Origin of the sequence: Cohnella silvisoli (assembly GCF_021190915.1) — a bacterium.
Classification (GTDB): domain Bacteria; phylum Bacillota; class Bacilli; order Paenibacillales; family Paenibacillaceae; genus Cohnella; species Cohnella silvisoli.
The window spans coordinates 57,672-173,014 of record NZ_JAIOAP010000001.1 but is presented as its reverse complement, the minus strand read 5'-3'; the positions used below and the strand labels follow the sequence as shown (position 1 = coordinate 173,014).

Annotated in this window: 93 protein-coding genes, 2 pseudogenes and 2 riboswitches (2 of these 97 cut by a window edge); of the genes and pseudogenes, 21 read left to right on the top strand and 74 right to left on the bottom strand. The window is 50.9% G+C overall.

The window, feature by feature from the left end:
• Window positions 1-441, bottom strand: partial view of a sensor histidine kinase gene (locus K7P76_RS00730; RefSeq protein ID WP_232182156.1) — the 5' portion only. Its footprint begins 1,377 nt before the window's first position; 441 of the gene's 1,818 nt are visible here — the first part of the coding sequence; the start codon lies at window positions 439-441; the stop codon falls past the left edge of the window.
• Window positions 442-991: 550 nt separating this feature from the next.
• Here K7P76_RS00730 and hflX point away from each other — a divergent pair.
• Complete coding sequence (gene hflX, locus K7P76_RS00725) at window positions 992-2,266, top strand: GTPase HflX (RefSeq protein ID WP_232182155.1); 1,275 nt, start codon at window positions 992-994, stop codon at window positions 2,264-2,266.
• A 38-nt stretch (window positions 2,267-2,304) separates the two neighbouring features.
• Here hflX and K7P76_RS00720 read toward each other — a convergent pair whose 3' ends face one another.
• Together K7P76_RS00720 and K7P76_RS00715 are read right to left on the bottom strand one after the other, a co-directional pair.
• Window positions 2,305-3,177, bottom strand: a complete 873-nt coding sequence (locus K7P76_RS00720; RefSeq protein WP_232182154.1) for an Rpn family recombination-promoting nuclease/putative transposase — start codon at window positions 3,175-3,177, stop codon at window positions 2,305-2,307.
• A gap of 122 nt (window positions 3,178-3,299) precedes the next feature.
• Complete coding sequence (locus K7P76_RS00715; RefSeq protein WP_232182153.1) at window positions 3,300-3,542, bottom strand: hypothetical protein; 243 nt, start codon at window positions 3,540-3,542, stop codon at window positions 3,300-3,302.
• A gap of 168 nt (window positions 3,543-3,710) precedes the next feature.
• On the opposite strand from K7P76_RS00715, the gene K7P76_RS00710 reads away from it, so the two are divergent.
• A complete protein-coding gene (locus tag K7P76_RS00710) occupies window positions 3,711-5,369 on the top strand; it encodes an SWIM zinc finger family protein (RefSeq protein WP_232182152.1) in 1,659 nt (552 codons plus the stop codon).
• Complete coding sequence (locus K7P76_RS00705; protein WP_232182151.1) at window positions 5,366-8,341, top strand: DEAD/DEAH box helicase; 2,976 nt, start codon at window positions 5,366-5,368, stop codon at window positions 8,339-8,341. The genes K7P76_RS00710 and K7P76_RS00705 overlap by 4 nt, the downstream gene beginning before the upstream one ends.
• A 22-nt stretch (window positions 8,342-8,363) precedes the next feature.
• Here K7P76_RS00705 and K7P76_RS00700 read toward each other — a convergent pair whose 3' ends face one another.
• From K7P76_RS00700 to K7P76_RS00680, 5 genes are all read right to left on the bottom strand, one after another.
• On the bottom strand, window positions 8,364-8,990 hold the full coding sequence (locus K7P76_RS00700) for a DUF8426 domain-containing protein (protein ID WP_232182150.1): 627 nt from the start codon (window positions 8,988-8,990) through the stop codon (window positions 8,364-8,366).
• 88 nt (window positions 8,991-9,078) lie between these two features.
• A complete protein-coding gene (locus K7P76_RS00695) occupies window positions 9,079-10,725 on the bottom strand; it encodes a glycoside hydrolase family 28 protein (RefSeq protein ID WP_232182149.1) in 1,647 nt (548 codons plus the stop codon).
• 92 nt (window positions 10,726-10,817) lie between these two features.
• Window positions 10,818-12,353, bottom strand: coding sequence for an ABC transporter substrate-binding protein (locus K7P76_RS00690; RefSeq protein WP_232182148.1), 1,536 nt, complete (start codon window positions 12,351-12,353; stop codon window positions 10,818-10,820).
• An 86-nt stretch (window positions 12,354-12,439) separates the two neighbouring features.
• Window positions 12,440-13,312: a carbohydrate ABC transporter permease gene (locus tag K7P76_RS00685; protein ID WP_232182147.1), complete on the bottom strand. Its 873-nt coding sequence runs from the start codon at window positions 13,310-13,312 to the stop codon at window positions 12,440-12,442.
• Window positions 13,312-14,244, bottom strand: coding sequence for an ABC transporter permease (locus K7P76_RS00680; protein ID WP_232182146.1), 933 nt, complete (start codon window positions 14,242-14,244; stop codon window positions 13,312-13,314). Before K7P76_RS00680 ends, K7P76_RS00685 begins: the two co-directional genes overlap by 1 nt.
• 230 nt (window positions 14,245-14,474) lie before the next feature.
• On the opposite strand from K7P76_RS00680, the gene K7P76_RS00675 reads away from it, so the two are divergent.
• Window positions 14,475-16,706, top strand: coding sequence for a helix-turn-helix domain-containing protein (locus tag K7P76_RS00675; protein WP_232182145.1), 2,232 nt, complete (start codon window positions 14,475-14,477; stop codon window positions 16,704-16,706).
• Between the two features lie 15 nt (window positions 16,707-16,721).
• On the opposite strand, the gene K7P76_RS00670 is transcribed toward K7P76_RS00675, so the two are convergent.
• Window positions 16,722-17,915 carry an enolase C-terminal domain-like protein gene (locus K7P76_RS00670; protein ID WP_232182144.1) on the bottom strand — a complete coding sequence of 398 codons (1,194 nt, stop codon included), beginning with the start codon at window positions 17,913-17,915 and terminating at the stop codon, window positions 16,722-16,724.
• 106 nt (window positions 17,916-18,021) lie between these two features.
• On the opposite strand from K7P76_RS00670, the gene K7P76_RS00665 reads away from it, so the two are divergent.
• Together K7P76_RS00665 and K7P76_RS00660 are read left to right on the top strand one after the other, a co-directional pair.
• A complete protein-coding gene (locus K7P76_RS00665; RefSeq protein WP_232182143.1) occupies window positions 18,022-18,912 on the top strand; it encodes a helix-turn-helix domain-containing protein in 891 nt (296 codons plus the stop codon).
• 100 nt (window positions 18,913-19,012) lie between these two features.
• On the top strand, window positions 19,013-21,235 hold the full coding sequence (locus K7P76_RS00660; protein ID WP_232182142.1) for an alpha-amylase family protein: 2,223 nt from the start codon (window positions 19,013-19,015) through the stop codon (window positions 21,233-21,235).
• A gap of 160 nt (window positions 21,236-21,395) precedes the next feature.
• Here the strand turns inward: K7P76_RS00660 and K7P76_RS00655 are convergent, their stop codons facing one another.
• The 9 genes from K7P76_RS00655 to K7P76_RS00615 all read right to left on the bottom strand — a co-directional run bounded on the left by K7P76_RS00655 (window position 21,396) and on the right by K7P76_RS00615 (window position 34,918).
• Window positions 21,396-22,718, bottom strand: a complete 1,323-nt coding sequence (locus K7P76_RS00655; protein ID WP_232182141.1) for a sulfatase-like hydrolase/transferase — start codon at window positions 22,716-22,718, stop codon at window positions 21,396-21,398.
• 62 nt (window positions 22,719-22,780) lie between these two features.
• On the bottom strand, window positions 22,781-25,924 hold the full coding sequence (locus K7P76_RS00650; RefSeq protein ID WP_232182140.1) for a beta-galactosidase: 3,144 nt from the start codon (window positions 25,922-25,924) through the stop codon (window positions 22,781-22,783).
• A 28-nt stretch (window positions 25,925-25,952) separates the two neighbouring features.
• A complete protein-coding gene (locus tag K7P76_RS00645; protein ID WP_232182139.1) occupies window positions 25,953-27,683 on the bottom strand; it encodes a hypothetical protein in 1,731 nt (576 codons plus the stop codon).
• Window positions 27,684-27,686: 3 nt separating this feature from the next.
• Window positions 27,687-28,742: a glycoside hydrolase family protein gene (locus K7P76_RS00640; protein WP_232182138.1), complete on the bottom strand. Its 1,056-nt coding sequence runs from the start codon at window positions 28,740-28,742 to the stop codon at window positions 27,687-27,689.
• Window positions 28,743-28,762: 20 nt separating this feature from the next.
• On the bottom strand, window positions 28,763-29,026 hold the full coding sequence (locus tag K7P76_RS00635; RefSeq protein ID WP_232182137.1) for a glycoside hydrolase family protein: 264 nt from the start codon (window positions 29,024-29,026) through the stop codon (window positions 28,763-28,765).
• 14 nt (window positions 29,027-29,040) lie between these two features.
• Window positions 29,041-31,689, bottom strand: coding sequence for a carbohydrate binding domain-containing protein (locus K7P76_RS00630; RefSeq protein WP_232182136.1), 2,649 nt, complete (start codon window positions 31,687-31,689; stop codon window positions 29,041-29,043).
• 37 nt (window positions 31,690-31,726) lie between these two features.
• Window positions 31,727-32,560, bottom strand: coding sequence for a carbohydrate ABC transporter permease (locus K7P76_RS00625; RefSeq protein ID WP_232182135.1), 834 nt, complete (start codon window positions 32,558-32,560; stop codon window positions 31,727-31,729).
• Window positions 32,557-33,486, bottom strand: a complete 930-nt coding sequence (locus K7P76_RS00620; RefSeq protein ID WP_232182134.1) for a carbohydrate ABC transporter permease — start codon at window positions 33,484-33,486, stop codon at window positions 32,557-32,559. The genes K7P76_RS00625 and K7P76_RS00620 overlap by 4 nt, the downstream gene beginning before the upstream one ends.
• A gap of 76 nt (window positions 33,487-33,562) precedes the next feature.
• On the bottom strand, window positions 33,563-34,918 hold the full coding sequence (locus tag K7P76_RS00615) for an ABC transporter substrate-binding protein (protein ID WP_232182133.1): 1,356 nt from the start codon (window positions 34,916-34,918) through the stop codon (window positions 33,563-33,565).
• Between the two features lie 432 nt (window positions 34,919-35,350).
• On the opposite strand from K7P76_RS00615, the gene K7P76_RS00610 reads away from it, so the two are divergent.
• The gene (locus K7P76_RS00610; protein ID WP_232182132.1) at window positions 35,351-36,403 is read left to right on the top strand and encodes a LacI family DNA-binding transcriptional regulator; all 1,053 of its coding nucleotides are present in this window, start codon (window positions 35,351-35,353) and stop codon (window positions 36,401-36,403) included.
• 288 nt (window positions 36,404-36,691) lie between these two features.
• Here the strand turns inward: K7P76_RS00610 and K7P76_RS00605 are convergent, their stop codons facing one another.
• Complete coding sequence (locus K7P76_RS00605; RefSeq protein WP_232182131.1) at window positions 36,692-37,687, bottom strand: aldose epimerase family protein; 996 nt, start codon at window positions 37,685-37,687, stop codon at window positions 36,692-36,694.
• A 39-nt stretch (window positions 37,688-37,726) separates the two neighbouring features.
• On the opposite strand from K7P76_RS00605, the gene K7P76_RS00600 reads away from it, so the two are divergent.
• Window positions 37,727-38,623, top strand: a complete 897-nt coding sequence (locus tag K7P76_RS00600; protein ID WP_232182130.1) for a helix-turn-helix transcriptional regulator — start codon at window positions 37,727-37,729, stop codon at window positions 38,621-38,623.
• 26 nt (window positions 38,624-38,649) lie between these two features.
• Here K7P76_RS00600 and K7P76_RS00595 read toward each other — a convergent pair whose 3' ends face one another.
• The 8 genes from K7P76_RS00595 to K7P76_RS00560 all read right to left on the bottom strand — a co-directional run bounded on the left by K7P76_RS00595 (window position 38,650) and on the right by K7P76_RS00560 (window position 44,655).
• On the bottom strand, window positions 38,650-38,973 hold the full coding sequence (locus K7P76_RS00595; protein ID WP_232182129.1) for a MocE family 2Fe-2S type ferredoxin: 324 nt from the start codon (window positions 38,971-38,973) through the stop codon (window positions 38,650-38,652).
• A complete protein-coding gene (locus K7P76_RS00590; protein ID WP_232182128.1) occupies window positions 38,970-40,112 on the bottom strand; it encodes a fatty acid desaturase family protein in 1,143 nt (380 codons plus the stop codon). The genes K7P76_RS00595 and K7P76_RS00590 overlap by 4 nt, the downstream gene beginning before the upstream one ends.
• A gap of 126 nt (window positions 40,113-40,238) precedes the next feature.
• On the bottom strand, window positions 40,239-40,505 hold the full coding sequence (locus K7P76_RS00585) for a zinc ribbon domain-containing protein (protein WP_232182127.1): 267 nt from the start codon (window positions 40,503-40,505) through the stop codon (window positions 40,239-40,241).
• Between the two features lie 65 nt (window positions 40,506-40,570).
• Window positions 40,571-41,842, bottom strand: a complete 1,272-nt coding sequence (locus tag K7P76_RS00580) for an MFS transporter (protein ID WP_255678120.1) — start codon at window positions 41,840-41,842, stop codon at window positions 40,571-40,573.
• 83 nt (window positions 41,843-41,925) lie between these two features.
• Window positions 41,926-42,351, bottom strand: coding sequence for a MarR family winged helix-turn-helix transcriptional regulator (locus tag K7P76_RS00575; RefSeq protein WP_232182125.1), 426 nt, complete (start codon window positions 42,349-42,351; stop codon window positions 41,926-41,928).
• A 69-nt stretch (window positions 42,352-42,420) separates the two neighbouring features.
• On the bottom strand, window positions 42,421-42,894 hold the full coding sequence (locus K7P76_RS00570; RefSeq protein ID WP_232182124.1) for an SRPBCC family protein: 474 nt from the start codon (window positions 42,892-42,894) through the stop codon (window positions 42,421-42,423).
• 35 nt (window positions 42,895-42,929) lie between these two features.
• On the bottom strand, window positions 42,930-43,208 hold the full coding sequence (locus tag K7P76_RS00565) for a hypothetical protein (protein ID WP_232182123.1): 279 nt from the start codon (window positions 43,206-43,208) through the stop codon (window positions 42,930-42,932).
• A gap of 55 nt (window positions 43,209-43,263) precedes the next feature.
• Complete coding sequence (locus K7P76_RS00560; protein WP_232182122.1) at window positions 43,264-44,655, bottom strand: cytochrome P450; 1,392 nt, start codon at window positions 44,653-44,655, stop codon at window positions 43,264-43,266.
• Between the two features lie 154 nt (window positions 44,656-44,809).
• On the opposite strand from K7P76_RS00560, the gene K7P76_RS00555 reads away from it, so the two are divergent.
• The 7 genes from K7P76_RS00555 to K7P76_RS00525 all read left to right on the top strand — a co-directional run bounded on the left by K7P76_RS00555 (window position 44,810) and on the right by K7P76_RS00525 (window position 48,437).
• Entirely contained in the window at window positions 44,810-45,271 is a 462-nt protein-coding gene (locus K7P76_RS00555; protein ID WP_232182121.1) for a MarR family winged helix-turn-helix transcriptional regulator, read from the top strand.
• On the top strand, window positions 45,255-46,136 hold the full coding sequence (locus tag K7P76_RS00550) for a pirin family protein (protein ID WP_232182120.1): 882 nt from the start codon (window positions 45,255-45,257) through the stop codon (window positions 46,134-46,136). Before K7P76_RS00555 ends, K7P76_RS00550 begins: the two co-directional genes overlap by 17 nt.
• 169 nt (window positions 46,137-46,305) lie before the next feature.
• Complete coding sequence (locus tag K7P76_RS00545) at window positions 46,306-46,497, top strand: DUF2524 domain-containing protein (RefSeq protein WP_232182119.1); 192 nt, start codon at window positions 46,306-46,308, stop codon at window positions 46,495-46,497.
• Window positions 46,498-46,897: 400 nt separating this feature from the next.
• On the top strand, window positions 46,898-47,209 hold the full coding sequence (locus K7P76_RS00540; protein ID WP_232182118.1) for an ArsR/SmtB family transcription factor: 312 nt from the start codon (window positions 46,898-46,900) through the stop codon (window positions 47,207-47,209).
• Window positions 47,206-47,664: an SRPBCC family protein gene (locus K7P76_RS00535; RefSeq protein ID WP_232182117.1), complete on the top strand. Its 459-nt coding sequence runs from the start codon at window positions 47,206-47,208 to the stop codon at window positions 47,662-47,664. The genes K7P76_RS00540 and K7P76_RS00535 overlap by 4 nt, the downstream gene beginning before the upstream one ends.
• Before the next feature lie 33 nt (window positions 47,665-47,697).
• Window positions 47,698-48,087: an SRPBCC family protein gene (locus K7P76_RS00530; RefSeq protein WP_232182116.1), complete on the top strand. Its 390-nt coding sequence runs from the start codon at window positions 47,698-47,700 to the stop codon at window positions 48,085-48,087.
• 35 nt (window positions 48,088-48,122) lie between these two features.
• Window positions 48,123-48,437, top strand: a complete 315-nt coding sequence (locus K7P76_RS00525) for a hypothetical protein (RefSeq protein ID WP_232182115.1) — start codon at window positions 48,123-48,125, stop codon at window positions 48,435-48,437.
• Window positions 48,438-48,878: 441 nt separating this feature from the next.
• Here K7P76_RS00525 and K7P76_RS00520 read toward each other — a convergent pair whose 3' ends face one another.
• The 8 genes and pseudogenes from K7P76_RS00520 to K7P76_RS00485 all read right to left on the bottom strand — a co-directional run bounded on the left by K7P76_RS00520 (window position 48,879) and on the right by K7P76_RS00485 (window position 58,581).
• Window positions 48,879-49,778, bottom strand: a complete 900-nt coding sequence (locus tag K7P76_RS00520) for an NAD(P)H-dependent flavin oxidoreductase (protein WP_309244718.1) — start codon at window positions 49,776-49,778, stop codon at window positions 48,879-48,881.
• Between the two features lie 78 nt (window positions 49,779-49,856).
• The gene (locus tag K7P76_RS00515) at window positions 49,857-51,011 is read right to left on the bottom strand and encodes a trans-sulfuration enzyme family protein (protein WP_232182114.1); all 1,155 of its coding nucleotides are present in this window, start codon (window positions 51,009-51,011) and stop codon (window positions 49,857-49,859) included.
• A gap of 35 nt (window positions 51,012-51,046) precedes the next feature.
• Complete coding sequence (locus K7P76_RS00510) at window positions 51,047-52,837, bottom strand: glycoside hydrolase family 35 protein (protein WP_232182113.1); 1,791 nt, start codon at window positions 52,835-52,837, stop codon at window positions 51,047-51,049.
• Window positions 52,838-52,849: 12 nt separating this feature from the next.
• Entirely contained in the window at window positions 52,850-53,620 is a 771-nt protein-coding gene (locus K7P76_RS00505; RefSeq protein ID WP_232182112.1) for a response regulator, read from the bottom strand.
• Window positions 53,614-55,440 carry a sensor histidine kinase gene (locus K7P76_RS00500; RefSeq protein ID WP_232182111.1) on the bottom strand — a complete coding sequence of 609 codons (1,827 nt, stop codon included), beginning with the start codon at window positions 55,438-55,440 and terminating at the stop codon, window positions 53,614-53,616. Before K7P76_RS00500 ends, K7P76_RS00505 begins: the two co-directional genes overlap by 7 nt.
• 38 nt (window positions 55,441-55,478) lie before the next feature.
• Entirely contained in the window at window positions 55,479-56,321 is an 843-nt protein-coding gene (locus K7P76_RS00495; protein WP_309244712.1) for a carbohydrate ABC transporter permease, read from the bottom strand.
• Window positions 56,309-57,196 carry a carbohydrate ABC transporter permease gene (locus tag K7P76_RS00490; RefSeq protein ID WP_232182109.1) on the bottom strand — a complete coding sequence of 296 codons (888 nt, stop codon included), beginning with the start codon at window positions 57,194-57,196 and terminating at the stop codon, window positions 56,309-56,311. The genes K7P76_RS00495 and K7P76_RS00490 overlap by 13 nt, the downstream gene beginning before the upstream one ends.
• 110 nt (window positions 57,197-57,306) lie before the next feature.
• Window positions 57,307-58,581 (bottom strand): annotated as a pseudogene (locus tag K7P76_RS00485) (ABC transporter substrate-binding protein).
• 705 nt (window positions 58,582-59,286) lie between these two features.
• Here K7P76_RS00485 and K7P76_RS00480 point away from each other — a divergent pair.
• Window positions 59,287-60,417, top strand: coding sequence for a transglutaminase domain-containing protein (locus K7P76_RS00480; RefSeq protein WP_232182108.1), 1,131 nt, complete (start codon window positions 59,287-59,289; stop codon window positions 60,415-60,417).
• Here the strand turns inward: K7P76_RS00480 and K7P76_RS00475 are convergent.
• The 14 genes and pseudogenes from K7P76_RS00475 to K7P76_RS00410 all read right to left on the bottom strand — a co-directional run bounded on the left by K7P76_RS00475 (window position 60,401) and on the right by K7P76_RS00410 (window position 81,512).
• Window positions 60,401-61,003: a glycerol-3-phosphate acyltransferase gene (locus tag K7P76_RS00475; protein WP_232182107.1), complete on the bottom strand. Its 603-nt coding sequence runs from the start codon at window positions 61,001-61,003 to the stop codon at window positions 60,401-60,403. The genes K7P76_RS00480 and K7P76_RS00475 overlap by 17 nt on opposite strands.
• Window positions 61,000-62,094 carry a glycosyltransferase family 2 protein gene (locus K7P76_RS00470; RefSeq protein WP_232182106.1) on the bottom strand — a complete coding sequence of 365 codons (1,095 nt, stop codon included), beginning with the start codon at window positions 62,092-62,094 and terminating at the stop codon, window positions 61,000-61,002. The genes K7P76_RS00475 and K7P76_RS00470 overlap by 4 nt, the downstream gene beginning before the upstream one ends.
• A 265-nt stretch (window positions 62,095-62,359) precedes the next feature.
• Window positions 62,360-62,968, bottom strand: a complete 609-nt coding sequence (locus K7P76_RS00465; protein ID WP_232182105.1) for a class I SAM-dependent methyltransferase — start codon at window positions 62,966-62,968, stop codon at window positions 62,360-62,362.
• Between the two features lie 63 nt (window positions 62,969-63,031).
• On the bottom strand, window positions 63,032-63,358 hold the full coding sequence (locus tag K7P76_RS00460; protein ID WP_232182104.1) for a DMT family transporter: 327 nt from the start codon (window positions 63,356-63,358) through the stop codon (window positions 63,032-63,034).
• Between the two features lie 443 nt (window positions 63,359-63,801).
• Window positions 63,802-63,930: pseudogene (locus tag K7P76_RS33580) on the bottom strand (TetR/AcrR family transcriptional regulator); the annotation flags it as partial.
• 262 nt (window positions 63,931-64,192) lie between these two features.
• Window positions 64,193-66,847 (bottom strand): family 78 glycoside hydrolase catalytic domain, encoded by a 2,655-nt coding sequence (locus K7P76_RS00450; RefSeq protein WP_232182102.1) that lies wholly within the window; start codon window positions 66,845-66,847, stop codon window positions 64,193-64,195.
• 33 nt (window positions 66,848-66,880) lie between these two features.
• On the bottom strand, window positions 66,881-71,542 hold the full coding sequence (locus K7P76_RS00445) for a discoidin domain-containing protein (RefSeq protein ID WP_232182101.1): 4,662 nt from the start codon (window positions 71,540-71,542) through the stop codon (window positions 66,881-66,883).
• Window positions 71,543-71,556: 14 nt separating this feature from the next.
• Window positions 71,557-74,682 (bottom strand): glycosyl hydrolase, encoded by a 3,126-nt coding sequence (locus K7P76_RS00440; RefSeq protein WP_232182100.1) that lies wholly within the window; start codon window positions 74,680-74,682, stop codon window positions 71,557-71,559.
• Between the two features lie 113 nt (window positions 74,683-74,795).
• Entirely contained in the window at window positions 74,796-76,457 is a 1,662-nt protein-coding gene (locus K7P76_RS00435) for a type 2 periplasmic-binding domain-containing protein (RefSeq protein WP_232182099.1), read from the bottom strand.
• A 106-nt stretch (window positions 76,458-76,563) separates the two neighbouring features.
• On the bottom strand, window positions 76,564-77,445 hold the full coding sequence (locus tag K7P76_RS00430) for a carbohydrate ABC transporter permease (RefSeq protein ID WP_232182098.1): 882 nt from the start codon (window positions 77,443-77,445) through the stop codon (window positions 76,564-76,566).
• A gap of 13 nt (window positions 77,446-77,458) precedes the next feature.
• Entirely contained in the window at window positions 77,459-78,382 is a 924-nt protein-coding gene (locus tag K7P76_RS00425; protein ID WP_373692323.1) for an ABC transporter permease, read from the bottom strand.
• Window positions 78,383-78,401: 19 nt separating this feature from the next.
• Window positions 78,402-79,175 (bottom strand): amidohydrolase family protein, encoded by a 774-nt coding sequence (locus K7P76_RS00420; RefSeq protein WP_232182096.1) that lies wholly within the window; start codon window positions 79,173-79,175, stop codon window positions 78,402-78,404.
• Between the two features lie 12 nt (window positions 79,176-79,187).
• Window positions 79,188-80,153 (bottom strand): sugar phosphate isomerase/epimerase family protein, encoded by a 966-nt coding sequence (locus K7P76_RS00415; RefSeq protein ID WP_232182095.1) that lies wholly within the window; start codon window positions 80,151-80,153, stop codon window positions 79,188-79,190.
• 18 nt (window positions 80,154-80,171) lie between these two features.
• A complete protein-coding gene (locus K7P76_RS00410) occupies window positions 80,172-81,512 on the bottom strand; it encodes an aspartate aminotransferase family protein (RefSeq protein ID WP_232182094.1) in 1,341 nt (446 codons plus the stop codon).
• 208 nt (window positions 81,513-81,720) lie between these two features.
• Between K7P76_RS00410 and K7P76_RS00405 the strand changes: the two genes are divergently transcribed.
• The 4 genes from K7P76_RS00405 (at window position 81,721) to K7P76_RS00390 (ending at window position 87,288) form a co-directional block, all read left to right on the top strand.
• Window positions 81,721-83,115 (top strand): rhamnulokinase, encoded by a 1,395-nt coding sequence (locus K7P76_RS00405; RefSeq protein ID WP_232182093.1) that lies wholly within the window; start codon window positions 81,721-81,723, stop codon window positions 83,113-83,115.
• Between the two features lie 120 nt (window positions 83,116-83,235).
• On the top strand, window positions 83,236-85,584 hold the full coding sequence (locus K7P76_RS00400; RefSeq protein WP_232182092.1) for an alpha-L-rhamnosidase-related protein: 2,349 nt from the start codon (window positions 83,236-83,238) through the stop codon (window positions 85,582-85,584).
• Window positions 85,585-85,690: 106 nt separating this feature from the next.
• Entirely contained in the window at window positions 85,691-86,455 is a 765-nt protein-coding gene (locus tag K7P76_RS00395) for a DeoR/GlpR family DNA-binding transcription regulator (protein WP_232182091.1), read from the top strand.
• A gap of 32 nt (window positions 86,456-86,487) precedes the next feature.
• Window positions 86,488-87,288, top strand: a complete 801-nt coding sequence (locus K7P76_RS00390) for an amidohydrolase family protein (RefSeq protein WP_349403227.1) — start codon at window positions 86,488-86,490, stop codon at window positions 87,286-87,288.
• Window positions 87,289-87,354: 66 nt separating this feature from the next.
• Here K7P76_RS00390 and K7P76_RS00385 read toward each other — a convergent pair whose 3' ends face one another.
• From K7P76_RS00385 to ku, 3 genes are all read right to left on the bottom strand, one after another.
• A complete protein-coding gene (locus K7P76_RS00385) occupies window positions 87,355-87,774 on the bottom strand; it encodes a toxin-antitoxin system TumE family protein (protein WP_232182089.1) in 420 nt (139 codons plus the stop codon).
• A complete protein-coding gene (locus K7P76_RS00380) occupies window positions 87,771-88,457 on the bottom strand; it encodes a DNA-binding protein (RefSeq protein WP_232182088.1) in 687 nt (228 codons plus the stop codon). The genes K7P76_RS00385 and K7P76_RS00380 overlap by 4 nt, the downstream gene beginning before the upstream one ends.
• Window positions 88,458-88,969: 512 nt before the next feature.
• On the bottom strand, window positions 88,970-89,806 hold the full coding sequence (gene ku, locus K7P76_RS00375) for a non-homologous end joining protein Ku (RefSeq protein ID WP_232182087.1): 837 nt from the start codon (window positions 89,804-89,806) through the stop codon (window positions 88,970-88,972).
• Between the two features lie 145 nt (window positions 89,807-89,951).
• Here ku and K7P76_RS00370 point away from each other — a divergent pair, with 145 nt between their 5' ends.
• Window positions 89,952-90,530 (top strand): Hcp family type VI secretion system effector, encoded by a 579-nt coding sequence (locus tag K7P76_RS00370; protein WP_232182086.1) that lies wholly within the window; start codon window positions 89,952-89,954, stop codon window positions 90,528-90,530.
• An 81-nt stretch (window positions 90,531-90,611) separates the two neighbouring features.
• Here K7P76_RS00370 and gcvH read toward each other — a convergent pair whose 3' ends face one another.
• The 22 genes from gcvH to K7P76_RS00260 form a co-directional block, all read right to left on the bottom strand.
• Complete coding sequence (gene gcvH / locus K7P76_RS00365) at window positions 90,612-91,001, bottom strand: glycine cleavage system protein GcvH (RefSeq protein ID WP_232182085.1); 390 nt, start codon at window positions 90,999-91,001, stop codon at window positions 90,612-90,614.
• Between the two features lie 59 nt (window positions 91,002-91,060).
• Window positions 91,061-92,518: an aminomethyl-transferring glycine dehydrogenase subunit GcvPB gene (gene gcvPB / locus K7P76_RS00360; protein ID WP_232182084.1), complete on the bottom strand. Its 1,458-nt coding sequence runs from the start codon at window positions 92,516-92,518 to the stop codon at window positions 91,061-91,063.
• Window positions 92,515-93,867, bottom strand: coding sequence for an aminomethyl-transferring glycine dehydrogenase subunit GcvPA (gene gcvPA / locus K7P76_RS00355; protein ID WP_232183416.1), 1,353 nt, complete (start codon window positions 93,865-93,867; stop codon window positions 92,515-92,517). Before gcvPA ends, gcvPB begins: the two co-directional genes overlap by 4 nt.
• Window positions 93,867-94,994, bottom strand: coding sequence for a glycine cleavage system aminomethyltransferase GcvT (gcvT, locus tag K7P76_RS00350; protein ID WP_232182083.1), 1,128 nt, complete (start codon window positions 94,992-94,994; stop codon window positions 93,867-93,869). Before gcvT ends, gcvPA begins: the two co-directional genes overlap by 1 nt.
• 90 nt (window positions 94,995-95,084) lie before the next feature.
• Window positions 95,085-95,204, bottom strand: a riboswitch (glycine riboswitch).
• Window positions 95,205-95,301: riboswitch (glycine riboswitch) on the bottom strand. It lies immediately after the preceding riboswitch.
• Window positions 95,302-95,391: 90 nt separating this feature from the next.
• Entirely contained in the window at window positions 95,392-96,972 is a 1,581-nt protein-coding gene (locus K7P76_RS00345) for a sensor domain-containing diguanylate cyclase (protein WP_232182082.1), read from the bottom strand.
• A 159-nt stretch (window positions 96,973-97,131) separates the two neighbouring features.
• A complete protein-coding gene (locus K7P76_RS00340) occupies window positions 97,132-97,860 on the bottom strand; it encodes a hypothetical protein (protein ID WP_232182081.1) in 729 nt (242 codons plus the stop codon).
• A 313-nt stretch (window positions 97,861-98,173) separates the two neighbouring features.
• On the bottom strand, window positions 98,174-100,624 hold the full coding sequence (locus K7P76_RS00335) for a TOTE conflict system archaeo-eukaryotic primase domain-containing protein (protein ID WP_232182080.1): 2,451 nt from the start codon (window positions 100,622-100,624) through the stop codon (window positions 98,174-98,176).
• A gap of 500 nt (window positions 100,625-101,124) precedes the next feature.
• Complete coding sequence (locus K7P76_RS00330) at window positions 101,125-101,493, bottom strand: hypothetical protein (RefSeq protein WP_232182079.1); 369 nt, start codon at window positions 101,491-101,493, stop codon at window positions 101,125-101,127.
• Entirely contained in the window at window positions 101,490-102,020 is a 531-nt protein-coding gene (locus tag K7P76_RS00325; protein ID WP_232182078.1) for a hypothetical protein, read from the bottom strand. The genes K7P76_RS00330 and K7P76_RS00325 overlap by 4 nt, the downstream gene beginning before the upstream one ends.
• A gap of 251 nt (window positions 102,021-102,271) precedes the next feature.
• Entirely contained in the window at window positions 102,272-102,421 is a 150-nt protein-coding gene (locus K7P76_RS00320) for a hypothetical protein (RefSeq protein ID WP_232182077.1), read from the bottom strand.
• A 74-nt stretch (window positions 102,422-102,495) separates the two neighbouring features.
• On the bottom strand, window positions 102,496-102,726 hold the full coding sequence (locus K7P76_RS00315; RefSeq protein ID WP_232182076.1) for a hypothetical protein: 231 nt from the start codon (window positions 102,724-102,726) through the stop codon (window positions 102,496-102,498).
• Window positions 102,723-103,319: a hypothetical protein gene (locus K7P76_RS00310; RefSeq protein WP_232182075.1), complete on the bottom strand. Its 597-nt coding sequence runs from the start codon at window positions 103,317-103,319 to the stop codon at window positions 102,723-102,725. Before K7P76_RS00310 ends, K7P76_RS00315 begins: the two co-directional genes overlap by 4 nt.
• A 31-nt stretch (window positions 103,320-103,350) precedes the next feature.
• Entirely contained in the window at window positions 103,351-104,208 is an 858-nt protein-coding gene (locus K7P76_RS00305) for a DUF1444 family protein (RefSeq protein ID WP_232182074.1), read from the bottom strand.
• A 733-nt stretch (window positions 104,209-104,941) separates the two neighbouring features.
• Window positions 104,942-105,670, bottom strand: a complete 729-nt coding sequence (locus tag K7P76_RS00300; protein ID WP_232182073.1) for a hypothetical protein — start codon at window positions 105,668-105,670, stop codon at window positions 104,942-104,944.
• Between the two features lie 142 nt (window positions 105,671-105,812).
• On the bottom strand, window positions 105,813-106,316 hold the full coding sequence (locus K7P76_RS00295; protein WP_232182072.1) for a DinB family protein: 504 nt from the start codon (window positions 106,314-106,316) through the stop codon (window positions 105,813-105,815).
• Between the two features lie 16 nt (window positions 106,317-106,332).
• Window positions 106,333-106,773, bottom strand: a complete 441-nt coding sequence (locus tag K7P76_RS00290) for an SRPBCC family protein (protein ID WP_232182071.1) — start codon at window positions 106,771-106,773, stop codon at window positions 106,333-106,335.
• Window positions 106,774-106,911: 138 nt separating this feature from the next.
• Window positions 106,912-108,003: a Fic family protein gene (locus K7P76_RS00285; RefSeq protein ID WP_232182070.1), complete on the bottom strand. Its 1,092-nt coding sequence runs from the start codon at window positions 108,001-108,003 to the stop codon at window positions 106,912-106,914.
• 121 nt (window positions 108,004-108,124) lie between these two features.
• Window positions 108,125-109,156 carry an RDD family protein gene (locus K7P76_RS00280; RefSeq protein WP_255677817.1) on the bottom strand — a complete coding sequence of 344 codons (1,032 nt, stop codon included), beginning with the start codon at window positions 109,154-109,156 and terminating at the stop codon, window positions 108,125-108,127.
• Between the two features lie 178 nt (window positions 109,157-109,334).
• Window positions 109,335-110,153, bottom strand: coding sequence for a spore coat transglutaminase TGL (tgl, locus tag K7P76_RS00275; protein WP_232182068.1), 819 nt, complete (start codon window positions 110,151-110,153; stop codon window positions 109,335-109,337).
• Window positions 110,154-110,253: 100 nt separating this feature from the next.
• Window positions 110,254-111,138: a DUF6999 family protein gene (locus tag K7P76_RS00270; protein ID WP_232182067.1), complete on the bottom strand. Its 885-nt coding sequence runs from the start codon at window positions 111,136-111,138 to the stop codon at window positions 110,254-110,256.
• The gene (locus K7P76_RS00265; protein ID WP_232182066.1) at window positions 111,135-113,009 is read right to left on the bottom strand and encodes a beta-ketoacyl-ACP synthase III; all 1,875 of its coding nucleotides are present in this window, start codon (window positions 113,007-113,009) and stop codon (window positions 111,135-111,137) included. The genes K7P76_RS00270 and K7P76_RS00265 overlap by 4 nt, the downstream gene beginning before the upstream one ends.
• Before the next feature lie 724 nt (window positions 113,010-113,733).
• On the bottom strand, window positions 113,734-115,343 hold the 3' portion of the coding sequence (locus K7P76_RS00260) for an ABC1 kinase family protein (protein WP_232182065.1). Its footprint extends 337 nt past the window's final position; 1,610 of the gene's 1,947 nt are visible here — the last part of the coding sequence; the start codon falls outside the window, past its right edge; its stop codon occupies window positions 113,734-113,736.

Below are 115,343 nucleotides of genomic sequence, written 5' to 3'. Positions count from 1 at the left end.
AGTCGAGACGATTTGCTTCAGCTTCCGTTCTTCCCATACGTTTATGGAGGGATAGGCGTATATATCCGATTGTTGACTGAATATTTGGATATTTACGGGCAATCTGAGGTGGTAATATTCGGAGAACTGCCGAATCTGTTCCTCCGCCTTCTTCTTTGTGGAGGTATTGCTGTTCTGTAAAATGCGGATGAGATCGGGATTGTTAGATAACGTACGGGCAAAATCGTCAATATAGTTCAAGTAATTAGAGATGTTAACCGAAAGCGAGTCCATATTTTCAACAAGAATTTGGTTGTACTGCCCTTCGATCGTCCTGGTCGATTGTTTGCTGATGACATATCCCTGAAAGGAGATAAGGAACAAAATCAACAAGGAGATCAAAGTAAACAAAAGCAACTTCCAACTGGTCAAAAAAGCTCTGATCCCGTCTCGCCAGTTCATGTCTGCATTCTCCCAGTCTATAATCGTTGATGTGGAAGCCGAAGCGCATATAACAAAAAGCTGAAGATGTGAACAATCTTATTATATCTTCTTTTTATTATCAATCTTCTCCGAATTAATCTTCTCAGAATTAATGATGCCGACTTTGCCAGTTCGGCGACCTGTGTTAAAATTATTGTTACTTACAGGAACGGAGGGTTACGTGTGATAGACTACATCCGAGTTAGATCTTTGCGCGGCTAATTGAATAGCGCTAAAGGCTCTGCCTGCGTGCAGAGGACTCAGGATTGGTCTGTCCTATGAACCCTATATCAAAGTGAATGAATAATGATGCTTGGAATGGATTATGGATAACGGGATACGTCTCGTTGTCTGCTTTTCGGGCATTCCTTTCGTTTGCTTCCCTAGGAATAGGTAGGATCGGCAAGCGTCGAAGAGATTCGTCTGCTTGCGCTTTTTTCCTTTTGTCCTCTAGATGATTAATGCACGCACAGGCAGAGAGTCGCCTGTGTTTTTTATTTGCTTATTTATATCGGAGGATGAGGAATAGATGGAACAATTGCGTGACAAAGCGGTAGTTGTCGGAGTTCAACTCCATAATAACCCCGATTTTCCCAGCGCCTTGGAAGAATTGCGGAATCTGGCCGATGCGTGCCTAATAGAAGTTGTCGGCGAGTTGGCTCAGAAAGCCGAACGAGTCAATCCGTCCCTCTACATGGGGAGCGGCAAAATCAAGGAATTGAAGGAGCTTATGGAGGAAAAAGGGGCAGACGTCGCGATCTTCAACGATGAGCTGTCGCCTTCTCAAATTCGCAACCTGGAGGCTGAGCTGGATTGCAGGGTTATCGACCGAACGATCTTGATTCTGGATATATTCGCGAGTCGGGCCCAGACAAGGGAAGCCAAACTGCAAGTCGAAGTCGCCCGGCTGCAATATATGCTGCCTCGCTTAGTCGGACTTCGGGAATCGCTCGGACGTCAGGGCGGCGGTGGAGGAGCGGGGCTTAAGAACCGAGGCTCCGGGGAAACGAAGCTGGAGCTTGACCGGAGAAGGATCGAGGATCGGATCGCGGCTTTGCAAGCGGATCTGGAGAAGCTGATAGCCAGGCGCCATATCCAGCGCAGGCAGCGCAGCAAAAATGAGATCCCCGTCGTCTGTCTGGTAGGCTATACGAATACAGGGAAATCGAGCCTGATGAACGCTATGGTGCAGAAGTACAGTCCCGGATCTGCCAAAGAGGTGCTCGCCAAAGATATGCTGTTCGCCACTTTGGAAACGTCCGTCCGAAGCATCGAGCTGCCGGATCGCAGATCGTTCTTGTTGGCCGATACGGTAGGATTCGTCAGCCAGCTGCCCCATCATCTTATTAAGGCGTTCCGCTCTACTTTGGAAGAAGTGACCGGGGCCGACTTGTTGCTTCACGTCGTCGATTGCTCCGATCCAGCGTACGAGAAGCGGGTCGAAGTGACGAACGAGACACTTCGGGAGCTTGGAGCCGGCGAGGTTCCGGTCCTGAAGGTGTACAATAAAGCCGACTTAACGGACCACGCCTATCCTCGGATCGAAGATGGCAGCGTGTACCTATCCGCTCGGAAGAATAGCGGGATCGAGGAGCTAGTTCAATTGATTAGCGATCGTATCTTTACGGATTACAAGGAATACGAAATCCTTATCCCCTTCGATCAGGGGCGACTAGTGTCTTATTTCAACGAGCACGCTCACGTTTATTCCATGAGCCACGAAGAAGGCGGTACGCGGCTGGCAATGACTTGCAGGGAAGCCGATTACGACAAGTATCGAAGCAGCTTCATCCTGCTTAGCTAATGCGAAGAAAAAAGCGCCCCGCGGGCGCTTTTTTTCATTTACTTAGAATCGGCGGCGGATTCAGCCAAACGATTGATCTGCTGCACAGACATCCCGCTTACCTCGGAAATAAACGCGACGTCCAATCCTTTTGCCAACATTTTTAAGACCATTTCTGTTTTACCTTCCGCTTTGCCTATTGCTATTCCTTCTTCTCTGCTGCCTGACATCGAGGAATTCCAATCTCTCATGGCATTCTCCCTCGCTTCCGCCAGCTCCCGTACGTAGTCTTTGCCGCTTAACATCTCCAATTGCTCTTCCGTTTTCCCGATCATAGGATCCATTGCCATCAGCTCCTTTAATTGATCTTCAGGCAGCTTCTCGTCCATGAACAGCAGCCACCTGTGCAAGGCTATATTTTTGTCCTTCTCGGCACGTTCGAATTTCGGAAATTCTATAAAGTGGACTGCGAGCGCATCCGTAAGCATCGCTCGATCTTCATGATCCTCGTAGAAGTGGTAGGTGCTGTGAAATCTTTCAAAAGGAAACAACTCAAAATTCAGTAAATTTATGGTAATAGTCTTCTTCAGCTTTTCGTAAGGTTCTCCGGCTTTGATGGAAGCAGTGAACAGCTTCGCAAGATAAAATAAAGTGCGTTTCACCATGTTATAGCGATTTAGCATCTGCATTTCGACGTTAATCTGTTCTCCGCTCGCCAGTTCGGCTCGAATATCGAGCCTGCCGGTTTTGTCGCTAAGCATGTCCTTCTTCAGCTGCTTGTTCTCGATCACCTTCAGCCCGATGATCGGATCCGAACCATCCTGCCTCAGAATCGCATTCAATAGCGCCATTAAACTATCCTTAGATGCCTTCTCGCCGAATAAGCATCCGAAAATAAAATCGTTTTTCGGCTTCAATCGGTTAATAGCCAATACATTCACTCTCCCGCATGGTTGGTTGGCAAATTGCCACGCTCCATCGGTGCTTCCGTATCGGCGTATGGTTCCATTATATCATGAGAACTTGGTGGAAGAGAACACGCATGTTAACGCCGCTAAAGAGTCAAATGCCAGCTATCCGAACGACTTAAGGAACGTGCGTTCCTGGCTCTGTTAATCGCGCTAACAAGCAGGAAAATGCGCACGTCTCCGGAAGAGGTATTATGGAATAACACTTTGTTCGGCGTTAGTTCGCCGCCCCCTCCACCGGCAATGAATGTGCCCGGCGATGGCTCGGCCTCTATTTTAATCGCGAAAGCTTCGTTGTTAAACAAAAAGTAGAGGTCCTTCAGAACCAAACGTTGCCCTGCTTTGACGTTAATAATGATCTGCTGGAGCAAAATGGTTTTGCGAGGAGCAACGGAAATCGAGCTTGCGTGTTTGAGCAGTTGATCGTTGGAATAATAATAAAATGATATAATAAATGGATTAAGTTTCGAGATGTAAATCTCTTAGGAGTCCAATAAATGATGATACCAACTTATGACTTGGATGATGATCAGTGGAATATGCTTGTCCAAGATGCGGCCGATAATTTCGACGATGTTACTCTGAATCGGGGTTTCCAGTACTATAAGCAAGGTCGCGTTCTGAAGCTTACGATACCCTCTCCCCGATACGTTAACGCTGTCGTGGAAGGTTCCGAACGCTATCAAGTGGAGATTAATTTGGATTTTTTCTCGTTAAGCCACTGCGCCTGTCCGGTTAGCGGCAACTGCAAGCATATGTTTGCTGCACTGCTTAAGTATGCGGACCTGCATAACCGTTCGGTACACATGCTCGTTAATGCGAAGACGATAGCCCAATCGAAGCCGCCCGTGACCGGCAAACCAACTAAGCCCTCAATAATGTCCTACGGTCAAGCAAAACAAATCGCGGCTAAAAAAGCGGCGGAAAGCGAAGCATTGTTAAAAGAACAAGCCCAGCACATTGCGACCATGAGCATTCCGGAATGGCACGAGTTGTTCGAGGTCTGCATTTCGCCATTGACGCAAAGTTCGAGGAATGCCCAGTTTGTCGAGGACGCTATGAATTCGATCGCCCGAATAAAACCGCCAGAAGCGATAGATCTTCTTTTCACGATGCATGCCCGCTTATTCGTCCTATCGAAACTAACGAAATTGCCGCAAGATCAATCGGGTTACCTTTATTCTTATCTCGCCTACCATGCCCATCATGCGGCTTCAGACTTGCAGGATGCGATTTGGCAATCCATCATTGATGCAACTGCTTTAGCGGCCGAACCGCACAACGATACGCTGGTCGGGCAGACACTAACCTACTTGCGCAAAGAAATGCTGGGGGAAGCCAACGAAAATCACTATTTTTTATTCCATTACCTAGGTATTTGGTGTTATTGGATTTATCCTAATATCGATAACGGCATTCCCTATTCGAAGGAACTGCAGCTATTAGAGGCCGTTGCCGGCGAGCTTGGCTCGTCCCTTTCTCCTTTTGCGTTGGCACTTGCGCAAGCCGGTATGCACTTGTATCTTACGAACGATTCGGAAGCATGGAAACTCCTTGACGCCGCCAAGAAAATGTCCGATCTGCCATCGGATTATTTATTTCATTTACTAGACTACCTCTCGCAAACCGAACAGTGGAGCCGTTTAAGAGCATGGTTAATCGAAATTGCCCCTTTGCTCAGCATGAAGCGGAACAATAAAATTCACCTGTATTCGGACTACTGGGACCTCACCGTTCATCACCTACCTGAAGCCGAGCAGCAAATGTGGGATACTTTCTCATCCTTGCTTCCTTATTCGCGCACCCTCTACGAGGATAAATTATTGGCTAACGGCAGGTGGGAGCGTTGGATGGACTTTCAATTAAGCTCCGACTGCGACCCTCGGGATTTTCGCGTGACAGAGCTGCAGCCCTTGGAGAAAAATGCGCCTGAGCTTCTGCTCCCCTTCTACCATCAAGCAGTCGAACGATGCGTGCTGGTTAAAAATAGAGACGGCTATAAGGCCGCCGTTAAGCTGCTAAAGAGATTGGCCAAGTTGTACAAAAAAATGAAGCAGGAATCGCGTTGGGAGCTCTTCCTTACGTCGTTTGCCAGCCGCAATAGCCGACTTCGCGCGCTGCAAGAGGAGCTTCGGAAAGGGAAGTTGCTGGAATGAGAACGGGTAAGTATACGGAAACGATTAACATACGGGTTCTCCTGGGAGAGAATGGGGATGCTCTCATACATGGATCTTATAACGAACATATTTATGCGACCGGAGTAGCCCTTAAGCAGAACTTGTTCGCTTGGCATGAAGCTTCTTTCTACGGAACCGAGCTGGCTATCCATCTCGTCCAAGGACTTGAGGTTGTCGTTCTTCCTGCGGAAATGGTCGTCCCGTTCTTCGCTGAGCTTAAGCTGCTCCAGCACATAGAGTGGGTATGGGATGACCTTACCGAGCGACTGATCAAGCTTGCCCCGCGGCTCGCCGTTTGTTTGGAACAAAAAAAATATGTTCCAAGCTTTTCGGCCTTTCGGTCAGGCAAGCTGCAATGGACTTGGGATGAAGAAGCATTGGAGCCAGATGATAGAGCCGCGTTAGATGCAGCCGCTGAGGATGCTGACTTCATTAAAGGACTGAGAGCGGCTTTCTCTGCCGCAGTCTATCATAACCACTATGGAACGGAACTGGCTGCTGCGGATTTAAGAAGAGAGTTCCCCCTGCTGTTTTCTAGAAAAAGCCCGGTTGATACAGGGTTAGACGAGAAAGAATGGCTGGTTACGATCGGCTGGAAAACGGACACTGCGCCCTTCCGGCCTGCTTTGCAATTGCTGGAGCCGGACGATGAGGTACCGGCTTGGCGTCTTCAGCTAGTTCTGCAGGATAAACGGGATCCGGCAGGGATTGCGCATGTGCGGATTGCCGGCAACGGCGAGCTGTTCGGTTCTTGGCCGAGCGCATGGACGACGCATGTCAGACAACGCTCCGCCAGTTGGTTGGAGCGGTTGCGCGCAAGCCTGCCCGCGGATCGGTTTAATGAGCATAGCGACGAGGATGTCTTCGCCAGTATGCTGGACGACGAAACCGCTTGGCGTTTCTTAACGGTAGACAGCCAGCGTCTATTAGAGGCAGGATGGCAGGTGCTGCTCCCCGCCTGGTGGGAAGCAGCCAGCCGGAAGAAACCACGGCTTCGCGCCAAAGTTAGCTCCGATGAAGGAAGCAAGGCAGGCGGTTCTCTCTTCGGGCTCGACTCGATCATCGACTTCGATTGGCGCATTGCTATTGGCGAAATCGATCTTTCCGAAGCCGAGTTTGCCGAACTGGTTGCCCGCAACGTAAGACTTGTCCGTTTCCGGGGGGAGTGGATTCAGCTTGACCCCGCTTTGCTGGCGCAAATCCGCAAAGCGATGGCTGCGATGGACAAAGGGCAAGGCCTTTCCTTTCAAGACGTTCTTCAATTGCACCTTCTTGGCGGCAGCGATATTGACGGCGGGGATAAAGAAGGCGATACAGCTGGATCCAAGGCGGAGCACGCGGAGCGGATCAAGCTGGAAGTCGAGCTTAACGAACATCTGATTAAGCTCATCAGCCAGATCAATCAGCAGACCGAGCACCCGAAGCTTGCCGTTCCGAGCGAGCTGCAAGCGGAGCTTCGCGCTTATCAGCAAGACGGGTACGCGTGGCTCGCTTTCCTGCGCCGTTTCGGGTTGGGCGCCTGCCTAGCGGACGATATGGGCCTCGGCAAAACCGTGCAGCTTATCGCTTATTTGCTGCATATCAAAGAACCTAGGGTTAGTTCGCCGAATGCGGAAAACAACCTTCCCTCTCTCATTATTTGCCCAACTTCCGTTCTAGGGAATTGGCAGAAGGAGTTAAGCCGTTTTGCGCCGTCACTGAACGTGATGCTGCACTATGGAAGCGGACGTCTTAGCGGGGAGGCGTTCGTCGAAGAAGCCAAGCAAGCGGATGTCGTGCTCACTTCCTACGCGACCTGTTCTCTCGATCAGGAAACGCTTCAAAGTTTTGCATGGACATCCATCACATTGGACGAAGCGCAAAATATCAAAAATGCCCAAACGAAGCAATCGGCCGTCGTCCGAAGTCTGCCCGCAAAACACCGCATCGCGCTTACCGGAACGCCGATCGAGAACCGGTTGTCGGAGTTGTGGTCCATCTACGATTACATCAATCCAGGTTACTTGGGCAGCTCGCGTGCCTTTAACAACCAGTTCGCCTATGCGATCGAGAAGGAAAAAGACGCTCAGCGCACGGCCGATCTCCAGAAGCTGATCAAGCCCTTCATGCTTCGGCGCAAGAAGAAGGACCCAGCCATACAGCTCGATCTCCCGGAGAAGAACGAGATGAAAACCTATGTGCATTTAACCGCCGAACAGGGCGCTCTCTATGAGCAAACCGTAAATGAATTAATGGAGAAAATGCAGAAGCTGGAGGGCATCGAACGTAAAGGCGCCATTCTAGCCGCGCTTACTCAACTGAAGCAGCTATGCGACCATCCGATGCTAATGACGAAGGAAGCTTTGCCGGAAAATGTTAAGGCGGGCGAGGCTGTCGAAGCGCTAATAAGCCGCTCTTCGAAGCTGGAGCGTCTGCTCGCCATGGTTAAGGAGCTGCGGGAAGAGGGCGACCGGTGCCTCATTTTTACGCAGTATATCGGCATGGGGGAAATGCTGAAGCTTGTGCTCGAGCAGGAGCTTGAGGAGCCGGTTCTCTACTTGAACGGAAGCACGTCCAAGACTGCGCGCGACCGCATGATCGAGCAGTTTCAATCGAGCGGACAGCCTATTCCTGATCCCGGACAGCCAAATGTGTTCATTCTGTCGCTCAAGGCTGGGGGAGTCGGCCTCAACCTTACGGCGGCGAATCACGTTTTCCACTTCGACCGCTGGTGGAATCCCGCCGTCGAGAATCAGGCTACGGACCGCGCCTATCGGATGGGTCAGACACGCGACGTGCAGGTGCACAAATTCATCTCCCTCGGCACGCTGGAGGAGCGCATCGACGAAATGCTGGAGAACAAACAGCAGCTGAGCGATAACGTCATTTCGTCTTCCGAAGGTTGGATTACCGAGCTCTCGACGGACGCTCTGAAGGATCTCTTCACCTTGCGGCGGGATGTAATGGGGTAAGGATTAGCCTGAGCTGAGCGGATCATTTCGCATACTGCAAAATGGCCAATGCGGCGCGTTCGCGCCGCTCAACGTCATCGCTTCTCATCGCTTGCCGCAAGATGTCGAGCGCTTCTTCGATTGTCTTGTGATCGACTTTGTCCTGATTGCCCGTCTTGAGGTTACTAGCTGTCTCCGTAGGAATCGATACCCATCGGTTCAATTGCGCCATAGGAAACGGATGCTTGAACTGCGATATCGTGCCGCTATCCATTAGTAATTCCTGAACAGCGGCATTCAACTCGGAACGAGGTATGCTGTTTAACCAGGTAACGCCCCGCCGATGGCACATGCCGTCCTCGCCAGTGTCGGATTGTTCGACGTAATAATAATCGCCGCCATCTCCCAAATAGACCGATTCGGAATCGGAAATCAGCACGTAATCCCCGTCCTGCATCGTATGCGTGAAAAGACTCACTTCTCCTAGCCTCTCAGTCAATTCTTGCCCCTGATAGTGATAAACTTCTGCCAATCTCTTCTGTATTTCATCCTTGCCGACATTCTCCAAGTCCCCAATGCCCGGCCAGCCGATGCTGACGAAGTTCTCTTTCAGAAACTCCGCCATCCGGTCTATCCCCTGCAGCGTCGATTTGATATGAAATAAGTTCATCCGCTATTCCTCCGTATCCCATCGAACTCATAGGGCCGCGTATAGCAATAATATAGCCGGAGTGAATAGCGCTTTGCAACGGAAACCGTTAGTTCGGGCTTATGTTAGCCGAAAGAAGAAAACCATGATCCGAAGGAGCGATCATCGTCTCTGCCTCCTCCATATCGTTGTGCACGAACAGCCCTTGCCGATCCACCTGCTCCACCTGCAAGAAACAGCTAGTTCCCGGCTTGGCTATACTGTTGCGGACGCTGACTTTGCTTCCATTGCGGAGTAGAATAGCAGCCCCATCCGTCGTATCCCCCAATTGAGGCTGCGGCTGACTACCGGAAAATCCGTCAATGATCAACCCTTCGAAATGTTCGATCTCCAATCCGTTCTTCACGTACTCCGGCAGCCGTCCCTGCCACTGGACATCCACGTTTCGCAGCGTCAAGTTCCGCACATGACTGGCGTAGAGTGCCGGTATATCGTGAGCGAACACATTTAGCCTCGGATCGCGGGACGGACGGAAATCGAAGTTGCCGCCGAACGATTCCTGCAGCGGTCCTTCCTTAAGAGTTATCCGGACGTTGTCGAAGGTCAAATCTTCAATGATGCTGTCCGCGTTTCCGGCCACGACAATCCCTTGCTCGCCAATCGCCGTTATATTGGTGAAAGTCAGATTGCGAATACGGCCCATCGTGCCCGTGAATTCCGGTTTGGTGTGTGCGGGAAGAGGAACGACGGAAATATGAATCGGCTCCGCCTTCCCCCACCATTTGCCCTTATGCAGCCGGGTTTCAATGATGATATTAGAGAAAACAACGTTCTCGATCGACTCTCCCTCGCGCAAGTAAACTCCGATGCCTCGATTGGAATTATGAATGACGATGTTGTGGAATAGGAAGTTACGGAAATTGCACGCATCCCAGCCGAGGCGTATGCCGGCCGACCTGGAGACGATCGTGCAGTTCTCGACTACGATATTCTCGGATTCGCTTTCCCCATACCCTTCGGCGCACGGACTGAAAGCGAGCCCGTCATCCCCGCCTACTATATTGCAATTGCTTATACGCACATTGCGGCTTCGGCTAACGTCAATGCCGTCGGCATTCGGCACCAGCAGACTGTTCCGTATCTCAAGGCCCGTTAGCAGCACGCCCTCCGATCTGGCCACATGCAGGCACCAATTCGGCGAGTTCCGAATTTTGATGTTAGACACCTGTACTTCTTGGCACGACAAAATAAGAATCAGAATACCCGGACGAGTGTTGCATTCCAACGGTCCATCATCCGGCTCGTCGTTAACGAGATGATAATTTTCTCCTTGCCGCGTATATTCAGCCATAAAATCGCGATCAAGATCCGCCTGCCCCTGCCGGATGAAGGCATCGCTATTACCGTCTATAACCCCTTGCCCCGTAATCGACACGTTAACAACGCCGATCACGGTAATCAGTACTTTATTGCGGAATTCGCTCGTATATGGCAGCGTTGTATAGTCGTCGATATCCGGGCTCCCCAACAGCAAGGAACCCGCTTCCAGATGCAGCGTGACGTGACTAAGAATCTCAATCGTTCCCGTCAAGTAGATGCCAGCCGGAACCCGAACCGTACCTCCTCCATGCCGATGGCAGTCCGCTATCGCTCGATTTAACGCTCCCGTATCCTTGACTACACCATCCCCGGCAGCTCCGTAATCCCGTACGTTATAATTGAACAAAGGCGCTCCGGCCATTGCGTTCATGGTCATTTAACTAACCCCCTATAATAAGGGAGCAGGCTGCCGATACATTTCGGCAGTCTGCTCCCCTCGGTCCCCGTACCCGATCCCTGATCGGTCTATCATTTCTGCGTTTTCCACGCTTCGAATTGCTTCTTGTATTCCGCCACGACTTTGTCGAGGCCGGCTGCTTTCATTTTCTTCAGCGCGCCGTCATAGTAGTCCGCGTACTTGACGACACCCATTTTAAGCGGATATACGCTTGTTTTGATCTCCGCGAGCAGGTTGGCATACTCGACGGACACCGGCGTGGTGTCGAAGGTAAATCCGATATTCGGCGCGTTTAACGCATCTTTATTGAGAGTCATCGTCTCCAGCAACTTCGGATGCCCGTTCGTCGGAATTCGCGTGAACGGCGCATACCCGACCATCCATTCGGAAAATTGCGATTCATTGCCTACCGGACGTAATTTCTCCATCTTATTCGGACCAACGTCCTTCCACCAGTCATCCTTAGGCCCGTACACGAGCAGGTCGAAGTTTTCCTGGGCGCTGTACAACCAGTCGTAAAACTTAATCATGCCTTCCGGATTTTTCGATGTTTTCGGAATAACGTTCGCGTTCGTGACCAGAATCGGGCGCATCCACGGCTTATTCGGCGCCAAGCGCACCGCATCCAGCTCCGTTTCGGGTTTCTTCTGCTTGATAACCGGATAATCGAAGAACACGTTTCCAAGCGTAAAGGCGAAATCTCCGTCCGTAATCGGCTTCGTGACTTGGTCTAACGGCAAAGTCAGAATATCAGGGTTAATGAGGCCTTTCGTATACATTTGGTTGAAATATTCGTTGTCTTTTCTAAATTCGTCCGTCTCGATCCACGACTTCACGTTGCCGCTTTGATCGATGTAAATCAGGTCATCCACTACGTTAAAAGGATAAGTATCATACTCGCGATGAAAAGCGCCCGCGATGAAATTCGGCTTCATTACGAAGTACATGTTCGGATTGTTCTCCGCTTTCTTGATCTTATCCGCTTCATCGATCATTTCCTGAATCGTCTTCGGCGGGGTTAGGTTATGCTTGGCAAGCAAATCGGAGCGAAAGGACACCATCTCATAATCGTTTGCCCATTCCCGGTTCAGTACGGGGATGCCGTAAATTTTCCCGTTGATCTTAAGCCCTTCCCACACTTCGTCCGAGAACTTGCTTTTCAAATTCGGATATTTCGCCAAGTAGTCATCAATAGGCAGCAAGGCTCCCCGGCCGACATAAACGGACGATTTGATCCAATCCTCCATGATCGTCAGATTGTCGAACGCTTCGTTCGTCGATAACATCAGATTCGTTTTCTGCTCCCAAGCATCCCAGCCGATGTATTCGTATTTGATCTGGATGCCCACCCCGTCGGCTTTCAGCTTTGCGTTGACGGCGTCGAATCGTTTCGCCGCCTCCGTCGGTTCGCTGCCCGGCGCGACGAGCTTCACGGTCGTAAGCTCCTGCTCCTGCGTCTCTTTAGTCTCTGTCGAAGGCTGCTCGCTGTTCTTGCTAGCTTCTGCCGTATTCGACCCGTTTGAGCCTTTGCTCGAACAGGCCGCGATCAAGCTGAGCACAAGCATGGCTGCAATTAACACGCTAAACGCTTTTCTGTAATTCCTCATTTTTCATGACCTCCTCAATAAGAACCGTTATATGATCCGCTTGCATTATGTTGGATCCGTCCTCGCCATGGCTCGAAGACGAATGGTCAACCTTTGATAGAGCCAACGACTAAGCCTTTAACGAAATACCGCTGCAAGTAAGGATACATAAGCACGATTGGACCGATCGTCAGAATAGCGGTAGACATCTTGACCGATTCCGTCGGCAGAATGCCTCCGTTGCTCGCGCCTTGGATCAAAGTCATCATCTGGATATCGGACTGCAGCTTAAATAAAAAATACTGCACCGGATACAGCTTCTGATCGCTCACGAGCATGATCGCGTTCCACCAATCATTCCAGTAAGCGAGCCCGTAGAACAGAGCGATCGTCGCAAGAACGGGCTTGCACAGCGGGAAAATAACGCGGAACGCGATTATCGCATCGTTCGCGCCGTCGATCTTCGCCGACTCGACTAAGGCATAGGGCAAGGAAAGCATATAATTACGCGTCAGGAAAAGGTTAAAGGCGCTGAACAACAGGCTCGGAATCAGCATGGCGAAAATATTGTCGTTCAAGCCGAGCTCCCGGCAAATCATGTACCAGGGCACGATGCCGCCATTAAACAGCATGGTGAAGAAGAAAAACAGCGCCATGTGATTCCGATAACGGACCGCCCGATTGAACAGCGTGTACGAGGCCATGGCCGTGATCATCACTGCGCAAAGGGTGCCTGCAACGGTAATGAACAGCGAAATACCGTAGCTGCGGAGCACGATACTCGCATCGTGGAACAGTATTCGGTAGGCCGCAAGCGAGAATTCATTAGGAAACAAGCTGTAGCCGTTATGCCGGATCGAATCCTCCGTCGTGATCGAAATCATGAATACGAGCAGCATCGGGAGAAAACAAAAGAGGGCGAACAGTGTTAGAAAAGCGTAGATCAGGACGTTCGACAACTTGAGCCGGGGTGCGGTCATCAGAACAACGCTCCTTCCGGAAATTTGCGCCGAATGAGGCGGTTCACGCCATACACGAGGATAAAGCCCATCGATGCCTGGTAAATGCCGACAGCCATAGCTTGCGCGGGATCTCCCGACATACGGAGCGCACGGTACACGTACGTGTCGATGACATCGGTCGTAGGCAGCAGCAGCCCGTTGTCGCGGATAATCGAATACATCATGGCGAAATCGCCGTAGAAAATTTTACCGATCGCAAGCAGCATCATAATCATGACGGTAGGCATCATAAGCGGCAGCGTGATCGACTTAATTTGCTGCCAGCGGTTCGCCCCGTCGATTCGTGCAGCTTCGAACAACTCGTGGTCGATCCCGATAATGGCCGCGAGGAAAATAACGGCCAACAGCCCGGCATCCTTCCATATCCGCATGACGGTCAGAATACTCGTCCAGGCATCGGCGGCGGCGTACCAATTTTTCGGCTGCATGCCCAGCATCTCCAGCATTTGGTTCATTACGCCGTACTGCGTAGAGAAAATGTTATAGACGACATAACTTACGATCACCCAGGATAGGAAATAAGGAAACAGAAACATCGATTGCGTCGTGCGAAGAAAACGTCTCGATTTGATCTCGTTCATGACGATCGCCAGAATAACCGCCATCGCGTGACCGAATACGATAAACAGGAAATTGAGGCGGATCGTGTTCCAAGTCACTCTTAGCGCGTTGTTGGATAGGAAGAAAAACTCGAAATTCTTAAAGCCGATCCACTCGTTCTGCCAGAAATGCGCGGTATCGTAGCTGAATTTCTGAAACGCCATCATGAGGTATGGCAACGTCGCATAACCGAATATAAAGGTATAGACAATAGCCGGCAGCGCCAGCAAATAGCTAATGGGATTTCGCCAAATATCCCGGATAAAGCCGTTGCCCGCTTTTTTAACCACTCGATCACTCCTTGCCTAGTCTGTGCGGATACCCCCATTCTAGGCTCGCCGGAACCGACGGGTAAACTTAAAAAAGCGGGAAACGGAGATGTCCCGTTATTTTTGAGGATTTCGATTTTCGTAGATTCCTTCGAAAACATCGCCATTTTCCGGATTAACGGCTTTTCCATTGAAACTTCGGTTTCCGCGCGCTACAATGCTTCTAATCGCACATAGGAAGGAATTTATCCATGAGCCTATGGAACAATATCAAGCGCTATTCGATCTATCGGAAGCTGCTCGTTTCCTATCTTTTGCTCGTGCTGCTGTCCATCCTGCTTATTTCCGCGTTTCTCTACCAGCGTTTCTCCTACCAGGCCGAAGCGGAGATTAACCGGGTAACCCTTACCACGTTGGATCAACTCGATCAGGCAACCCGTTCCATACAGGATCGGGTCATTTCCGTTGGCAGCGAACTGCTGCACGAACCCGATCTGATTGCCGCCATGTTAAGCGACTCGACCTCCCCTTTGCTTGAAAATGAGGTCGTAATCAAGCTGCGCAACATCCAAGCCGTCTATCCTTTCATCGAATATATAAGCGTGTATAACAGCAATACGGGTCGATATCTCAATCATCGGGGCATTACTAAGGCAATAGATGGCGAGCTTATCGGGCGGATCGAGAACGGCGGAAACGGCGCTTATATGGAATTCGTTCCAAGGCGCCTCGACCTTACTCCGCTTGGCACGCCTATGGATCCTATTCCTATTCTTTCGTATGTTCTGTACTCGAACTTCTCCAATCTCATCCCCAAAAGCGGCGCGATCATTATCCACGTTAATGAAGAAAAAGCGATCGGGGAGTTAACCCGCAGCCTTGCGGCGTCTACGGGTAACGAATGGATGGTTCTCGACGGACGGGGCATGGTCATATCCCATAGCGATCCCTCGCAATTCCTGAACAACCTCTCCAATGAGAGTTTCGTAAAGACCATATTGGCCTCTCCGCAATCGGAGCAAGGCCATTTCACGGAATCCTCCGGCGGCGACAAGCAACTGATCAACTTCTCCAAATCGGCGAAAACAGGCTGGATCCTGATCGGAAAAAGGCCTTACGAGCAATTGTTCCTTGGCCTGGACGGCAGGCAGACGATCATATGGGCGGCTACCCTCATCCTGACGATCATCGGCGTATTGCTGGCTTTTCGGCTGGCAAGCCGGATGTTCCGGCCGTATTCCGCCTTCCAGAATCAACAAACCCTGCTGGAAGCTTCTTGGAAGAGAGCCTATCCGCTCCTGCAGGAATCTTATCTTCGAAAGCTGCTGACGGGCCAGAAGTCAGGCGGGGCAACGGAAACGAATTTGTTCGAGTGGCCGTCTGGTGAGGAATGCCGATACTGCGTAATCGTCGCGCAAATCGATGATTACCGGCAGTTTCTCGCTCGGAGCAATAAAGATCGGGAGCTGATCCGCTTCGCCATCCGCAATATTGCCGATGAGCTCATGAAGCCTTACGGGACGTTCAGAACGCTGGAGGTGGAGAACGATCATCTCGTTATTCTGGTGCGGTTCGGTGAATCAAAGCCTGCCGAGCATTTCCTGCTGACTTTGATCGAGCTGCAGCAGACGGTTCGGCAATATTTCCGAATGACCGTCACGCTCGGTATCGGCGATGTCGTCCATGCCGAGGAGGCGATTAAAGACTCCTATCATTCCGCGCACGGATATTTGAAATACCGTTTATTCGTAGGCCACGGCAGCATTATAGATCGAGATTCAATCGCTTCCCAGATCGGGAAGGGCGGAGATTATCCGGCAAAAATGGAAGATTCGCTCATCGATGCGATCAAGCTTGGCCACAAAAAAGAGGCGGACATGGAAATCGACCGCTTTCTTGAAGCCATCCGCCCGCTTGATTACAAATACGCTTTCGTGTTCGCTAACCAGCTCGTCATCTCCGTGCACAAGCAGTTCGTGAACATTCTCTCGTTCGAAGATGGCGATTACGAGACGCATGGATCGCTGCTGTATTCGTTCTCGGAATTCGAGACGCTGAACGAAATCGGGGCGGCGTTGAAACCGCTCTGCGCCACCGTTATCGACCGAATCGAAGAGAAGCGCGGCAATCGCAACCTGGAGATGATCGAATCGGTGTTGCAGCTGATCCGGTCTCATTACAACGATCCGAACCTGTCCCTCGAATGGGCGGCCGACCGGATGCATTACTCAAGCGGGCACCTGAGCAAGTTATTCAAGCAGGCAACCCATCAGTCGTTTAACGATTACGTCAATGCCATCCGCCTGAATGAAGCCGTACGCCTGCTCCGGCAGACGAACGACTCCGCTGCGGTTATCAGCGAGAAAGTAGGCCTGGGCAGCACGTATTTCTTTACTTTGTTCAAGAAAACCTACGGCATGACGCCCGCGCAGTTCCGACTGACGCCGCTTCCCGAGGAAACTCCCCCGGAGAAGCAAGCTTAGGAATTGTGATTGCGTTCAGCCTCTGGCTGTCCGCCAAGGCTGCTTCATCACTTCCGCAAAGCCGCTCTCATCCAGCTCGAATCCGATTCCGGGCAAATCCGGAACCTGGACGCAACCGTCACCTCCAAGCTTGAAAGGATCCCGCATATAACCGTACCCGATTCGCGTAACTCCCGCTTCCCGGCTGTCGTTCACTTCGTTATGCTCTTGGATCAGGAAATTCGGTATCGCGGCTCCGAATTGAACGCTCGCGGCAAAGCTCAAAGCGCTTAGCGGGCAGTGCGGCGCTATGGAGGCGTATGAAGCTTCAGCCATTGCGGCGATTTTGCGGAGCTCCGTAAATCCGCCCGCATGCGCCAGATCGGGCTGCACGACTGAGACTCCCGCTTCGAGCGCTTCCCGGAAAGCCCATTTGCCCATCCATCGCTCACCCGCGGCAATCGGCATCGATGCTTCGTCTACGATACGCTTGATGAGATCGATGCGCTCGGGCTGCAGCGGCTCTTCCACGAACAGCAAGCCGAACGGCTCGAACCGCCGAACAAGCTGCAGGGCCCGACTCATGTGCGTATTATGAATGTCCACCGCGATGTCGATCTGCCCGCCCACAGCCTCCCGAACAGCTGCCACGCAGCTTTTGATTTCATCGAGGTCGGCAAGCTGATCGAGCCGGTCTGATGGACCGAAATGCAGCTTCAGGCACCGGAATCCCCATTTAACCAGTTCCTCGGCGGAACGGGACATTCGCTCAGAAGCCCAGCCATCAGCGGGATCTTCCGATCGCGATGCAAGTGGTGTCGACCGATAGGGCAAGCCGGGCTTCACCGTATAAGGCTGCTCATCGTGACAGGATCGGTACACTTTCACCCTATCCCTGAACTTGCCGCCGAGCAGCTTATGAACAGGCAGCCCATACGCTTTGCCGGTGATATCCCAGAGCGCCATGTCGATGCCGCTTATCGCGCTCATTTTGACGGGGCCGCCTTTATAACCGTTGCCTGACTCGTACATTTTCCGCCACAAGTATTCCAAGCGCGTCGGGTCCTCGCCAATCAGGAAAGGCGCAAGCCGATTGACTTCCGCCATCACGACTTCAGGGTGATCCTCGAGATAAGGCTCGCCCAAACCCGTAATTCCGCAATCCGTATGGATACGGACCCACACCCACGAAGGTGGGACCTTAAGAAGCTCAAGCTCGGTAATTTTCATCGGTACTCCTCCTTGCTTCTATTGTATGGCTCGCTATTGCGCTTGTAGTTAGCTAGAATCAAAGATAGAGTATCCATTCTTACGATTCAGGAGGAACCGATCGCCTATGCACAAGCCCGACCTGGCCGCGCTCTATCCGCAGGAAACGCTAGAAGCGCTTAGCGACTTCCGGTTCCCGCCCTACATCTCGCTCGCTCACATCTTTAACGCTCCTCGCGACTGGAGTTTCTCTGGCCGCATCCTGAAGCAATACGCCCTAAACTACGTCATCGGCGGTCGAGGCGAATTTACGGTCGGCGGCGGTACTCACGTTGTCGAGAAGGGGGACGTGTTTTTCTACCGTCCCTTCGAAGCGCACGGGCTTCGTTCCTTGCCCGGCCGCGCATTCATTTCGATAACCGTCGTTTTCCACTTTGCGGATACTCCTTTTCCGATGGAGGATTTATTGGAGGGGGCGCATATGCTCGGATGTTATGCCGGACATGCGGTTGAGCATCATTTTGCGGAGCTCGTCGCTAAGTATCGGTTGCCCGGCTTAGAGAACCGACTGGAATGCCAAGCGCTGCTGCTGACCATCCTCGCCGAAACGTCGCGCCACGCCTCCGGCCGCAAGCAAGAAGAAGCAGGACGACGCAAAAACCTTGCCCGCCTCATCCTCGTCAAAAACCATATCGAGAATCATCTAGACCGCAACCTGGACGTACCGGAAATCGAGCGCTTATCCGGTCTGACGTGGAACTACATCATCGTCGAATTCAAGAAAACGTTCGGCACGACGCCGATGCAATTCCTCATCTGGGCGCGCATTTCCAAAGCCAAGGAGCTCGCCCTGCAATCCCCGCTGTCATTCGGCGAAATCGCCGCCCAGGTCGGCTACAACGACATTCATGCCTTCGGTAAAATGTTCAAAAAGAAAACGGGAATGAGCCTGACCGATTTCTGCTCCTCCCTGTACAACACCGATCATCATATTCAGTGGCCTAACCAGAAATCATGATTTTGGACACCTCTTTCCCTACGCCGACTAAATACTTTCCTGCCGATTCGTCCTTATAATGGTGAAGACCAGATGAAACCGGAATAGGCAGGTGTTACCCATGAAGCTGCAATATTCTACAATAGTGGCTGCGGCTGCAGGAAGACGATTGATCTGGGATACGGAAAAGGATCAGGCGGTATTGGCGGTTTACCCGGACGATGCGGGAGAAGTTGGACATGTCCCTGAGGCGACACATTTAAAAAGTGTCATCTGGTCCGGCAGCCTGTTGCCGGCTTTCGAGCTGGCGACAGACGACGGCGGTACGATGTATGTAAAAGCTTCGGCGATCTCGGTGGAACAAGCTACTGAGCGAGGCTACCGTATCGCTCTCGATTTCGGCACTTTCGGCGTTGGCTCCCTGCTATGCGAAACGACGGATTGGGGACTGTGCTTTACCCGGATCGAGGCGAATTGGACAACCGATACGAGGATTGTCTCCCTGCGATTCGGTTCTCGGCTGATGACGGAAAAAGAGAGGGCACGCGCACCTCGGCTAGACCGAACGTTCTGGTCGGATTGGTCGTCGGAAGGCTACTGCGTCCCGGCCGCCGGTTCTTCTCCGACCCACTCGTTCTGGCGTTCCTGGGATATGGGCGACGCCATGCTACCCCTTGGCAGCTTCGGCGATGCGATGGGAACGCCTTACTCCGCCGCCTTTCCGCGTCCGCTTTATGCCGCGGCGATGGGCGGCCGGCATGGCTGGATCGCCTTCGGTCCCGGCGAAATGCCTGATGCGCCGCTAACGCTGCAGCTGCAATCCACAACGGCAAACCTGCATTTCGCTTACCGCGAGGACCTGTGGATGGCTCCCGATCTTAGGCGCCGGGTATGGACGGAGCCGCTTCGCTTGGCATGGGGCGACACGGGATATGACGCGTTTAATCGTCTCTATGCCGCATTCGGACCGTTCCAGCCCAAATCACCGCATCATGTGCGATCCTTCATCTGTACCTGGGGAGACTTCAAGGAAGGGCGTTATGACTTAAAGCAATATACGGAGCGAGTATCCCGCAGCACGGCGGCGGACATGGTCATTATGGACGACCATTGGGAGACGTTTAACGGAAGCGGCGAGCCGAACCTGGAGAGATTTCCGGATTTCGAAGCGGATTTGGCGGGGCTGCGCGATCGGGGATATGAAATCGCCCTCTGGCAAAGCATTGGCTGGACGGATGATCCTGAGCAATCCTGCCTGACCGCTGAAGATTTGCTTTGCGGAGCTGACGGCTCCCCTAGGCAGTGGCGGTGGTCGGGCAACCCGCTCGGTGAAGGCGGGTATCATTACCTGCTCGATCCCAGCTCGGAGCGGACGAGACAGCTGATCATCGAACGCACTCAGCGCATCATGCGCAGATGGCGGCCTGCCGCGCTGAAGCTCGATTTCGGCTATGGCTTTCCCAGCCCGGACGTATGCGCGCCGCGCGATCCCGCTTATCGGGGCGAACGTCTTGCCCACGCCTTGCTCAAGCTGGCTTATGATGCCGCCAAATCTGTTGATCCCTCGGTTACGATCATCTATTACGGCATTCATCCGCTGCTTCGCGACGTCACCGATATGATCAATCTCGACGACCTCGGCGATGCGGGCGACAGCGCGGCTCATGAGATTTCCGGCCACAACCAGCGCTGCCTGTGGGCATCGCTTGCGGCATCCCATGGTATGCCTATCAACACTTCGACCGGCTACTACTGGGATACGCTCGGCTCCATTCTTCTCGACACCGCGGTCGTAGGCGCTAACGGCCTGACGCTCGGGGAGTTCGATAACGATGGCAATCGAATGACCGATTCCGACATGAACCGCTGGGCTGCGCTTCAAGCTTGGCATCGGCGCACTTGCGGCTGGAAGCCGCTATGGCTCGAAGGCCATACCGGCAGCTTGAAAGGCGAACCGAAGCTTGTTTCATGGGGAAGGATAGAGAGTCCGAGCGGAGGGGATTCGGCACTTACCGCTCTTGCGCTGCGCAATGAAGGGCAGGAAACGAAGCATTACGATCATGTTCCTTACGTTCGATTCACAGGCGAATGGGCGCTTATCTCCATAGATGACCGGGATTTGAAGCATGCCGGCAGCCTCGCCTGCATTCCTTTCGCAGCTGGCACCCTTGTCATCGATGGCGAATTCACAGCCGTGCACGTCTATGGCGCAGTCGATGGGCGCCTGACTCATTTGCATACATTGCCCGGCTCAAGCTCCACCACTGGTCAGCAGGAACTGCGGATTGTGGTGTCAGACGAGGAGTTGTCCAGTATCGCTGGTTACGTGATCGAACGAAAGTAAAAAATATACGATCCCTAGCATCGCGCTAAGGATGCAGAAAAACAAAGACCGCACCAACACGATGTCTAAATTCTGACATGCGTCGATACGATCCAACCATTACGAACCATTCTCTATTTTCCAAAAAGGGAACTAGCTTGGAGCAGCGTATAGCATCATCTTACCGTTCTGCCAACACTACAGAAGCCCAATCGTCTACATCCCGTTCCAGCCGGGCAGCAATTTCCGGAAAGCGATCCTTTAAATTGATCCGTTCACTAGGGTCTTCCTCAATATTCGACAAATGAAGCTGCTCCGCAGCCTTTCGGCTGAAATCCAGGACGCCATTTTTCACCAGCTTCCATTTGCCTTCGCGGACCGCCAACTGGCCGCTGTACTCCCAGAATAACTGCTGATGCGGACTAGGTTGCCCCTCCATCAACAGAGGGACAAGACTTTTGCCATCTACATGGAGATCGCCGATATTAGCCGCCTGATTGTCCGTATCGACGCACGCAAATGACATAAATGTCGGAAAAATATCCATCATGGCACAGATTTCATCGCAAACCCAGCCGCCCTCAATGAGAGCAGGGTAGCTGAGAATCGCCGGCTCGCGGATTCCGCCATCGAACAGGCTGGCCTTGTGCCCTCGGAAAAGTCCTGCACTTCCCCCATAATATAAATCCTCCGTACCATCCAAATAATTGCGCGATTCGGTTGAAGGGCCATTATCACTGGAAAAGAAAATAACCGTATTCTCGTAATGCCCGTTCTTCTTCAGTGCTTGCACGATCTCTCCCACACCATCATCCATCGCCGCAATCATCGCAGCCATAATACGTTTATCTGGCGGCAGGTCTGGGAAGCGGTCCAGATAGGCAGCCGGAGCATGCATCGGATAATGCGGGGCGTTGTAAGGAACGTAGAGGAAAAAAGGGTCTTCCTGACGTTGGCACGAATCAATGAAATCAACCGCCTTCTCCGTAATCAGCTCCGTCATATAACGGCCATTGCACCACACTTCACGCTCATTCTCCCATAAATCATGTACCGGATTAACGCCATTTGCCTGCTCATAGTAGAACAAATGCGAGTAATAGTCGATACATCCGGCCAGAAAGCCGAAGAATGTGTCGAATCCATGCGCATTAGGCCCATTGTCTTTTGCCGTACCAAGATGCCACTTTCCTATTAATCCAGTGCGGTAACCCCGTTCCTGCAACGCCCGGGCCAGCGTCACCTCTGAGGAGGACAGCCCCGATGTCCCCCGCTTGCCGCGAAGTATGTGGCCAATTCCGGCGTTTGCCGGATATTTCCCGGTCAGCAAAGCTGCCCGCGATGGCGAACAGACCGGCGAATTGGAGTACCACTGCGTAAAGCGTACGCCATCCGCTGCCAATTGATCCAGATTGGGCGTCAGCATCTCCGTTGAGCCATAACAGCCCAAATCGCCATATCCCAAATCATCGCAGTAAATGACAATAAAATTGGGTTTGTCCATCCATTCACCACCCTCCGAATAATCAGGAGCTTGACCATCGAGCCAAGAACCGTTTATTCATTTCATGTTACCCGCTCCGCCTCGTACTCCAGTACAAGAACTTCGTCTCCTCCGCACACCGAGACAAGCCGTCCTTCGGCGTCCGCGGCGAACAGCACCGTCCGCTCGCTTTCCAATTCGAACGAATACCCTTTGCCCGTTTTGGAATCTCTGATCTCGATCGAAGCGTCATAGCCGTATTCGGACACGAATATGTACAACGCCCCCTCGCCGAAAGCGACTTTGGATCCGAACACCCCGTGAAGCTCCTCGCCACGAATCCACTCAATCGACGGGTGATAACCCGCAACCGATAAGGCATGCCGGTACACCGCGACGATCGCTTCCGACCTTTCGTTCAATTCGATCGGCAACGGACACCGGATGAACGTTCCTTTTCCCAGCTTCATCATCCGAACCGAAGTCGGTTCCGCTTTGCGCGCCAGCGCCTTCGCGTCGGCACAACTGCCGCTAACAGGCAACTCCTTATTCACCTCGGAAATGCGGTTGACCCCGAAAGAAACCGGCAGCACGCAACCGTCGACCTCGATAGCTTCCTCCCGCATGACGTTGCCGAGCTCGTATTCCCCAAGTTCCTCCGCGTAGCGGGACTCCGGCCGCCAATATTCGTCCAGCCCGATCGGGCCGGTGAATAGGACGGTTCCTCCGCTCTCCTTCACATGCCGAACGATCGTATCAAGCGCTTGCCGGCTGAAATTGTGCGGGCTAGGTACGATGATCAACTTGGGCGGCGCTTGTTCCAGCGATTCCAAATGATATTCCCCGACCGCGCGGAACGGAACTTTCATCTCGTATGCGAGAACCCGCGTCAGCTTCGTCGTCGCGTCGAAGGCCAGCTTCCTGTTCGAGAAATCGTTCGAATACGGGAATACGACAACGACGTCTTCGAGCTCCCGATCCTTGAACAAATGTCTGATTTCTCCCATAAAACGACCGTAGCAATAGGATACGTCCGCTTCCGGCTTTTCCGTGCCGTCCGCGCGCAGCGCGCCGATATTGGATTCGTTGACGTTGTTCATGTAACAATTCGTGTTCCATATCCACTGGACCGCCCCGGCTCCCCCCGCCGCGAAAGCATAAGCGTATTTTCTCTCCAGAATGTTGCGGATTTCGAGCTCTGAACGTTTCGCCCGGCCGTTCGGCGTTTCGACGTACATGATGCCCGTCTCTTGAATCAGATTCGGCTTATTCGCCGTTTTGGAGAACAGGCTGTCCCATAGCAGATGATCCATCAGCCACCAGGAATGCACCGTCGTATAGTCGACAGCGTCCGCATAGAAGAATGGCGACGGCCTCTGGGAGCCGAGCCCTTCATCCTGGCCGACGGTTACCATCTGCGAGCCGTTATGCGACCGGATCGTGGCGATCAATTCCTTAGCCCACCGGTTGTGCATCTCCATCGTGAACAAGCAATAATCCAGCCATATCCCGTTTCTCTTCGCCAAGGCGTTATCCACAATATTGAAGCTAATCTCTTCGGGCTGCGGCAACGATACGGACGAGAACCCAGGAAATTCGTCAGGGGTCATGTCCCAGCGCTCTTGCAGCTCACGAATGTCGCCGTGGCGGTTCTGCAGCCATTCCGCGAAAGCCGTTTGCTCGTAAGCATCCCCTACCGTACGCGGTCCCGAGAACACGCGCTTCGGATCGAACATCGTCGGTTCGTTGATCAGATCCCAATGAATGTTGGTCGAGCCGACATGACGGGACACGACCGCAGCGATCAATCGCTTCTGGGCAGCAACGCTACGCGGATCGAGATAAGGGTTGACGCCCTCCCACATTTCCGGAGTGAACGAGAAGAACGTAAAGACGACTTCCAACCCGTGTTTCTTGGCCGTCAAAATAAACGAGTCGATCGATCTAAGCACTTCCTCGTACGGATGGCCGTCAACGAACATGACCTGGCGCCAGGCCGTCCATATCCCGGTACGAATCATGTTAATACCGGCATGCTTCATGCGAGCCATGTCCGCATCCCACAATCCGGCGTTCGGCATGAACAGGAATTTCCTCGCGACGTCGGAAGTCATGTACGTCATTCCGACGATCGGCATAGGTTTGCCCGCCTTCACGAAGTAATCGCGGTTGACCGTCAGCCTCTCCCCTTCGCTCAGTAGGCTGTCATCCCGTCCCCAGAATCCCTGTCTCAGCACGCGCCTCTCTCCACGATCGGACAACGCTTCGCAAACGACGCGGTAGAAGCCCGGAGCGACCGGAACGGGAACTGGCAGCCTTTCGATCCTGAGCTCCCGGGAAGACGGCAAGCTCACCTTTTTCTCCCAAAGCGCTTCGTGCCCCTCTTCCTCGTATACAGCAAGAGCAATCTGCCATGCTTTGGCGGAAGGCCTAACGGGACCCAGTTCCTGCATATGTAGGCTCAGGACAGGCTGCTCGCCGGGTTCGTAGCAGGAATAGTTCGGTTTGAGCCACATTTCGGTGACGCCTTCCGCGCAGTACGCTCCCCAGTCGCGAAGCGCGTCCAAGCCCCCGTTGTCCCAGAACGCTTGGCCGATTCGCTGATTGACGAATAGCCACCGGCCTCCGGCGAACTCCCCCTTCGTATTCTCAATCAAGGTCACCGGAGCGGACAGCTTCCTCCCCTCGCCCGAAACGCCATACAACAGAGGATAAATGTGGCCGTCCATCGGACCGCTCGACCCCAACTCGCCGGGACGGTCGTCCGTCCGGGTCAGATGGAGCGTGAACGAGCAGGTCGGTTCGATCGCCAATAACGATTCGTAGCCCGCCGCCAACGAAATATCCGGATTGGCCTCCAGTCCGATGATTCGGTCCGCGTTCGTCTCCAGCACCCCGTGAATGCGAAGCTGCCGATGATAAGCCGTCTGCACTCCCTCCGCCTTCCATTCCCCCTGCTCGCGATAGACGGGAATTCGAAACGGAGCGCCCCCTATTTGAACGAGCCCTTTGCCCTGTTTGAGATATCGAACGATGGACTCCCATGCCTGCTTCGGAAAATAAGGTCCATGAAGCTGAATCCATACATCCGCGGAAAGAAGAGCGTCGGCCAAGCCGTCCGCGTCAACTACCTTGTACTTGCTCTGAAGCTCGTTTCTTGCCTCATCGCTCGGACGCTGTCCGTCGTAAGGAAAAGTAGGATCGTAGAATACGATTGTGTTCATCATCGGAGTAGGTTCATCCTTTTCATAGTCGCTATTCATCGATACTTTCGTAGTTCAGCGTAACTCTGCCGATCTGCGCAGCCCCTGGTGAATCCGGAAACCGGATTTTTACATACTTAGTCCCTTTCGGAAAAGAGCCGCCTGTATAGATCGTTTTGTTTTCCGTACTCTCCGCAGCCTTTTTGTCCGGGGTGTACGGCTCATAACTGTCGTCGTCCGCCGAGACGTAAAACCGCAGATCCGCGGACGGATCGCTTTCCGCCAGCCAGGCTTCGACCGTAAAGCCGGACAATACGCCCTTTCCCGACGCAAACGGAGCTTTGTAGATCACGTACTCGTTCTTGCCGGATTCGTTCGTAAGCCTCTTCTCGTCCCCTCCGAACGAATCGGATGGACGGGGATCGTAGATCACGCGTCTGCTCAGTCTGTACGTTCGGGTCAGATCCTTAAGCTCGTCCTCGATTGTTCCGGATTTCTTGGATTGTTCCCATATGGCCTTGATCGTTTCCTCGTCGCCGAACGATGATGGGTACACCTTGCTCGGCGTGATGGCATTGTAGTAATCGTTGGAGCCGACGGGCGCATTGCCAAGCGTATTGTATGCGGCCATTTGGAGATGGCCGTTCGGATCGTTCGTCCGGATCCAGTCATAGGCGTAAGCCAGCCAGGAGCGGCGATAGTCGTCGCCCTGATGAGCGAACCAAGCTATCTCGTCATACCCCCAAGGCAAGAAGAAATCGCTCTTCCCCGGGGTACCATACGTACCCCCAAAGTTATCCAATTCGATCAAATAAGGCGTATGGGACGAAACCCATCCTTGGGGGTTCAGGCCACCTATCGTTTTCCGATAGAAGGAGTCGAGATAATTGAGCTCCAATTTCGTTTCCTGGGGAAAATGGGGCAGCGGTTTGTTACGCGCCGGATAGCCCACGAAATCGAACGCCAGCTTTCTCTCGGACGCATTCGCATTCGAGGAAGAAACCGAACGTTCGCCCGGACTATCGTCGTACACTTCGTTCACATGCGCGTCGAGCAGAACGTTATGACGCCTGCCGTGCTCCGCTGCATAAGCCCGAATCCGTTTCAGCAATCGGTTCCATTCGGCGTAGCCGATATCTTCTTCCCCCATTAGCCTCACTTGTCCCATATGAATCGATTCGTAACCGAGATCGATGAATCTTTTGGCCCGGTAGAAGAAAAATAGTTGCGTCTCCTGCTGCGTAATGTCCGGCACCGATTTTCCCGGTCCCCAGTTATCCAAATATCTTCCATCGTGATACAGCATCGCTTCGTAATTGAAATTCCGCTTCTCCGGCGGCAGCTCGAATTCTTCAAACACCCAAGCCGGTATCGGGATATCGTTCACCGATTCCGCCGTCGTCTCGAAGATGGCCGCCTGCAGAATGATCTCCGGGTCCTGGGCATGAACGGCTTCGGCCATCTGCCCGGCACCGGTGAACATCGACTCGTCTGCTTCAAAATCCGTCCAGATTATTGCGGCCCTTCCGATATGCTTCGCGCCTGTATTCGCGATAAATCGCAGCCATTCCCGCTTCTTCTCCGCATCCTCATAAAAGAAGGCTAAATTCAGGATCTTCACGGAACGGGACAAGTAGCGATTCAGCGTATCTTGCGACATGTGGCCGTCGAACGCGTAACCGGAAGCTTCTTGCTTTCCGTTGTCTTTCAACTTATCCGCGGCCATTGCCCAAATCCCGGCTAGTATACCGGCCGCCACGATGACCATGATCCATTTCCGCACAGATTACCGCCCCCGCTCCGCGAGGGTAACGGAGCCGTCCTCTCCGTAAACGACTCGGTATCCGCCGAGAAGCGACTCGATCGCGTTATTGGCCAGAAAGATATCGTCGCCGTTCGTATCTTCTACCACTTTCGCGATATAGAAATGGCCGGCGTCCGGCAACGAGATTCGCGACCATGGACGGGCTTCGTAAGGCCCGTCGAATTGCTCGGAGACGTAAATCCAGTTTTCGAATGTCCCGTAGCCGGTTACGCCTCCGAAGTACATGTACCATATGCCGTTGCGATTCCAGATTTGGGACGTCTCCATTCTCTCGAACTGTTGCGGATAGGCAACGATCTTATGAGGCTCCCAGTCCGTCAAGTTCCGGGAACGAAGCATGAGCTGGCAACCTCGACTATCTTGCGGCGCATTCACTGCCTGCGCGTTAATGACCATATAGTACCAGCCGTCTATCTTCTCGGGATAGACGAACGGATCGGCTAGCGGAGACGCTTCTATCGTTTCGCCTTGCCACTTCGCGGCGATCGGATCGGGCCTTGGAATGACCGGACCATCGCCGACTTTAGTCCAATTCGTTAAGTCGTCGCTCTTGGCCAGCCCGATCCCCCCTTCGTCCCGATTCGAGTTCCCGGTAAACAACATATACCAGGCCCCATCCTTGAAGACGACGCTGCCCGTCGCGATTCCTTTGTCGTTCCACGTCCCCGGAAGCGCTTGAAGCGCTAGCGGCCGTTCTTCCCAATGCAGCAAATCCTTCGATACCGCATGCCCTACCGATTGGCGGGAATGAATATATTCCGGATCGCCCGCTCTTGGATACTGCAAATAAAACGCATGAACTTCGTCCCCTTGCCGGGCATACCAGAAATCCCAAACGAACATCTCTTCCAACTTGTAACTATCGAAACCCATCCGGGAACTCCTCCTTTTGTCGCCGTCGAACGCATAACCCGAAGTCTCTTCTTGTTCCCCGTTACCTTTGCGTTTATCCGCGCTCAGCGCCCATATCCCGATCAGCAAACACGCCGTTATGAAGAAAATGATCCATTTCCTCATGGCTTACCTCGCCTCGAGCGTCACGGAACCGTTCTCTCCGTAAACGATACGATATCCTCCGAGAAGAGACTCGATCGCGTTAGCGCTTGGAGCGCTGCCGGCCGTTCTTCCCAATGCAGCAAATCCTTCGAGACCGCATGCCCTACCGACTGACGGGAATGAATATATTCCGGATCGCCCGCTCTTGGATACTGCAAATAAAACGCAAGAACTTTGCCCCCTTGCCGGGCATACCAGAAATCCCATATGAACTCATCTTCCAACCTGTAACTATCGAAGCTCATTCGGAAACTCCTCCTTAATATCCGATCGTTTCAATCGAATCGAAATACAACGTGCCCGATCCCGGACTTCCGGCGCCGACTCCCGTGTAGAGCGAGAGATGGGCGACCGCCGACAAGTTCATCGGACCGGTGCCGGTATACCAGGACGGCCGCGCGAAGGCGCTGAACGGAATTTCGATCAGCCTTGCCGTCGGATCCGCTAAGTCCAACACTTTATCCCAATAATCCCCGCCAACCGTTTTGATTTGAATCGTAAAATTGCGATTGGAGCCGTCTGGCTTGAACCAGAAACGAAGCGCATCGTATCCGGACCAATCGGCGCCTCCGAGATTCAACGCCACCCCACCGTAGGTCACGACCCCGACGTTATACTCGTATTTCAATCCGTAATCGCCGTCATTCTTGTGCGCCGGATCCAACGAGATCGTTACCGGATCCGTATTGGGATTCACCTCGTAAGCCGCATTAAGGGCCAAATCCGTTCCCCCGTAACTTTCGAAATCGTCGATTTTGCCATCGGCATAGACGCCGGAATCCGCATAGAACGTCGAGACTTTCCCGATCTGCGGATTCGTCGCGGTCGTAGAAGCGTTGTTAAACTCGATCTTCACGTACCTCGTTCCGCTCGGCAGCCTGCTTCCGATGTAGGTGACCTTTTTCTTGGCCCCATTGATCGTTATTTTCTTAGGCGTATAGAGAGAATAGGAAATATCGTCTGAAGAGATATAGAACTTGAAGTCGGCGACAGGAGCATTGGACGAAAACCATGTGTCGACTACAAATCCGGTCAGTCTCGTGCGATCAGTCACGTAAGGAGCTTTGTATATGACGTATTCGCTCGAATTCGACGTTCTAGTCAACCTAGTACTGTCCCCTCCATAGGAGTCGGGGTTGCTGCCAACCTTGGTCAACTGCGAGCTGAGCCTGTATATTTTGGTCAAATCGCGCAAATCGTCCTCGACCGCTCCGTTCTGAGGCGCGTTGCCCCATATCGCTTTGATCGCCTCTTCGTCGCCGAACGACGACGGATACACACTGCTCGGCGTGATCGCGTTGTAGTAAGTGTTGGAGCCGACGGGAGCATAGCCAAGCGTATTATATCCAGCCATTTGGAGATGGCCGTACAGGTCGTTCGTCCGAATCCAATCGTTGGCGTAAGCCAGCCACGAGCGGCGATAGTCGTTGTCCTGATGGGCGAACCAGGCAATCTCGTCATACCCCCAAGGCCAGAAGGGCGCACTCGTGCCCGGGTTGCCGTTCGTCCCCGAAACGTTATCCAGTTCGATCAAATAAGGCGTACGGGACGAAACCCATCCTTGGGGATTCAGGCCTCCGATCGTTTTCCCATAGAAGGAGTCGAGATAATTGATCTCCAATTTCGTTTCCTGGGGAAAACCGGGCAGAGGTTTGTTGCGCGCCGGATAGCCCACGAAATCGAGCGCCAGTTTCTTAACGGCGGGGGCGGGTTCCTCCAACGTGTCATGAAGCGTTGCTCCGGCAGCGTTAATCTTCACGTCCATCAATTGAACCGTCCAAATATTCGGCATCGTCTTCCAGCTTATTTTCACGTAGTTCGTGCCGACCGGGAGAGGACTTCCGTTCGTCGTTCTGTAATTCGGCCACGTGTAATCCGTGCGTTGTATTTCTTGAATCGTCTTGCCGACCAGTGTCCAGTTCTGACCGTCCGGGGACGCGTACAGATCGAAGCCGTCGGGCTGATCGCCGGCTCCCGCCCAATTCGCGGAGATCACCTCAAAGCCGGTTGCGCCTTCCATCTTGTACACGATGTAATGTCCATCCGGCGATTGGGCGCCATCGCGGTTTAATCGGGATGCGTCGTTATTATAATAAATGCTCGTATTTCCCGGGGCTTCGTATCTGAACGGCCCCTTGGCCATGTACCATAACGGGTTGGCATTATCGTACACTTCGTTTACGTGGGCGTCCAACAAGATGTTATGCCTTCTGGAATGAACTTCCCCGTACGCTCGAACGCGATTCAACAGGCGGTTCCAGTTCAAATAAAACGGATCCGTTTCGCCCATCAGTCTCAACTGACCGAAGTGGATCGACTCGTAGCCGAGATCGATAAACCGCTTTGCTCGGTAAAAGAAAAACATTTGGGTTTCCAGATTCGTAATATCGGGAACGGACTGTCCCGTTCCCCAGAAGTTCACGTATCTCCCATCCCCATACAGCATCGCCTCGTAACTGAAATTCCGGGTCGTCGGCTGCAGCCCGAACTCTTCGAACACCCAGGCCGGAATCGGAATGTTATTCACCGTTTGCGCCGTCGTCTCGAAGATGGCTGCCTGCAGGATGATCTCCGGATCCTGGGCATGAACGGCTTCGGCCATCTGCCCGGCACCGGTGAACATCGACTCGTCGGCTTCAAATTCCGTCCAGATCATTGCGGCCCTTCCGATATGCTTCGCGCCAGTATTCGCGATAAATCGCAGCCATTCCCGCTTCTTCTCCGCATCCTCATAAAAGAAGGCTAAATTCAGGATCTTAACGGAACGGGACAAGTAGCGACTCAGCGTATCTTGCGACATTTTCCCGTCAAAAGCGTAGGGTGACGGGGCGGCTTTCGCCCCTCCGGTCTGCCATACTCCGAACAGAAGACTTAATGCGACTATTAGACATACGGTTTTTTGGCGCATGCGATACCCCTCCGTTAATTATCCATTTCAGATGCCTTCACTTTAAATTAGCGATGTTAACTCCCTTATTCAGATACTTCTGAGATAGTACGAAAAACAATAACGTCGGGATTAACGCGATCACGATCGCTACCAAGATGAGCGTATAGGCATTGTAAGTAGGCGAAGTAAAGTAGAGCAATCCTACCGCAAGCGGATAAGAGCTTCTGTCGCTCAAATAGATAAGCGGACCAAAGACGTCTTTCCAGGACCCGAGGAAAGTGAACAGCGCGGACACGATGAGCACCGGCTTCGCCTGCGGCATGATCACGTGCCACCAAATGCGCAAATACCCGCACCCGTCGATCTTGGCCGCCTCGTCGATCTCCCGAGGCAAAGTGATATAAAACTGCCGGATCAGAAAAATCAAATACGCGGAGCCGAACAACTGCGGGACGAGCAACGGCTTGTAACTGTCGAGCCAACCGATCGATTTGAAGTAAATGAACAACGGAAGCATGGTGACTTGACCCGGAAGCATCATCGTCGCGATAACAATAATGAACATGCCGTTGCGGAAAGGAAACTTGAACCTCGCGAAACCATACGCGATCAACGACGAGCTGAGCACGGATAAAACGACCGAGCTTGCCGCAAGGAACGTGCTGTTCCACATAAAGACATAGAATTTCAATTCTACGAACACATAGGAGTAGTTACTCCACAAGGCGGGAGATGGTATCCATTCGATCGGGATCTTGAAATACTGCGCATTGGTCTTTAAAGACGAAGTAAACAGGTAGGCGAACGGGACGAGAATGACGAACGACAATAAAGCCAGGAACGAAAAAATGAATATTTTGCTCGCGAGAAGACCCGATTTATGCCTCATTTGCTCTCCTCCTCGCCGAACAACTGAAACTTTTTCGATAGCCTGAAGATGACCAGGCTGAGCAGAAGGCTGACGATAAAGATGGTCCAACCGACGACGGCCGCCGAGCCCATGTTGTAGTCGCGGAAAGCCAGCGTATATAAGTAGAAAACTAACGTCGCCAACGAGTTTTCATTGCCCATTCCACCCGTCTTGAATTCGGAAGCCAGCGTCAGCGCCAAATCGAACACTTGCAAGCCACCGATAATCCCCATGATCGATTGGAACAACAAAACCGGAGTAAGGAGCGGTATTGTCACCTTGTAGAACTGTTGTAACCCGTTCGCTCCGTCGATCATGGCCGCTTCGAAATACGACGGATCGATTCCTTTGATCCCAGCCAAATAAATGATGACGCCGCTACCCAAAAACCAGAAGCTCATGGCGACGATGACCCATACGGCTTGGCCGGGTTCGGTCAACCAGGATTGGTAAGGCAATCCGAGCAAATTCAGCACTTGATTCAAGAGGCCGTATTTCCCGTTTCCGAATACCGGTTGCATCATACTGGCGAGTGCCGTCCCGATCACGAGGGAAGGAAGAAAGATGATCGCGCGGAACACGTTGGCCCCAAGATAGTCTTTGGCTAACATCGCGGCGATAACAACGCCGAGCACGAGGTAGATCAAGCTGCTTCCGAACGTAATTATCAACGTGTTCTTCAACGCTGTGTAGAAAATCGGATTTCGAAACACTCCCTCAAAGTTGGATAGCCCTATCCATCGCGGTTCCCTCAGAAAATCCCATTTGACGAACGTCAGATAACCCGAGACCGCCATTGGAAAAATACCGAATAACAAAAAACCTGCCATCCATGGAGAAACCAGCAACAGGCCCGCCAACTTCTCCCGTCGTTCAATTCCCATTTTGCTTCTGCCTGATCCCAAGCTGCTTCCCTCCTAACTGCGAGTAGAAAATCGGGATGCCCTCTGGATGGAAGGACATCCCTTTCCCGTTTACCGCTTACTTGCCGATATTCGCTTGATATTTGTCCAGCATCGGCTGGCCTTCTTTCTCCAGTTGTTCGGCGAATTGCTGCGCCGTCACTTTGTCCGACACGAGTTTGCTTTGCAGCCCCGTCCGCAACGTATCGAAATCCGAAGGGAACGGCGGAGTCGCAACGACGCTCTCCTTAGCCGCGGCGAACCCGGTAAAAGCGTTCGGATCACCGGCTTGCAGCGTCTCAAGCGTCTCGGCCAGCGCTTCTTTATTAACAGGCAGGTCGGAAAACTTACCGAAAGAAAGTTGTCCTTCCTTAGAACTCATCCACTTGACGAGTTCCCAAGCGGCTTCCTTGTTCTTCGAAGCGACCGGGATGACATGCGAGTTGAGATAGCCTACCTGAGTCACTTTCCCGCCTTCCACGATCGGCGCCGGAATGGACATGTAGTTGATATTGGCCTCTTTCATCGCATTCAAGCTCCAGTTTCCCGTCCAGCCGATCGCCACTTTTCCGGTTGTCAATGCGCTATCCGGATTGCCGTAAGCACCTTTCCATACGTCCAAGATCGGTACCTGGGCTCCGCTTGCCATGATGTCTTTGAACGCCTGAATAGCCTTAATGCCTTCCGGCGTATTCACCATCACCTTTTTGCCGTCGAGCGACAGTACGGGCGATCCGGCGCTTAGAGCCAATGAGTATAATAACTCCTCGGGAAACAGATTGGCCGCCATCATATCGCCCTCAAGTCCCGCTTGAACCTTTTTCATCATGTCCACCCATTGCGCCGCTGTCATCGGCTCCGTCTGGGAAGGAAGAGGCACGTTCGCCTTGGCAAACAAATCCTTGTTAATGAAAGGAACTCTTCGGCCCACCCCGGTCGGAGCTCCCAATTGAGCGCCTTCCACGTTAAACGCCGCTACCGAATCTTCGGTTAACTGTCCGAACACTTCCTGCGCCCCCGGCAACGTATTGAGATCCAGGAATACGTTCGAGTAAGTGTAGGCGAACCAGTCGCTCGAAGTGAATCCGATGACGTCCGCCGCATTGCCCGAGATCAAGTCCGTTTTCACTTTGGAATTATAAGTGTCGTAAGGCAAAAACTCCGACTCTACTTTAATGTTCGGATGGGAGTTCTCGAACTCGTCCAACCAGGCCCGGAATTGGACTTCGTCTTGCCCGGAAGCCCAATGCAAGTACCTGATCGTGACTTCCTTCTCCGCGGCGTTCTCTTTGCTCTGTTCGCTCTGTTGCGCCTCGCTTCCGCCACCGCTGCCCGCGCTCGATTCCGAGGAGGAATTCCCGGAAGAACATGCCGCCGTAACCAAAATGATGGCCATAATCAAACTCAGTGATAAAAACGCTTTCATTGTTTTCATTGCCCTTACCCCCAATTAAGTATGAATTGACTTTCATTGCTTTGCAGCTAACGCTTAGCTTCACTTCGTTTACACTCGATCCGCTTTGCGCCCCAAACACTTGCAGAAATCCAAAATGTTAGGTTAAAAACAAGTAATTCTCAAAATGGTTATCTAACATTTCGATAATAATCATAACATGCACAAAACAAATGTCAATACGTTATTTTTATGGCGCAAATAAAACCCAATATAGACCCTATAAAACAAAGGATTAATCTTGAATTTACGCATAAAAACAATATTCCCTTTCCGCTTTTTTTGTTATCTAACAAAACAACAAAGTTGATCAAATATCAATTGCCACATTGTTATTTTGTTATTTATTTTATATGATTAGGAGTAGCAGCCAATCAAATCATTTGTTCGTTGGTTCCAGAGGGAGAGAGAAGGATGTCTCGTAAAGTTACGCTGCAACAGATCGCCGATTACGTCGGCTTCTCGAAGTTCGCCGTTTCGAGGGCGCTCTCTGGAAAATCCGGAGTGACCCCCGATACCCGGGACAAAATCATAGAAGCCGCCACGAAGCTCGGTTATTTTTCCCAACAATCGAAATCGCACAAGACGAAAACCAAAGACCGCGCGATCCAGAGCGCCGTACCCGCCAAGAAGGTGATCGCCGTTGTCATTCCGAATTTAAGAGACCAGACCAAGGACAATCCGTATTGGGGAAAAATTCTCGAGGGAATAACCGAAAGCGTCGAAAAAGCGGGATTAAACATGATCATTATGACGGAGCAGCTGTCCGATCATTTATTTTCGGCCATTAATCAGCGAGGTCTGCTTGGATATATATGCGTTGGGTTAATCCCCACGCAAATCGTGCTTGAAATCAAAAATCTCGGTCTCCCCTTCGTGCTGGTCGATCATGAAGATCCTTTAATCCCGTCGGATTCGATCTTCATGAATAACTTCGATTGCACAAGACAGCTAACGACTTATTTGATCGGTCTCGGCCACAAATCCCTGCAGTTCGTAGGCGAAACTTCCAACATCCGAAGCTACTATGACAGATGGAAAGGTTATTCGGCGGCTTTGGAGGATAACGGAATACAATCGCGCCAACACCCCGACCTGCTCAAGCTATTCGATATGCGACCGGAAAAGGTACGCGAAGAGGCGTTAAATCAAATTAAATTGCTCCAGTCCAAAAATGAGCTCCCCACGGCTTTCGTATGCATTAACGATCACATGGCCAACGAAATTATCCATTCGCTTCAACAATTGGGACTTCAGGTTCCACGCGATTTTTCCGTGACCGGATTCGACGATCTTGACGTCAACTCTCTCGGGATTACGACGATTCACAGCTCCAGTAACGCGCTAGGTAGAAGAGCGGTAGAAATGCTGCAGAGACGCTCCGAAAATCCTGAATCGGACTACGAGAGAATTCTGTTCGCCGGTAGAATGATCATTAAAAAAACGACAAGCGCCCCGATAGCCTGAACTGTAAAATTAAGAAAACCATCTTCACCGTCTTCGCTCTTAGAATGCGCTATAAAAAAGACCGTCAGGGCGCCCTGACGGTACTTCTGAGTTTGGAAGAAATCCGAGACGATATGTTAGGTAGTTGGAGTAAATAAATGGATTAGTAGTTACTACTTAGGTCCTCCAATTGGAGGGAGAAGTATAGGCACTTTTTGGGGCCTTCGTGATTCATGCCTATCTTGTGGCCTTAGTAGTGACTGAAAATCTGCAGCTACATCATACGCTGCAATGGAGCTTACCGCATACTTACCTCATCTTCTGCAGCGAGCCGCATCCCAACCGGAGCTGGAGACTCCAGTGCGCTTTGCCTCTCATAGCGGGAATTTGCAACAGCTTTCCATTCTCATATGCCGTGCTTAACGTGTCATAGAAACCGTTGCAAGGCTCCAGCGCGCACACGAGCTGCCCATTAAATTCACCTTCGTTGATCCAGAAGCCGAAATAGGGCAGCTCTTCGGGCGACCATTCCAACACAACGAATTCACCGCTGTTACGTTCATAAAGTCCGGCCCATCCGCTGTCCACAGGCCCTTCCGCATAGAACTTGCGCGAATCGCCCGTCCCCGCCGGGCGAATGAAATCAAGCCGCGGGTAAGGACTCTCAATCGTCTCCGGCCAATCATAGACGCGGCCCTTGTCGAGATTTCTTCCGCCGTCGGTGCATAACATTTGTTTCAGCCCATCCGGCACGCAGATTTGCGTATGCTCCGTCGCCGCGAATAAAGGATGCGCCGTCCAGAAAACGGATATCGCCTCTTCGCCAGTGTTCACGACCTCATATTCAAACCGAACAACCCGTTCATCCGCGAAGGACATCCTGCGCGTGATTTCGTAGGGGAGCGCCCGGCCCGCTGCCTTGCAAATCAATACCCCATTCTCACTATAGACATCCCAAGGCATTGACCATAATTCCCCATGATCGGGAATGATGCGGCCTTCGTAGGCTCCCTCCGCTGGATACGGGCAAGCGACGATCGTCGGAAAACATTCATCCCACCCGAACATCGCTTGCTCCGAATACGTCTCTCCATATCCCAGGCTTCCGCGCATTTCATCTGATTTAGATTCCGTAAGCCATTCCTTAGCCGTCGGCTTGTACTGAAGGGATACGATGTTTCCGCCCAGCTCCGGCACTACGATCAGGCTTATCGCTGCCGTTTCCATGACCCAACAATCCAAACCCCGATAAGTAGATTTTTCCATGTTATAATAGATTTGTTTTTCCCGATCTTTCCCTGTCATGATACCGCTCCTTTGCTTTCCTAACGGAGGTGACGAACGATGTCCAAGAAACTGCATTACCTTGAGCCTGACGATACCCTGAAGGACTTGCAAGATTTCTTCTTTCCGCCCTATATCACGCTAGCCCATATGTTCCACTCTCCCGAGGGCTGGGCGCTAAAGCCTCGCGTCTTGAAGCAATACCAGCTGCAATATGCCTTGGAAGGCTCGGCCGACTACCGGATCGAGGGGACTCCCTACGCTACGACTAGAGGAGACCTGCTCCTGCATTGTCCGAACGAGCTTCACGAAGTAAAGACGATACCCGGGAAGCCGTACGTCTGCTTATCCATCGTATTTCATTTCGGCGCTACGGATTTCCCGCTTGGCCAGCTGGTCGGTTTCGACCGGAATAACTCCGACTCCGACCGTCCCCATCTTATGGGCAACTTTTCCGAGCATCCTCTTGAAAATCAGCTGTCCGAGCTCATCTATCACTACCGCCAGCCTGGACTCCATCATAAGCAGCGATCACAGCATCTCCTCATGGGCGTGTTATTGACTTTGGCCGACTATCGCAACAAAGACTCCGGGTCGTCCGTCGCCAAGGAATCATCCGGGACCGCCAAGCTGATCCTCATCCGCAATTACATCGACAACAACCTGCGGGACGGATTCCGCCATGAACAGCTGGAGAAGCTGTCCGGTTGGAGCCGGAATTATATTATTTTGCAATTCAAGCGGCATTTCGGCATGTCGCCGACGCAATACCTCGTATGGATTCGGCTCGAGAAAGCCAAGGAATTAGCGCTTCAATCCGGTTTAGCTTTCGGTGAAATCGCAGCCGAAGTCGGGTATTCGGACGTTCATTCCTTCGGCAAAATATTCAAGCGCAAGATGGGCATAAGCTTAAGCCAATTCGTCGGCACGCTGTTCCGGGATACTCCCGATCGTTAGCCGGAAAATGGGATTCGCCGCTCCCTCTAATCCATCTGGATAAATACTTTACCTGCTTTAGTTTTAACGGGGTAAGTTTTAATATCGATGCACACCGGCTTCTTCATCGCTTTGCCCGTCGTATAGTCGAAACGCCCGTTGTGCTTAGGACATTCGATAATATGCCCCATGACCAAGCCTTCTGCCAGGTGAACCCTCTCGTGGGTGCAGAAGCCGTCGGTCGCATAGTACTCGCTGTCTTCCGTACGATAGATCGCGAACGAGCGGTCGCCATAGTTAAACCGAATAACGTCCTCCTCGTCGATATCGTCAACTCCGCACGCTTCAACCCAACCCTCAAGCTCGCTCATTGTACCCTCCTGTTATCGCCTGTTATCGTTGGACCGTAGTTGTAAGGCTGCGCCGTAGCGGGAAGAGGTTTTACGATTGTATAGGAAGGGTCTTTTCCCTGCTTCAGCAGAGCTGAAATCACTTCCTTGTAAGCTTCCCATAGGCTGCGGCGAGCCGGCGGACAGTCACGCTTCATCTCTTCGTGCAGCGCAGGAAGCGCATGATAAGGAACCATCGGGAACATGTGATGCTCGACGTGGTAGTTCATATTCCAATACAGGTAGCGGAAAATAGGGTTCATATACACGGTTCGAGTGTTCAAGCGATGGTCCAGCACGTCCTCCTTCAGCCCGAGATGCTGGGTCATTCCGAATACGAGAAGCAGGAACGCGCCATAGAACGAAGGTAAAATGACGAACATAGCTGGCAGAATGCTCACCGTATAGATGCATGCAAATACGACCCCTGCGAAAATAAGCAAGTAAAACCGCGATTCCCAAAATGTTTTGCGAAACTCCGATGGCGGAATGTAGTCTTTCTCTTCCTTATCAATGATGCCGAAGCTGTGCAGGAACATTCTCTTGATATCCCGCGGACCGGCATACAGCCTCAAGAAATCCATCAGGATAATCCTCCAGATAGGAGGCCTCGGCTGCGCAATCTCGGGGTCGCGTCCGACGATTATCGTATCCGTATGATGACGAGCGTGACTCCAACGCCACGGCGTTGCCGGCCTCAGGCTCATGAAGGAAGCCATTTGGTACACGACCTCGTTCATCCAAGATGTTTTAAAGGCGGTGCCGTGTCCACATTCGTGCCACCGTGAATCGGCGGGCGATGAATACAAGATGCCGTACAGGAGGAATGCCGGAATAGCCCACCAAGTTCCCCAGGCGTAGTAAGCTAGAATGCCGGAGCCGATCATCAAGGCGAACCATAAGAGAGTGTCCCGGATCGCAGGCAGGTTGCGCCGCTGCATTAACTCCTTCATCCGCTTCCTCGGAATCGGGGTCGCGTACCACTCCGCCGACGCAATCCCTCTGTCCTGAGCCCGCTGGTTTTCCGGCCCGGTAAGGCTGTAATTCCTTTTCACATACGCTGTTTCGCTAATGACAATCCCCTCCCTTTCATTGCTTCTCCCCTCTATTATAGGAGCCATGCATCCTCCTTGTATTTGGTTCAAAGTCATAATGATGTAACCAAGATCACACTCCGATCTCGCTCCATACAGAAAAACACCGACCGCGCGTGGTCGATGTCTTTGGACAAATATAAATACACTCGATTAACGATTCCGCCACCGTTCCAGCTTGACTATGTTTCGCGTGAAAAGGCCCGTGACAAACTTGGGAATGCCGAACTCCACCAGTTTGGCCTTCACTCTCTCTTTCATCTGGTCAGCGGTAATATCCGGCAACGTAAACACGCCGTTCTCATAGCAATGGCTGCAATACATCGTACTCTTTGATCCGTCTGCCTCGGTTCCGCCGCCCTTGTCGTCTCTCGACATCGGCATCCCACAGCTTTGACAGTTTTTGTACACTTCTGCCATCGGTAACCCCCCATTCGACTAGTACGTTGGAATCTGTTCATTATGGATAAGATTATACCATACGCTCACGCTCCGATAAGCTGATCCTTACCGCCCGCTTTCGAAATTCTAATCGCCATTAAAGCGGCAAGGATACAAACGAAACCGGCAGCGACGAATGATACCGTGTAAGTGCCCAGCCAATCCCTCATAACTCCCGCTCCATAAGCAGCCACCGAAGCGCCGATCTGATGGGCGACGACGATCCATCCGAAAATCATTCCCGCCTGTTCTCGGCCGAACGCGTTCGAAGAAATTTTGACGGTTGGCGGAACGGTCGCGATCCAATCCAACCCGTAAAATACGGTAAAAATCATCATTTCCATATAACCGAGATGAAGGGCATAAGGGAGGAAAATAAGGGATAACCCGCGAAGCCCATAATACCAGAACAGCAACCAACGACTGTCGAATCTATCCGATAACCAGCCAGACAACGTTGTCCCGACAAGATCGAAAAGCCCCATTATCGCGAGAAATCCCGCCGCTACCACTCCGGAAATCCCAATATCGCCGCAAGCAGGAATGAGGTGAGTTCCGATTAAACCGTTCGTGGAAAATCCGCAGAAGAAAAACGTACCCGCGAGAAGCCAGAAAGTTTTGTTTCGAAGCGCGGAACGAAGCACGAGCAACGGCGTGACTATGATATTCCCCTTAAAAGGAACAGGCTTGCTAATCTCATCCGAACCATACGGAGCAGAGCCTACGTCATACGGATGGTTTCTCATCCATAGGGCGACGATAACGAGCAGGACGAGAATAACCGCGACGGATGTATACATGGCATATCTCCAGCCCGAATCCGCCGTAATCTTAGCCAGCAAGGGCAGGAATAAGAGCTGTCCCGTAGCGGCGCTGGCCGTCAGCATTCCAACGACCAGCCCTTTCCTCTTCACAAACCATTGATTGGCGACCGTTACTCCGAGCACGTTGGCCATCATTCCCGATCCGAGCCCCGCGACGAATCCCCATAAGAGCTCGAATTGCCACAAGGACGTCATTAACGGCGTTACGGCAAGACTTGCGGCCAGAACCGCCAGAGCGACGACCATCACCCGGCGAATACCGAATTTCTGCAATAAAGCGGCAGAAAATGGCCCTACTAATCCATACAAGAAAATCCCGACGGATACGACCGCTGAGATTCCTCCCCGGCTCCACCCGAATTCATTTTCTAAAGGGAGCATTAATATACTCGGCATCGAACGGATTCCTGCGGATACAAGCAAAGTAATAAAGGTGATGAGAACTATGATCCATCCATAATACAATTTCGGCGATACTTTATTCGTGTTCAATCGTTCCACGCTCCGCTCCATCTGTTTGGAACATCTTTTCAACCTATTTTGTTTGTACATACAAAATTAATTCAAACAAATAATCATTTTTTCTCAAGCCTCTCGCTTGTTTTTTTAATATCTTGGGACAATTGATCTGATTCCTCTTCCCCAAGAAGGGCCGCATAGCTGTCGTGCAGATTTCTCGAAGCCTGACGAATCGTATCTTCCAAACCCTGCCCCTTAACAGTGGGATAAACGAGCACCGTTTTCCCCTGTACCTTCCGTTCTACCAATTGCTTGGCTTCCAACTTGTCGATGAAACGAGTTAGGGTAGACGGGGTTACGTACAGCTTCTCGGCTAACTCCTTCTGCGTGATTCCCGGGATTCCGTTAACGAGCAGAATAAGATATCCATACATAGGACTAAGTCCCGTCGACGCAAATTGTTCTTCGGCAATTCTCGTTATGGAACGACTTAAGCGATTAGCGGTGAAGAACAAACAATTATGCAAAAAACTATCGTTCATGGCGGCTTCACCTCTTGCTCTATTTTGTATGTACAACTAATATAAATTCCGCAACAATCCCTGTCAATCTTATTTTTCAAGTTCCTTCATTCGTTGGTCTAATTGCTCGAGTACGAACGGCCAGGCATGCTCGTGCTGATCCCTTGATTCCTTGTCCGGAAACCCTGCGTGCGCAAGCCGCAATTGCGTGCCTTTGCCGTTAGGAGCCATTTCAACCGTGACGATCGTCTCGGCTCCCCAAGTGCCTTTCGCCCCGGTAACCCACGTCAACTCGATGAGATGATCGCGCTCAAGTCTAAGGAATCGACCATAATGAGGATGGCGTTCCGCCTTGCCATGCTCCTCGAACCGGTGAACCGTCTCGAAGAAGAATACGGCGTTGACCTCCCCTTTCATCAACACCGAACCCGGTGCCGCGAACCATTGATCGAGCTGTTCCGTCCACGCCCGGTAAAGCACGTCCGGCGTTGTCTCCATCTCACGAACCACAGTCAGATTAAACGGTCTTGTCGAAATATCAGGTACTGTAATTGGATTGATCATGGTACCCTCCAAGTGTCTCTCGCATCATGTACGTTTTAGAAATTTCCTTCGAACTTGGCTTTCTTTAGCCAATTGCGGACCGCGGCATTACCCGCGATTACAGCCGACGCTCCGATGATTATTCCAAAGGAAGCTGCTGTTAGTGCCGTTATGCCCGTACTATAGGCGACTGTGTTGACAGTTACGCCTAGTGTAGCTCCTATAGCCATAATGACCGTAGCTAATACCTTGCCCACTGGGGAGATGATAACAGTTCCGATTGTTGTTCCGAAAGCTATGACAGCAAGCACTCCGGCTAATCCTATTATAAACATTTTATCGCCTACTCTAGTAGATTTTAATTACTCTACTAGAATTGACAGTTGTTGCTTACTCTAAACTTTGGCTTTTCATTTTCTCCGAACTTTTCTGGTTTTGCCGACGTTCGGGAACCATCCACCGACCGTTCTTCACCCGCAGGGATACGAGCGGCTCAGGTTCCGCCTCGCCTTGTCCCGATGTGGACGTAAAATGAAATTTTTCCGCAAGCGATCCCATTATGATCCCCGCCTCCAATAACGCGAACTGCGAGCCAATGCAGCCTCTAGAGCCTCCCCCGAACGGAAAATAAGCGAATCTCGCCCATTGGGAAACTCCGCCATCGAACCTCTCCGGACGAAACACGCCAGCATCGCCGAACACGCTGTCATTGCGATGAATCGCGTAAGGACTGATCAGAAAGCTGCTGTTCTTGGGGAAATGATCACCCAGCATAACAAGTTCCTGCTCGGATTCACGAAGAATCGCCCATGCCGGGGGATAGAGCCGCAATGTCTCCTGCACGATCTGCTTCGTGAAGGACATCTCCCGGTATCGGTCATAGGCCGATAATCGTTCACCGCCGGAACTCTCTTCGTTGAGCCGGATAACATCCAGCTCTTCATGCAGCCGTTGCCTAGCTCCAGGAGCCCGCTCTAAACAATACCACGCCCATACTAATGCGTTGGCCGTCGTCTCATGTCCAGCTAGCAGCATCGTCATCATCTGGTCGCGAATTTCTTGATCGGACAGTGCGTTCCCCGACTCGTCCTTCGTATCCAACAGTAGCCCCAGCATACTGTCAGCGTAGGCATCCGGATCTCTTTTCCCCTTCGAGATTGCCTCGTATATCATGGCTTCCAACGTCCGAATCGCACGCTTATGCTTCACATTACCCGGTGTCGGAATAGCAAATGGGATGATGATTGGCGAGAATATCGTACCGGCCGTTTGGCGGATCGTGACGTCTACCGCGGCTGCCAGCTCCGCTTTGTCCGCATCAAGCTCGGTTTTGAATAAGCTGCGCGCAATAATGCCAAGCGTCAACTGCATCATTACCTCATGCATGGGAACGGGCACCCCATCTTCCAGGGAATCCGCAAGCCGTTCCGTCTCCTCCTGCACGATCTGGGCATAGGTTTGAATGCGTTCTTTATAAAAAACCGGCGTTAAGTATTTTTTCTGTTGCCGGTGAACCGAATGCTCGGATGTCAGAAGCCCGTCCCCGATCGTCCTGCGCAGAACCCCGGAGCTTCTTCCCTTGCGGAAATGCTGCTCTTGATGAACCAGAATTTCCTGAATGAAGTCAGGCGAGTTCACGACAAACGTAGGACGGAACGAGCTTGTTCTCAGGGACACGACATCCCCCATCGGCAATGCGTCTACCAGGAACCCCAGGGGATCTCGTTGAAATTTAATGAAATTGGCTGCTCTTGAGGTTGGAATCCCGGACACTCGCGTCATAACATACTCCCCTTCCTTCTAGGGAGATTTTATCATTTATGTTCGGGTCAATGCGAATTCGTGCCCTGACTGTTAGTTGACAAGATTCGATTTATCCTATATCTTTAAATTAAGATTATTTAGTTGAAGATAAAAAGGAGGCTTCGGAAAAAACATGCCGCTTCAAGAAGATGTCGATGTACAAACGTCCCTTAAGCTGCTAATCGTCCTATCCAAAGCTTACAAAAGTATTATGGACAAAGCGGTGAAGGATATTAAGAACTATGGGTTATCCGCTTCCGAGTTCGGAATTATGGATGTTTTGCATAAGAAAGGGAAAATTCCGATCCAGCAAATCGGAGGAAAAATCCTTATCACCAGCGGTACGATGACCTTTAATATCGACAAGCTTGAGAATAAAGGGCTAATACGAAGAATCCCTAGCACGGAAGACCGCAGAGTCATTCATGCCGAGATCACCGAAGCCGGGGAGGAGCTGTTCACTCGGATCTTCCCTCAGCATGCGTCGAGCATTCATGGCATGATGAACGTTCTTACGACGGACCAGAAATTAGAAGCCATTGCTTTACTAAAATTATTGGGCAAAGGAGCTCATTCTTATGACAACGAAACGTAAAATCGAAGGTATTTACACAGGCGCACCGTTCCACATGGTAGGCGACGGTTTCAGGGTATCGAATTATTTTCCGTCAGGCAATAATTTTCAACAGCGTTTTAGCCCGTTCTTGTTAATGGACTATAATGCCCCTTTCGTATTCCCGCCCAGCAACACGCTTAAGGGCGTCGGAGCCCACCCGCACCGGGGTTTCGAGACTGTAACGATTGCTTATGAGGGCCATATCGAACATCATGACAACCAAGGCAACCACGGGGTAATCGGCCCGGGCGATGTTCAGTGGATGACGGCGGGATCCGGATTATTGCACAAGGAGTATCACGAACGGGAATTTTCCAAACGCGGCGGGCTATTTCAAATGATTCAACTATGGGTTAACCTGCCCCGCGCCAATAAAATGAATACTCCAAAGTACCAGGAACTATTGAACAGTCAAATGGGAATCGCCGAGTTGCCGGAAGGCGGCGGCAAGGTTCGCGTGATTGCCGGAGAGTATGAAGGGGTTAAGGGACCCGCGCAAACCTTCACGCCCATCCATTTGTTCGATATCGCGTTCAAGGAGAAAGGGAAAGCCCAGTTCGAGCTCCCCGCCTCCTTCAATACCGCGGCTTTGGTGCTCAAGGGCTCAGTCAGGATCAACGAAACACAAACTGCGGATGAGGGACAATTCGTCCTGTTCGAAAATACACCCGGAGACATTTTTATCGAAGGACAGACCGACGAGACGCTTGTTATCGTTTTAAGCGGACAACCGATCGACGAGCTTGTCTATCAACACGGCCCGTTTGTCATGAACAGCAAAGAGGAAATCATGGAGGCTTTTAAGGATTTCCAGTCGGGAGCGATGGGCAGCCCTGATTTTTGACGAATAACCGGAACTTTTTCCACGAACAATAACGTATCGCTTATCCGAAGGAGGAACCAAAATTGTCGAAACAGCAAGGGCACGCGGTCAAGAACACGACTACCCGCACCTCTGACAAGAAAGGCAACAAATCCGGAAACAAATCTTAATCCGAGAGGATGGCGCCAGCTTGCTTAACCAGTTGGAAAGCGACTACGACTGCTCGAACGCGGGCGACGATCTTCATCAATTAAAGCAGGAATTGGAAAAACTCATCGCGTCAAGCGACAACGATCATTCAGCCGAGGTGCAAGAGACCCGAAATCGGTTAGAGAATCAAATCCATTTTATTCAAAATAAGTGCGATATTGTTGAAGCATGAATTTCGCTAAGGATTAATGAGGCTGTCTCTTTAGGTCGATAATGGCCCGAGGGACAGCCCCTAATCTTTCGAATTTCGACCGCACGATACGGCATTTGAAAGAATAAATAACTGTAAAACTCCTGTAATTACATTAAGTTTGGAGTGGACTCATTGATTTTACTGTATAACTCCTGTTATTTTCCCCACTTCCTCTTCTTTCACCTCGTAACTTTTAGAAATAACTGGACAATTGTTGTTAATTTCCCATTTATGGCGTGAAACCATAACTTTAACTGTAAAATACCCGTTATTTCCAATCGAGGCGGTATGCAAGAGTAGTACTAGTGCGTAACTTGTACGATGAATCCTAATCATTAATTAAGTTGACACTAAATTAAGTGTATGCTAAATTAACGTCATGATCGAAAAAACACTTCACGCTCTAACTGAGCCAAGACGCAGAGATATTTTATCTCTCGTTCACGATGGCGAGCTAACTTCCAGCGCCATTGCCTCGCATTTTGAGATTACAGCGCCTGCCATTTCCCAGCATCTCAAGGTTCTCGAGGAATCGGGGCTAGTCGTTGTCCGAAGGGACGGAACCAAGCGGTATTATCGAATGAGGAAGGAAGGTTTTGCCGATTTGAGAGCTTATATCGACCGTTTCTGGGACGATAGCTTACTACGTTTGAAAGAAGCGGCCGAAGCCGAGGAAAGGAGAAAAAAATGAATACCATTCATAGCAGCGAACGAATTACGAAAGAATTGTTTATCGAATGTCGGCCGGAGTCGTTGTTCTCGTTCTTTACCGACCCGGACAAGCTGGTCCGTTGGATGGGCAGCCATGTCCTTCTGGAACCGAGAATCGGCGGCAAATTTCGCATTGACGTCAACGGAAGCGACATCGCCATGGGCGAATACGTAGAGATCGTACCTTACGAGAAGATCGTCATGACGTGGGGTTGGGAAAAATCGAAGATCGTCCCCCCGGGTGCTAGCACGCTCGAGTTCCGTTTGACTCCGAAGGATAACGGCACCGTCTTGGTATTGACGCATTCCGACTTGCCGGTTCAAGAAATTCAGTCGCATCAACAGGGTTGGAATCATTATATGGTCCGACTTCAAACATTGGCCGAAGGACAAGATCCCGGCGTAGACCCTTGGTCCGTAAAGGCTATGCATTAAATAATAATATCCATTGGGAGGAATACGAATACAATGTCTGCCTCTATTCATCAAGAAGTTACTTTCAAAGCGAGCCCCAGCCGCATTTACGAGGTTCTTACCAATGCAGACCCATTCAGCGCAGCCACCGGAGGCGCACCTACTGAAATCAGCCCGGAGGCGGGCGGATCCTTCTCCTGTTTCGGTGGACATATCGTCGGTCGCAACATAGAACTGGTGCCAAACCAACGAATCGTACAAGCCTGGCGCCCGGCCAGATGGGAAGAAGGCGTCTATTCCATCGTCAAGTTCGAACTCAAGGAACAGGGCTCGGAAACCCTATTGATATTTGATCACACGGGCATCCCCGAAGGTCAGAGCGAGCATCTGGCGCCGGGTTGGAAAGATAACTACTGGACGCCGCTGGAGAAATACTTGGCCTAAGCGGAAGACCGCTCTCGTATACAGGAGGAAATTCCATGTCGCAGAATGAGCAGAAATTCAACGAAATCGCGGAACACTTAAACCTAACGGATAACGTCGATAAGGGCAACATGTTCGGCGCAAAGTGCCTGAAATTGAACAAGAAAGCATTCGCGATGTTCCATCAGGACGAAATGATATTCAAACTGCCCGCGGATGCAAGCTTAATGGGCTTGGAGGGCGTTCGCCCTTTTGAACCAATGCCCGGCCGTCCCATGAATGGATGGATACAAGTACCTTATCGTTATTCCGAGCAATGGGAAGACCTTTCCGTCAAAGCCTTGAACCATTTGCGTCAGCTTAGCGAGTAAGCGTAATCCACGAAAAACCGGGGGCTTTGCCAGGCTTTGCCTCCGGTCCTTTTACTTTTGGCGGATATCCATAATGAAGCAATCATACCCCTGAACCCCTTGTAACTCTCGGGGTCGACCGGTCCGATATCCCTGTTCCTGCCTGCGGTTGTTCGCGAAAACGTACTTTTATCCCTTCGCATTAGAAGCAGAATAGGACCACCGCAGCTCCCCTACCTCCTTTCCGCGAAAACGTACCATTATCCCTTCCGAGCAGGGGGAAAACCCTTGTTCATGCTTTTGAAAACAAACCCAGAATGTTGAAATTTTACCCGATACCTCTTGAAAATAAAACGTACGTTCGGTATGGCACTTCTGAGACAGAGGGATAATGGTACGATTTCTCCAAAATGGCACGAAAATTAGGCTAGATGAACTTCCGGACAAGGGCAGTGTTTTTGTTTATGACAATATGGAAATAGCCTGTCGGACCATCTCGGCAACGATATCCTCCGCATGTTGTCCAGAAGTCAGCAGCCTTGTCCCTTGTCCGGCCCACAAAGACATATAGTCTGCATTGTTCTGCTTGGCAGCGGCATTGCGAATGTCCCGTGTCGCGGTATTTTGCGTTGGAAAAGGAAGCGGCTCAAGGCCGGTCGCATCCCATTGCCTCATAAACTTGTTCAGAACCCCTCTTGCCGGACGACCCGAGAACGCCTTGGTCAACGCCGTGCTTTCCTCCGTACTATTCAGCAACGCCTCCCGATAGGAGACATGCGCACCGGATTCGACAGCGGTCAGGAAACGCGTTCCCATCTGTACGCCTTGCGCTCCGAGAGCTAGAGCGGCAACAAGCCCGCGTCCATCCATAATGCCTCCGGCGGCAATGACCGGAATGCTGACGCTGTCGACAATCTGCGGCACCAACGCCAACGTGCCGATGTTAGCGCCCAGTGGATATTCCGAGATGTCAAACGTCCCTCGGTGTCCACCCGCTTCACTCCCTTGAGCAACGACCGCATCGCAACCAGCCTGTTCCGCTAAGAGCGCCTCGCGTACGGTAGTGACCATCGTAACAATTCGGATACCGGCTGATTGGGCTTGTCGCATGGCCTGTTTCGATAGAACGCCAAAAGCCGTACTGATAACCGGCACCTTTTCTTCCAGCAATATCGCAAGCTGTTCCTTGAAACGATCCGGAGTTAGGACGGGCGCATCGGGTACAAGGGGTACACCAAGCTCATCACGCATCCGGTTCAACTCTGTTTGGACTTCCTTGATTCGCGTATTGTCGTCGGTTAATGGAATTGAGAATAGGTTAACCGCGAAGGAAGATTCCGTTAATCGACGGATTCCCCGGATCGCATCACGATATTAAACATCCGGCAGATGTCCGTATCGAGTCGAATTCCCATTATTACGCCCCCTCCGAAATCAATTTTAGTTGAATCCGGCTGCCCGAAAAGCCTCATCCAGATCCGATATGAGATCCTCAGGCTCCTCCAAACCGACATAAAGCCTGACTACGGGTACTGAATGATTGTGAGGATCTGCGCTTCTTTCTTGTATCGAAACGAGACTCTCGTAACCTCCCCAACTGAACCCGATGCGGAAATACGTCAGCCATTCTATGAAACGAACGAGTTTTTCTTTATCCAAGCCCGCTTCGAAGGAAAGCAATCCGCCGAAGCCGGTCATTTGAACCTTCGCCAACTCGTGTTGCGGGTGAGACGGAAGGCCGGGATAACGAACCCGTTCAACGAATGGCAATGACTCCAAGTACTCAGCCACGGCCTTTCCCCCGATCTGATGGCGCTCCATCCGCAGCGGCAGAGTTCTTAGTCCCCTCGAGATCAAAGCCGCCGTCTGCGGCTGCATAACGGATCCGAGCAAAATAAGCTCATTGCGATCGAACTCGCCGATCCGTTCCGCGCTTCCAATAACGACTCCGCCCATGGCATCGCTATGACCGCCTACGTATTTAGTCAGCGAATGGACAACGAGATCGATGCCTAAGTTTAGAGGATTCTGATAATAAGGTGTCGCCCAAGTATTGTCAATAAGGGTTCGGATTCCATGTCTGCGAGCGAGCTCCGCGCAAGCCCGGAGGTCTTGCAGTTCGAACAGCAGGCTCGATGGACTTTCCAGATAGAGCAGCTTCGTCTTCAGTCCAATTGCCGCTTCGATTGCCGTCAGATCGGAACCGTCCACGAAGTCGGCCTCCACCCCGAATCGCCGCATATAGTTTCCCATCAACTTTCTCGCCGGTCCGTAAGCCTGATTCACGCAAACGATATGATCCCCTGTACGCACGATGGAGAGAAGCGCCGCCGAAACAGCTCCCATTCCGGTCGCGAAGCATCTTGCTCGCTCCCCGCCTTCCAACATGGCCAGCTTGCGCTCCAGTTCGTGCACGGTAGGGTTATTGCCGCGCGTATAGACGTAGCCGCCATCCGCTTCCGCCTTTTCCATCTTCGCTACGGAAGGGAAAGTAAATAAACTGCTATCGTATACAGGAACATGAACGGCTCCATAATGCCTATCATCGTGCTGGTCGTGCGTCACAAGCGAATGCTGTCTGCGTCGGTCGTTCACTTGGCATAGCTCCTCCTCTAACATTTCTCTGACCGCTATCCAAGCTCCGGGTAATCCTGGAACGTTACGACGGGCTCCTCCGTCCCTTCCAATTCGAAGATTACGATCTCATTGTCCCCTTCGCGCAACACCGGACCGGGCACGTAAAGCGTTCGCTGCGGCCCCTTCTCCCAATAACGTCCCAGGTTAAATCCGTTAACGTAGACGACGCCTTTTACCCATCCTTCAAGCTTCAAGAACGTATCCGCGACTTCATCCACGCGGAGCGTTCCCTTGTAGAAGGCTGGTGCAGCAGCCTTAGGCAAATTGTCATTAACGCCGCCGTTAGCCGTTGACGAAATCGGCTCAAACTGAACACCCGACAGATCATCCAGCGGCAAGCAACGGATCTCCCAGTTGAATAGAAATTGATTGTATTGGCGCTTACCCGCTTTGACGCCTTCTGTGATCCCTTTTGCATCCCTTATGCGCGAGCCGTAGTTGATCCTGCCCATGTTCTCGACAAGGATACCTAGCTTGGCTCCGGACGGCGGAATATCGACCGTGACCGAATCTTCCGCGCGCCAACGCTCGACCACTCCGCGGTAGACCCCATCGACATAAATCAGAGCGCGGTCATGAACGTCCTGAAGCATGATCTCGCAGTCCGTTTGCGGCCCGGACATTTCGGTCTCGTACCAAATAAAGCCATAGTCCTGCCCGAGCCGCTCCATCGTTTCCGGGAAAACGCTTCGAACGGGCACGCTCAGGCTGTCGAACGAAGAGAACAACGCTGCCCGCTCCGTAAGTCGAACCTTTCCGTAAGCTTTTTTCGCCGAAGGCGGCGGCAAAGGTTCGTCCGGAACATCCGCATACGACGCGATAACTTTCCTAATCGCCATGTACTTGTCGGTAATATCCCCCGCCTCGGACAGTAAAGCATTGTAATCGTAGCTGGTGACCGTCGGCTCGTAAAAGTCGATATGATTAGCCCCGTTAAAGAAGCCGAAATTCGTTCCTCCGTGGAACATATAGAAATTGACCGAAGCGCCCATGCGCAAAATCCGGTCCAGCACATCCTTAACGTCATCATGTCCGCGGACATGATGCTGATCGCCCCAATGATCGAACCATCCGTTCCAGTATTCCATGCAAACAAGCGGTTTATCGGGCTGATATTCGAGCAGCTTGGCAAAGCCCTGCTCCGGATTAGAGCCGAAATTAAGCGTAGCCAGCATGTCCGGAAGCGTGCCTCCTTGGAGCATATAATCCTCCGACCCGTCGGAGGTAAATAGCAGGACGTCCATTCCCCGGTCTTTCATCGCTTGCCTCAAGTAAGCCAAATACTGCTTATCGTTGCCATAGCTGCCATATTCGTTCTCGACCTGCATAGCGATAATCGGACCGCCGAAGGTGCACAAGAGCGGCTTCAGCTTCGGTAGCAAGACATCGTAATAGGCATCAACTTTGTCCAGAAAAGGCCGATGGCTGCAGCGAAGCCTCATGCCCGGGTTGGCGAGCAGCCAGGACGGCAGCCCTCCGAATTCCCATTCCGCGCATATATACGGACTCGGGCGAACAATGACGAACAGCCCTAGCTTCTCAGCCAAGCGAACGAAACGCACGAGATCCGCGATGCCTTCGAAATTAAAACGTCCTTCCTTCGGCTCGTGAAGGTTCCAAGCTACGTAAGTCTCGACCGTGTTAAAGCCGCAAGCTCTCAGCTTCCGGAGACGGTCCTCCCAATATTCGGGAACGATTCGAAAATAGTGCATTGCCCCGCTAATGATGCGCATGGGTTTGCCGTCATACATAAACTGGTTTCCTTCGATTACAAAAGAAGCCATGCCTTCTCTCCCCTAACTATCGGGCGTGCCCGCGCGATATTCGAGCGGAGTCACGCCGACCATTCGTTTGAACAACTTTTGAAAATAAATTTTATCACCGTACCCTACGCTATGAGCGATTTCGTATACCTTTAATCCGGGATGGTCCCTAAGAAACTGCTTTGCCTTCGCTATGCGCACCCTGTTCAGACAATCGGTAATCGTCTCGCCGGTTTCTCTGCTGAATATTTTGCTAATATAGCTCGCATTGAACCCGACCTTGTCGGCGATGTACTTCAGATCGATCTCCCGGTTATATTCTTGCTCGATAAGCTTCCGAATGCGTTCCACGGTCGTTTTCTCGCCAACCGGGACGGCGGTCGACGCAGCCGATCCTTTCGCCTGTTCGGACCCGCCGGCAGTAAGCTTCCGCTCCTCGCACTGGGCGAGCAGCCGGAAAACCTCCACCTTGTCCATAGGCTTCAACAAATAATCGGCTGCCCCTGCCCTCATCGCACGGCGGGCGTATTCGAAGTCGTTGTAACCGCTAAGCATGATGATGCTTAGATCGGGCAATTTGCTCTTGGCTTGCTCAATGAAATCGAGCCCATTCATCATCGGCATCTCGATATCGGTAAGGATAAGGTCGAGATCACCGGCGTCCATTCCCGCGATTTGCAATAGCGCCTCCAAGCCATTCGCATGCTGTCCCGCTATTTCCAACTCTCCCGGGTACTTGGACAATATCTTCACAATGCCCTGACGGATATGCTCCTCGTCGTCGATCACCATCACTTTCAGCATTCCAAGCCCTCCTCCCGCAACCGCTTGTCGGGCAGCCGGATCGTAATCCTCGTGCCTTCATTCTCCGTGCTCTCGACCGTCAAGCCATAGACTTCTCCGTACTGGAGCTTGATGCGCTCGTTGACGTTCCGAAGCCCGATACCCTTGCCTGGAGTGAGAACCCGGTTGCCGGTCATATGCTCTCTCAAAGCCTTGAGCCTCTGTGCGTCCATCCCGCTCCCATCATCCGTGACGGTGAAGACGACATCCTCCCCTTTATGGCGGACGGAGATTCGGATCGTTCCTTCCTCGAGCCTATCCTTGAAGGCGTAATGAATGGCATTTTCGACGATAGGCTGGAACATCAGCTTGATGCAAGGGATCTCGTAATCGCTCTCGGGAATATCGATGACCAAGCGGAATTTATTCGAGAATCTCGAGTTTTGCAGCAGCATGTAGTTGTTCAGATGCTCCAGTTCCTTGCCCACGGTTACGTGCTGCTCCTCATGATTAACCCCGTACCGAAGCAGCTTCCCTAAGGTGAACGTCATATCGGCAACTTCTTCGTCGTCATTCAGCTCAGCCTTCATGCGGATCATCTCGAGCGTGTTATAGATGAAGTGAGGATTAATCTGGCTCTGAAGCGCCGCGTATTCCGCCTCTTTCTTGCGGGTTTGCGTCAGCTTCACTTCTTCGAGCAGCTCTCGCACGCGAGTAACCATAATATTGAAATGCCTTCCGAGCAGCCCGACTTCGTCCCGGTATTTCTGGTTGAAGCTGACATCCAAATTGCCCGTCTGAACTTCTTGCATCAGAGTCTTAATCTTGCTGAGAGGCCGGGTAAGAGCATAAGAGATCGCGATGGCGATCAGCAAGGCGAAGGTGACGAATGCACCCGTCGTGAGCAGGGTAATGTTGCGTGTGACCGCAGCCTGGCGCGTCGCATCTTCCATCGGAATATAGACGAACATTTTCCACTTGGTCAAAGCGGATTTGGCGTACGTGCATATATAGGATTTGCCATCGACGTCAATGTGAAAAGAGCCCCTGTCCGCCGTTGCCATCCGGATGGACTCGTCGTCCGACAGGTTGCGAGTAATCAGCTTGCCGTCGCTGTCGAATACGACCGTGTTATTTTCATCAACGAGAATGGTCTTGCCCTTGGTCACCTGATCGACGTCTTGAATCTGCCGATTGATGGCCGTAATGTTCGTATCGAAGACGATGTAGCCGATCGGGCTCATGTCGTTCAGTTGCTTAAGCTGCCGTACAACCGAGAAGGCATAATAAGTGTCTTTATCCGTCGATACTTCCCGCGTGCTGATCAATTGCGGGCGACCGCTGCCCTTCTCGGCGATCTGCGCCCACTCCGATTTCACTTCTTCTAGATTATTGCGTTTTCCCATGGATTTAATGTTGAAAAAAGCGTGGCCATAATTATCGAAAACATATACAGACATCGTATCCGGTTTGATTTTGTTTAAGTTCTCGATGTACAGGTCCATCGACTTTATTTTCTGCAATTCGATGTTCGGGTCTGCGAGCCATTGGAGAAATTCTTTGTTGTACAATGGCATCGCCGACATGTTATAGAGATCGGTAACGTAATCGTCAAGCTTCACCACCATTTTGGAGGTGATCTCCGTCGCGTAAGCAATCGTATTGGCTTTGATGGAGCGAGTGTAATAATAGGAAGAAGCATAGCTGGCCATCACGACGGGAAGGCAGACAAGAGACAGGAACACGATTAGCAGCTTTTGCTGCATATTCAGGTTGGCAAAAGAAACCCATAGCTTCTCCGCCGCGCTTCGGAATACGCTTCCCCTCGTTCCTTTTCTCATGCCGGTTCCCCCCTAGTTGTCCGCTTCCGCAAGTACAGTTATTTTACTGCACCGCTTACGATCCCGGCAAACACATACTTCTGGAAGAACAAGTAAAGCACAACGATCGGAACCATGATCATGAGAATCGCCGCCGACATCATTTCCCATTCCGTGCTGCGTTCCGACGAGAAGTTCATCAAGCTCGTGGAGACGACGGTCAGGCTCCGGGACGGCATGTACAAATAAGGGATGAACATGTCATTGTAGATATCGATCGTCTTAATGATGGCGATGGTCGCCGTCGCAGGTGCCAGCAGCGGGAAAATAATGGTCCGATAGATTCTGAACAAGGACGCGCCTTCCATCATCGCGGCTTCGTCCAATTCCCGCGGAATGTTGCGGATGAACTGCAGGTAGATGAAAATTTGCAGCACGTTCGTTCCGAAGTGAAGAACGATGGAAGCCCATATCGTGTTGTACAGATGCAGGTTATGGACGACCGTAAACGTTGCAACCTGCGTCGTAATGGTCGGAACGAAAGATAAGGCGATATAGGCGCCCATAACCGCTTTTTTCAGTGCAAAGTCAAAACGGCCGAGAATGTAGGCGACCATCGTCCCAAGCAAGACATTGCCGATGACCGCAATTACGATAATGGTCAACGTATTCAAGTACGCCCTGTCCAGATGGGCTTTTTGCATGACCGAAACGAAGTTGTCGAAATTCAAAAAGCTGGCCGGCAGTTTGAAAACGCTCGTCTGCGTAAATTCCAACTTGCTCTTAAAAGCGTTCATCACGAGAATATAAGGCGGGAAAATGATCGCCGCAACGGCGAGCCAAAGGAAGGCATGCTTGAGCAACTCAAGCGGTCGGAAGCGTGTAACGCTCAATCTCCCCACCTCCGGGTAATCCATCTTTGCAAGCTCAGAACAACGATAACGGCGGCGATCAACGTAAGGCTCATCGCGGAAGCCACGCCGAAGTTATTGAATTTAAACGCCATTTCGACCGTCTTGGTGAGAAACGTATCGCTCGCCCCAAGCGGTCCGCCTTTCGTCAGCAAGAAGGGCAGATCGAATATTTCCAACGTGCCAATAATGGTAAGAAACAAATTCAACTCGATTACTCTGACCATGTTAGGCAGAATGACGCGGCAGATCGTTTGCACCCGCGAGGCACCGTCCATGCGTGCGGCTTCGATAATCTCCGAAGGCACCGACTGAAGGGCTGCCAAGTAGATGACCATATTGAGGCCCATAAACTTCCACAAAGTAATGAAGCCGAGCACGTGATTAACGGCCTTCGGAGATCCGAACCAACTGATGGCTAGCGAATCAAGCCCTATTCCGTGCAGCAGCGTATTGAACGAGCCGTATTCCGAATTGAACACATAGTTAAACATGTAGGCTACGGCGACGCCGTTCATAATGTAAGGCATGAACAACATGACCCTATAGACATTGCGGCCGCGCAACCGGGAGTTGAGTATCAGCGCGAATAACAAGCCGAGCGCATTCTGCAGAAGTCCCCAGCCCAAGTAAACGAAATTATGCGAGAAGGCGGCCCATATCTCCTTGTTGGCGAACACTTCCTTGTAGTTGGCAATGCCTGCCCAAGTTTTGTCCGGGCTAAATCCATCCCAGTTCATAAAACTTAAATAAACGAGATAGACTGCCGGATACATGGAGAACAGGATGAGCAAAGTAAGCGGAACAAGCAAAAACAGGATGATCAGTATTCGCTTCTGCTGGCCGTAGGATAAGTTATTGACCATCGTGTCTCCCCTCTCTTGCCGTAATGTAAAATAAGGACGACAAAATGGATGATCCGGGTGACCAGCCATCCATTTTGTCGGTCTTCGTAAGACGTATTAGATCGGAACGATTATTTGCTTGCGGCCGCCTTGGCGGTTTTCCATTTCTTGTTATAGCCGTCGAAGACGTCCTGCAAATCGCCTACCGTCGCTTCCTGAATGAATTTGAACAGGTCGAACTGCATTTTGTTTTCCGCTGCCGTTACTTCCGTGCTTACGGCTTGAGCTTCCAGCATCGTCGGATTATAGCTCATGAACTGCGTTAGCTGCGGAAGGTCTTGTTTCTTGTCCTTGAGCGGGGAAATAAACATGTGATCCGTTTCATCGCCGGACTCTTCGAGCATGAATTTGATGAACGCCTTGGCTAGCGGTTTATTCTTGCTCGTCGCGCTGACCGCATAAGCCCAGTCATTGCGCATCATGCCTTTGTAGGTTCCGCTGTTGTCGTAAGGGAGCGGAACGAAGCCGATGTCTTCGAGCGCCAACCCGCCGGTTACCAGGCTCGAGAAGAACCAGTTGCCGATGTACATCATAGCCGTTTTGCCCGTTGCGATATCCTTCTGGGTTTGGTCCCAGTTAGCGGAGTAGATATCTTTCTCCAGATCGCCCTTCTCGTAAAGCTGCTTCAGAATGCCGAGGCTTTGTCCGTAAGGGCCGTCGACTGTGAATGGCGTGTCCGTTTTGATCTTGTCGTTGCGCAGGTTTGTGCTGCCTTAGATGAATTCAGCCGGATCGGTCCAATATTGCAGCGTCCAACCATCCTTGAAGGACGTTGCCATCGGCACGATGCCAGCGGCTTTCAGCTTCTCCGCGTCCGCGAACAACTCGTCTAATGTTTTAGGCGGCTCCGCGATGCCCGCTTTCTCGAATGCTTTCTTGTTGTACACGAGACCGTTGATCGCCGCTTGCTGGGTAATTCCGTAGAGCTTGCCTTCATAGGAATTATAGTCCTTAAAATAAATGTTGTCGTTTAGGCCCAGGTCGTCCAGCGGCTCGTAAAATGTAGGCAAATCCGCCTTTGTCGTCTCTACGAGAGACAGCACGTCGGGCAGCTCGTTGCCGGCCATCCGTACCCGAATCGTCTGCTCGTAATCTTTCAGACCTTCGATCTTAACCGTGGTACCCGGATATTTCGCTTCGAACTTCTCTACGTACTTCTTCAAGTCGGTGTCGACAAGCTCGGTACGGTGAGTCGCCCATGTGATCGTTCCCGTTAATTCCGAACTATTTCCGCTGCCCTCTGAAGCGGATGCGCTTGCACTGGCGCTAGGCTCAACCGACGAGGATGCCGACGGCGAAGCATTCGAATCGTTCCCTTTGCCGCCGCATGCGGCCAACAGAATCATGCACATGGATAATACCAGGGCAATCGCTGCATTTTTTTTCATCTCTTTTATTCCTCCCCATTTAAGTAACGGCGTTGCTGCCTAAATCAATAGTATGTCAATTAACATAACGTTCAAATGGTCTCTATTTGTTTTTATTGGCTATTTTTTGTTTGCATCGCATTTTCTTATTCCAATAATCTCTATTGGTTTCGTTTACATTTTTTTGGATAAAATTTAGCGAGTGGTGGATGTTTGTTTTGTGTTATGTTTGTTGACACTCACTATTTGCGTCATTCTTATGTAATCGTACCTCCATCTCCATATAAAAAGGAATGGTCTAATTCTTGGGTTTTGCGGATTGGGGTCCACACGGAGCACCAGAATTGCAAATAGGTTCAGAATCTGAACCTACAGAGTCGCGCGGAGCACCAAAATTGAAATTAGGTTCAGAATCTGAACCTACAGAGTCGCACGGGTCAGTAAAATTGAAAGTAGGTTCAGAATCTGAACTTACAGAGTCGCACGGGGCAGTAAAATTGCAAATAGGTTCAGAATCTGAACATACAAAGTCGCGCGGGGCAGTAAAATTGCAAATAGGTTCCACTATCAACGGCTATAAGTATGCTATATTCAAGCTATAGATCCAATGACCGATTCAGGTTACGAGGTTTTGCCATCATGAATATTTGATTGGCAGCAGACCGGGGAAAGGCGAGGATAGTTATGAAAATAGGGATAAGAATTTTACTAGCCACTGCGGTCCTGTTAGGGACTTTTTATATTACGACAAGGTTCGACCCTTCTATATCTATACGCGCAGCAGCAACTACGATATCGCAAGATCAACTCCATAAGGAAATCGTCCGCGCATTAAATGAGCGTCTCAGCTCTTTTCAAGTTACTTTTTCCGGTAATAAAACATCACTGAAAAAGGACATTAAAGATACATTGAATGCCGCCATCAGCTCCGATGATTATTTGCATTATATCGTTAAGACATATGGCTATAATGCGACTTTCCAAGGAAATACCGCCGCTATCACTTTCCGTTTTACTTATTGGGAAACCCTAACTCAAACGAATGAAGTGAAGAAACGCGTTACCCAGACACTCAGTCAGGTCCTGACTTCAGGAATGAATGACCACCAGAAGGAAAAAACAATTCATGATTGGATCGTCACTCATATTGCCTACGATAAGCGGCTAGTCTCGCATTCCGCCTATGACGGACTTATAAATGGCCGAACAGTGTGCCAAGGCTACGCCCTCCTTACGTATGAGATGATGAAGCAGGCCGGCATTCCGGTAAAAATCGTGGAAGGTACATCGCGAGGTATAGCCCACACTTGGAACCTTGTCCGGATTGGCGGCCAATGGTACCATCTCGACTCTACTTGGGATGACCCCGTGCCGGACGTTGCCGGGCGCGTGGATTACAACTACTATAATCTAACGGATTCCCAGCTTCGCATTGACCATAGGTGGAAACCGTCAACGTCCTATCCGGCAGCCATAACTCCGTATGATCAGACACTGACTTCGTTAGCTGTAACAGATACAATCCGAGCTGCTTTCTACGGAAAATTTTACGAGCAACTGGGTTACGCCTATCTTACCGACTCCTTTACGGCAACGAATTTGCAAACCTTAACAAGCAAAATACAAGCCGCCGTAGACAATCGCCAACAGGAGCTCGTGATCCGCTACACGAAAGGTGCATCGGTAACGTCGGATATGAAAAAAGCATTCGCAGCTCTTAAGGGGCTCTCCATCTTCAATTATTCGTATGAGGACTATACCCGAACCACGATTAACGACAAGCTGCTTCGCATTGTGTTTAAGTACTCCTCATAACGAACGCACTAAGCTCGCGTCTATGGGTATAAGCAAGCAGCAGTAAATTACCGAGCCAGAACCAGAGAATAGCGCTCGGAAAACCCCGTGTGTACAAATATACGGAAACGAACAACATGCCGCACACGACCTGAAAGCCATCCGCCGACGTAGACACGGGTTTTCCGTTATTGAGCGCCCTGCCCAAGAGCAGCAAGAGAGCTAGGATTATCGCATAGATAAGAGAAACTTCAAACCGGGTCAAAGCGCTCCATACGCCGAAAGTAACAGCGATCGCTTTACCTCCCTTGAAGCGAAGGAATGGGGAAAAGGCGTGCCCCACAATCGGAGCAAGCGCGACGGGCACGATTCCATATCCTTCGACTAACCCGTAGTCCATAACGAGGAGAACGGGAACATATCCCTTAAGAAAATCAAGGACGATACCGGCTATGCCAAATTTATAACCGGCGGCCAGCCATAAGTTCAATGCTCCCGGATTGCCGTCTCCGAAAGCTTTCAGGTTGGTGCGAGCTAGACGCCCAAGCCAATAGGAGAACATACAAGAACCCGACAGCCAAGCGACGGCAGTCCACCATACGATCATAGGTCCGTTCTGCCTCCTACTTTGACGTTCCTCCCCTTCCAGGAAACATGTCCCAGAAAGAGGACCTGATATGCCGAATAAACCATAATCGCAAGGAAGAACAAAGTTGAGAAAATGTGCAGCACCGGAATGATCCGGCCGAATACACCGACGTATTTAACGAAGTAAATCATTTGAAGCGTATAGAGAATGTACCCGATCGAAAGCGGCAGCGCCCATGAGGTATGGAGGAGAAACAGTGCCGACTCCGATACGATCAACCCGATTATCCAAACCGCAATCAGTATGACTGTGGTAAGTCTGAGCGCTGACGTACTTAAGACGGCTCCTTTTCCGAAGCCTTGGATTTCGCTTTGAATGCCCTGGGGATACATACGGAAGGAAACCAAACCATGCCCGATGAAGTTCGTGACCGGAATGGCGGCTTCTACATACTTGGCTCCCAGGTTCAGATCGTCCAGCAGCTCGGACCGAACGCCCTCATGGCCGTTGACCTTGTCATAATCCTCTCTCGTGGTCAGGATGCAGGACCCGTAGAGGCCTTTCTTCGGATTGTTCCTTTCAGAGGGAGCCGTGAAGGCGAATACGCCTAAAATATTAGTGATTAGCGCAAGGCGCTCATAGGGTTTCTCCGTATAATGGTAGGGAACAACGGAGATGACGCCCCCGGCTGTTTCCCTCGCGTTGATGAGCGACTCCAGCGCATGAGGCTCCAGACGTACATCCGCGTCGAGAAAAGCGATCAGATCTCCCGATGCATGCCGATATCCGTTCCATACCGCCCAGTTTTTGCCCGTCCAGCACGGAGGCAGCTCGGTATTCTCAATAACGGTAACCCCGAATCCGGCAGCGATTTCCTTCGTCCGGTCGTCCGAGAAATCGTCCACGACGATAATTTCGAACGGTTTGCGCGTTTGGGCCTGGAGAGAGCTAAGCAGATAGGGCAGATTCATCTCTTCATTCCTTGCAGGGATGATGACGGTTAGTTTCCCTTTAACTTGGCTTGGAGTATGGTTTGCCTTGATCGTATTCTTCCTAAAAAGCCACAAGCCCGCAAGGAAACCGAATCCAAACAGCACCAATAAACCCATCCCGAACCGTCCTCCTTCGTCTTCTACGAACTGAGCGCGATGTTAACTGTTAATACTATCAATATTTAGCTATTTAACGATTTAATCCTTCTTTTGCCCGATATCCCATTCGTTCAGGTGTGGCACCGTAGTTTGAGTTGGTCTACTTAACCAGCTTCCCATGCACTCCTATCGCGCATTTCTTTAAGGCGCATAATTTTCTAAACGACAAAAAAGCCTTCATCCCTACTATAAAAGCGGTTTTGAAGGCCCTTCGATCGGTGAACTATTTCCGGAGCAGCAAAGACTGAAAGTGCAGCGTACCGTCCTCCATCGGCTCAATGTGGAAATCTTCCACTTCGAACCAACGCTTCGCAACCTCGACGATTTCCTCATCCGTATACATGGAGAAGAATCGTTGCGGCTCGTACGGATCCTTATCCCAAACTCCTTCGCTGCTCACCCCTCCATAAACTCCAAAGAAGAACAGCCCTCCGGGCTTAAGCACCCGATGAATTTGCTCCAGCACCTGATCGATGTCGGACTTCGGCACATGGAGAAGGCTGTTCATGGCGTAAGCGCTGTCGAACTGCTCAGGCTCGAAATCCAATTGGTAAAAGTCCATCCGTCGGGCATCAAGGCCCTTCTCCATGCATAGCTTGACCATCTCGTCCGAAAGGTCAACGCACACCACATCAAACCGATTTTGCTGAAAATAAAGGCTGTCCCGCCCCGTCCCTGCTCCGAGCTCGAGGATGGAGTTCAGATCTTCTTCCAAGATAGACTGCAGAAACCGCTGCCTCTCCTTGAATTTCCACGGCTCCATCTGAGCAAGATCTCTCTGTTCGGCATAATTATTATAGGCTTGCCTTATCCTATTTTTCTCGTCGTGCATCTGATACGTTACCCCCTTATATCGGTGCATTACATTATATCGGGTATTTCATTTTTTTAACATTTAATGAGCCGTACCTTTAAGGTTAATGACTACAACGCCCGCAATAATGAGTACAATTCCAAGAGCCGTCGTTAGGCTGGCCGTCTCTTTCCAGATGACTATTCCGACAATCGCGGTTACGGCTGTCCCTACTCCCGACCAAATCGCATAGGCAATGCCGAGGGGTATTTGTTGTAACGACAACGAGAGCGCGTAGAAAGCTGCAACAAAAGAAAGCACCGTCCCAAGGGTGGGATACAGCTTCGTGAAGCCATCGGACGATTTAAGCAATGATGTGCCGATGATCTCGCTAACGATAGCCGCCGCCAAAAATAAATAAGGCTTCAAGCCTACTCCTCCTTCTTATTAACGAATCTAATTCCAATAAGCATGAATTCAACCATGTCCGACAGCGCCTTTTCAAGCTTCAAGCCTCTAAGTCCAACCGCCTGAACGTCCATCAAACGATACACGGCACCAATATAAACTTGGATGAACAACTCTACGTCGAATTGGCGCAATTCCCCGTTCGCAATACCCTCATTGATCAGCAACCGGATATTGTCCCATCCCTGCGTGAGGTAATGATCCATCTTCATCCACTGTTCGGGATATAATTTCCTTAGTTCATCTAGTGCACGGATGTCGCTAAACGCGAATCCGCTAGGCAGCACGGTTAACGCCTGATTCAGCTTTTGTCCGGTCGAGAGCGAGGCGTCGCCCATTAGTTCTTTTTCCTTCTCTTGCATCTCGAGAACGGATTGCTCAACGATGAAGCCTATAAGCTGTTCTTTCGATTCAAAATGTTGATACATTGTCTTCGTACTGATCCCTAAACGGTCGGACACATCCCTGATCGAGAACTTCAGCCCTCGTTGCAAAATTTCATGAGTCGCAGCCTTGGCAATTCTGTCTTTCATGACAATCACCCCACGCAATTATTAAACCTTTCTATTCAATAGGGCAGGAATAAAAATAAGAGGATACACCTAAGTATCTGTTCAGTCGTAATCGCTCCCGCAATTAGAGTCGCAACTGTTGCGCGGAAAACAATTAAAACAAATTGTTTTCCTAAGTTTACACACTACTAAAAACATTAAAATATGTCAACCGAGGTTTCACCATTGATAAATGCAAAAATCCGACCGCTTAAGGTCGGATTTACTTAACAATTGTAACTATTTACCTGAAGCGGGAAACGAACGAATAATTACCTGAGCCGAGGCGGAACATTGCCCGGTTATCCTCGAAACCCTGAAACTCAAAGCTTTCAGCTTGCATGACCGGCTTGCCGCTTTCCGTCACCGCTTCAAGACCGGATATCCGGTTATCCAAGACTGGGACATAGAGCGTCGCGCACGCGTTAACGGGAACCGACACGCATAGGGATACGCTGCCGCCCTCAATTCGCCATTCGCTGACAATGGTGCCGTAGACGCTCTCGAATTCGGCCCGACAATGGCCGATCGTCTCGCTCAATCTAGGATAGATGGAGAAATCGCTGTATCCCGGCCTGTCAGGCTTCAAATCGATGCCCGCCATATACCGGTACATCCATTCCGCAACCGAGCCGAGCGAGTAATGGTTGAAAGAATTCATGCCCGGATCCTGGAAGCCGTTCTCTGCCGTCCAGCCGTCCCATCTTTCCCATATCGTCGTCGCTCCGTTACGGACCGAGTAGAGCCAGGACGGGAACGTATCCTGCAGCAATAGGCCATACGCCAAATCGGTATAACCGGCTTCGCTAAGGACGGGAAGCAAATAGCCTACGCCGAGAAAGCCGGTCGACAGGTGCCTGCCTTTACTCTCGATATCGCCGGCAAGACGAGCGGCGGCCAGCGGCCGGAGATCGATCGGCAGCAGATCCATATGCAAGGCCAATACGTAGCCCGCTTGCGTCTCGCCTTTTACCCGCCCGTCACTGGTGACGAATTCACGGATGAACGCCTCGCGGATATCACAGAAAAGACTTTGCAGCCTTTCGGCTTCTTCTTGTTTGCCGATAGCCTCTGCCGCAGCGGCGGTCAATTTCACGCTATAGCCGAAATAGGCAGTGGCAAGAACGTCTTTCGGCGTTTCGGCACCGATTGACAGCCAGTCGCCGTAGCCTTCGTCCGGTCGGATCAGGTCCGTGCACGTGTCCTGCAAATACGCGATCCAGCGGATCATTGCATCGAAATGCCGGCGTAATATTTCCGGATCCCCATATACCTGGTACACTGTCCACGGAACGATGACGCCTGCGTCACCCCAGCCGGCGGTGCCGCCGCCGACGAAAGGCATATAAGGCGCAATATCCGGAAATGCACCCGACGGAAACTGATCCGCCTCGACATCTTCCATCCATTTTTCGTAAAAAGCGGCGACATTGCCCATGAAAGTAGCCGTCCGGGCGAAAATTTGCGCATCGCCCAGCCAGCCCAGTCTTTCGTCGCGCTGCGGACAATCGGTAGGCACGCTGATGAAATTGCCGCGCATGCTCCATGCCGCATTGCTGTGCAGTCGATTGACGCCCGAATGGCCGGTTTCCAGACGGCCAGTAAGCGAGGCGCCGGAATGCAGTACCACTCCTTCCACACTGTCAGCCGACAGCTCGCCCGGATAGCCTTCGATTTCGACAAACCGGAAGCCATGATACGTAAAATGAGGTTCAAACGTCTCCGGAGCGCCGCCGGCCAAAATGAATTCATCCTGCTGCTTGGCGCTGCGTAAGCTGGCGGTGTAGATCACGCCATCACCATCGAGCATCTCGGCAAAGCGGAGCTTGATCGTATCGCCGGCCTGGCCCTCCGCTTTTAGCCGCACCCATCCCGCCATGTTTTGTCCCATGTCTACGATATAACGGCCCGCCCCGAGTTCATTAACAGCAATAGGCGTTATCGTTTGCGCGATTCGCACGCCATCGTCTTTTGGCGCCTGGATGCGCCCGGCATACGGCTCCATTACATTGGCGAACGGCCACGTCGAATCGTCGAAGCCAGCATGCCGCCAACCGGTTGGCTCCAAACGGGCGTCGCAAGTCTCTCCCATGATCAGGTCGGAGTAGACGATGCCTCCGCGGGACACTTTCCATGAGCCATCCGATACGATATCGGTCCGGGAGCCGTCATCGTGTTCCACCGCTAGACGCAGCAGCAAAGACGGGCTCCTCCCGTAAAAGCCTGGCTCGATGTGGGCAACATGGCCGGAATACCAGCCGGCTCCCAGTAGGACTGCGATCGCGTTCGCTCCGGACGCAAGCCGCTCCGTTACATCATAGCTTTGATACAGAACGCGATTGCTATAATTCGTCCAGCCTGGCGTCAAATATTCGCAGCCGACCCTGCTGTCGCCGAGAAAGATTTCATATAATCCGAGCGCCGTCGCATACAGCATAGCTCGCCGGACGGGGCGGAGCAGGACGAACGTCTTCCGCAAGCAGCATGCGGCCTGACCGAATTCCCCTTCAGGGACGTTATATCCGATCCACTCCCCATTCCACTCGCCGGCATCGAGAAGTCCCATCGACCATTGTCCGGTATCGCTCCAGCGGGACGGAACACCTTTCTCGTCCCAAACCCGAACTTTCCAATAGTAAGCTTTTCCGGAGGAAAGCGGCTGCCCTCCGTAAGCGACATGGGTTGATTGGCCGGAAGCAACCTTACCGCTGTCCCACACATCCCCCTCGCCTGCCGACAGCCGTTCCCTGCTGCCGGCTACGAGAATGCGGTATGCTCGCTGCACTTTCGCTCGTCCTTCGGAAACGAGCTTCCAGCCCAAACGCGGACTGCTCGCGTCGATACCTTGGGGATTATCGCGATGCTCCACCGTAAGTCCTACGATTTCCAAGCCGATCATTCCTCAGTTCTTGTTTTCCCGTTCGGAAAACGTTTATATTTTCTCGAATGTAAGCTGAATGGCTGTCCCGACCGTTTGACTGTAGCTCAGCACGCCGTTGCTGTCCGTCGTCACCGTTGATAAGGACATCGTCCCATTCGATAGATTTTTGTTCGTGATCCTGTAGCTGGCGTTCGGTGCCAGTCGGCCGATTCGTCCCGCAAGAGTGCCGGCTCCGCCGGAAAGCGTCTCGATCCGTACAAAATCCGTCATAGCCGTAATCTCATAGGTTCTGCCCCGGTAAACGACATTGCTCGCTCCAGCGCGATCAACGCCGGACGGCAGCTGCGGAGACAACTCCAGACCATGGCTGCTGGCGGACATGCCGAGCAAACCGTACACGAAGCTTACGGGAACAAGCCCGCTTTCCGGAAACTCGTTGATGACCCCCATCTTGAAGTCGTGACCATAGCTGTTTACAGGGTCGCGGCGCAGCTCGTCAAGCGCGAACTCGCTGATAATCGCGTTCATCCGGTGCATCGCGTTGTCGGAGCCCCGATAATTGAAGCGACCCATGAGGTCGTAGTAGGATACATAGAAGATGGCGTTCCCGTTCTGCTGGCATTCCTCGAACGAACAGGTACCCGTGACGGGGAAGGAATTCGTCGGATCGTACCACCAATAGGGAGTGACGCTCTCGATCTTCAGGGTGTTGGCCCGGGGGGCGAATCTTGTGACACTGTAAATGTCCCCGCCGGTCGACGTATCGCCCGAGACCGTCCGCTTACCGTCAAGCCAATCGTAGATGTCATTCGCCTTCGTTGCATTCGCGGCTCCGGACATCAACGCTTCCGTATTGACGAACGTAAACCCGTAGTCTCGGGCCGTGCCGTTTTTATCCACTGTGCCGGCGTACCTTTTTTTCGTTCCATCCCAAAATGCCGTATTGTACTGCCCTTCCGCCGTACTTCCCAATGTCGCGTAATAATTCCCGTTCGTCGTGTCGCCGAGCATATCGTACATATCGCTCATGGCCTTTAATGCGGCAACATAGTAAGCGTTCGTGTACGCATCTTTGTAGCCGAACGGCATGACGTCCCAATAGTTGGTCGGATCTCCGCCGGGCAGACCGGTGTTCAAGTCTCCGGGCGTGATGACCAAACCACTGCTCCCGCCCATTCTATTCAACATAAAGCCCATGGCAGCTTCCATTTTTTGCTTTACCGTCATGCCTGCCGACACATCCACCGTGCCGTCGAATGCCTGCAGGGTGGACGAATCCGTCTCGTTCAGGAAGTTCGGGTCGTCCCACATGGCGATTTGATAGGCCGCGAGAATATACTTCGGCAATCCGTCGTAATGGAATGAGCCCGGACCGACCGGCCATTTACTCTGTGTGCCCCAAGACCATAAGTAGCCGTTATCGCTGATCGGATATTCGCGAATGAGCCGCTTCAATTCGGTTTTGTCCTCCACCGAATCGCTCCACAGCAGCTTCTTCGCGATCCAATCAAAAAAAGTAGATTCGTTGCCGAATTTGTATACTGCATCCGTCCCGTCGTCAACGGCTCCGAATGCGTGCCACATGTTGTCCAGCAGGTTGTCGTACCCGCCGTTGCGCGTCGCGTACATCGGACCATCAGCCGCCGCATCCCATTCGGCCAACTGAAGGTAATAGCTGCCGTCCGTGTCGGCGGACAGCTTGGTCGCATACAGCCGCACGTATCTGGCCTGAACCGACGGGAATTCGAACAACTGCTCCTGCCGTCCGGGAGCGGCGTAACCGGTATATTGCTGTCCCGGAATATCCGTCCAGGCCGAGCCGTCGGTGCTGCTCTGCAGCTTGAAATCGGCGGGAAAACCGATGCCTCCGTTGCGCGGAACGATACGAACGGTGTGCAGCCGTTTGGAAGATCCCAAATCGAGCGAAACCCACTCCGTCGCCGCGGAACCGGCATGCCCTTGACTGGAATAGTAACTGTTTCGGTCGCCGTCGCGTAGCTTGCTCTCCTCCTTGCCAGATACGAAGGAGGAAGCGCTGCCGGATAAGCGGCCCTCATAACCGTTGGTGAAAGCTTCCAGCTCAGCCAGTTGAAGGGCGTAGGCTCCCGCGCCGACGCTTCCCAGCTTGGAAGCATACACGCGAAGATGGCGAGCCGCCACCGGGGCAAAAGAAAACCGCTGTTCCGCGCTGCCGGGATTCGTATAATTGGTGTAGGATTGACCGGCTATATCGGTCCACGTCGAGCCGTCGATGCTGCTTTGCAGCTTCCAATCGACCGGAAAGCCCGTACCGCCGGAACGGGGGCGGATGCCGGCGCCGTTCACCGATTTGACGCTGCCGAAGTCGATCGAAACCCAGGCGATATTCGCAGCCGCAGCCGCCTCGGCGCTTCCCCAATAAGTCGTTGATTTGCCGTCGCGGACTTTGGCCGGCTCGTAACCCGTCCGCTCGGAAGATACAAAATAGGCGATTCCGATGCGGTTAGACGAAGTCACGTCAAACCAGAGCTCGGGTAATTGTAAATAGTAGTTACCGGCATTGTCTGCCCCAAGCTTGGTTGCATATATCCGGATGCCGCTGACTTGCAGGACGCTCCCGAGGGTAAATGTCTGTTCGACGGCACCGGGATTCGGATAATTCGTATACGATTGGCCGGATATATCGGTCCAAGTGGCGCCATCCGTCGTCGATTGCAATTTGAAATCCGCCGGAAAGCCGTAACCGCCGACGCGCGGCGTGATCCGAATGCGGTTAATGCGGAATTTCATGCCGAAGTCGGTTGCCAGCCACTCGGTGAATGCCGACGAGGCGTGCGCTTGACTGGAATATACGGAATCGGCTTTAAGGTCGGCCGCCAATTTCGGTTCCCAGCCTGCAAGGAAGCTGGAGCCGGAAGCGTCCATGGACTTGATCTGCTCCGTATGGTTGCCTTCTGCCGAGGCTTCGCCAAGCGCAAAGCAGTAGCTGCCATCCTGATCGGCGCCCAGCTTCGTGGCGAGCATCCGGATGGCGTTGGCCGTGATAGGCGCGAAGGTGAACGTTTGCTGCGCGCTGCCCGGATTCGCATAATTGGCGTACGATTGGCCGGGAATGTCAGTCCAATTCGTTCCGAAGTCGGTACTGTATTGAAGCTTGAAATCGACGGGGAAGCCATAACCGCCCGTCTTCGGAGTCGCTTTGAACGTATGGACGTCGTAAGACTGCCCGAATTGAATGGCGGCATACTCGGTGAAGGCGCTCCTCGCATGGGAAGCGCTGGACCAGTATGTCGCGGCGTCCCCGTCATACATCGATTTGTAGGAGCGGTCCGCTGCTGCAGTCGAAGCGTCGCCTCCATAACGGACCAGCGAAATTCTGCGGTGGGTCTGCTCTCCGGACATTTCGGCCAACTGCAAGGAAAAGCTGCCGCCCGCATCCGCCCCGAGCTTCGTGGCAAAGAGCCGGAAATACCGGGCATCGACGGGATCGAACGAGAAGGCTTGAGCCGCGGCGCCGGGCGCCGGGTAGTTCGTATGCGACTGCCCCGGAATATCCGTCCAAGCCGATCCGTCCGAGCTGTATTGGAGTTTGAAATCGACGGGAAACCCTTTGCCGTTCGGATTCGGAACCGCTTTCAACTTGTCGATCACGGCGGATTGCCCATAATCGATCAGGATCCATTCGGTTGAAGTTTGAGCCGAATGAGCCGCGCTGCTCCAGACGGTCGTTTCGCTGCCGTCTTCGGCCAATCCGTATCCGGCTCCCGCAGAATCCGAAGAGGCCGTAACGGTCGGAACGACGACCATTTCCAGCAGCTGCAAATAATAAGTACCCGCATTGTCCGGATTTAATTTGGTCGCATACACCCGGACCGATTTGGCCAATACCGTCTGGAACTTGAATTCCTGAGGCGTCGCGCCCGGGTTGGCGTAATTGGCGTAGCTTTGTCCCGGGATGTCGGTCCAGGTCGTGCCGTCCAAGCTTGTCTGCAGCTTGAAGTCGGAAGGAAAGCCGTAGCCGGAATCTCGCGGATATAAGACAACGCGTTCCACTGGCCGGACGATACCCAAATCCTCGGCGAACCACTCCGTATGATTGGCATCCGCATAACCGGCGCTCGACCAGAAGTTGTTGAAAAGATGGTCCGCGCCTTTCGCCGCCTCGTAGCCGGTCAGCTGCGAAGAGGCCGCGGCGCTTACAGGCGCATTCCGTTCGACCCACGCTTCATGCAGCTGAAAGTAATAGTTGGTGCCGCTATTGTCGGCCCTCAACTTCGTTGCATACATCCGCACATATCTGGTTTTGATCGGCGCGAAATCGAAGCGCTGCTGAACAAGTCCCGGGTTCGCATAACCGGTATAGGTTTGCCCGGGAATATCGATCCAGTTGACTGCGTCGCCGCTGACTTGAAGCTTGAAATCGGCCGGGAAGCCGTAACCGAAATCTCTCGGCTGCACCCGCAGCGTGTCGACGGTTTGGGCTGTGCCCAGATCGAAAGAAATCCACTCCGTTGCGGTTTCTGAAGCGTGGGAAAGGCTGGACCACATCGTCGGGATCGAGCCGTCGATCGCATTGGAGGCCGGATAGCCGCCCAATGCGGTGGAAGCCGCTGCGGCTGCGGCAGGCAACACGGCTGCCGAAACACGGGGAGGAGCCGAAAAATATTGAAAAGAACCGAATAATAGAAGTACCGCCCATACCAGCTTGCACGTTCTTACTAATAATGAATACATAGCTGACAGCCTCCTCATTCAGATAAATGATGAGAAACCCAAAGCTTCACTGCTCCTGTCAAACCGCTTGCTGCCTGCTTCTCCATCAGGTTGGCCAGCGTATTGGTTACCTTCAGCTCCAGCAAATTGCTGCCGGCGCGAAGCCGGCCGGTAAGGTCGAGCTCATGCGGACGCCACAAGCTTGTCCCCGCAATCTCGCCGTTCAGCCACACTTCAATGGCATCGGTGCAGGCTTTCGCCGTCAAGACGACGGATGCGGACGCCTCTTTCTCGTCAAGCTTCACCTCGCAAGCATAGATACCGGTTCCAGAGTAATCCGGAAATCCTTGTTCAGCCCAGCTTCCCGGTACCAAGGCGGCTTCGGGCAGCTTCACAAGCGTGCGCTCCCCGCTGACGCCGAAAGCGCCGCGCAGCACGGGGAAAACGGGACCATGAGGCGCGCCCCAAGCCGGCACTGACCCGTGAATGATTATCTGGTTGCGGCCGACTCGTACAGCTTCACGAATATCGTAGACAGCATTGGTGCAATCCCACAGCATATCCGTACGTGAAGGCCGAAGCGCTACTCCGTTTACCTTAATGGTCGGGTCTATCTCGGGATCAAGCACCAGTTCAAGCAACTCGGGCAGCTCCTCGACCGTAAAGACCGCTCTTGCCAGGTAATCGGAGCCGAGCGTAAAGCCTTTGTTCGAGGGAAAGCTCATCTCCGGAGCAGGCAGCCATTCCGGCTCCGGGCCGGGCACTGCCACCTCGACAGGAAGCCGAAGCGTATTAAGCCGCTCCGTACGGAACGTCCACTCGCCGGACAGGTCGATCGTCCGGCCCGTTTCCGCATGTGCCGCTCCGTCTTCCTTCGCCGCACCCGACGCAACAAGCGCCGCTTCGCCCGCATCGACCACCAGTATCGCCGCCTGACCTTCGGCCAGCCGCAGATCAACCTGCTGCCCGCCCGCTGCCAGCGTCCGGACAGCCAGACCACGCCGCGCCCCGCTCGCCGGATCGTAAAGCGATACGCCGCCGGACAAGGCTAGCCGAACGGATCCGGTATATTCGTCCTCGCCGTCATTCACGAGCAGGAACAGATCGACTCCCTCGCCCTTCCGGTGCAGCAGGAAAATAGGCTCGCTGCCGGCTCCCTCCAGCTCAAACGGCTGCTCGAGCCATGCCAGATCAGCGCGAAGCGCCTCGCGAAATCCCCCGTTGGCCGATTTCGGCAATTCGTTGGTGGCCAAATGCGTAATATTGCCGTTTATACGTACCTTTGTCACGCGTTCGGAACCCGCCCTTAGCAATTCTCTTGTCAAGACGAAACTTTCATTCGGATTCCAGCCGAACACCCTCTCCGCTTCTACGGCGATGCTTCGGTCAGGCAGCTCCGATGGAATGAAATTAATCAAAACGACCTTCCCTCCGGAAGCGATAAACGCTTTCAGCTTCTCCCACACTTCTACCGACAGCGTAGTTAAGGAAGGCAAAATCAACTGTTTATACGCATGCCCGCGAAACAGAATCGCCCCGTCCCGGAGCTCCCCTTCCAGCAGCGAAGGCTCATGCAGCAGATCGAAATCCCGCTGCAGCTGCATCAACGCATTGATCACGCCGTGCAGCGTCTGCTCCGTATGCATCAAATCGCCGATCTTATTGTTTTCAATCGAATGGAAGCTTTCCCAGAAATCAAATCGCGGCGCGTATTCGCTCCACACCGTCGTCGTCGGCATCAGAACGGCGATTTCCGCCTGATGTCTGCCCAGCGAGTTGGCATAGCAAAGTCTGGAAATGTAGTCCGAGAATAACCCGTAATGGCGGAAAATCGGCGTCTGGAACGAGTGCGAAGGCGGGTACGACGCAGGGAATTTCTTGCGCACGTTGCGAAGCGAGTAATAAGCACCCATAAATTGAATCGTATTGACGCCGAGCACGGCCAGTCGGTTGACGACCCTCTTCATCTGATCCAGCGTCGTGTGCCATCCGCTGCCGGAGAACGTCTCGCACAACGTGCGCGCCGCCCCGGTATGCTCGGCCACCGCCGTCACCATTTTGCCTGGCAGATTAAAGTCATCCCGTTCCACGTTGATCGTGGAGAAGATGGTGTCGATCGCGGGCATTTGGTAGTGCTGCAGGTTCAAGAAGGTATTGCCCGCCTGCAACAGATCGCAGACAAGCCGCTCCTCGCCGGAATAGTGGCCGGTCAGGATAAGTCCGCGCTCGGCGCACCATTCCGCCGCCTGCATGGCGTAAGCTTGCTCGAAGCGGCCAGTCAGAGTACGCCAGTAGTCGTAGCGGACTTTACGGCTTATGCCGAGATCGGCGACCAACTCGCTCAGATGCGGAATCAAATCGTATCCGTTCGCCTCGGCGAATACTCGTTCGAACCCTTTCGTCCACGGAATCGTATCCGGTCCGCAGTCGAACGGGTTGGTCAGGCTGACTTCATCGGTAAATACGCCCGCAACCGTGCTGCCAAACAAAGAACCGAACCTCGCCGCGTACCGCTCATGCGTCATATCCAGAAAAGCCCGCACCGCCTCCGGGTTCATCACATCTAAGTAGCCTTCCTGGTCCCAACTGTGCGGCGACATTTGCCCAGCGGCCAGCATGCCCCCCTGTACGTCTTCCGAAAACACGTAAACCTGGCACATATTCGCCTCGCGATTGGTCCAGGTAAACGTCCCACGCTCCGGATCGACTCGCCCTTCGGCGCTAATGTCCACGACTTGCGCTGCGTCGTAGACCGCCTGGGCCGACAGAAACCGTCCCTTGTAGGCCAACTCGCCCGTTTGCCCTTGCGTATAGGAGCGGTTTCGATGCCGCAGCACCCTCATCCGATAGTCTGGCATGTCGCGAATAAGCTTGCCTCCGACCATACCGCTCGGCCAATTATACTCATCGTAAATCCAGAACCGCATGCCCTTCTCCCGAGCGCATTCGATCGCGACCTGGATCATATCAAAGAAACGGTCGGACAAATACTCGGTTTCAAGGCCGTTCAGCGGATGAATGAAAAATTGATAAATGCGCTGGCCGGCGAATTCCCCGATCTGCCTTCTTACTTCCGCTTCGTCGATCTCATCGTTCCAAAACCACATGATGACCGGACGATATTCATCTGCGCCGTCAAGAAACCGCTTGCTGTCAAACACCTTAGTTCCCCGCTTTCTTTGAGAAAAGCCGCAAACTCCGCAATATGCCGAACCCTGTCCGGTTAAGCATATTGCCGAGCCCGCTTGATTTCAAATATAGACGACTGCGCCGATTAACTGTTCTTGTAACGGTCGAGAGCTTGGGTGAAAATTTTGATATATTCCTCCAGGCCCATGTCGTTTATCGTTTTCACATACTTATCCCATTCGGAGAAAGGGTTTTTGCCCGTAACGAATTTGGCCGTCATTTCGGTGACATAAGCTTCGATGTCGGTCGCGCGGGCCGTAAACGTATCGTTTTCCTCCGAAGTGAAGCTGAACGGCGGCCATACCTCTTCAGGAAAGAAGGGCTTAACCTTGTCCGTCGCTTCGATGGAGGCCGGGGAGCTTTCGGCGCCTTGGAAAAACTTCTGGCGCACGATGCCCGGGTAGCCGCCGCCCGGCCACGTCAAGTACTTGCTGACCGCCTGATCCAGGTTCAGGCCTTCCGGGTTGTTTTTGATTTCATCCACATATTCCACCTTGCCATCTGCCGTCTCCTTGTAAGTGACGTCTTTGAAGCCCATGAAAAACATCTTGCCGCCTTCTTCGCCATAGAAGTGATCGATCCAACGGACAAGCGCTTCCGGATTTTTAGCTCTGTCGGTCAGCACCAAACCGCCTGTCCATAACTGCGGAGCCGCGATAGCCGTATACATACGGTCCCCGTCCGGGCCTTCCAGCGCCGGCGAACCGATATAGCTGTCCTTCTTGATCGTCGTAGCGGGGTCCACGCCCCACATCGCGCCGTAGACGCCTTTCGTCCCTTCGGCGATGTACTTCGCGTAATCCACCGCGTAAACGTTGTGATCGATCAGGTTCTCCGTGTACAGCTTATTCATAAATTGCAGCATCTCTTTGTATTTCTTGTCCGTTGGGATAAACCTTACTTTGCCCGTTGCCGGATCGAGATCGAAATTGCCGGCATGCGCGCCGCGGTTGCCGAGCCCCCATGAGCCGCGCAGGTAACCTTCGATGCCCGGCATCCAATACGAAGAAAGAGGCACTTCGTCCGCCTTGCCGTTTCGGTTAGGGTCGCCTTCCTTAAATTGTTTCAGCATCTTATAAAAATCGTCGATCGTTTGCGGTTCGCTAAGCCCGAGCGTCTCAAGCCACTGCTTGTTGATCCAGATTTTCCCTCCCGTGAGCGCCGAGGGAAACTCGGGATCGACGATGGTAGGGAAAGAATAAATTTTGCCGTCCGGCATGACGCTGCCTTTTTTAATGGCGGGATACTGCTCGAAAATCCGCTTCAGATTGGGAGCATATTTGTCGATCAAATCGTTCAGCGGCAAGAATACGCCTTCCGCCCCATACTTGATCAAATCCGATATCGGCATTTGCGAGGTGAAGAAGGCTTCGGTGTATTCGCCTCCCGCCAGCACGAGATTGCGTTTCTCCGCCAAGTTGGCAAAAGGAACCTGATCCACCCAATCGATATGGATATTCGTCATCTTTTCGTATTCGGTCCAAAGCATCAGCTTGTTCCAATCCGTCGCCGCCGGCGGTTTTCCCGTCAACATCTGGATCGTAATTTTATCTTTTACGATCGGCATGCCGGTTTCGTTCAAATTTCCCGCTGCGGGTTTCGTTTCGTTCCCCGCGGATGCTCCGGTGTTTCCGCCGCTGTTCGAGGGCGTATTGCTTGCGTTTCCGTTGTTTCCACTGCAGCCGGCCAGAACGGCGATAACGAGCAAACTTGCAACTAGCGTTGACACCCGCCTTTTGAATTTCATCGATGAACCTCCCTGATCATTTTTGTCGAATAATTGACCTCATCTTCCATACAACCGTGCACAATAGATGTCCAGGCGCCACCCCCACTCCGAATGAACGCTGCGTTCAGCCTTTGATCGCACCGATCAGCATTCCTTTTACAAAATACCGCTGCAGCAACGGGTACAGGAGCAGCACCGGCAAATTGGCGATAATAATGACCGCGTATTTGATCGTTTCCGCATTCATGACCTGACTGGCATAAGACTCTTCGGTCAGATTGTTCATTTCGTTCATCTGATTCTGAATGAGAATTTCCCGCAGGATGAGTTGCAGCGGATATTTGGCTCTGTCGGTCAAATAAATGAGTGCGTTAAAGTACGCGTTCCAATGTCCGACGCTGTAGAACAGCACCATGACCGCGAGTATCGGAAGCGACAGCGGCAGCACGATCCGAAGGAGAATCTGGGTATTCGAGCAGCCGTCAATAGCTGCCGCTTCCTGCATTTCGCCAGGAATGCTTTGCTGGAAAAAAGTACGCATAATGATGATGTTCCAGACCGCCACCGCATTCGGAACGATCATGACCCAGAACGTGTCGATCATATGCAGTTGCTTGATCAGCAAATAGGTGGGAACCAGTCCTCCGTTAAAAAACATCGTGAACACCATAAACAGCATGATCGCTTTTTTGCCCTTGAAATCCCTTCTGGACAACGGATATGCGGCGGCGACCGTCATGGCCAGATTCACTGCCGTTCCGGCAACGGTGTACAAAATCGTATTGCCATAACCCGTCAGAATGTCTTTGTTCTGAAACACTTTCTGGTATCCGAGCATGGTTAATTGTTTGGGCAGCAGCCAAACCTCGCCGTTCAGCACCCTCTCGGGATTGCTGAATGAGGCGCTGACCACAAAGACAAGCGGATACATTACAGCAATGAGCACGATCGTCAGCAGCGTGTAGTTGACGATATCGAACGCTTTATCCGCAGCATTTTGCCGCATGGACTTCCCCCCTTCACCACAAACTGTTGTCTCCGGTCCGTCTGGCGATAAAATTGACGCTTAGCAGCAGAACGAAACTGACGACGGAATTGAATAATCCTACGGCTGCCGAAAAGCTGTACTGCGCATCCAGAATGCCGCTGCGGTACACATAGGTTGCAATAACGTCGGAGCTTTCCATATTAAGGTCGTTCTGCATGAGGTAAATCTTCTCGAAGCCGATCCCGAGAATGGAGCCGGTGTTCAAGATGAGGAGAATGACGACTGTCGGCATAATGCCGGGCAAATTGATGTGCCGGATGCGCTGAAGCCGGCTCGCGCCATCCATCGTAGCCGCTTCGTGCAGCTGGGGGTCGATCGCAGCCAGTGCGGCGAGGTAAATGATCGAACTCCAACCCATCTGCTGCCATACTTCTGACAATACATACACCGATTTGAACCATGACGGTTCGGTCATGAAGAGCACAGGGTCGCCGCCGAACAGCCGGATGACATTGTTGACAAGACCGTTCTGCGGGGAGAGAAAGAAGAACAGCATTCCGACGACGACAACCGTGGACAGAAAATGCGGCGCATATGTTAACGTTTGCACGAAACGACTGAAAAACTTCCGCCTTACTTCATTAAGCATAAGCGCCAATAGGATGGGAATCGGAAACCCGGCGGCCAGGAGATACACCCCGATGCCCAGCGTATTTTTGATCAACCGCCAGAAGTAGTAGCTGTCGAAAAAGCGATCGAAATGCTTCATGCCGACCCACGGGCTGTCCCAAATGCCCTTTGTCGCTATAAAGTTTTTAAAGGCAATCTGTACGCCATACATAGGGAGGTAATTAAAAATGACGAAATAAGCGATGACCGGAGAGATCAACAGGTACAACTCATAGTTTTTCAAATACGGCTTCATGATGCGGCCCATCTCCCCCTTCACCCCCATCGAAAATTCGAATATCCGATTACCCGTTAATCCGGAACAGCCGCATTGCATTTTCGAACAAAATCTTCTTTTTGTCTTCAAGCGAAATATCGGCGGCCAAAATCATGCCGATTTGCGTCCGGGCATCCATCCAAAACCCGTCGGAACCAAACAGCACGCGATCCGCGCCCGCCCCTTTCACCAAAAAGGAGATCAACCCGTTGGCATACACATCTCCCGCAGTGTCCATATATACGTTGGGGTACCGACTGGCCATTCGGACGGCTTGTTGGATTCCGTCGTACCTTCCGCCCGAATGCCCGCAAATCAGATTTACTTGAGGATAACGAGCGATATATTTCTCAAACAATGGCGGGTAGGAAAATTTTTGCGCGTCATTCGTGGGAGAAATCGCCCAAGTATGGGACATGATCGGCAAATCGTTTGCTGCCGCATACTCCCAAGCCGCTTCGTACCTGCCGTCATCGGCGTAAACTCCATGAAAAGAAGGATGAAGCTTGATCGCTTTGAATATGCTCCGATCCTTGTAACGCTCCATCAGCTTCAAGCTCTTGTCGGCGTAATTCGGGTTAAATACGTAATAACTTAATATTTTCCCGCTTGAAAGCTTATAAGCTTCCATGTCTTCCTCCAAGCCTCTCTCCATTTCATCCGTAAGGAGTCCGATCGAGTGAATGTTCATGCAGTAAGAGATATTCCGTTTCTCCATATACTGCAAATATCTCTCGATTGAGGTTTCGTAATAGTGAAAGCCGGGCGACATTCCGAGATGAAAATGAGAGTCTATAATCATGTCCGTCGCCCCCTATCGGAGAAAGCGTTTCATCAGCATATCGTAAATTTTGAGCGGTTCATTGGCATTGCGATATTCGCGAAACTTTTCCTCATCCAGCGTACCGGCGACCTCGTGGAAACGGTAAATCCATTCCACCGTGCGGGACATCGCTTCGGTACCGTTTTCACGATAAGGATAAATATCGATACCGTACCACCCGTCGTAACCGATGCGGCGAAGCCAGTAGAAAAACTCCAGCGTGTCCCAAAAATTCACGGTGCCGGGCAGCATGTCATGATCCCAATCACGATAATTGTCGTTGATGTGGAGATGGAACAGGCGGCCGAATCGATGCAGCAGCGCCGCGGACTCCGCCGGGTTCTCCTTGGCCATCAACGCATGCCCGACATCGAGCGTGACCCCGATGTTCGGCTTTCCGACATGATTGACAAGAGCGAGAGCGACTCCCGCATTTGCGATGTAGCAGCGGGCACGCGGTTCTTTGGCTTTGTATTCCACCGTTAAGCTTACGTCAGGCCTATAAGCGGCAAGCTCCGTTAAACTCTCCGCCAACGAATCCCAAGCGGCCGTATAATCGGATTGAAACGGATATTCGTAGCCGTCCTGTCCGAGCCAAAGCTGGACATCCGCCGCCTCTGCGGCTGCAGCCGCATCAATCCCCCGCTTGATCAACGCCATAGCTTCTTTCCTTACTTTCGGATCCGTGGAAGTAATGGAGCCGTATTTCCATTTCGGCTGGCTGAACAGGTCGATTTCGAGCATCCCCATCCTCAGGCCGAAGTTCTCCAGCTTTTCCTTCATCCGCATGGGATCCTCGAATTGGGTAGGAAAATCGAAAGCGATGCCCGTCAGCCCTTTGATCCGGGAAGCTAGTTCGAGTTGCTCGTCCAATGAGGCTGCCTCGCGATAACCGTTTTGCACGAAACGGTCACCGCAGGCGGAGAAAGATGTCAGGGCAGAGTCGATTTTTAGCATATGATGTCTCCTTTTCCATTACTCTCTCAGTACCTGTCGCAGCGTTGCTTCAAAAATATTCAGAAGTTCATCCGCTTCTTCCTGCTTGACAATCAAAGCCGGCTTAATTTTCAGCAGATGCTTGCGATATCCTCCCGTACCCAGAATGATGCCATTCTCCATGCCGACGTTGCGGATTTGCACCGCTTTTTCCAGCGTTAGCGGCAACTTGGAGTCCGCATCCTCGATCATTTCCACCCCAATATGCAAACCGACCTGGCGAATGTCGCCGATTTCCTCATAACGGAGCTGAAGCTCGCGGAGCCGATCGGCAATGTAGGCCCCCATCCGACGCGTATTCTCCAGAAGGTTATCGCGTTCGATAATATCGATCTGCTTCAAAGCGGCTATCTGCGATACCGAATTGTTGGCGAACGTGTGCAGCTCCTCCGCGTGCATCTCGAAGCCTTTCAGCCGGTCATGGATGATAATGGCCGCGATCGGGAATCCGGCACCCAGTCCTTTACCCAGTACGATGATGTCCGGCTCCACCTCATAATGCTCGGCGGCAAAAAATTCGCCGATCCGGCAGTAGGTCTGAATTTCGTCGTAAATGAGCAATGCTCCGAATTCATCGCATATTTTTCTGATCTGCTGCAAGTACGCCTTCGGAAGCGGAATTTGACCGCCGCTGGCCTGGATCGGCTCGACGATAACCCCTGCCACCGGTCCGTTTGCTCCCTTTTCCAGCGTAAGCCGCAGCATATCGGCACATTGCGTCGCGCAATTCTCGGGATGATGACCAAAAGGACAGCGGTAACAATACGGATTGGCAATACGGATAAAGTTGTTGTTCACGTTGTCCAGAAAGTTGCGCATGCCTGTGAATTGTCCGGAAGCTTTGGTCGTAATCCAGGAAGCACCGGCGGTTGTCAGTGTGCTGCCGTGATAAGCGTCCCAAAGCGTTAAGAAGCTTTTTGCTCCGGGATTATTTTTCATGGCGATTTTCATGGCGGCTTCAATAGCGGCTCCCCCGCCGACCGTAAACGAAACCCGGTTCAGATTTTTCGGTGCCAAGCTGGCCAGCTTCGCTGCGAGGTGGTAGCGCGGCATCGTATGGAAGCCCTGATGCACATGGGAGAAGTAAGACATTTGCTCATATACAGCCTGAGTTATTTCCTCATTTGCGTATCCTAAATACATCGCCCAGCTTTGAGAAGTGCAGTCAATGTAGCTTTTTCCGTTCGTGTCGGTTATACGGACGCCTTTTCCCTTCACAAGCCGAGGGCCAGGCGAACCTCCGCCGACCATGACATGCCGCTCGAATTGATTCATTTGCTCGTCCGTCGTGGAATACACGCGTTCCAGTAAGGCATCCATCGTAGTTAACCACCTTCGTTGTTTAATACAAATCTGCTTTCATTTACCTTTCGATTGAATTATATAATGTTATAATTACATTATCAATAGTTAATTTTATAACCAATTTATAAACATACTTTTAACATCATTACACTTCGTGTTAATATGAACCTAAGTAATTTGTAAGAAGGGAGAAATTGTTATCGCATCGATTGACGTTCTAAGCGTGGATCTGGGCGCCAGCAATGGCAGAGGAGTTATCGGGTCGTTCGATGGGAATTCATTGAAATTGATAGAAGCGCACCGTTTTCCGAATGGGCCGGTTTCTATTTTTTCAAACCTGTACTGGGATACAATGCACCTTTATAAGGAATTGATGAATAGCATTCGTGCTGCCGGACGGATCGCGAGCAGCATTCGTTCCATTGGAATCGACGGTTGGTCGCAGGATTTCGGCTTATTGGACAAACGGGGGAATTTGCTCGGAATGCCGCGCCATTATCGGGATCCGAGAACGAACAACATTCGCGACAAAGCGCTTGCGCAGTTGTCCGAAGAAGAGCTGTACTCGATCACCGGGAAGACGCCGTCGCAAGTCAGCACTCTGTTCCAACTGGCGGCCATGCAGGATGGCGATCAAGCATTGCTGGGGGAGGCGCATACGCTTCTATTCATCCCTAACCTGCTGACTTACTATTTGACCAGGGAAATCAACTGCGATCTCACGCTTGCCTCGGCTTCGTCGCTATTCAATTTACATGAACGCAATTGGAGCAAGCGGATCGGGACGGCATTCGGTTTTCCCCGGATATGGCCGGAAATAGCCGAGCCCGGGCGAACGATCGGAAGCACGTTGCCCCATGTGGCCGAGCAAACCGGCCTGTCCGGCATTCCAGTCATTTCCGTTGCCCAGCACGACACCCTTTCAGCCCTTCTGGCGGCGCAGGGAAACAACCGTGAAGACACTGCGTGCATTATTTGCGGAACATGGTCGGTCGTCAGTCTGGTCCGCAGCGATCCGGTCATGAACCGCGAGATGCTGGCGGGTCATTTCCACAATGAACCGGGTTACTACGGAGACCGTACGCATATCGTCAAATACATGACAGGGATGTGGATATTGCAGGAGTGCATCCGGGAATGGTCCGAGGACGGTAAAAATGTGGATTACGCCTATTTGCAGGCAGGGGCGGAGGCAAGCCGCTGCGAGTCGCTGATCGATGTGGAGCATGCGGATTTCGCGGCTCCCGGAGATATGAGCGGCAAGATCGTCAATTACTGCCGCAAGACCGGTCAGAAAGAACCTGAAACCGAGTTCGATCTTTACAAATGTATCGCCCAAGGATTAGCAGCCAAATTCGCCCATACGATCGGCCAACTGCAACAATTGACGGGCCAAACCATAAAGGAAATCCATATCGTCGGCGGCGGGTCGCGCAATTCGCTTCTGTGCCGTCTGACGGCGAGACGCTCGGGAATTCCCGTAATTTCGCAGCTTCCGGAAGCAAGCGTCATCGGCAACGCGCTCGTCCAACTGATTGCCCTTGGAGAAATCGGCGGCATGTCGGAAGCCTCCGCGGTGCTGGAACGTTCTTTTCAATCCACAACCTTTTATCCTTAATTGATAATAGTTTATAAATATCTTATAATTATATTTATATAATTAATTTTTTAAGAGTGAAAATAAATATTTTGTAAGAACAAAGAATTTAATAATCACTTTATTTCGAGAGGGACGGCAATGGCTCAAAAAAAATTTCTATGGCATCCCGACTTGCCGAATGAACCGGATACGTACGTTTGGTTTTTTGCCGAAGCATTTGTGTCGAGCGCAGAAATCTGCAAGCTCCGTGTCTTCGGCAAAGATTTCTATCGTGTTTATGTCAACGGGGAAGAACGGTTGGAGGGCCCAGCACGCTATACGCCGGCTTACCCCGAATATGACGAGATTTCGGTTGCGTGCGAAGGAGGGAGATTGTCGATTGCGGTAATTGTTCATCATATTGGCGTCGATACCCGCATTGCGTTGGCCGACCTCCCGCCATTCTTAATGTGCGAGCTGTCAGGCCCGCAAGGAGCCGTCGATTTGCAATGGACCTGCAAGCGGATTATAGCCTATCGCCGCACAGGCAGGCGGATTAACGGCCAACTTGGCTGGGCCGAATATTGCGATACGAAGCTGCTGCCGCAACCGGAATCAGCAGCCGGCTACAACGACGGCGGAGTGCAAGCCGTGGAAGTGGAAGTTCCGTTAGGCGAGTTGCGGCCGAAAACAATCGCGGATTGCCGCCGACTGAAGGTGGCGGGACAACGGTTGACCGATGGAGTCTACGCCAATCGATTCGGCTATGCCGACGACGACATGCCCATCAGATTCATGCTGAGGGATCTTCAGCCCCGCGAGCATTCTGAAGGAGCGTGGATCCGCTTCGACTTTCAGAACATCGGGTTGTATCGGCCCCGAATTACGATCGAAGTTCCTGCCGGAACCGTCGTTGAGGCCGGCTACTGCGAATCGCTTACCGATAACCGGGTTTGTCCGGTCATTCCTTTATCGGCCAGCATGTCATGCAACATGGATCGTTGGGTGACTTCGGGAGGCGTTCAAACCCTGCAGACGTTCTCTCCACGAGGGTTCCGTTACCTTGAAATCCATATCGCCTGCCCGTTGGAACAGATCCGGATCGTCGAGGCGGAGGCGGATCAGCGCACTTATTTCGATCGACCGACCGGCGCATTTTCCTGCAATGACGAGCGTTTGAACCGGATTTGGCAGCTGGGCGTGGAGTCGCTTCTCGCTTGCAGCGAAGATGCCGTGACAGACAATCCCACCCGGGAAAGAGGACAATGGCTGGGGGATGCCGCTGTCGTGGGGATTGAAACGTTGAGCGTATCATTCGACGATTATGCGCTCATTCGCAGGAGCCTGCAGCAAGCCGCTTATTGCGCAAGGGAAGACGGCTTCGTATCGGGGCTGTATCCCGGACAGCCCAGCTTCCTGACCGGTTCCGCCCTGATGTGGGTCGACGGCTGCATGCGATATTTCCGCCTGACGGGAGATCGCTCCTTATTAACCGAGCTTTACGATTGCGCGCGGAAAACGATCGATTTGTTTTTGCGGCATCTGACGCCCTCAGGAGTAATCGGAATCGATGCCTGGGATTTTATCGATTGGGGCCATGTTGTTGCTGCGGATGAAATCAACGTGGCGCTCAATCTTATGCTGCTGAGGACTTTGCGGGATCTAAAAGACTGGGAGAAGGAAATCGGCGTGAATTGGCAGGATAACCGGATCGGCGAATCGATCCGTATGCTGGATAAGATCATTCGAAGCGAATACTTCAATGCGGACGGGTTACTCGCCAAAGCGGTTCCCGCACATTCGGCCCAGCGTTCGAATGCAGCGGCCGTTTCGTCCGAATCCAGCCTGCACGCCAACGTATTCGCGCTTTCTCTGCACCTGTTGGATGAAGAAGGGCAGAAACGGGTGGCGGCGGGCGTCAAGGAACACTATTCGAACAGTTTCCCCAACCGCTCAGACGCCCCTCGTTTGAGCGAACCGGCGGTGAGCCAGGCCCAACTCATCACGCCATTCTTTTCCCATTACGCGCTGGATGCGCTTTGGGAGGCCGGCGAGGACGAGTTTGTCCTGAATCAATACCGAACCTGCTGGGGGTGGATGCTGGATCAGGGCTTAACGACGCCGTCGGAGGTTTTCGATTTGCGTTGGAGCCACTGCCACTTGTTTTCATCGTGCCCAACGTGGCAGCTATCCCGCCATGTATTAGGTCTCTTGCCGGATCGATCGGGAGACCCGCTCGCTTTCCGCCTGCATCCGAAATTCGGCGATCTTGCCGAAGCGACAGGCAGATTCCCGATACCCGGGAATGAAGGGACCATTCGAGTCGAATGGCAGCGGGTCGACGGGCGTTCCGTTTTGTACCGTTTGCAAACCGATGTACCTATTCGTATTCAGCTTTCTGCCAGGTTGAACTTGAGTTTATGCGAGCTAGACGGGCAGGCAGCGACTGATTTGTTTGAAGTTATGCACATCAATAAAGAATTGACATTTCGATTTGACATCGAGTGAACAACTATTCTCTCCTTTTTTTTACAAATCGATTCGTTTATTATAAGCATAAGAAATTCTAAAGTTATAAATTAGTGAAGTCTAACCACAAGGGAAGGTTTATCTAATGGTCCTATCCGCGGCAGCCCGCAGGGAACAAATCCTGGAGATCATCAGCAAAGAAAAACAGGTCCGCATCTCCGACCTTAAAGACGTGTTCAACACGTCCGGCGTTACCATTCGCAGCGATCTGATCCATTTGGAGAAGAAAGGGCTGATCGAACGCGGCTTCGGAACCGTCAGCGTGAAAGAAAATGAAATGAAGGATGCGTTTGACGAAAGCCATATTAAAAACTTGGCGGAGAAGAAGAAGATCGGCGAATATGCCGTAAATCTCATCTCCGAGAACGAATCCATTATGGTTTACACCGGCAGCACTTCGCTGCAAATTGCCAAAAGCTTGAAAAATCATAAAAACCTGATCGTCGTTACCAACTCTATCATTACGACTTATGAGTTGGGGAAAAACCCATACATTAAAACCATCATGCTTGGCGGGTACTACAATCCCGACACGAACGCCGTATTCGGCCATCATGCTATTCAACAGTTGAACGATTACAAGCTGGATAAGCTATTTTTATCGGTGGATGGGATAAGCATGCAGGGCGGCGTAACGTCCGAGCATCCCTATGAAACGGAGATTTGCCGGGCGGTGATCAAAAATGCGGCGCAGGTCATCGTCACGGCGGACTACAGCAAAATCGGCGTTTCGCGGTTCATCCAGATCGCTGAGTTGAATGAAATCGACATGCTGATTACGGATGACAAAGCGCCTGCCGAAGAGCTGGAGCGAATTAGGGGACAAGGGGTTAAAGTCGTAGTGGTCTGAAAAATGTAAAAGGGAGGTGGCTCAACTTGAGCGTGCAATTGGCGGAAATCGTTCAAAGATTCCATCGCAGCAAAAGCATGTACCGTTTTTTCGATATCAACTGCTGGACCGTCTCGTCCGAACGAGAGCAGTTGCAACCCGTCATCGGAGTTGAAGCGCTTATCCAATCGCTCGATGCCCAACAAATCCATGAGGCTGTCGTAACCTCGGCGGAATGTCTGGAGTACAATGCGTCCGTCGGGAACGAAAATTTGCTCTCCCTCATCGCCCCCTTCGAATCCCTTTCCGGAAGTATCGTCTGGGTACCTGAACTTGCCGGCACACGGAACGATTCACTTTCATACATCGAACGCATGATCGCGAACAAAGTCGTCTCCGTCCGCATGTTCCCTAAAAAACTTCGTTATAGCATGAACAAATGGCAGGTCGGGGACGTGCTCAAGGTGATGGAAGCGAAGCGTCTTCCGCTTATATTGTGGCATATGGAAACGAGCTGGGATACGGTAAACGGCATTTGCGAATCTTATCCGAATCTCCCCGTTATTATCGAAGGAAACGATCAAAAACTGCTTTATCATAATCGTTCTTATATTCCTCTGCTTGCACAGCACCCCAACTTATATATTGAAACTCATAGCCTGATTCAACATGGAGAAATCGAATATATCGTCAATAAATGCGGCATAGATCGGCTTTTGTTCGGTACCTATTTTCCTTACAATGATCCGAACGGCTCGATGATGATGATTACAGATGCAGAGATTCCCGAAGAGACAAAGTACAAGATTGCCGGCGACAACATGCGCAGCTTAATTGGACAAATTACAAGCTAAGACGAACCAGATTCGACCCCTGGCTCTACGCAAGAAAGCAAGTCTTACTCTCGGCTGGCTCGAAGATCACCTCAATACACCTTGCGCTAATAAATATAGAAAAATAAATTCAAAAACAGCATGAAGTTCTTGATGGCTTGTGTTTGGATACCTGGTCATGTTATGTAATTTCGTATCATCCGGAGGATGAATATGATAAGGTTCGGTTGATGTTTGATACCTATCATCCTCCGAATGACTTTCAGAATGAAATTTAAGAATGACAGTTGTCGCATCCTTCATCCAGTCGTACTGATAGTATAGAATCTCATTATTTGATATTCTCTCTGTCACATACAGTTTACTCCCATCAACTAAACTGAATGTATACCTTTGGAAAACCATGCTACTCATTTTTCCTGTTGAATCTCCATCCCTTACATCCACAATTACGGAGCTAAATTCTTTTTCAAGAAGCACAATATTACTTGGAGGTCGTCGATTCATACACGATAATCCTCAACCTCCTGGAGTAAGTGTTTCCACTCGTTCAAATCCCGCTGCTCTGCAGGAGTTAACTTCTCCATTTTCTGAGCTAATGTGTTTTTCAACTCTCCCCCATACTTCTTTTCAAAAAAAATGATTTCGTGCAAGAGCTCTTGTAATTCTTGACTCGGAGTCAAAGGGCGGACTGAAGTACGTTTTTTATTGGTCATATAGATCTCCGCAGCCTCCCTAATGGTCATGACATCACCGGTAGCCGATGTGTAGGTTGCTGTTTCCGGAATACGCGCTTGTTTATAACGGGCCTCTTTTTCAACGCCTGTCAGACGCTTTAGAGAGAGCCAGTTGTTTACCGTAGCAACCGTTACTCCGAAAAACCGCGCCACGTCTCCCGTTGTGTAGATCTTTGTCACAAGCCCATCCTCTACACCAACTTTAACCATATGAACCAACAGGAGCTGCATTTGCGAGGATAGATCTGAAGTACTCTGTAAATCCTCCAGATTAATCTTTTCAAAAATTTCATCCTTACTCAACGGTGACGTTTTTTCTATATAATTTGCAAGCGCCATTAAAAATATTTTCGTGTTTTTACCCTCTTGCTCCATATGTTTCCCAAGCAAAGCTGGTATTGACTGAGCTTCTGAAATGGCAACCTCTACTTGATCTGGATTAAACATAAACATATCACCTCATCCCCTATTCTATCATTGGACTCCACAAACTTCAAATGAACTTAAAATAAAAAAGAGGGGGACAAGTTAAAGCAAAGTTCAAATAAATCAGTAAACATTATAATCGAATTTATCCTGATTTATAACACAGAGCACTCTCAGATCAGATGTCTCGTAGGTTTTCCATTCATCGTCAAATATCACAGCTTAGTACCGCAATAAACCATCTTGTCGTCGGCTATCGTCGAGTGAGCCTCTAAAGACGAGCCTTGATGGCAATGGTCTCTTACAGCTTTCTCCATTCCGGTGACATGGTCCTCAGATGAGAGATCTCATCGACCGCCAGTCCGGATGTGATATTCGCAATGGAATCTGAAGTACGGCTGCTTGATGGTCGGGTGTTACGCACCTTTTTGCGCAGTTCTTGTCTGTTCAAATAAATTATCCCTCCGTTCTCTAACCGAGCAATCGCTTCTTGATGAAGTCCCGCTTTATCTGCCGTTTATGGTGATGTTCTTTATAAATCAATGCGTTTGATTGAAGTCAGATTGAGTAAAAACGTCGCTCTCGTTCTTTACATAGTCCAGGCTTGTATTCAGCGACGATAACAAGTCTTCTAGATTGGCACTCCGTTGCAGCTCGGGTTGTTGTTCCGTAACATTAACTCTTGGCGCTATTTTCGTAATTTTATTCTCAATAAGGTATCTGAGCGCTTCGTCGTATTTATTTACATATTTGGAGCCCGCAAAAGGCGTAGTCATCGCTTGGATCAGTTGATTGAAAACAAACACGTGAGCTTCGGATATATGCGATTGGGATGGATGAGTCGGGGCATTAATTCGGTCCATGGCTCGAATCTCATCTTCATAAAGCATAGTCGAAAGGACTAACCCTTCCTCTAACGGCCACACCGCCGCAAGGCTTTGAACGGATCTGAGCGTAATGTATCCGATGCCGATCTTCTTCGATTGAAGGAGACTAGTTTGAAAAAGCCGAAATGCCTCTTCCCCTACTTCATCGGTTCCCATATAGTAATGTTTCTTCAGCCGAATACGATTGATTTCCTTTTCATCGGCAAACTGTTCGATAATGACCGTTTTGGAGGTTTGGGGCGAAATGCCTTTCAGCTCATCCTCGGTGATTTCCACGAAATTCCCGCCGCCCAAATCATAAACTTTATGAATCTCTTCCATTTCTACTCTCGTATTGCAAGTTTGGCAGAACTTCAAATGGGAGATCGGACCTGCGCATGGCGCATGAGTTTGTTTAAGGGATATTTCCTTGTCTTCCGTGGCGGCATACAGCTTAATCGGAATTTGAAACTTTGCTATTTGAATAGTTCCTTTCCACATCGCATGCATCTATGATTTCCCCTCGCTTAAGTAATCTATTACTTTTATTGCCTAAGCGAGAGGAAAGGATACTTAGAACTCTGATAATCGTTCTATATACCCCTGCTTCAGAATAAGGATTTACAGCTTATAAATCTTATTTAAGGGTGATTTCATGCACGCATTGAGAAAAAAGTTAATCCTTGTTATTTGTTTATTGATGATGGTTACCAGTGCGGCTTCCGCGACAGCAGCTTTACCGGATCTGGACACGAAACCTGCCCTTACCTACAATGTGTATCTCAAATTGGACGGAATTACCGGTGACTCGACCGTGAGAAATTATGAAAATTGGATCGTTCTCTCCGGCGTTCAATTCGATGTAACCAACAGTACGCCGAACGCCGGCGCATCAGGTGGAGGAGCCGTTGGCGGTAAAGCCGTCCTCAACAATTTTACCGTCACGAAAAAAACGGATTCCTCCTCTATCCCTTTATTCCTAGCTACGGTATCCGGCACAAGCATCAAACGCGGACAGTTCGTCTTCGTACCCAACGGCGAATCGGCAGCTCCATTTTTGACCATTGATTTAACTGCGGTAAATGTAACCGGCTATGACTTTAACAACGTATATGAAACCATTCAGTTAAAATTTGATTCCATTAAAATGAGTTACTCGCCCACCAACCTTAATGGAGGCAAGAATCCTCCGATATCGGGCAGCTGGAGCTTTTTTCAAAATAAGAAACTATAAATTTCCAGCCCACGCAGGGATCATTCCGCACATTAAAAGCCCGACCTTATCGGTCGGGCTCTTCTTCGTGCAATGTTGCGACTACTCGATGAGGGTTTGGTACTTTGTCGCCGACAGGAGCTTACCGAGCGCTTCTTCTACGCTACCCTCGACTTCCACTTCCGCGATCCAACCGCCTTCATAAGGCTCGCCGTTCAGAAGCTCGGGCTGATCGATTAAATCCCCGTTTACTTTGAGCACTTTACCGGATACCGGGCTGTACAGCTCGGAGACGGTTTTGACCGATTCGATCGACCCCATGCTGTCTCCTGCAAGTACGCTCGCTCCCAGCTCCGGCAATTCGACGAACACGATGTCGCCCAATTGGCTTTGCGCATAATCCGTAATGCCAACTCTGACGACCTGTCCTTCAACCGTTTCCGCCCACTCGTGCTCTTCGCTATACACCAAATGTTCTCTCACTTCGCTCATCCTAAACGCCTTCTCTCTTCATAAATGTTTGGACTGCCGGACTTATCGCTTGATATTGATCAGCCGCAAGTACAATTGAGCACCGGCTTGCGCGCGGCCGTCGTTTCATCCAACCGTTTGACGACGGTCGAATAAGGCGCGTTCAGGACGAGCTGCGGATCCGTCTCCGCTTCCTTGGCGATCCGGATCATCGTGTCGATGAACGCGTCGAGCGTGTCCTTGCTTTCGGTTTCCGTCGGTTCGATCATGATGCTTTCCTCGACGTTAAGCGGGAAATAGATAGTAGGCGGATGATAACCGAAGTCGAGCAGCCGCTTGGCCACGTCGAGCGTACGTACGCCATAGGCTTTAAGCCGCTTGCCGGAAAGCACAAACTCATGCTTGCAGACGCCGGGATACGCCACTTCGTAATAAGGGGCGAGCCGGTGCATCATATAGTTGGCATTCAGCACGGCGCATTCGGACACCCGGCGGAGACCATCGGGCCCGTACGTACGAATGTACGTATAGGCACGCACAAGAATGCCGAAGTTTCCGTAAAAGGCTTTGACGCGACCGATCGACTGCGGACGGTCCGTGTCCCAATAATACGTTCCGTCTTCCCGTCGGCTTACAATCGGTTTCGGCAGGAACGGGGTCAGCTTGCTCTTCACGCCGACCGGTCCTGCGCCGGGACCGCCGCCGCCATGCGGCGTGCTCATCGTTTTATGCAAGTTGAGGTGGACGACGTCAAAACCCATGTCGCCAGGACGGGCGATGCCCATAATGGCGTTCGAGTTCGCCCCGTCATAATAGAGCAAACCTCCCGCGTCATGCACAATCTTGGCGATCTCCACGATCTGCTCCTCGAACAAGCCAAGCGTGCTCGGATTCGTCAGCATGAGCGCAGCGGTGTCGCTGCCGACCGCGGCGCGCAGCGCATCGAGATCAACCATGCCGCGTTCGTTGGATTTAATGGTTACGGTTTCGAACCCGGCTACCGTAGCGCTGGCCGGGTTCGTGCCATGAGAGGAGTCCGGCACGATTACCTTCATGCGATGTTCGCCGCGGCTTTCGTGATACGCCCGAATGAGCATCAGACCTGTCCACTCGCCGTGCGCTCCAGCCGCAGGCTGCAGCGTCACCTGATCCATGCCCGTTAGCGCGGCCAAATCGTTCTGGAGCGTATACAGCAATTCGAGTGCCCCTTGGATGCTCTCCTCCGGCTGGTAAGGATGTATTTTGGCAAAGCCGGCGAATCTCGCCACGTCTTCATTGATCTTCGGATTGTATTTCATCGTGCAGGAACCGAGCGGATAGAAACCATTGTCGACACCGAAGTTGCGTCGGGATAATTCCGTATAGTGGCGGATGACATCGACCTCGTACACTTCCGGAAGTTCGGCCGGCTTGCCGCGCAACAACTCGGAAGGAATGACGGAGGCAGCGTCGATTTCAGGTACGTCGCATTCCGGCAAAGAGTACGCGACGCGTCCCGGCCTGCTCATTTCGAAGATCAGCGCTTTTTCCGGTTTCATAGACAAGCCTCCATTTCGCGAAAGAATCCTTCGATTTCTTCCTTTGTTCTCCGTTCGGTCACGGCGACGAGCAAATGTCCTGCAAGCTCCGGATATGCGACACCCAGATCATAGCCGCCGATATACCCCGCCTTAAGCAGCTTGGCATTCATCGAACCCGCTTCTGCTCCCGCCGGCAGCTTCACGACGAATTCATTAAAGAACGGAGCGGTGAACGATAGCGAGAAAGCATTGCTTCCTTCCACTCGCCCGGAGGCATAATGGGATTTTCTCAGGTTCAGCAAAGCCGCTTCCCGTATACCCTCCTTGCCTAAGGTGGACATATAAACCGAAGCGCATAGCGCCAGGAGCGCTTGATTCGAGCAAATGTTGGAAGTCGCCTTCTCCCGCCGGATATGCTGCTCGCGCGCCTGCAGTGTTAATACAAACCCACGTTTGCCTTCCGAGTCGACCGTCTGCCCGACGATTCTTCCCGGAATTCGCCGCATTAAAGGTTCCGACACCGCGAAGAAGCCGCAGGTCGGACCGCCGAGCGATGCCGGAATGCCAAGCGGCTGCGCATCTCCTACGACGACGTCCGCGCCCAGCTCGCCAGGCGATTCGAGTAATCCGAGCGATAACGGGTTTACGCTCATGACGAGCAGTCCTTTGCTCGCATGTATGAGCTTTTCAATGGGTCGGATATCTTCCAAACAACCGAAGAAGTTCGGCGTTTGTACAAGCACCGCTGCCGTATCGTCCGTTATTGCCGCTTCCAGCTCAGCCAGGTCGGTTATGCCATTTACATAGCCGACCTCGACGACCTCCAGTCCCAACCCGCGCGCCGAGGTGAGCAGAATTTCTCGGGCTTCCGGGTGGACGGTGCGGGAGACGACGACCCGCTTACGCTTCGTCGCCGCGCTTGCAAGCGCGGCGGCTTCCGCCAAGGCGGTAGCGCCGTCGTACATGCTGGCGTTTGCCACCTTCATACCGGTCAGCTCGCAAACGTACGACTGAAATTCGAAGATGGCCTGAAGCTCGCCTTGGCTGATCTCCGGCTGATACGGCGTGTAGGCCGTATAAAATTCGGAACGGGAAATGACGTGATTAATAACGACGGGAATATGATGATCATAAATGCCCGCGCCCATGAAGCTTGTGTAACGGTCGAAATCGGCGTTTCGATCCGAGAGCTGGCGCATATGTTTAAGAAGCGCGGGTTCATTTAGCGCCCCGGACATCGGCATGATGCCTTCATAGCGAACCGATTGGGGAATATCCACAAAGAGCTCTTCGACGGAATTCACTCCAACCGCCTTCAGCATCTCGGTTTCGTCTTGTTCCGTCATCGGCAAGTAGCGGTGCTTAATCATGGTTTGGCTCCTTCACCCGTTGTCTGCGTTTTTTTGTAAAAAGGGGCTTTGACGACCGCAGCTTTCAGCTGTTTTCCGCGAATTTCCACCCATACTTCCGTGTCCAATTCAGTATAAGCAATATCCAGCAGCGCCAGTCCTAGATTGCGTTTCAATGTCGGCGACTGCGTTCCCGTCGTCACCTCGCCGACCTGGCGGCCGTCCGCGAATACCGGATAATGGGATCTCGGAATGCCGCGGTCCACCATTTCGATCCCGACCAGCTTGCGAGGCAAGCCCGCTTGTTTCTGTCTCTCCAGCGCTTCCCGACCGATGAAATCGCCCTCCTTGGCTAACTTCACAAACATACCGACTCCTGCTTCCAACGGCGAGATATCTTTGGACAACTCCTGACCGTACAAGGGAAGCTTAGCCTCGAAGCGGAGGGTATCTCGCGCGCCCAATCCTGTCGGAATGAGGCCGTCCGTCTCGCCCGCCCGCAGCAATTCCCGCCACACATGCGGAGCGTCCCCGGAGTCGAGATATATTTCGAAGCCGTCCTCTCCCGTATAACCCGTGCGCGAGACAAGCGCCTTTCGTCCACACACTTCCGCTTGATCGAGGAAATGAAACGGAGCAAGCTTGTCAATCGGCTCCGCCGTTACGCGGGCTAGAATCTGCGCGGCCGCCGGCCCTTGGAGCGCCAGCAGAGCAGTCTGTTCTGAATGATTCTCCAAGACGACGTCTCCGATCAGGTGCTCGCTCAGCCATGTGAAATCTTTGTCGATATTCGATGCGTTGACCACGAGCATGTATTGGTCTTGGGACAGCTTATAGACCAACAGATCGTCGACAACGCCTCCATCCGGATAACACAAGAGCGTATACTGCGCTTGCCCCGCCGATAGACGGGACACATCGTTCGTCGTCATCCGCTGCAGGAAGGCTTCCGCGTATTGTCCGGTCACCCGGAACTCGCCCATGTGGGACACATCGAACAACCCAGCCTGCCCGCGAACCGCATCATGCTCCCGCTGAATGCCATAGAACTGGACCGGCAGCTCCCAACCGCCGAAATCGATGCATCGAACGGCGGGATAGCCCGCATAAAGGGGATACAGCGGAGTACGTCGTAATTCAGTCATCCCATCACCTCTTAATCAAGTCTATTCAGAACGTCAAAAAGGACAGGCGAAAGGATCTAAACACACTTCGCCTTAGGCGAAGCATGCCGTTCCTTCCGCTCTGTCCTTTATACCTGAGAGTTACCTCGCAATCGCTTTCATGACATCCATGTAAACGACAGTCAAGTTTCCCCTTGGGTGATCCCGTTGCCGGGATTCTCTCCAGAGTTGCGTCCGATAGCGGTCCTTTTGCCTGAGAGATTCACCCGCAAAGGCTTACTCCTTCGGCGTTACCCTTGAAACCGGTAATCTCTCCCACTACCATCATCCGCTTATTCGGTTATCGTATTAACTTTCCTTCGTCCCCATTATAGGGGTTTAACCCTATGCCATGTCAATTAATATCTTTAGCCGAAAATCATCTCGCTGCGACCGTTCGGTTCCTTCCGCCCCTCTTCGCCTCGTATAGTGCCTGATCCGCCTGTTCAAACACCGAATGATAGTCCTTTCCGTGATCCGGGTACCTAGCAATTCCTATGGATACGGTGATCGGGCTTCCCGTTGGACTTGTCGAGCCTGCCAGCCTCCCTCGGATTCGCTCGGCCAAGAGACGGCCTGTGTTCAAGCTTTGCTCGGGAAGAAGCACAACGAATTCCTCGCCGCCAAACCGACAGCACAAACCGGTTTCCCCGGTTTCCGTCTCTAATATCCGAGCAAGATAGGCAAGCACTTCATCCCCGGTGTTGTGACCGTACGTATCGTTGACCGCTTTGAAATGATCGACATCCACCGCAAGGAGGGTAAACGGTTTGCTTTCGGCCGTCCATTCCGCCAATCGGGCGTCCATGGACGCCCGATTGGCCAAACCGGTAAGCTTGTCGGTTCGCGCCGCTTCGGTCATCCGGTCCGCTTGATGCTGCAGACCGCCTACCGCCAACGTCATCGCTCTGGCCAAATGATGTGCCTCATAGTTCCAATGGCTTGTAAAAGGCGGGGCTTCCATCCTTTCCCCGGCCGCAATTTGACGAGCGGTTCTCGTCAGCACAGTAAACGGGACCGTCAGCCTTCTAGCAATCCAGAGGCTGATAAGCAAGATGATGACGAATAACGGAACAATCGATGCGAGTTGCGATTGAACAAGCTCTCGCATGGCAATGTTCACTTGCGCTGCCGGAGATTGAAGAACGACACCCCATCCGATTTGCGGCATGGCCACATACCCCGCCAGGTATTTACGCCCGTTGATATTAACGACCGAACCGGTGCCCCTTGGGGCTTTCATCAGCTTCTGGACGATTACATCCGATAATGCCACCTCGCCGTCCCTTCCCGGATCCGGTTGGTAGATCAAATTTCCCGACTGATCTACAATATAGGCGTAAGTCCCTCGTTGGCTGCGGGTAGCATGGTCGAAAATGTCGGAAAGTAAATTCTTCTGATCCTGCAGATAGATAATACCTCCGACAAATCCCTGGTATTGATCCGTGCGATCGAACACCGGATAAGAGAACAAGACGAGCATGCGGCCCGATACATCGGCGAAAGGCTCTGAAATGAGGGGTCTTCTTGACTCCAATGCTCTATAGAAAGCTGGGGAAGCCATTTGATTGGCGGTCCTATCAAAGGATATGGGAGCTGACGAACGGATGGCTCCAGTCTCATCCACGGTGATAACCGCATTAAAAAAATCGCGGCCGCTTACCATCGTTCTCAAATATTCCGAGCTCTGCTCAAGTGCGCCGTCCTTCTCTTCAATATACTTCGCCGTCGCCTCCAAGCCGTGCTGCATCGAAAAGAGAAACGTATGCATCGTTACGCTTAAATTCCTGGCGCCCTCGAAGTTGGACTGCAGCATTGATTCAGTTAGCGTATTCTTCTCCGATTTCAACGCCACACTAGTCAGGATAACGGTAATCCCGAGCATGGAGAAAACCAGAAGCCCTATGATAAGAACGTTTAACCGGATTTGTCCAAGCTTTTTTCGCATAAGTCCTGCCAATCCGTCTCCCCCTTGTATTCCCGGAAACATTCAATTATTCGACATTATTCGATAGTTTTCCTGCCAATAAATAAAGCGAAGGAAGACGGAGGATGTCTTCTTTCGCTTTATTTAAAGATCGAATCTCGATAATTTTTATAAGCGCTTGATCCGACGCAGTTATTTATTCGTTACAGATGCAATGCTTCCGTTCGTTTTGAAATCCTTGGTGAACGATACCGTTGCTGTCGCCGTAATTTTACCATTCGGCGTCGTTACGGTTATCGTCGGAGTGGAAGAGTACCCCGCTCCCGGTTTCGTAATCGTTATGCCCGTCACGACGCCATTCACAACCTTTGCGGTTGCCGTGGCCTGCGTTCTTGACCATATTTCGCCTTTGCTTGCATTATAGCGATAGTAATTGGATACCTCATCCAAACGATCATTCGTAATCCCATAAGGAGCAAGTACTTTAAGAAGGGCTGCTTTGTTGCGTTGGGCTTCTTCCGAGGTCGGCCCCGTATCCGGTCCAGCGGGAGTCACGCCGCTAAACGCTTCTCTAAACACCTCTGTGGGAACCCCAAGGGCTGCTGCAATAAGGACAACCGGTCTGCCATGGTCCTGCGGGTCCGTATCGAATCCACCCGATATGACGACTGAATATGGGACATTGCTGTTAGTAGTTCCCGTTGTTGGATTCTTGTTTGCCGATGGGGCAGCAGCAACGGCCTTTTCCCCGGGTTTACCTTTTTTTCCATCTCGGCTCCCGGCTGCGGCCTTTATCCCGGAATCCGACTTTACGCACGAACTTGCCTCTGTCTCCGGCTTAGCCGTAGCGGCCGATAGAATGCTGCTAGCGCTAATGGCTAGCAAGATACCTGCTCCAACGATGAAAGATTTTAATAGCATGAATTTTATCTCCTCTCGAATGTTGTTTCCAGACTTAGTCTAGATCACCATTGTGTCAGGAGTGTGTTGGGATATATATTAGTTTTCTGATAATTCCAATAATAATATAGATCTTCTACTTTCTCTGTGCTACTATAGCTTTATAGGAAAGGAGGTGCGTCAACATTAGTAGTCACATGTTGAACGTATCCCTTACCCGATCCAGTCTGTAACGATTACGCAGCTGGAGGCGCGGGATACGGTTATCGTTTCGAATAGCGCCTCTCGGGTAGAAAAGACCGTCTACGGACGGTCTTTTTCATTGCCTCAAATATCATAACTCAGCACCGCGATACCCCATCCTCCGATAGCCTTTTACCCGTTTCTTATACATATTCATCAGCACCGGCACCTGTAGGTCGATGTAGTCGTAAATCTTGACCTCCTTCTTATTCACATGAGTACGATGCAGCCGACCTGCATACTGCTGTAACGACCCCGTCCACGAAATCGGATGAACTAAGAACAACGTGTCCAACCTAGCATCGTCGAAGCCTTCGCCGATCAATTTCCCCGTTGCGATGAACACACGTTCTTCATTATCCGGGATATTTGCGATCTGCTCTCGAATCGCTTCTCTTTGCTTCTTCCCCATCCCACCGCGAAGAACAATAACATTCTTAGCAAAATTAAGAAGACGCCGTTCGAAATAGTCCGCGTGTGCCGTTCGTTCAACAAGCAATAGCGGGGAACGCCCTTCTTCCAAGCAACTCAGCAAATCGTCGAAAATCATGGTGTTTCGAGCCTCATCCGTGACGAGACTCTGATAAACCTCTTGTATACCTGGATTGACTGAGCTGGCCGGCATCCAAAACGCTGAATACCGGGGAACAACCGTCAAAGAAAACCCTCGGGTACTTCCCAACATCTTGGCATCTATCTTTATGCGAATAGGCCCAAGCTGCATGGTTACGATCGCCTCTTGTCCATCTTGACGTTTGGGCGTCGCCGTAAGACCGAATATATACTTTGCTTTGGCTTTCATAAGAACCTGCTCAAAACTATAAGCAGAAACATGGTGACATTCATCCACGATAATTTGTCCATATTCTGTGATAAATTCTTTGACTATGCCTTTATGATTGAGACTTTGAATAACAGCTATATCTACAATGCCCGTGCGCATTTCTTTGCCGCCGCCAACCAAACCGATTGACTCCTTAGGCAGGTTCAGGAACGTTTGCAGCCGCTCCTTCCATTGCTCCATGAGTTCCCGCCGATGGACTAGAATTAATGTGTTTACTCTGCGATCAGCGATAATACTCGCTGCTACAACAGTTTTACCGAATGCCGTCGCAGCTGATAAAATCCCAATATCATGCGCTAAAATTGCTTTTGCCGCAGCATCCTGAAGTGTTGTTAATGTGGAAAGAAACTCAGCATGGATTGACGTCCCCTCGAACCTTTTATCCTCTAGATCCACATTGACGTTATGCAGTGCGAAGAAATCCATAACTGCCTTCTGACATCCCCTAGGCAGCGCGATGTGATGAAGAAGATCCTCGGCACAGGAAATAACTCTGGGCTTACCGAATGTAGATAGCCTCATAGCTTGTGTTTTATAGAAATCCGGGTTGGAAAAAGAAGCGAGTCTCATTAATCGATTTATTACGCTTGGTGATAGATCTTGTTTGTTTATATAAAGTCGATCCGAAAGTACAATCGAAATCAGTGCAGGCAGAGGTTCTTTCAACCGCTCATTAGTAGATTTATTATTCCGATCCCATGGTTGATCCTCTTCGTCTTCATCAGAATTCACGAGGCCGACTTGGAGTTCTCCATCTCCAGCGTTCAACTGGATAAATCGAGACACTCTTTCCTCCGACATTTTACCCAGCTCAGAGAGAAATCGCCATTGATCCTCATAAGCCACAAAATGACTATCCACGAAGGTGCTATTACTACTTTTACGCGGTCCTCCTTGAAGCGGTAAAGCTATAAGATTTCCGAAGCCCCCTTTAGGGAGCGTATCCTGATTAGGGAACAGACGATCATAGGAGTCCAGACCAAGCTGGTAGCGCTGCTTCATTGTTAACGTCAAAATCAGTGTCCCGAATCGTCTAGCCCAAGTGGCGGCGATTGGCTCTTCGAAGAAAATCCAAATATGACCGCCATTTCCGGAGCGTGAACGCTCGAGAGCTGCGGGAATATCATGATCTTGGCAAACCTTCATTACCGCTGAAACATCTTCTTGCCAGTTCTTCTTATCAAAATCCATGGCTAAAAACCAACAGGTCTCGTCCTGCAGCATCGGATAGACACCAATCGTCCTATCTTGTCGTGCATCTAAGTGCTTTGACACCGCTTCATCTGTGACGGGGAGAAAATTCTGATGCGTGCAAACTGAACACTTCACCTTCGGCTTTTGGCAGACGGGTGTCCATTCATTACCGCAGGCCGGCGAATAGCCGCTCTTCCCTTGCTTATTGCTCCAGCGAACGGGATAGACATCGTCACGCCCCCGGAAGTAGCTCCGATATACTGCTAACTTTTCTTCTACTTTGGAATATTGATGAACGGATGCGGAATTTTCTTGCTCTGTTGTGGGGGTGGGATTAGCAACATTTTGTTGGGCATGTTCGTAGTGAATTGGAGACTTTGTTTCAGCATATAGTGATAGCTGCCTTAACTGATTTCTTAGATCTTGGTTCTCTTGCGCTAATTTTTGTTGCCCTAATTTTAGCTCTTCTATTTCCAATAATGCCGCCTTATATTTTGTCATCATGTCATCCGTTGGAATCACATCCTCTAAGAGTAACCAGCCTCTTGAACGACCTGAAACAACCGCCGATTCAAATAAATCTTCTCTTTTCCTAGCTTCTGGGACTTTTAATCCTTCTTCGAAGGAAGCTTCCTTATGCCTCAGCGTATACTCTCAATTATAGCCTGAATAAGGGTAGTCGTTACTCACATTAATAATACATGTGTAATTTATTTTGTTTTTTACTTGTGTTCAAATTATCTAATGAGTTATTAGACAAAGGACATGGACAATGGCTTGATCCTGCCAAGTGAGGGTGGATTATAGCTCTAAACAGAAACCCGACCGCTTGCGTTCGGATTTCTAGTGGTTGAGGCGAACCGAGAGAGATATGTTGCCACAATACTTCCTACAAGTAAGTCGTGCAGGACTTTCCCTGATGAGGTCCAAATATCCCGGTTCATGAGCATAGCTCTTTTAATAATAGATCAGAATAAGGCAGACGTTTTGAGACTTTATCTTGCCTAGGTCCTAGTCAGAACATTTTCAGTCGTGAAAATATTACGCATCTTAAACTCCGGAGGACTTTCCACTAGACACACCAGTTTAAGCAAATCCGTTTTTACACCAGGAAAATAGGGCTCATCCAATATTAGAGATTTGTCTGTAACCCATTCTGGCAGAGCCAATCCGTACTCTCTGCATAATTTATGAATCCCTGCTGAGCAATACGATAGATGACGACGATCATCCAAACATATAGGAGCGGGGCTAATTAGTTCTCTTCTTTTTTCATTCGTGGAGGCATAAAACAAATCTAAAAAAATACGCCATGCAAAGCTAAAATCACGGCCATTAGAAAATTCTTCTTCAAATATCTCATTTATTGTCATATGAACAACGCCTCCGTAAATGCTACCGTTTTGACGCTCAACAGCTTAGATGGGATGTATTTCTCGACAATATCCAAAACTTGATTTCGGTCTTTAAGACCTAAATGATTAACCAACACTTTCGCATCATTGAGATCATCAGTATCAAGTCTTGCAGCATAACACTTCATCGCTAAAATGTATTCCGGCTTAGCCGCCAGTACTCTGAAATTGCTAAGCTGCATAACCAGGTCGGTTTCCGGTTCAACATACAGCCAGCCCTTCACGCCATCATTTAGCCAATTCAACGGCAAGCCTTCCTCTTCCGCAATTTCACGGGCATAAGCATAAATGCTGCCTTTGGGCTCAAATACTGCATCAATATCCCGCGTATAACCCCGACTTCCAAATATCAAGCACATTACAGCTTCGCCGAATAAGATAATCTCACCCGTCTCATCAGTGCTTCGGAGTTTTTCATTAAGCCGTGAAAGGGCCGAAATCATTTGGTCTTTATCCATTTTCCTATTGTCATCTGGGATAGACATTTTATTCAATCGCCTTTATTTGCATTTTCTTTGAATTAAATGACTCTCTTAAAGTATACAACATTATTCGACATCTCTCCCAACAGAGTAAATTATGCTCCTTTTGGCCTGCGAGCGAACGATCTGGACGTGATTCCTTCACGTATATCTCCATCAGGATTTCCACAGCCATAAATCAAAACCTGCTGGAGATATCCCGCTCGGCAAAGGTTCTTACCACTCAACAATATTGCGTCAAGAGTCAAAAAGAGTTACTTGTTTTTATTTCTTACCTTAAAACCAGCGGCTTTCAAGTTTGTCGAAAGCTTCGAATCGGAAACTTCTGAATAATAGGCACTCATTTTACTAGACCAATTTTTGACTTTGCTCTCTATTTTCCCATTTCCATTTTTTCTAGACATAAAAAGCCCCTCCTTCACTTTACTTTCAAGTATCGGAGAGGCCTTATCTAATTATACCTAACTCAGCTATTCTACTATTTAAGTACGACTGCTAATGAGCCATCCCCAGAAACAATCGTAGCTTTAAGATCAGAACTCACTGCGATTTCGCGATTAGATATCAATTGAGCGTACAACTGTGAATGGTTTTCGTTTGTTAAGCCAACTGTGAAACCAGAAGTCACCAAATCGGAAAGTAACTTCTGAGAGTGCAATTCTGAATAGTACATATTCATTTTCTTTTTCCACTTTGTAACCTTATTCATCGTGCAACACCCCTTTTCCGGATTCTAGACTTTCCTGATTTGATTATAACATATGAGGATATTAGATTGGAGTGCCTAACAACATATTGTTTTTCAGTTCGAAAATGTCTGGTTATTGAGTAAGGGGGTACTTTGTCATTTGAGAATTTTGACGGGAACGCTTCTTCTCTATCTAAGTAAGGGAAAGTCTTTGATATTAACTGAACCTCCGTGATCGATGCGATATGATTACAGAGATAAGCATCATTATATTCCATGAGTTCCAGGTTTCGTGTTTCTAATTGTTCGTACAGTCTAATCATTTCAGAAAAGAAAAAATCTTGTTCTTCTCTATTGTCTAAATCTAGAAACCGATCTTCTTCCACTTTAATGTCACACTTCATTACTGCCCAGTTTTCACCGAAGTATTTCGGGTTGCGGTTAACTTTCATTTTTGCCCAAACTTCCGCCTGAATGGGGTCGTTATAAAAATAAAAACCATCTCCTAAGTAATGAGAATCCCCTGTCGAGCGGAACTTCTCTAGTAATTGTCGTGCATTTACCATTTCATCAATGGCACTTTGGGTGTTTCCGTGGAAGAGTGTCAAAATCAAACCAATACCTCATTTCGACTATTCAATCAATCTACACCTGCTCCAGAAGCCTCGCCTCTCCGTTGCTGATCCAGTAAATTCGTTCAGAAACCGGGCTTGGCAATAGGTTGCAGCTTCGTTTCACAACGTCCCTGAATCTCGACTTTTCGACCAAACGCAGTGCTTGCGCTATTGTCTCCATTCGCTCTTCGGAACGCATCATTAGCGCGTTTTTTCTATTCGTGTAGGCGATGACGCAATTTCTTGGCAGATTGCGTGAGGCCATGTCCGGGAGCAGAAACTGACATTCCACTGGATGGGAATTATCCATAAACACCTCAACGTAACACGACTTGTGGAACGGGCTCTGTAAGGAGAGGCGCGACGGCTGCCAACCAGCAGAGCGCAAATTCCGATATGCCAGCCGCTTAACTCTTTCTACAGTCAACCGGGGATTATGGCTCAGAATAGCTTCATTGACAATCTTGGAGCAGCTGTCCTTAATCTCTATGTAAATAACGCGTAGTCCCGGCAAATACTCTTCCGATAGGAATGGCGAATTCTCCGCGGCTTCCTTGACATAACGTTCGTCACGAATAGCTGGAAAGATATATGCAGGGTCGAGCTTTGCGACATCGCTCTTCGTGCGCACCAATTGCGAGCATCGGATGATGCTGTTCAAATAATCAACGGCAGCATTCAAATCACCTCCAGCCATATACGTACGGAATGTGTTGTGAAGGCTCACCTGCACTTTCTCCTCCGGATTGTTAGGCTTCAGACTGATTTCCAGCAGCAGCGGCTCTTCCTCCTTCTGTCGAACGGTAACGTCCATACTCTCACTCAAGTGCCGCATCATCATTTCCGCAAATTGTACAAGTTCGTCATATAATCGGACAGGTCTCATCATATACCTCCTTCAGATTTCCAGAACAACAACAAAAACCCCGACAAGACGTCATGGACGTCAAGTCAGGGTGTGCTTCACCTCTGGAATATTAACCTCACTCTACCATAAAAATGACAATAATGGAAGCACCTCATCCGGATAATGGCAGTCAAACGCCAAAGCCCCGTTCATGGATCTCCATGACCGGGGCTAGCTTTGCGATAAACTATTCATTTGTATTCGTTAAACCTCCGATACATGCGCCGCATGTACATCAATTCAGATTTTTCACTCGAACATGCTTAGCATGTAACCATACACGTACTTATTGCTTATGTGTTGCCGATAACTCCATTCAACGGATACCCACATGCCGGGAGGTATGCTGGCATGCTTTGCCTCGCGCTACGTCATCGGATGATACTCCCTTCTATGCGTGATGTATATTGTACAGTTCAGGCGATATATTGTTGGGGGTGAGCCGGACCAACTCGTATTTCATTAGTCGCCGTTTGGTCACCTGCGGTTCGCCTGAAGCAGGACAATCAAGATGTTCATGTGATTCGTTTGATGTCCTTATTATAGCCTATCTCTTAAAAAGATTAAATATTCAGATTATTCTATTTAGTGTTAAATGGAAGTTATTTCTTCATGCATGTAACCGTTTCCTCCGTCATTGTTACTTTTACGTCATCTTTCTCGTTTTTTCGACATTGAATATAATCGGGATCGGATATGAGGATAACATGGGGTTCTATATAGGTCGATGCTCAGGATCACGAATATCGGCTCGCTGAACAAGCAGAGGCAAATCTCTCCTTAAGCTGGAAATATGTTCGAGCATTTCGCGAATGATAGCAATCCCAAGCCAACCCGCAATCGTCAATTCGCGTTCTCTATGGAGGTAGTCATTATACTGTTTTATGCTGCATCTTCGTTCTACAATCTCGTCTCCAACGAATTGAAAAGCAACCAATGTCCGGGATTTAGAAGGGTATATGTGTAGGCAAAAAGGTAAACGAGATCTACTAAGTGGATATCCGACCTTCAGATCGCTGAAATCATAATTAACCATTGGCCCCCACAGCTCCTGAAGGAAAACCCCCACCTCTAATCCATATTTGGCTTCATCCGCTTTACTTAAGTTTCGCTCTATCCATCGGGTCACATTAGGATGAAGGCGATAATCTTGCATAGCCCTATATTCCCCTCGAGGGCCGAACATCTCATCAAATTGATACTGCAAAGCCGAATCGCTGTTGGAGACAAGCGCTCCTGCTTGGTTAAATACAATGTAAGACCTTGTTATTTTGTTCTTATAATAAAACTTCCCCTCATCGTTCCCCATGAACATTAGGTAACCCAATATTTGATTCTTCTCGTTTGGGTGTTCCCGCTCCAAATAATCGTTCAACGGGGCAAAAGCATTTTCCAACCATCTCTTCGTTAAATTCTTGCCAGGTGACATCACCTTCTCGTACATATACAGGCCTCCTTGAACACAAATAAGCACCGTGCAGGCAGAATAGTAAAAATCCTGCAAGCACGGTGCTTCCGTGTTGAATATGATAAGGACAATATAACATAGGAGGCTGGCATATTTCAACTAGGAACGTACATCTTATCTAGCTTCCAGCATCAGCATGCATTGATTGCATTTCCATCATGGTCTTTATTTCGATAGCATGTTTAATGCGCACCATGCAGTCCAAATGATGCTGCTCTTCCCCGTTGTGAAAATTAAACATCCCCCTTAACTTCTTTATGCGTAGAAAAGGTTGAGCAATAGGCGCATCAAGCTTTCCCGTTGACGCTGCAACGATATCATCAATTTGGCTTCGCAACTTCTCCAAAATTTCAGAGTAAGTTGGCGGCTCGGCCGTCCACTCGCTCGGCCTCGTTCCTTTTGGGAACAGGTAGTGGTAATGCTCCGGGATTCTCCATCCCTCACCTAGCTTCGGAAATATACCGTGATCCCATGCGACTAAAATGTGGCCCAGGTTCCAGCGGATGCTATTGTTGAAACCCTCAGGTACGATGTCCACAATCTCTAATGGTGATGATTCTGCCAACGCCAATGTTTGAGCTCGCAAATCGCGAAACGTTTTAAATTCTATAGGTTCCCGCATTTCAACAGTCCTCCTATTAGAGTCGCGTTTCAAGTAAATTTTTGATTTTCTTCAGATCCTTCATGTTTGCTCTTCGCATCATGAATGTCATAAACGGAACAAATAACTTGGAAAACCCGGCGTGATTCCCTCTATTTCGCAAAGTCATTCGGGTAGAATTGTCGTCGACCGTTTCCCAAGTATAAGTCGTCTCCATAGGAAAAGGTCCATCGGCCGTTTTCATGACAAGCAATTGCTTCTGTTTATATTCTACAATCTCATACACGTATGCAAGCTGCTTTCCTAGAAATTGCGCTTTAAAAGCGATTTTAGAGCCAACGGCCAGCGGTTTTGGAGTTTGCCATTCTGCCGATTGAATATTGACATACCATTCAGGGGCATTATCTGGGTTTGCCGCATAATCTGAAACTTCGTCACGGGGACGGTTAATGATAATTTCTGTAAAAACGTCTACCATTACGTACCTCCTACCTGGATTTTTGTCGTAAAATGTCGCTGAGCAGATCGCTGACAGATCGCTAACATGTCTGCATTCGGATGATTCTGATAAATAGGGATAAATTCCGCCCCGAAACCAAGTCCCACTATCGCCACTTTAACTTTTTTCGTCAATAAACTGACCTCCTGCATATGTCTCTCGTTTTCTCCATTTGGCGGAACGACCCATTCCATCCCTCTGTATGATTCCTTCCTCACTCATTTTCTTTAGTGCAGCATTAATAGTTGGACGCGCAATATCAGGGCAACGTTCTTCAATATCAGCCGCAGTGAAAGTACCCAACAGATTCTTTACTATTTCTCGAATTCGGACCGCTTTCTGTCCCTTGGAATCAGTTACCATTCCCGCGCGATTTTCAAATTCTTTGTACGCAGCTAATAGGACTCCAAGGAAATACTCTAACCAAGGCAGTAACTGATGCTCTCCTTCATGCCACCCTTGTGACGATTGATTCAAGGTCGAATAATACTGATCTTTCGTATCCTCAATGATTTTCTCGAGTGAGATAAATCTTCCTACTTGGTAACCAGCTTGATATAAGCAAAGAATAGTTAGCAAACGAGCCATTCGCCCGTTGCCATCACGAAAAGGATGAATACAAAGGAAATCAAGAATAAAAGCACCAATGGAGATCAATGGGTGAGGGTATTTCGTCTCCATAGCCGTGAACATTGATGTACAAAGATAACTAACCGCTTCTTCTGTTCGGAACGCCGGAGTTGGTTTAAACCGTACGATTTCCGTTCCATCCGGGTGCCTCTCGGTAATCGTATTGTCGGAAATTTTAAAATGTCCGCCTTCACCAGGAGAAAACCTGTATAGCATTCCGTGAAGCTGTTTGATTACATTAGGTGTTATTGGAATGTCTTGCGCAGAAGCATGAATTTGTGAGAGGACGGCACGATAAGAAGCAACCTCATTCTCTGATCTATTTTGAGGTAAAGTTCGCTCAGCCATTAGTTCTTTCAACCGATTCCCGTTCACTACTATACCTTCGATCCTATTGGATGATTCAGTGCTCTGTATGGTTGCTACTTCTTGAAGTCGTTTAAGAATCTCAGGAGACTGATGCTCATACAGACCTTCTTTACCCTTATACTCTGAAATGGCTGCAACAAGTTCAAAAACATTGAGAGTTAAAATAGAGGATAAATTCCGCTGGATATAATCGTTGCTAAAACTTGACATCAATCACACCCCCTGAACATTAACTTATATTATACCCTAAGAACTTATATTTTAAGCCACTAAATATAAGTTCTTGCTTGCTTTATTAAATAAAAATGTACATGGTTGATTTAGGAAAATTTCATGCACTTACACTGCCACCACCACTATTACTCTCATTACCCACCGCTTCTCGGAAACTCACAGTTATATTGCTTAGCTCTACCTGCAGGCTAGAGTACTTATCTTTGAGCGTCCATGCTAATAGCTGGTGAAAGTGTGATTGAGTTTCAACTACGGTTACAAGATACGTAGCCGGAAATTCATCCACTGTAATATGAAATGAAAATTGGATAGCAGGATTGCCGTTAATCTCCGTATGATGAGGATCCATGACGAATTCCTTATGACCCATCTCAGCGACAAAGTGTTCCTCAACGATTTTCTCGTAATCTGCAAGAGTCGTCCCATCGTCAAAACCCTGTTTAGATTCCGATAATACAATAAAATATTTTTCCGCATACCGATTTGATATGGAAATATCCGCGTCTTGATGAAGATCTGAATCGTTGCTCCAACTTGATGGGGCTGTAATTTGAAATTGCTTGTCTTTACTTATATAAACTTCGCTCTTGTTACTTTCACGTATTAGAGCGGATATGCCCGACACAGCAGAAACAACCGACACGCAAGCAAGGATAGAAAATACGACTGCCAGAATAATCGTTTTGCTTCTGCTAGCGGTAACTAAGTCCCGAACCTTCACGACATAAGTCTTCGCCACCATATCGCCAAGCCTCTGTTTCTTCGGTGTAACCAATACACATATTCCTGCCGGAAGCCCTCCAATTAATAGAGGGTTCGTATCCACCAGTCGCAATACTGTACGTATTAACGACTTGACGAAGCCGGGTACTCCGCCCGTCTCATTCACCGCTTGAATACGAAGGACGAATTTTCCCAGCGTATATCCGGTCAAGCCTTCAAGCAGCAGGTAATAAGATACGAAACCGACAATCCAACCTAACATCGCTAACGTTAAATAATCGTCTCCAAACTCCTCGCTAGCTGCTATCAATCCAATGAGACCCGCCCATATCAGGAAGTCAATAACCGTTGCAGCCCATCGCCTGAAAAAAATAGAAGCCCCATACGTCGAGGTTATCGAGCCCATTGTCGTTGAAATAGTATCATCTGCTGGATTCTGATTTATGGCGATGCACCTCATCTTATTAGTTAAAGTTTTCCTCCCCGTTATTTTCGATAAAATTCGACTTATTTCCTGCATATGTAAAAATAAAAGCGCCTTGCTCGGGCGCTAGAGGCGAAGGTTATGACCTTCGGGCATTTATTTACAGAATGTAAGTTTTGGTACCTATACTGGCGACAATAGGGTTTTCTATATGCTTGTTTTGTACAACAAGACGACTCTCCCTTGGAGACAGCTTTCGAAGATGTTCAAAATCCGGGTGCATGACTAGTTCCGAGAGGTATGCCGACGTCGTGCTCCCTGGTATTCTTATTTCATTGAGAGAAGAAATCATTTTCTCCGACGTCGCTCTCCCAATACCATGTCCGTAATAAAGGTCATCGGCAAGCTTGAAGGTATTCTCCCCCTGCCATTCCGGCTTTTCCGGGTCATGGTCCGGATTCTTGAAATAAAGAACATCTCCCGGATAAGCTTCCTGGTTATTATAAGTCGAGATTAACCGCAAGTCGCTGTCGGAATTCCAATCCCTTAAGTACAAATCCTTAAAGTAGTTATTAAATGTTTCCTTATGGATAACATCGAGTATCGCCTTGTACAGGACAATCACGATTGCGGTTGAACATTCAAAGGCATAGTAGCGTCCGTTTTGAAAAATATCGCTGATTCCATCGGAAGGCAGAACGCCGCTCCTCAGTTGGAACCCCCCATTATCCGTGCGAGACCATAATCGCTCATTGCACCGGGAATTTTCGAACGTGTCAAAGGTTACAGCGCTGGAATTTAAAGCATTGGCGCTCTTCACGATACTTGTTCTCATTGTCAACTCGAATTCCAAGGCATCAAGGGAATCATATTGATAGACTACCGAGCTTTTCCACTTATTTTGCACAATATCCTTTTCAAATTGCGAGAGCGGTAACTTGCTTATTTGCTCTGCATCGCCGTTCGAGATCAGGATCACCGTTTTCCCCCCATTGTCGCATTTTTCCGAGAATAGGTTATTGTACGTGTCTGACCCTATATTGGTGCAGTGAAAGCTGCATTCATTGTTGCACGGCGAATTAAGCGAACTGCAGCTGCTGCTTATGCTTCAACTCTACGAGCAAGGCGTGAAGTTGCTCCGTGGCAAGGCCGTGCAGCACAAGGCGAAATCCAGCTTTCAACGTCGTCAGCGGAACCATCGGATGCTTGTTGTTAATCAACGCGAGCCGATCATTGCTACCGATAATCTTGGAAGCAAGGATGCCGATCGTTTCATCCAATTGCAGGGAATTGGTCGCACGCCAGAAGTCGTTATCGGTAAGAAACATTTGATAGACGGGCGTGAAGCATTCGATTGCCGTCGTTAGGTCAAGGAAATTGGACCACCGCCGCGGCATCGGCTCAATCGGAAGCGGTGTAGAGGTAATCGCATCGAAATTGAGCCTATCCTGCTTGGTCACCTCTATATTCTTGTCGCGCAGCTCGCGATTGAGATTGATGACGAAATTATATAGATTCAGATCATGAATGAGGAATAGATCATCCTTAACGGGTTCAAGGCTCGTCGGCTTCAACGGATTCATCGTAATTTGCACGCCGGGCACATTGTCGCGGATAAATTGCAGCACCTCGGAGCCGAGATAGAAATGCCTTAGAATCATATAGTTTGCGCTTGGACTGACGAACGTCTTCATCCCCCAATACAATACGCGGTGCAGCAGCTTGGATGAAGTAAAGGCTTTGGGTACGACGATTTTGTAAAGTTGCAGCAAAATAATCATCAGCCGCGCGAATGGCCTTAGCAAAGGGAGCAGAAATTGCCGTGACTTGCTCGAGCAATCCCTGAGGTAGGCGGCTTTCGCCTCCTCGTTAAACGGAATGCTCTGATCCAGATAGATAGCTAGGAACGGATTCGGATCGTTCTTGTCGTGCGGCATGTTTTTGAAAAAATCCGCTTCGCTCATACGTTACCCAGCTCCTCTAACTGTAGAAGATACAGACGCGCCGTCGTTTTTGCCGTTTTTACGATTGTTGCCGCAATTTCTGCCGTGAGCATCGGATGCTGAACGACCATTTCCAGCCGCTCGAAATGCTTCTCATCCGAGTCGCTATGATACATCAGGAAGGATACCTGATCGTCGCTCAGCGCCAGTTGATCGCGAATCATCTCGCCCCAATAACGCGCCATTCTGCAGCCAAGCCCTTCGATAATCCACATCGCGCCGATTAAATCGTACGGATTGTCATGGCTTGCCCGTTGGAACAAGTAGGCAGACAGCGCCTCGCTGCCTATATTCTTCACTCCGGATTGGATCGTAGCCAGGTCGCCGCCAACGGCAACGTAATTGCGCTCTAAGATTTGAAAGTCCCGGTGCTCGTCGCGCGCATGGGCAATGAACGCCGAGCGAAGCTCGATATGCTCGATCGCGATATACGAAGCCGCACGGGCAATCCACTGCGAGCCGTCGATGACCTGCTGCCGAATATTTTCCATAAGCGCTTTATAATCGTCGAGCGTGAATTTATTGCGGTAAAGCTTGTGAATAATCGGGACTTGAGCTAGCTTCTGTTCGAAATCGATCCATACCTGAACAAGCTGCCGCACGAGGTGCTCCTGCACGGAATCGGTTGGATTATATTCAAGATGAGGCGCTTCCGGCTGACGCTCCTTAAATATGTCGACTGCGCCTTGTTCCTCGGAAGATGTTGAACCGACGACGGTCAGCAGCATATAGGAGGTTTGGAATCTGCCGCTTTCCGGAACCATGCACAGCACCTGTTCACCCGGCTTGAGATGACCTTCGTTCAGCAACTCCTCTAGCATAATGTAGATCGAAGCTGCGCCTGTATTGCCCTTCGTGTATAGATTCGTAAACCATTTCTCCTCGGGAATCGTCAGTCCGCCAAGCTGCAGCAGCCGGAAGATTTCGTCGCGGAAGAAATGAGACGAATAATGGCATACCATCCAATCGATCGCCGCAGGATTAATCCGACCTTCCTCCACAAGCTCGAAGAAACGATTAACCCCCACCTTCGGCATTTCATTAACGAGCCGGATGTCTTGCTTCAGGTTAACCGCTCCGTCATCCGCCGCTTCATGGATGGATTGATAATCGAGCCATGAGGCTAAATCGTCATTCTCCTTATTTAATCCCGCATACATGCAGACATCGTATTTGTTCGCGTAGGATTGGTTGTCGATCCATTCGATGCGCAGCGACAGGCCTGTTGTTGAAGGCTTATGCTGCAACACGGCCGCACCCGCCCCATCCGAGAGCATAAATCGGAGAAAATCGGTATCGAATGGCACTGGACTGTCAACGTAAGCGGCTTGCGCTTCGAAGCGGGTATGCTTGAAGGCGCGGCTCGGGAATTCGCTGGCGCATGAGACTGCATTTCTGTGCTCGCCGGATTGAACGTGGAGATAGGCATTTTTGAGCGCATGCATTCCGCTGGCGCAGACGCCGTGATGGGTAGCTATTTCCATGACGGGCAACCGAGTTTCGGCATGGACCATACTGGCGAAGCCGGGGACGAGGAGATCGCCCTGCGTCGTGGCTGCGGCGAGAAATCCGATTCGGTCATCAAGCGCTTCGGCATTCCGTTCAAGCGCGTCATGAATGGCGAGTGAGGCCATCTCCGCATTCGTGTATAGGCTCTTCTGTTCCTTGTCGATGGCATAATGCCGATAACGAATTTGATTTTGCTCGAGAATGCGACGTTTCGACTTCGAGCCTTTGCCGCCTACTCGACCGAGGTAATCTTCAATCTCGTCGTTGCCGATCGGCGATCCGGGAAGAAATTTTCCGATGCTTGTTATATAGACTGGATTCATGGCGCACCTCGCAGATAAAGGTTATAAGTATGACCTAATTATCCTTGAAGCGGCGCCTCGCGCATAGTACTAACTATTTGTGGTACCTCCTAGCCGGCCGCGATGAATAGAAGAAGGGCTGTCCAATTAAAGTGAGGATGGAGGCTTTATTTTGGCTTAAATCCAAAATTGACTATTGGGACAGCCACACTAGGTTTATTACCTACAATCTGTGACCACCTGCAAAAAGTACAGGTGGCTCTCGCAGAGCATCTCAGAATTAGCCAATAACCTGCAAAAAGTACAGGTGTTTTTGATAAGATTGAGTGTTTCTAGTTGAATTGGGCAGAACACATGTAGCAAATGCAGGTTGATAGGCGACTATCCTGATTTCAAGCAAAAATGACTGCAGAAAATACAGGTTGTACTTGAGCTATAAGTCCAAACAGCGACGTGATTGAACATGATGTTAAAATAAAAAGCAGTCCCTCAGGTCAATCTGACCATATGGGACAGCCCCACCAGATATAGCTTCGATGTTTATTCCGATTGCGTGAATCCGAGCTTGCGGGGCTGCCCGTCTGTCATCCAGTCGCGGCTGCGTCCTTAAATAAGTTTTAGACTGACCCCAATAAAAGGAACAGCGGTAGCCATGGACGAGAAAATAAAGTCCTAGACTACCGCTGTTTTATTGAGATATCGTTCTCCGTTACCTTAACAGTGGACACAGTCGCTACTCCTTTATTTACTTCAAATTCCGCACCGCATGGATTGCGACCCGGATGAGCAGGACCGCGCTGATCAATATGCCGGCGTATCCGAAAACGGCCACGATATTAAACTCGTCCCAAGCGTAATGGCCGTTCAAACTAAGCAGTCCGATGGAGATGCCTCCGAACGCCGTCCCGACGAAAGCAAGTAAAGCTTGTGAAATCCATTTCGTCACGAATGAGGCGTTGGCCTTGTCGGAGAAAAAGCCGACCTTAACGGAAATCTCGCCCTTCTCCAGCATCGACCCAAGATGATCAAGTCGCCGCGGCAGTCTGCGAATGACGGGGAGCATCTCCAACAATTCGTTCGTCGCCGTTTTCCTCAGATTGGTGTATTCACTGATAGGGATGAATTCCGCTGTGTGCTCCCTGGCGAAGCGGCGGGATTCGTCCATTAGGCTAAACGAAGGATTCAATTGCATCATAGTGCCCTCAAGTGTAATCAGCGAGCGAAACGCGCCCGCGACATTCGGGTAGAACGAAAATCCGAACTCCCCAATCATGCGAAACAGTCCCTGTATGAACGCATCCGAGCTTCCAGTCGCGTCATAAGCTGTCTGAACCAGCAGTTGGCTGAGCGCTTGCTCCAGACCTTCCTTATCAATTTCCTGCTTCGGCTCGACCAGTTGCAACAGCGCATCCATGATAACATAAGTGTTGCGCTGTTCTAATCCGACGAGTAGCCTCTTCAGCGAATCCTGCTGCAGCGTTCCGAGCCGTCCCACCGAACCGAAATCCAGCAGCGCGGGGGTTCCGTCTTTCAAAATATAGACGTTGCCGGGATGAGGGTCGGCATGAAAAATGCCCTTGAAGAAGATTTGCTCCAGTATGCAATCAAAGATTCGCCGTTGTACCTCCAGGCGATCAATACCGCGTTCATCCAGAATAGCCGTACCGCCCTTTACGCTTACGCCCTCCATATACTCGATGACGAGAATTTTCGCGTTGCTGAGCTCTCGGTAGACGTGGGGGATCTTCACCTTTGTCCGGCTATTGGCCAGAGAAGCCGTCACTTGTGCGAAATTGCGGGCTTCGATGCGAAAATCGGTCTCTTCCTTCACCGCCGCGGAGAATCCTTTTGCCAAATCGAGGAAGCCGATATTTCTGGCCCAGGCAGATTTTTTTGATGCCCAAGCCGCGAAGCGGACCAGAATATCCAAATCTCGCTGCAGCGTGGAGACAATATCCGGACGGAGCAGCTTGACGACGACCTTCTTCCCGCCCTCGCGCAGCGTAGCACGATGGACTTGTCCGATCGAAGCCGCGGCGAGCGGTTCCATTTCGAATTCGAGGAACATCTCGTCCTTAGGCCGTCGCAGTTCCTTGGCCAATATTTCCTCCACCTGCGCTGTCGTCAAGCGGGAGACGTTTTCCTGCAAGTTCGATAGCTCTTCGATGATCGCCGGTGGCAATAGATCTGAGCGCGTCGACAACACCTGACCGAATTTGATAAAGAAACCGCCGCAGTCCTCCAGCATCCTGCGAAGCGATACGGCCAGCTTTTGATCTGAAGCCGGCGATCGTTTGATGGCCAGATTTTTGCCTAAGCCGTTCCTGATCGCGATCATCAGCACTTGGACGTATC

What these genes read in the sequence shown, in the direction of transcription:
- K7P76_RS00570 (WP_232182124.1), bottom strand. Translation starts at nt 42,894, where the DNA reads ATGATCAATCCAATTACAGTACCTGATATTTCGACAAGACCGTTTAAT.
- K7P76_RS00490 (WP_232182109.1), bottom strand. Translation starts at nt 57,196, where the DNA reads ATGGTCAATAACTTATCCTACGGCCAGCAGAAGCGAATACTGATCATC.
- K7P76_RS00530 (WP_232182116.1), top strand. Translation starts at nt 47,698, where the DNA reads ATGTCTGCCTCTATTCATCAAGAAGTTACTTTCAAAGCGAGCCCCAGC.
- K7P76_RS00625 (WP_232182135.1), bottom strand. Translation starts at nt 32,560, where the DNA reads ATGAGGCATAAATCGGGTCTTCTCGCGAGCAAAATATTCATTTTTTCG.
- K7P76_RS00300 (WP_232182073.1), bottom strand. Translation starts at nt 105,670, where the DNA reads ATGTACGAGAAGGTGATGTCACCTGGCAAGAATTTAACGAAGAGATGG.
- K7P76_RS00425 (WP_373692323.1), bottom strand. Translation starts at nt 78,382, where the DNA reads ATGGGGGTGAAGGGGGAGATGGGCCGCATCATGAAGCCGTATTTGAAA.
- K7P76_RS00415 (WP_232182095.1), bottom strand. Translation starts at nt 80,153, where the DNA reads ATGCTAAAAATCGACTCTGCCCTGACATCTTTCTCCGCCTGCGGTGAC.
- K7P76_RS00665 (WP_232182143.1), top strand. Translation starts at nt 18,022, where the DNA reads ATGCACAAGCCCGACCTGGCCGCGCTCTATCCGCAGGAAACGCTAGAA.
- K7P76_RS00470 (WP_232182106.1), bottom strand. Translation starts at nt 62,094, where the DNA reads ATGGGTTTATTGGTGCTGTTTGGATTCGGTTTCCTTGCGGGCTTGTGG.
- K7P76_RS00695 (WP_232182149.1), bottom strand. Translation starts at nt 10,725, where the DNA reads ATGACCATGAACGCAATGGCCGGAGCGCCTTTGTTCAATTATAACGTA.
- K7P76_RS00270 (WP_232182067.1), bottom strand. Translation starts at nt 111,138, where the DNA reads ATGAGCGAAGCGGATTTTTTCAAAAACATGCCGCACGACAAGAACGAT.
- K7P76_RS00655 (WP_232182141.1), bottom strand. Translation starts at nt 22,718, where the DNA reads ATGGACAAACCCAATTTTATTGTCATTTACTGCGATGATTTGGGATAT.
- K7P76_RS00610 (WP_232182132.1), top strand. Translation starts at nt 35,351, where the DNA reads ATGTCTCGTAAAGTTACGCTGCAACAGATCGCCGATTACGTCGGCTTC.
- K7P76_RS00320 (WP_232182077.1), bottom strand. Translation starts at nt 102,421, where the DNA reads ATGTCTAGAAAAAATGGAAATGGGAAAATAGAGAGCAAAGTCAAAAAT.
- K7P76_RS00650 (WP_232182140.1), bottom strand. Translation starts at nt 25,924, where the DNA reads ATGATGAACACAATCGTATTCTACGATCCTACTTTTCCTTACGACGGA.
- K7P76_RS00640 (WP_232182138.1), bottom strand. Translation starts at nt 28,742, where the DNA reads ATGAGGAAATGGATCATTTTCTTCATAACGGCGTGTTTGCTGATCGGG.
- K7P76_RS00690 (WP_232182148.1), bottom strand. Translation starts at nt 12,353, where the DNA reads ATGAGGAATTACAGAAAAGCGTTTAGCGTGTTAATTGCAGCCATGCTT.
- ku (WP_232182087.1), bottom strand. Translation starts at nt 89,806, where the DNA reads ATGCATGCGATGTGGAAAGGAACTATTCAAATAGCAAAGTTTCAAATT.
- K7P76_RS00555 (WP_232182121.1), top strand. Translation starts at nt 44,810, where the DNA reads ATGCCGCTTCAAGAAGATGTCGATGTACAAACGTCCCTTAAGCTGCTA.
- K7P76_RS00325 (WP_232182078.1), bottom strand. Translation starts at nt 102,020, where the DNA reads ATGTCTATCCCAGATGACAATAGGAAAATGGATAAAGACCAAATGATT.
- K7P76_RS00340 (WP_232182081.1), bottom strand. Translation starts at nt 97,860, where the DNA reads ATGCTATTAAAATCTTTCATCGTTGGAGCAGGTATCTTGCTAGCCATT.
- K7P76_RS00370 (WP_232182086.1), top strand. Translation starts at nt 89,952, where the DNA reads ATGCACGCATTGAGAAAAAAGTTAATCCTTGTTATTTGTTTATTGATG.
- K7P76_RS00615 (WP_232182133.1), bottom strand. Translation starts at nt 34,918, where the DNA reads ATGAAAACAATGAAAGCGTTTTTATCACTGAGTTTGATTATGGCCATC.
- K7P76_RS00675 (WP_232182145.1), top strand. Translation starts at nt 14,475, where the DNA reads ATGAGCCTATGGAACAATATCAAGCGCTATTCGATCTATCGGAAGCTG.
- K7P76_RS00585 (WP_232182127.1), bottom strand. Translation starts at nt 40,505, where the DNA reads ATGGCAGAAGTGTACAAAAACTGTCAAAGCTGTGGGATGCCGATGTCG.
- K7P76_RS00385 (WP_232182089.1), bottom strand. Translation starts at nt 87,774, where the DNA reads ATGAATCGACGACCTCCAAGTAATATTGTGCTTCTTGAAAAAGAATTT.
- gcvH (WP_232182085.1), bottom strand. Translation starts at nt 91,001, where the DNA reads ATGAGCGAAGTGAGAGAACATTTGGTGTATAGCGAAGAGCACGAGTGG.
- K7P76_RS00705 (WP_232182151.1), top strand. Translation starts at nt 5,366, where the DNA reads ATGAGAACGGGTAAGTATACGGAAACGATTAACATACGGGTTCTCCTG.
- K7P76_RS00285 (WP_232182070.1), bottom strand. Translation starts at nt 108,003, where the DNA reads ATGTCAAGTTTTAGCAACGATTATATCCAGCGGAATTTATCCTCTATT.
- K7P76_RS00670 (WP_232182144.1), bottom strand. Translation starts at nt 17,915, where the DNA reads ATGAAAATTACCGAGCTTGAGCTTCTTAAGGTCCCACCTTCGTGGGTG.
- K7P76_RS00630 (WP_232182136.1), bottom strand. Translation starts at nt 31,689, where the DNA reads ATGCGCCAAAAAACCGTATGTCTAATAGTCGCATTAAGTCTTCTGTTC.
- K7P76_RS00635 (WP_232182137.1), bottom strand. Translation starts at nt 29,026, where the DNA reads ATGAGCTTCGATAGTTACAGGTTGGAAGATGAGTTCATATGGGATTTC.
- K7P76_RS00575 (WP_232182125.1), bottom strand. Translation starts at nt 42,351, where the DNA reads ATGAACGATAGTTTTTTGCATAATTGTTTGTTCTTCACCGCTAATCGC.
- K7P76_RS00660 (WP_232182142.1), top strand. Translation starts at nt 19,013, where the DNA reads ATGAAGCTGCAATATTCTACAATAGTGGCTGCGGCTGCAGGAAGACGA.
- K7P76_RS00550 (WP_232182120.1), top strand. Translation starts at nt 45,255, where the DNA reads ATGACAACGAAACGTAAAATCGAAGGTATTTACACAGGCGCACCGTTC.
- K7P76_RS00685 (WP_232182147.1), bottom strand. Translation starts at nt 13,312, where the DNA reads ATGACCGCACCCCGGCTCAAGTTGTCGAACGTCCTGATCTACGCTTTT.
- K7P76_RS00330 (WP_232182079.1), bottom strand. Translation starts at nt 101,493, where the DNA reads ATGACAATAAATGAGATATTTGAAGAAGAATTTTCTAATGGCCGTGAT.
- K7P76_RS00265 (WP_232182066.1), bottom strand. Translation starts at nt 113,009, where the DNA reads ATGAATCCAGTCTATATAACAAGCATCGGAAAATTTCTTCCCGGATCG.
- K7P76_RS00430 (WP_232182098.1), bottom strand. Translation starts at nt 77,445, where the DNA reads ATGCGGCAAAATGCTGCGGATAAAGCGTTCGATATCGTCAACTACACG.
- K7P76_RS00335 (WP_232182080.1), bottom strand. Translation starts at nt 100,624, where the DNA reads ATGATGACAAAATATAAGGCGGCATTATTGGAAATAGAAGAGCTAAAA.
- K7P76_RS00480 (WP_232182108.1), top strand. Translation starts at nt 59,287, where the DNA reads ATGAAAATAGGGATAAGAATTTTACTAGCCACTGCGGTCCTGTTAGGG.
- K7P76_RS00510 (WP_232182113.1), bottom strand. Translation starts at nt 52,837, where the DNA reads ATGGCTTCTTTTGTAATCGAAGGAAACCAGTTTATGTATGACGGCAAA.
- K7P76_RS00500 (WP_232182111.1), bottom strand. Translation starts at nt 55,440, where the DNA reads ATGAGAAAAGGAACGAGGGGAAGCGTATTCCGAAGCGCGGCGGAGAAG.
- K7P76_RS00475 (WP_232182107.1), bottom strand. Translation starts at nt 61,003, where the DNA reads ATGATCGTATGGTGGACTGCCGTCGCTTGGCTGTCGGGTTCTTGTATG.
- K7P76_RS00395 (WP_232182091.1), top strand. Translation starts at nt 85,691, where the DNA reads ATGGTCCTATCCGCGGCAGCCCGCAGGGAACAAATCCTGGAGATCATC.
- K7P76_RS00435 (WP_232182099.1), bottom strand. Translation starts at nt 76,457, where the DNA reads ATGAAATTCAAAAGGCGGGTGTCAACGCTAGTTGCAAGTTTGCTCGTT.
- K7P76_RS00605 (WP_232182131.1), bottom strand. Translation starts at nt 37,687, where the DNA reads ATGACAGGGAAAGATCGGGAAAAACAAATCTATTATAACATGGAAAAA.
- K7P76_RS00595 (WP_232182129.1), bottom strand. Translation starts at nt 38,973, where the DNA reads ATGAGCGAGCTTGAGGGTTGGGTTGAAGCGTGCGGAGTTGACGATATC.
- hflX (WP_232182155.1), top strand. Translation starts at nt 992, where the DNA reads ATGGAACAATTGCGTGACAAAGCGGTAGTTGTCGGAGTTCAACTCCAT.
- gcvT (WP_232182083.1), bottom strand. Translation starts at nt 94,994, where the DNA reads ATGACTGAATTACGACGTACTCCGCTGTATCCCCTTTATGCGGGCTAT.
- K7P76_RS00700 (WP_232182150.1), bottom strand. Translation starts at nt 8,990, where the DNA reads ATGAACTTATTTCATATCAAATCGACGCTGCAGGGGATAGACCGGATG.
- K7P76_RS00420 (WP_232182096.1), bottom strand. Translation starts at nt 79,175, where the DNA reads ATGATTATAGACTCTCATTTTCATCTCGGAATGTCGCCCGGCTTTCAC.
- K7P76_RS00535 (WP_232182117.1), top strand. Translation starts at nt 47,206, where the DNA reads ATGAATACCATTCATAGCAGCGAACGAATTACGAAAGAATTGTTTATC.
- K7P76_RS00445 (WP_232182101.1), bottom strand. Translation starts at nt 71,542, where the DNA reads ATGTATTCATTATTAGTAAGAACGTGCAAGCTGGTATGGGCGGTACTT.
- K7P76_RS00540 (WP_232182118.1), top strand. Translation starts at nt 46,898, where the DNA reads ATGATCGAAAAAACACTTCACGCTCTAACTGAGCCAAGACGCAGAGAT.
- K7P76_RS00410 (WP_232182094.1), bottom strand. Translation starts at nt 81,512, where the DNA reads ATGGATGCCTTACTGGAACGCGTGTATTCCACGACGGACGAGCAAATG.
- K7P76_RS00280 (WP_255677817.1), bottom strand. Translation starts at nt 109,156, where the DNA reads ATGGGCTCGATAACCTCGACGTATGGGGCTTCTATTTTTTTCAGGCGA.
- K7P76_RS00600 (WP_232182130.1), top strand. Translation starts at nt 37,727, where the DNA reads ATGTCCAAGAAACTGCATTACCTTGAGCCTGACGATACCCTGAAGGAC.
- K7P76_RS00295 (WP_232182072.1), bottom strand. Translation starts at nt 106,316, where the DNA reads ATGCGGGAACCTATAGAATTTAAAACGTTTCGCGATTTGCGAGCTCAA.
- K7P76_RS00400 (WP_232182092.1), top strand. Translation starts at nt 83,236, where the DNA reads ATGGCTCAAAAAAAATTTCTATGGCATCCCGACTTGCCGAATGAACCG.
- K7P76_RS00560 (WP_232182122.1), bottom strand. Translation starts at nt 44,655, where the DNA reads ATGACGCGAGTGTCCGGGATTCCAACCTCAAGAGCAGCCAATTTCATT.
- K7P76_RS00290 (WP_232182071.1), bottom strand. Translation starts at nt 106,773, where the DNA reads ATGGTAGACGTTTTTACAGAAATTATCATTAACCGTCCCCGTGACGAA.
- K7P76_RS00505 (WP_232182112.1), bottom strand. Translation starts at nt 53,620, where the DNA reads ATGCTGAAAGTGATGGTGATCGACGACGAGGAGCATATCCGTCAGGGC.
- K7P76_RS00710 (WP_232182152.1), top strand. Translation starts at nt 3,711, where the DNA reads ATGATGATACCAACTTATGACTTGGATGATGATCAGTGGAATATGCTT.
- K7P76_RS00565 (WP_232182123.1), bottom strand. Translation starts at nt 43,208, where the DNA reads ATGTTTATAATAGGATTAGCCGGAGTGCTTGCTGTCATAGCTTTCGGA.
- gcvPB (WP_232182084.1), bottom strand. Translation starts at nt 92,518, where the DNA reads ATGAAACCGGAAAAAGCGCTGATCTTCGAAATGAGCAGGCCGGGACGC.
- K7P76_RS00315 (WP_232182076.1), bottom strand. Translation starts at nt 102,726, where the DNA reads ATGAATAAGGTTACAAAGTGGAAAAAGAAAATGAATATGTACTATTCA.
- K7P76_RS00305 (WP_232182074.1), bottom strand. Translation starts at nt 104,208, where the DNA reads ATGATGAGACCTGTCCGATTATATGACGAACTTGTACAATTTGCGGAA.
- K7P76_RS00380 (WP_232182088.1), bottom strand. Translation starts at nt 88,457, where the DNA reads ATGTTTATGTTTAATCCAGATCAAGTAGAGGTTGCCATTTCAGAAGCT.
- K7P76_RS00525 (WP_232182115.1), top strand. Translation starts at nt 48,123, where the DNA reads ATGTCGCAGAATGAGCAGAAATTCAACGAAATCGCGGAACACTTAAAC.
- K7P76_RS00450 (WP_232182102.1), bottom strand. Translation starts at nt 66,847, where the DNA reads ATGATCGGCTTGGAAATCGTAGGACTTACGGTGGAGCATCGCGATAAT.
- K7P76_RS00465 (WP_232182105.1), bottom strand. Translation starts at nt 62,968, where the DNA reads ATGCACGACGAGAAAAATAGGATAAGGCAAGCCTATAATAATTATGCC.
- K7P76_RS00590 (WP_232182128.1), bottom strand. Translation starts at nt 40,112, where the DNA reads ATGGCTCCTATAATAGAGGGGAGAAGCAATGAAAGGGAGGGGATTGTC.